The 111868-nt window shown below is 64.4% G+C and carries 110 protein-coding genes, 7 tRNA genes, 1 pseudogene and 1 riboswitch (1 of these 119 cut by a window edge); of the genes and pseudogenes, 49 read left to right on the top strand and 69 right to left on the bottom strand.

Going from position 1 to position 111868, the window contains the following annotated elements; genetic code table 11:
* The 3 genes from argC to rplM form a co-directional block, all read right to left on the bottom strand.
* A protein-coding gene (gene argC / locus GV368_RS00585) for an N-acetyl-gamma-glutamyl-phosphate reductase (protein ID WP_142803685.1) crosses the window boundary here: on the bottom strand, positions 1-480 show its start. The gene continues 555 nt to the left of window position 1, outside the view; 480 of the gene's 1035 nt are visible here — the first part of the coding sequence; it begins with the start codon at positions 478-480; the stop codon falls past the left edge of the window.
* A 123-nt stretch (positions 481-603) separates the two neighbouring features.
* Positions 604-996 carry a 30S ribosomal protein S9 gene (gene rpsI / locus GV368_RS00580; RefSeq protein ID WP_169114599.1) on the bottom strand — a complete coding sequence of 131 codons (393 nt, stop codon included), beginning with the start codon at positions 994-996 and terminating at the stop codon, positions 604-606.
* A gap of 10 nt (positions 997-1006) precedes the next feature.
* Positions 1007-1435, bottom strand: coding sequence for a 50S ribosomal protein L13 (rplM, locus tag GV368_RS00575; RefSeq protein WP_169114597.1), 429 nt, complete (start codon positions 1433-1435; stop codon positions 1007-1009).
* Positions 1436-1766: 331 nt separating this feature from the next.
* Between rplM and GV368_RS00570 the strand changes: the two genes are divergently transcribed.
* Complete coding sequence (locus GV368_RS00570; RefSeq protein WP_142803688.1) at positions 1767-2186, top strand: OsmC family protein; 420 nt, start codon at positions 1767-1769, stop codon at positions 2184-2186.
* A gap of 19 nt (positions 2187-2205) precedes the next feature.
* Here GV368_RS00570 and coq7 read toward each other — a convergent pair whose 3' ends face one another.
* From coq7 to GV368_RS00555, 3 genes are all read right to left on the bottom strand, one after another.
* Positions 2206-2847 carry a 2-polyprenyl-3-methyl-6-methoxy-1,4-benzoquinone monooxygenase gene (gene coq7, locus GV368_RS00565; RefSeq protein ID WP_169114595.1) on the bottom strand — a complete coding sequence of 214 codons (642 nt, stop codon included), beginning with the start codon at positions 2845-2847 and terminating at the stop codon, positions 2206-2208.
* On the bottom strand, positions 2837-3406 hold the full coding sequence (locus GV368_RS00560; protein ID WP_142811319.1) for an RNA pyrophosphohydrolase: 570 nt from the start codon (positions 3404-3406) through the stop codon (positions 2837-2839). The genes coq7 and GV368_RS00560 overlap by 11 nt, the downstream gene beginning before the upstream one ends.
* A 663-nt stretch (positions 3407-4069) precedes the next feature.
* Positions 4070-4145 (bottom strand) — tRNA-Asn (locus GV368_RS00555).
* A 121-nt stretch (positions 4146-4266) separates the two neighbouring features.
* Between GV368_RS00555 and GV368_RS00550 the strand changes: the two genes are divergently transcribed.
* The 14 genes from GV368_RS00550 to ttcA all read left to right on the top strand — a co-directional run bounded on the left by GV368_RS00550 (position 4267) and on the right by ttcA (position 16206).
* Positions 4267-4343: transfer RNA gene (locus GV368_RS00550), tRNA-Val, on the top strand.
* Positions 4344-4467: 124 nt separating this feature from the next.
* Positions 4468-6402: a threonine--tRNA ligase gene (gene thrS, locus GV368_RS00545; protein ID WP_169114593.1), complete on the top strand. Its 1935-nt coding sequence runs from the start codon at positions 4468-4470 to the stop codon at positions 6400-6402.
* Between the two features lie 12 nt (positions 6403-6414).
* Positions 6415-6936, top strand: coding sequence for a translation initiation factor IF-3 (infC, locus tag GV368_RS00540; protein ID WP_142803692.1), 522 nt, complete (start codon positions 6415-6417; stop codon positions 6934-6936).
* A gap of 162 nt (positions 6937-7098) precedes the next feature.
* Positions 7099-7296: a 50S ribosomal protein L35 gene (rpmI, locus tag GV368_RS00535; protein ID WP_142803693.1), complete on the top strand. Its 198-nt coding sequence runs from the start codon at positions 7099-7101 to the stop codon at positions 7294-7296.
* A gap of 12 nt (positions 7297-7308) precedes the next feature.
* Positions 7309-7668, top strand: a complete 360-nt coding sequence (gene rplT, locus GV368_RS00530) for a 50S ribosomal protein L20 (protein ID WP_055424109.1) — start codon at positions 7309-7311, stop codon at positions 7666-7668.
* Between the two features lie 67 nt (positions 7669-7735).
* On the top strand, positions 7736-8767 hold the full coding sequence (pheS, locus tag GV368_RS00525) for a phenylalanine--tRNA ligase subunit alpha (protein ID WP_169114591.1): 1032 nt from the start codon (positions 7736-7738) through the stop codon (positions 8765-8767).
* Between the two features lie 11 nt (positions 8768-8778).
* The gene (gene pheT, locus GV368_RS00520) at positions 8779-11163 is read left to right on the top strand and encodes a phenylalanine--tRNA ligase subunit beta (RefSeq protein WP_169114589.1); all 2385 of its coding nucleotides are present in this window, start codon (positions 8779-8781) and stop codon (positions 11161-11163) included.
* Positions 11164-11180: 17 nt separating this feature from the next.
* Entirely contained in the window at positions 11181-11492 is a 312-nt protein-coding gene (locus GV368_RS00515) for an integration host factor subunit alpha (RefSeq protein ID WP_142803696.1), read from the top strand.
* On the top strand, positions 11473-11850 hold the full coding sequence (locus tag GV368_RS00510) for a MerR family transcriptional regulator (protein WP_169114587.1): 378 nt from the start codon (positions 11473-11475) through the stop codon (positions 11848-11850). The genes GV368_RS00515 and GV368_RS00510 overlap by 20 nt, the downstream gene beginning before the upstream one ends.
* A gap of 567 nt (positions 11851-12417) precedes the next feature.
* Positions 12418-13602, top strand: a complete 1185-nt coding sequence (locus GV368_RS00505) for an NfeD family protein (RefSeq protein ID WP_206673171.1) — start codon at positions 12418-12420, stop codon at positions 13600-13602.
* 26 nt (positions 13603-13628) lie between these two features.
* Positions 13629-13829, top strand: a complete 201-nt coding sequence (locus GV368_RS11020; RefSeq protein WP_206673170.1) for an NfeD family protein — start codon at positions 13629-13631, stop codon at positions 13827-13829.
* 101 nt (positions 13830-13930) lie between these two features.
* Positions 13931-14722 (top strand): slipin family protein, encoded by a 792-nt coding sequence (locus tag GV368_RS00500; protein WP_169114585.1) that lies wholly within the window; start codon positions 13931-13933, stop codon positions 14720-14722.
* Between the two features lie 117 nt (positions 14723-14839).
* On the top strand, positions 14840-15268 hold the full coding sequence (locus tag GV368_RS00495; RefSeq protein WP_169114583.1) for a pyrimidine dimer DNA glycosylase/endonuclease V: 429 nt from the start codon (positions 14840-14842) through the stop codon (positions 15266-15268).
* A gap of 56 nt (positions 15269-15324) precedes the next feature.
* A complete protein-coding gene (ttcA, locus tag GV368_RS00490) occupies positions 15325-16206 on the top strand; it encodes a tRNA 2-thiocytidine(32) synthetase TtcA (protein ID WP_169114581.1) in 882 nt (293 codons plus the stop codon).
* On the opposite strand, the gene GV368_RS00485 is transcribed toward ttcA, so the two are convergent.
* Positions 16196-18517, bottom strand: a complete 2322-nt coding sequence (locus GV368_RS00485) for a TonB-dependent receptor plug domain-containing protein (protein WP_169114579.1) — start codon at positions 18515-18517, stop codon at positions 16196-16198. The two genes, ttcA and GV368_RS00485, sit on opposite strands and share 11 nt — an antisense overlap.
* Before the next feature lie 300 nt (positions 18518-18817).
* Between GV368_RS00485 and GV368_RS00480 the strand changes: the two genes are divergently transcribed.
* The 3 genes from GV368_RS00480 to GV368_RS00470 all read left to right on the top strand — a co-directional run bounded on the left by GV368_RS00480 (position 18818) and on the right by GV368_RS00470 (position 20461).
* A complete protein-coding gene (locus GV368_RS00480; protein WP_169114577.1) occupies positions 18818-19417 on the top strand; it encodes an SCO family protein in 600 nt (199 codons plus the stop codon).
* A gap of 62 nt (positions 19418-19479) precedes the next feature.
* Positions 19480-19962: a copper chaperone PCu(A)C gene (locus GV368_RS00475; RefSeq protein WP_235933612.1), complete on the top strand. Its 483-nt coding sequence runs from the start codon at positions 19480-19482 to the stop codon at positions 19960-19962.
* On the top strand, positions 19952-20461 hold the full coding sequence (locus GV368_RS00470; protein ID WP_169114575.1) for a Crp/Fnr family transcriptional regulator: 510 nt from the start codon (positions 19952-19954) through the stop codon (positions 20459-20461). Before GV368_RS00475 ends, GV368_RS00470 begins: the two co-directional genes overlap by 11 nt.
* Here the strand turns inward: GV368_RS00470 and cfa are convergent.
* Positions 20454-21647 (bottom strand): cyclopropane fatty acyl phospholipid synthase, encoded by a 1194-nt coding sequence (gene cfa / locus GV368_RS00465; protein WP_142803704.1) that lies wholly within the window; start codon positions 21645-21647, stop codon positions 20454-20456. The two genes, GV368_RS00470 and cfa, sit on opposite strands and share 8 nt — an antisense overlap.
* Positions 21648-21701: 54 nt before the next feature.
* The gene (locus tag GV368_RS00460; RefSeq protein WP_169114573.1) at positions 21702-23168 is read right to left on the bottom strand and encodes a catalase; all 1467 of its coding nucleotides are present in this window, start codon (positions 23166-23168) and stop codon (positions 21702-21704) included.
* Positions 23169-23448: 280 nt separating this feature from the next.
* On the opposite strand from GV368_RS00460, the gene GV368_RS00455 reads away from it, so the two are divergent.
* Entirely contained in the window at positions 23449-25338 is a 1890-nt protein-coding gene (locus GV368_RS00455) for a potassium transporter Kup (RefSeq protein ID WP_169114571.1), read from the top strand.
* A gap of 64 nt (positions 25339-25402) precedes the next feature.
* Here GV368_RS00455 and ahpF read toward each other — a convergent pair whose 3' ends face one another.
* Positions 25403-26983: an alkyl hydroperoxide reductase subunit F gene (gene ahpF / locus GV368_RS00450; protein WP_169114967.1), complete on the bottom strand. Its 1581-nt coding sequence runs from the start codon at positions 26981-26983 to the stop codon at positions 25403-25405.
* A 157-nt stretch (positions 26984-27140) separates the two neighbouring features.
* On the bottom strand, positions 27141-27704 hold the full coding sequence (ahpC, locus tag GV368_RS00445) for an alkyl hydroperoxide reductase subunit C (RefSeq protein WP_169114569.1): 564 nt from the start codon (positions 27702-27704) through the stop codon (positions 27141-27143).
* Between the two features lie 267 nt (positions 27705-27971).
* Here ahpC and GV368_RS00440 point away from each other — a divergent pair, with 267 nt between their 5' ends.
* On the top strand, positions 27972-31868 hold the full coding sequence (locus GV368_RS00440) for a DUF3683 domain-containing protein (RefSeq protein WP_169114965.1): 3897 nt from the start codon (positions 27972-27974) through the stop codon (positions 31866-31868).
* 40 nt (positions 31869-31908) lie between these two features.
* Here GV368_RS00440 and GV368_RS00435 read toward each other — a convergent pair whose 3' ends face one another.
* Together GV368_RS00435 and pyrE are read right to left on the bottom strand one after the other, a co-directional pair.
* Positions 31909-32439: a PCRF domain-containing protein gene (locus GV368_RS00435; protein WP_169114567.1), complete on the bottom strand. Its 531-nt coding sequence runs from the start codon at positions 32437-32439 to the stop codon at positions 31909-31911.
* Between the two features lie 105 nt (positions 32440-32544).
* Positions 32545-33204: an orotate phosphoribosyltransferase gene (pyrE, locus tag GV368_RS00430; protein WP_169114566.1), complete on the bottom strand. Its 660-nt coding sequence runs from the start codon at positions 33202-33204 to the stop codon at positions 32545-32547.
* Positions 33205-33288: 84 nt separating this feature from the next.
* Here pyrE and GV368_RS00425 point away from each other — a divergent pair, with 84 nt between their 5' ends.
* Genes GV368_RS00425 through GV368_RS00415 form a run of 3 tightly spaced genes read left to right on the top strand, consistent with a single transcriptional unit; the run spans position 33289 to position 35007 of the window.
* Positions 33289-34089, top strand: a complete 801-nt coding sequence (locus tag GV368_RS00425; protein ID WP_169114565.1) for an exodeoxyribonuclease III — start codon at positions 33289-33291, stop codon at positions 34087-34089.
* A gap of 27 nt (positions 34090-34116) precedes the next feature.
* Complete coding sequence (locus GV368_RS00420) at positions 34117-34674, top strand: hypoxanthine-guanine phosphoribosyltransferase (RefSeq protein WP_142803710.1); 558 nt, start codon at positions 34117-34119, stop codon at positions 34672-34674.
* Positions 34675-34686: 12 nt separating this feature from the next.
* On the top strand, positions 34687-35007 hold the full coding sequence (locus GV368_RS00415) for a DUF1840 domain-containing protein (protein WP_142803711.1): 321 nt from the start codon (positions 34687-34689) through the stop codon (positions 35005-35007).
* Between the two features lie 4 nt (positions 35008-35011).
* On the opposite strand, the gene murB is transcribed toward GV368_RS00415, so the two are convergent.
* Together murB and GV368_RS00405 are read right to left on the bottom strand one after the other, a co-directional pair.
* Complete coding sequence (murB, locus tag GV368_RS00410) at positions 35012-36058, bottom strand: UDP-N-acetylmuramate dehydrogenase (RefSeq protein WP_169114563.1); 1047 nt, start codon at positions 36056-36058, stop codon at positions 35012-35014.
* The gene (locus tag GV368_RS00405; protein ID WP_142809584.1) at positions 36043-36528 is read right to left on the bottom strand and encodes a PACE efflux transporter; all 486 of its coding nucleotides are present in this window, start codon (positions 36526-36528) and stop codon (positions 36043-36045) included. The genes murB and GV368_RS00405 overlap by 16 nt, the downstream gene beginning before the upstream one ends.
* Positions 36529-36784: 256 nt before the next feature.
* Between GV368_RS00405 and GV368_RS00400 the strand changes: the two genes are divergently transcribed.
* The 5 genes from GV368_RS00400 (at position 36785) to GV368_RS00380 (ending at position 41455) form a co-directional block, all read left to right on the top strand.
* A complete protein-coding gene (locus GV368_RS00400) occupies positions 36785-37558 on the top strand; it encodes an ABC transporter ATP-binding protein (protein ID WP_169114963.1) in 774 nt (257 codons plus the stop codon).
* Entirely contained in the window at positions 37555-38289 is a 735-nt protein-coding gene (locus GV368_RS00395) for an ABC transporter ATP-binding protein (RefSeq protein WP_142803715.1), read from the top strand. Before GV368_RS00400 ends, GV368_RS00395 begins: the two co-directional genes overlap by 4 nt.
* Positions 38290-38299: 10 nt before the next feature.
* Positions 38300-39166 carry a branched-chain amino acid ABC transporter permease gene (locus GV368_RS00390; RefSeq protein ID WP_142809586.1) on the top strand — a complete coding sequence of 289 codons (867 nt, stop codon included), beginning with the start codon at positions 38300-38302 and terminating at the stop codon, positions 39164-39166.
* Between the two features lie 11 nt (positions 39167-39177).
* The gene (locus GV368_RS00385; RefSeq protein ID WP_169114561.1) at positions 39178-40137 is read left to right on the top strand and encodes a branched-chain amino acid ABC transporter permease; all 960 of its coding nucleotides are present in this window, start codon (positions 39178-39180) and stop codon (positions 40135-40137) included.
* 115 nt (positions 40138-40252) lie between these two features.
* Complete coding sequence (locus GV368_RS00380) at positions 40253-41455, top strand: ABC transporter substrate-binding protein (RefSeq protein ID WP_169114559.1); 1203 nt, start codon at positions 40253-40255, stop codon at positions 41453-41455.
* Between the two features lie 40 nt (positions 41456-41495).
* Here GV368_RS00380 and GV368_RS00375 read toward each other — a convergent pair whose 3' ends face one another.
* Positions 41496-43100: a peptide chain release factor 3 gene (locus tag GV368_RS00375; RefSeq protein ID WP_169114557.1), complete on the bottom strand. Its 1605-nt coding sequence runs from the start codon at positions 43098-43100 to the stop codon at positions 41496-41498.
* A gap of 50 nt (positions 43101-43150) precedes the next feature.
* On the opposite strand from GV368_RS00375, the gene GV368_RS00370 reads away from it, so the two are divergent.
* The 4 genes from GV368_RS00370 to GV368_RS00355 all read left to right on the top strand — a co-directional run bounded on the left by GV368_RS00370 (position 43151) and on the right by GV368_RS00355 (position 49923).
* Positions 43151-44356, top strand: coding sequence for an exo-beta-N-acetylmuramidase NamZ family protein (locus GV368_RS00370; protein ID WP_169114555.1), 1206 nt, complete (start codon positions 43151-43153; stop codon positions 44354-44356).
* A gap of 72 nt (positions 44357-44428) precedes the next feature.
* The gene (locus GV368_RS00365; protein ID WP_169114553.1) at positions 44429-46687 is read left to right on the top strand and encodes a diguanylate cyclase; all 2259 of its coding nucleotides are present in this window, start codon (positions 44429-44431) and stop codon (positions 46685-46687) included.
* Positions 46653-47456 carry an ABC transporter substrate-binding protein gene (locus tag GV368_RS00360; RefSeq protein ID WP_169114543.1) on the top strand — a complete coding sequence of 268 codons (804 nt, stop codon included), beginning with the start codon at positions 46653-46655 and terminating at the stop codon, positions 47454-47456. Before GV368_RS00365 ends, GV368_RS00360 begins: the two co-directional genes overlap by 35 nt.
* A 4-nt stretch (positions 47457-47460) precedes the next feature.
* A complete protein-coding gene (locus GV368_RS00355; RefSeq protein WP_169114541.1) occupies positions 47461-49923 on the top strand; it encodes a putative bifunctional diguanylate cyclase/phosphodiesterase in 2463 nt (820 codons plus the stop codon).
* On the opposite strand, the gene GV368_RS00350 is transcribed toward GV368_RS00355, so the two are convergent.
* Positions 49914-50582 carry a hypothetical protein gene (locus GV368_RS00350; protein ID WP_169114539.1) on the bottom strand — a complete coding sequence of 223 codons (669 nt, stop codon included), beginning with the start codon at positions 50580-50582 and terminating at the stop codon, positions 49914-49916. The genes GV368_RS00355 and GV368_RS00350 overlap by 10 nt on opposite strands.
* A 126-nt stretch (positions 50583-50708) precedes the next feature.
* Between GV368_RS00350 and GV368_RS00345 the strand changes: the two genes are divergently transcribed.
* From GV368_RS00345 to GV368_RS00325, 5 genes are all read left to right on the top strand, one after another.
* Positions 50709-51341, top strand: a complete 633-nt coding sequence (locus GV368_RS00345) for a TetR/AcrR family transcriptional regulator (RefSeq protein ID WP_169114537.1) — start codon at positions 50709-50711, stop codon at positions 51339-51341.
* Complete coding sequence (locus tag GV368_RS00340; protein ID WP_169114535.1) at positions 51338-52462, top strand: efflux RND transporter periplasmic adaptor subunit; 1125 nt, start codon at positions 51338-51340, stop codon at positions 52460-52462. The genes GV368_RS00345 and GV368_RS00340 overlap by 4 nt, the downstream gene beginning before the upstream one ends.
* A gap of 11 nt (positions 52463-52473) precedes the next feature.
* Positions 52474-55596, top strand: a complete 3123-nt coding sequence (locus GV368_RS00335; protein ID WP_169114533.1) for an efflux RND transporter permease subunit — start codon at positions 52474-52476, stop codon at positions 55594-55596.
* Positions 55589-57061: an efflux transporter outer membrane subunit gene (locus GV368_RS00330; protein WP_169114531.1), complete on the top strand. Its 1473-nt coding sequence runs from the start codon at positions 55589-55591 to the stop codon at positions 57059-57061. The genes GV368_RS00335 and GV368_RS00330 overlap by 8 nt, the downstream gene beginning before the upstream one ends.
* A 95-nt stretch (positions 57062-57156) precedes the next feature.
* Positions 57157-60249: an EAL domain-containing protein gene (locus GV368_RS00325; RefSeq protein WP_169114529.1), complete on the top strand. Its 3093-nt coding sequence runs from the start codon at positions 57157-57159 to the stop codon at positions 60247-60249.
* 24 nt (positions 60250-60273) lie between these two features.
* On the opposite strand, the gene metH is transcribed toward GV368_RS00325, so the two are convergent.
* The 6 genes from metH to GV368_RS00295 form a co-directional block, all read right to left on the bottom strand.
* Positions 60274-63951: a methionine synthase gene (gene metH, locus GV368_RS00320; RefSeq protein ID WP_169114527.1), complete on the bottom strand. Its 3678-nt coding sequence runs from the start codon at positions 63949-63951 to the stop codon at positions 60274-60276.
* 52 nt (positions 63952-64003) lie between these two features.
* A riboswitch (S-adenosyl-L-homocysteine riboswitch) is annotated at positions 64004-64070 on the bottom strand.
* Positions 64071-64079: 9 nt separating this feature from the next.
* Complete coding sequence (gene hemW / locus GV368_RS00315) at positions 64080-65225, bottom strand: radical SAM family heme chaperone HemW (RefSeq protein WP_206673166.1); 1146 nt, start codon at positions 65223-65225, stop codon at positions 64080-64082.
* Complete coding sequence (rdgB, locus tag GV368_RS00310; RefSeq protein ID WP_169114515.1) at positions 65222-65833, bottom strand: RdgB/HAM1 family non-canonical purine NTP pyrophosphatase; 612 nt, start codon at positions 65831-65833, stop codon at positions 65222-65224. The genes hemW and rdgB overlap by 4 nt, the downstream gene beginning before the upstream one ends.
* Complete coding sequence (gene rph, locus GV368_RS00305) at positions 65830-66543, bottom strand: ribonuclease PH (protein ID WP_169114513.1); 714 nt, start codon at positions 66541-66543, stop codon at positions 65830-65832. The genes rdgB and rph overlap by 4 nt, the downstream gene beginning before the upstream one ends.
* A 3-nt stretch (positions 66544-66546) precedes the next feature.
* On the bottom strand, positions 66547-67467 hold the full coding sequence (locus tag GV368_RS00300) for a PP2C family protein-serine/threonine phosphatase (protein ID WP_206673165.1): 921 nt from the start codon (positions 67465-67467) through the stop codon (positions 66547-66549).
* On the bottom strand, positions 67467-68357 hold the full coding sequence (locus GV368_RS00295) for a serine/threonine protein kinase (protein ID WP_169114511.1): 891 nt from the start codon (positions 68355-68357) through the stop codon (positions 67467-67469). The genes GV368_RS00300 and GV368_RS00295 overlap by 1 nt, the downstream gene beginning before the upstream one ends.
* Before the next feature lie 62 nt (positions 68358-68419).
* Between GV368_RS00295 and GV368_RS00290 the strand changes: the two genes are divergently transcribed.
* The 12 genes and pseudogenes from GV368_RS00290 to uvrA all read left to right on the top strand — a co-directional run bounded on the left by GV368_RS00290 (position 68420) and on the right by uvrA (position 79847).
* Complete coding sequence (locus tag GV368_RS00290) at positions 68420-69271, top strand: YicC/YloC family endoribonuclease (RefSeq protein WP_206673164.1); 852 nt, start codon at positions 68420-68422, stop codon at positions 69269-69271.
* Positions 69268-69594 (top strand): nucleotidyltransferase family protein, encoded by a 327-nt coding sequence (locus GV368_RS11680; RefSeq protein WP_169114507.1) that lies wholly within the window; start codon positions 69268-69270, stop codon positions 69592-69594. Before GV368_RS00290 ends, GV368_RS11680 begins: the two co-directional genes overlap by 4 nt.
* Entirely contained in the window at positions 69560-69934 is a 375-nt protein-coding gene (locus GV368_RS00280) for a HepT-like ribonuclease domain-containing protein (protein ID WP_142809618.1), read from the top strand. The genes GV368_RS11680 and GV368_RS00280 overlap by 35 nt, the downstream gene beginning before the upstream one ends.
* A complete protein-coding gene (gmk, locus tag GV368_RS00275) occupies positions 69931-70551 on the top strand; it encodes a guanylate kinase (RefSeq protein WP_178086714.1) in 621 nt (206 codons plus the stop codon). The genes GV368_RS00280 and gmk overlap by 4 nt, the downstream gene beginning before the upstream one ends.
* Before the next feature lie 4 nt (positions 70552-70555).
* Positions 70556-70774, top strand: a complete 219-nt coding sequence (gene rpoZ / locus GV368_RS00270; RefSeq protein WP_169114505.1) for a DNA-directed RNA polymerase subunit omega — start codon at positions 70556-70558, stop codon at positions 70772-70774.
* Between the two features lie 5 nt (positions 70775-70779).
* On the top strand, positions 70780-73008 hold the full coding sequence (locus tag GV368_RS00265) for a RelA/SpoT family protein (protein WP_169114503.1): 2229 nt from the start codon (positions 70780-70782) through the stop codon (positions 73006-73008).
* A 107-nt stretch (positions 73009-73115) separates the two neighbouring features.
* Entirely contained in the window at positions 73116-73568 is a 453-nt protein-coding gene (gene dksA, locus GV368_RS00260) for an RNA polymerase-binding protein DksA (protein WP_142803739.1), read from the top strand.
* Between the two features lie 42 nt (positions 73569-73610).
* Entirely contained in the window at positions 73611-75071 is a 1461-nt protein-coding gene (gene cysS / locus GV368_RS00255) for a cysteine--tRNA ligase (RefSeq protein ID WP_142803740.1), read from the top strand.
* Between the two features lie 31 nt (positions 75072-75102).
* Positions 75103-75297: a DUF3460 family protein gene (locus GV368_RS00250; protein ID WP_142803741.1), complete on the top strand. Its 195-nt coding sequence runs from the start codon at positions 75103-75105 to the stop codon at positions 75295-75297.
* Positions 75298-75301: 4 nt separating this feature from the next.
* Positions 75302-76726 carry an exonuclease domain-containing protein gene (locus GV368_RS00245; protein WP_142803742.1) on the top strand — a complete coding sequence of 475 codons (1425 nt, stop codon included), beginning with the start codon at positions 75302-75304 and terminating at the stop codon, positions 76724-76726.
* A gap of 188 nt (positions 76727-76914) precedes the next feature.
* Positions 76915-76987, top strand: a tRNA-Lys gene (locus tag GV368_RS00240).
* A 53-nt stretch (positions 76988-77040) separates the two neighbouring features.
* A pseudogene (gene uvrA / locus GV368_RS00235) lies at positions 77041-79847 on the top strand (excinuclease ABC subunit UvrA).
* A gap of 64 nt (positions 79848-79911) precedes the next feature.
* Here uvrA and rplQ read toward each other — a convergent pair.
* The 46 genes from rplQ to GV368_RS00005 all read right to left on the bottom strand — a co-directional run bounded on the left by rplQ (position 79912) and on the right by GV368_RS00005 (position 111779).
* Complete coding sequence (rplQ, locus tag GV368_RS00230; RefSeq protein WP_142803744.1) at positions 79912-80307, bottom strand: 50S ribosomal protein L17; 396 nt, start codon at positions 80305-80307, stop codon at positions 79912-79914.
* A gap of 24 nt (positions 80308-80331) precedes the next feature.
* Positions 80332-81309 (bottom strand): DNA-directed RNA polymerase subunit alpha, encoded by a 978-nt coding sequence (locus tag GV368_RS00225; RefSeq protein ID WP_142803745.1) that lies wholly within the window; start codon positions 81307-81309, stop codon positions 80332-80334.
* Between the two features lie 36 nt (positions 81310-81345).
* Complete coding sequence (rpsD, locus tag GV368_RS00220) at positions 81346-81975, bottom strand: 30S ribosomal protein S4 (RefSeq protein ID WP_142803746.1); 630 nt, start codon at positions 81973-81975, stop codon at positions 81346-81348.
* Positions 81976-81987: 12 nt separating this feature from the next.
* Positions 81988-82377, bottom strand: a complete 390-nt coding sequence (rpsK, locus tag GV368_RS00215) for a 30S ribosomal protein S11 (protein ID WP_142803747.1) — start codon at positions 82375-82377, stop codon at positions 81988-81990.
* A 12-nt stretch (positions 82378-82389) separates the two neighbouring features.
* A complete protein-coding gene (gene rpsM / locus GV368_RS00210; RefSeq protein WP_142803748.1) occupies positions 82390-82755 on the bottom strand; it encodes a 30S ribosomal protein S13 in 366 nt (121 codons plus the stop codon).
* Between the two features lie 54 nt (positions 82756-82809).
* The gene (gene rpmJ, locus GV368_RS00205; RefSeq protein ID WP_028874976.1) at positions 82810-82923 is read right to left on the bottom strand and encodes a 50S ribosomal protein L36; all 114 of its coding nucleotides are present in this window, start codon (positions 82921-82923) and stop codon (positions 82810-82812) included.
* 19 nt (positions 82924-82942) lie between these two features.
* Positions 82943-83161: a translation initiation factor IF-1 gene (gene infA, locus GV368_RS00200; RefSeq protein WP_028874977.1), complete on the bottom strand. Its 219-nt coding sequence runs from the start codon at positions 83159-83161 to the stop codon at positions 82943-82945.
* Between the two features lie 3 nt (positions 83162-83164).
* The gene (gene secY, locus GV368_RS00195; protein WP_169114501.1) at positions 83165-84487 is read right to left on the bottom strand and encodes a preprotein translocase subunit SecY; all 1323 of its coding nucleotides are present in this window, start codon (positions 84485-84487) and stop codon (positions 83165-83167) included.
* Between the two features lie 13 nt (positions 84488-84500).
* On the bottom strand, positions 84501-84938 hold the full coding sequence (gene rplO, locus GV368_RS00190; RefSeq protein ID WP_169114499.1) for a 50S ribosomal protein L15: 438 nt from the start codon (positions 84936-84938) through the stop codon (positions 84501-84503).
* 3 nt (positions 84939-84941) lie between these two features.
* On the bottom strand, positions 84942-85124 hold the full coding sequence (gene rpmD, locus GV368_RS00185; RefSeq protein WP_169114497.1) for a 50S ribosomal protein L30: 183 nt from the start codon (positions 85122-85124) through the stop codon (positions 84942-84944).
* A 3-nt stretch (positions 85125-85127) separates the two neighbouring features.
* Complete coding sequence (gene rpsE / locus GV368_RS00180; protein WP_169114495.1) at positions 85128-85652, bottom strand: 30S ribosomal protein S5; 525 nt, start codon at positions 85650-85652, stop codon at positions 85128-85130.
* A gap of 13 nt (positions 85653-85665) precedes the next feature.
* Positions 85666-86019, bottom strand: coding sequence for a 50S ribosomal protein L18 (gene rplR / locus GV368_RS00175; RefSeq protein ID WP_142803753.1), 354 nt, complete (start codon positions 86017-86019; stop codon positions 85666-85668).
* A gap of 12 nt (positions 86020-86031) precedes the next feature.
* Entirely contained in the window at positions 86032-86565 is a 534-nt protein-coding gene (rplF, locus tag GV368_RS00170) for a 50S ribosomal protein L6 (RefSeq protein ID WP_169114493.1), read from the bottom strand.
* Positions 86566-86576: 11 nt separating this feature from the next.
* On the bottom strand, positions 86577-86972 hold the full coding sequence (gene rpsH, locus GV368_RS00165; protein ID WP_169114491.1) for a 30S ribosomal protein S8: 396 nt from the start codon (positions 86970-86972) through the stop codon (positions 86577-86579).
* Positions 86973-86984: 12 nt separating this feature from the next.
* Positions 86985-87290 carry a 30S ribosomal protein S14 gene (gene rpsN / locus GV368_RS00160; RefSeq protein ID WP_142803756.1) on the bottom strand — a complete coding sequence of 102 codons (306 nt, stop codon included), beginning with the start codon at positions 87288-87290 and terminating at the stop codon, positions 86985-86987.
* A 7-nt stretch (positions 87291-87297) separates the two neighbouring features.
* The gene (gene rplE, locus GV368_RS00155) at positions 87298-87837 is read right to left on the bottom strand and encodes a 50S ribosomal protein L5 (protein WP_142803757.1); all 540 of its coding nucleotides are present in this window, start codon (positions 87835-87837) and stop codon (positions 87298-87300) included.
* Between the two features lie 9 nt (positions 87838-87846).
* Entirely contained in the window at positions 87847-88164 is a 318-nt protein-coding gene (rplX, locus tag GV368_RS00150) for a 50S ribosomal protein L24 (protein WP_142803758.1), read from the bottom strand.
* A 9-nt stretch (positions 88165-88173) separates the two neighbouring features.
* Positions 88174-88542: a 50S ribosomal protein L14 gene (rplN, locus tag GV368_RS00145; RefSeq protein WP_142803759.1), complete on the bottom strand. Its 369-nt coding sequence runs from the start codon at positions 88540-88542 to the stop codon at positions 88174-88176.
* Positions 88543-88701: 159 nt separating this feature from the next.
* Positions 88702-88974 carry a 30S ribosomal protein S17 gene (gene rpsQ, locus GV368_RS00140; RefSeq protein WP_142803760.1) on the bottom strand — a complete coding sequence of 91 codons (273 nt, stop codon included), beginning with the start codon at positions 88972-88974 and terminating at the stop codon, positions 88702-88704.
* Positions 88971-89165, bottom strand: coding sequence for a 50S ribosomal protein L29 (gene rpmC, locus GV368_RS00135; protein ID WP_142804237.1), 195 nt, complete (start codon positions 89163-89165; stop codon positions 88971-88973). The genes rpsQ and rpmC overlap by 4 nt, the downstream gene beginning before the upstream one ends.
* The gene (gene rplP / locus GV368_RS00130; protein WP_142803761.1) at positions 89165-89584 is read right to left on the bottom strand and encodes a 50S ribosomal protein L16; all 420 of its coding nucleotides are present in this window, start codon (positions 89582-89584) and stop codon (positions 89165-89167) included. The genes rpmC and rplP overlap by 1 nt, the downstream gene beginning before the upstream one ends.
* Positions 89562-90347 carry a 30S ribosomal protein S3 gene (rpsC, locus tag GV368_RS00125; protein WP_142803762.1) on the bottom strand — a complete coding sequence of 262 codons (786 nt, stop codon included), beginning with the start codon at positions 90345-90347 and terminating at the stop codon, positions 89562-89564. The genes rplP and rpsC overlap by 23 nt, the downstream gene beginning before the upstream one ends.
* 9 nt (positions 90348-90356) lie before the next feature.
* Positions 90357-90686: a 50S ribosomal protein L22 gene (rplV, locus tag GV368_RS00120; protein ID WP_028874993.1), complete on the bottom strand. Its 330-nt coding sequence runs from the start codon at positions 90684-90686 to the stop codon at positions 90357-90359.
* Between the two features lie 18 nt (positions 90687-90704).
* Positions 90705-90980: a 30S ribosomal protein S19 gene (gene rpsS / locus GV368_RS00115; RefSeq protein WP_142803763.1), complete on the bottom strand. Its 276-nt coding sequence runs from the start codon at positions 90978-90980 to the stop codon at positions 90705-90707.
* Positions 90981-90990: 10 nt separating this feature from the next.
* Complete coding sequence (gene rplB / locus GV368_RS00110; RefSeq protein ID WP_142803764.1) at positions 90991-91818, bottom strand: 50S ribosomal protein L2; 828 nt, start codon at positions 91816-91818, stop codon at positions 90991-90993.
* A gap of 6 nt (positions 91819-91824) precedes the next feature.
* Complete coding sequence (gene rplW, locus GV368_RS00105) at positions 91825-92127, bottom strand: 50S ribosomal protein L23 (protein WP_142811309.1); 303 nt, start codon at positions 92125-92127, stop codon at positions 91825-91827.
* Positions 92124-92750: a 50S ribosomal protein L4 gene (rplD, locus tag GV368_RS00100; protein ID WP_142803766.1), complete on the bottom strand. Its 627-nt coding sequence runs from the start codon at positions 92748-92750 to the stop codon at positions 92124-92126. The genes rplW and rplD overlap by 4 nt, the downstream gene beginning before the upstream one ends.
* A 12-nt stretch (positions 92751-92762) precedes the next feature.
* The gene (gene rplC, locus GV368_RS00095) at positions 92763-93401 is read right to left on the bottom strand and encodes a 50S ribosomal protein L3 (RefSeq protein ID WP_142803767.1); all 639 of its coding nucleotides are present in this window, start codon (positions 93399-93401) and stop codon (positions 92763-92765) included.
* A gap of 111 nt (positions 93402-93512) precedes the next feature.
* On the bottom strand, positions 93513-93824 hold the full coding sequence (rpsJ, locus tag GV368_RS00090; protein WP_028874999.1) for a 30S ribosomal protein S10: 312 nt from the start codon (positions 93822-93824) through the stop codon (positions 93513-93515).
* A 72-nt stretch (positions 93825-93896) separates the two neighbouring features.
* On the bottom strand, positions 93897-95087 hold the full coding sequence (gene tuf, locus GV368_RS00085) for an elongation factor Tu (RefSeq protein ID WP_169114489.1): 1191 nt from the start codon (positions 95085-95087) through the stop codon (positions 93897-93899).
* A gap of 37 nt (positions 95088-95124) precedes the next feature.
* Positions 95125-97221 (bottom strand): elongation factor G, encoded by a 2097-nt coding sequence (fusA, locus tag GV368_RS00080; protein WP_169114487.1) that lies wholly within the window; start codon positions 97219-97221, stop codon positions 95125-95127.
* Between the two features lie 92 nt (positions 97222-97313).
* Entirely contained in the window at positions 97314-97784 is a 471-nt protein-coding gene (rpsG, locus tag GV368_RS00075; RefSeq protein WP_142803770.1) for a 30S ribosomal protein S7, read from the bottom strand.
* A gap of 39 nt (positions 97785-97823) precedes the next feature.
* On the bottom strand, positions 97824-98201 hold the full coding sequence (gene rpsL / locus GV368_RS00070; RefSeq protein WP_142803771.1) for a 30S ribosomal protein S12: 378 nt from the start codon (positions 98199-98201) through the stop codon (positions 97824-97826).
* 110 nt (positions 98202-98311) lie between these two features.
* Positions 98312-102514 (bottom strand): DNA-directed RNA polymerase subunit beta', encoded by a 4203-nt coding sequence (gene rpoC / locus GV368_RS00065; RefSeq protein ID WP_169114485.1) that lies wholly within the window; start codon positions 102512-102514, stop codon positions 98312-98314.
* A gap of 34 nt (positions 102515-102548) precedes the next feature.
* Positions 102549-106688, bottom strand: coding sequence for a DNA-directed RNA polymerase subunit beta (gene rpoB, locus GV368_RS00060; RefSeq protein ID WP_169114483.1), 4140 nt, complete (start codon positions 106686-106688; stop codon positions 102549-102551).
* A gap of 142 nt (positions 106689-106830) precedes the next feature.
* Positions 106831-107217: a 50S ribosomal protein L7/L12 gene (rplL, locus tag GV368_RS00055; RefSeq protein WP_142803774.1), complete on the bottom strand. Its 387-nt coding sequence runs from the start codon at positions 107215-107217 to the stop codon at positions 106831-106833.
* A 51-nt stretch (positions 107218-107268) separates the two neighbouring features.
* Positions 107269-107793, bottom strand: a complete 525-nt coding sequence (gene rplJ, locus GV368_RS00050) for a 50S ribosomal protein L10 (RefSeq protein WP_142811798.1) — start codon at positions 107791-107793, stop codon at positions 107269-107271.
* 207 nt (positions 107794-108000) lie between these two features.
* Complete coding sequence (rplA, locus tag GV368_RS00045) at positions 108001-108699, bottom strand: 50S ribosomal protein L1 (protein WP_142803776.1); 699 nt, start codon at positions 108697-108699, stop codon at positions 108001-108003.
* Between the two features lies 1 nt (position 108700).
* Entirely contained in the window at positions 108701-109132 is a 432-nt protein-coding gene (gene rplK, locus GV368_RS00040; RefSeq protein ID WP_142803777.1) for a 50S ribosomal protein L11, read from the bottom strand.
* A gap of 77 nt (positions 109133-109209) precedes the next feature.
* Positions 109210-109743 (bottom strand): transcription termination/antitermination protein NusG, encoded by a 534-nt coding sequence (gene nusG / locus GV368_RS00035; protein WP_142803778.1) that lies wholly within the window; start codon positions 109741-109743, stop codon positions 109210-109212.
* Positions 109743-110090 (bottom strand): preprotein translocase subunit SecE, encoded by a 348-nt coding sequence (gene secE / locus GV368_RS00030; protein WP_142803779.1) that lies wholly within the window; start codon positions 110088-110090, stop codon positions 109743-109745. Before secE ends, nusG begins: the two co-directional genes overlap by 1 nt.
* 26 nt (positions 110091-110116) lie before the next feature.
* Positions 110117-110192: transfer RNA gene (locus GV368_RS00025), tRNA-Trp, on the bottom strand.
* Positions 110193-110227: 35 nt separating this feature from the next.
* Positions 110228-111418 carry an elongation factor Tu gene (tuf, locus tag GV368_RS00020; protein ID WP_142803780.1) on the bottom strand — a complete coding sequence of 397 codons (1191 nt, stop codon included), beginning with the start codon at positions 111416-111418 and terminating at the stop codon, positions 110228-110230.
* Positions 111419-111480: 62 nt separating this feature from the next.
* Positions 111481-111555, bottom strand: a tRNA-Thr gene (locus GV368_RS00015).
* Between the two features lie 38 nt (positions 111556-111593).
* Positions 111594-111667: transfer RNA gene (locus GV368_RS00010), tRNA-Gly, on the bottom strand.
* Positions 111668-111697: 30 nt separating this feature from the next.
* Positions 111698-111779 (bottom strand) — tRNA-Tyr (locus tag GV368_RS00005).
* Between the last annotated feature and the right edge of the window lie 89 nt (positions 111780-111868).

Here is a 111868-nt window from a genome sequence, read left to right as displayed (position 1 = left end):
CGGCAGAAAGCCGAGTTGCACCGCCGTGGGATAGCAACCGGGGTTGGCCACCAGACGCGCCCGGGCGATCGCCTCGCGCTCAACTTCCGGCAAACCGTAGACGGCTTCCTCGAGGAGTTCGGGCGCAGCGTGCGTCATGCCATACCAGCGCTCCCATTGGTCGGCATCGGCCAGGCGAAAATCGGCCGAGAGGTCGATGAGGCGCACCCCGGCGTCCAACAGCCGCCGTGCCTCTTTCATGGCCACGCCATTCGGGGTGGCAAAGAAGACGAGGTCGCAACGATCGAGTCTTGCCTCGTCCGGCGTCGAGAAACGCAAATTCACGTGACCCCGCAGGCTGGGAAACATCTCGGACACCGGCATGCCGGCCTCGGTGCGCGAGGTGATCGCCTCGAGCGACACCTCGGGATGGCGGCTGAGCAGACGCAACAACTCCACCCCCGTATAACCTGTGCCACCGACCACGCCAACCTTGATCATCGTTTCGCCTCCTTGAGATCACAGCGTGCAATTATCGCCCGAGAACGCCGAAAATCGAGCGCGATGAAACGGCAAAAGCCACCTCGAGGGTGGCTTTGCAGAATGCTGCCCGGACGAAAACGATCAGCGCTTGGAGAACTGCTTGGCGCGACGGGCTTTGCGCAGACCGACTTTCTTCCGTTCGACCTCGCGCGCGTCGCGGGTCACGAACCCGGCCGCCCGCAGCGGTGCTTTCCACTCGGGATTGTAGTCGATGAGCGCCCGGGTGATGCCGTGGCGCACCGCACCGGCTTGGCCGGATTCACCGCCACCATCGACATTGACCATGATGTCGAAGCGATTCTCGACTTCGAGCAGGCGCAGCGGCTGCCGCACGATCATGCGCCCCGTCTCGCGAGAAAAAAATTCGTCGAGCGGCTTACCATTGACCACGATGTTGCCGGAGCCCGGCTTGATGAAAACACGAGCAACAGCTTCCTTGCGCCGCCCCGTTCCGTAATTGTACGACACCGCCATCACTGACTCCTCAGATTTCCAGCACTTTGGGCTGCTGCGCGACATGGGGATGCTCGGCGCCGGCGTAGCACTTGAGCTTTTTCAGCATCGCATAGCCGAGTGGCCCTTTGGGCAGCATACCCTTGACCGCCTTCTCGAGCACACGCTCGGGATGGCGCTGCAGCAGTTTCTCGAACGTGGTCTCGTAGATACCGCCCGGATAGCCGGAATGGCGGTAGTATTTCTTGTCGGCAGCTTTGTTGCCCGTGACACGAATCTTATCGACGTTGACGACGACGATGTAATCACCGGTATCGACGTGGGGCGTATAGATCGCCTTGTGCTTGCCGCGCAAACGGCGGGCGATCTCGGCCGCGAGCCGACCCAGTACCTTACCCGACGCATCGACGACGAACCAGTCACGCGTGACTTCGTGTGGCTTGGCGGAGAACGTTTTCATGCGTATCCTCGATCATCTCAGGCCCGAGTCCGGCCCTTCTGGAAAGCAGGGGATGTTAGCGTAAAGGCAGTGCCTTTGTCAATCTCGAGCCGAAAAAAAACGCCGCCTCGAAGAGGCGGCGTTCAATCCACACCAAAGGAGGAGGGTGGAGGAGACACCGGTCGAACCACACGAGTCGTGATCCGTTGCTGCGTATACTAGTGACACCCGGCAAAAAAAGCAAGAAAAAAATGGCGCACTGCACAATAAACTTTTAGATCGCAAAATCAAACTCGTTTATCCGCAAATCCCCTACAATTCTGCATTGCGCAAACCACGAGGGAAGATCAACATGGAATGCACGGTTCGCTGGATCGAGGGCCGCACTTTTCTGGCAGAAACAGGATCGGGACATTTAGTGGCGATGGATGGAGCCCCGGAGGCAGGCGGGCGCAATCTCGCGCCGCGCCCCATGGAACTGCTGCTCGCCGGCGCCGGCGGCTGCACCGCCTTCGACATCGTGATGATCCTGGAGAAAGGACGGCAGGCCGTGAAAGGCTGCGAAGTACGGCTCGAGGCCGAACGCGCTCCCACCGACCCCAAGGTATTCACCCGCATCCGTTTCCATTACGTCGTGCGCGGCCGCGGACTGGACGAGGCGCGTGTGGCACGAGCAGTCCGGCTGTCGGCGGAAAAATACTGCTCGGCCTCGATCATGCTCGGCAAGACCGCCGAACTCGAGCACACTTGGGAAATCGTCGAGGAGGGGTGAACCACCCCGAGACGGCAGGTCAGAGGCGGTAGGCGAGCGTCGTCATCACTTTGGAAGCGAGCCGCATGGCCCCTCGCACCGGCGCCGGCAGCGGTCGCGCACCCAATGACTCGGCGAGTCGAGCATGCCCCGTCTCATCTTCCTTCATCTGTTCGAGAATGGCGCGACTGCGCCGATCCTCTGCCGGCAGCGCCTGCAGATGCCCTTCGAGATGACGCTCGACCTGGCGCTCGGTCTCGGCGAGAAAGCCGAGATTCCAATCGTCCCCCGCCGCCCCTGCCGCCACGCCGATCGCCAGGGAACCCAGATACCACAAAGGATCGAGCAGGCTGGTTCGCCCGCCGAGCTCGTGCAGACGCGCCTCGGTCCAGGCGAGGTGGTCGACCTCCTCGTCGGAAGCGCGGCGCAACGCCTCGCGGATCGAGGGGTCGCGACTGGTGAGCGCCTGCCCCTGGTAGAGTGCTTGGGCGCAGATCTCGCCGGTGTGATCCACTCGCAGCAGTCCTTCCACGTGCCGGCGCTGTGCTTCGTCGAGCGGACCACCCGGCAGGTCGGCGCCGGGCATCGGCCGTGCGCCCCTTGCCGGGGCAAAAACCGTGCGCAGGGCGCGATCGAATTCGACGATCACCCGGTCGAGCGCATCGAGCCGCTCAGCGTCCATGTCGTTCCTCCAACGGCGAAACAACGGGAAAATCGGGGGGGATCTCCTCGATCAATTCACGGTACTGCGGCTGAGTGTGCGGCGGCGGCACGTCGAGATAGCGCGAAAGTTCGATGAGGGCAAGCTGGTAGACGCGGCGTTTGAAAGCGATCACCGCATCGAGCGGCACCCAGTACTGCGCCCAGCGCCAGGCGTCGAACTCGGGGTGCGCGGTTGCGCGCAGGCAGACGTCGGAGTCCCGCCCCACGAGACGCAGCAGGAACCAGATCTGCTTCTGCCCGCGATAGACATTACGCCACTGGCGCTTCACCCAGCGCCGTGGTACATCATAGCGCAGCCAATCGCGCGTGCGTCCAAGGATGCGGACGTGCTGCGGCAACAGACCGACCTCTTCGTGCAGCTCGCGGTACATCGCCTCTTCCGGCGTTTCCCCTTTTTTGATCCCGCCTTGTGGAAACTGCCAGGAATGTTCGCGTATACGTTTGCCCCAGAACACCTCGTTGCGCGCGTTGACGAGCACGATGCCGACGTTCGGGCGATACCCTTCCCGGTCGAGCATGGTCGTTTCCTCGATTCTTCGTTGCTGCTATTGTTCCATAACGAGGCCATCAAGAAAAGGGACACCGCACCACCCTTCCCCTCGCAACAAGGCAATCGCTTTTACCCAAGGGGGAGTTTGCGCAATGAAGTACGGTACGCGGGAATCCGTTCAGAGGTTTTTCGCCGGGAGCACAGGCTGCGTTTGGGGTACAGGCCGGATCGGTACGCAGGAGGGCGAGAGCCGGTTTCCGCACGGCCGACGGATTCTGTGAGGCACGACCCTTGCAAACACGACGGTCATCCTCGCGAAACAACGTGACATCCGGGATTCAATGCAAGCGATTCTCGCCCCCAGCGACCGCATGGCGATACCCTGAGCATCGGACACCGCCTTGGAGCCGAGTATGACGGTCATCCTTCGAGCCACAGACCGCCTTGCCATCGACGGAGACCCACCCCGCCACGATGCCGATCATCAAAGCGATCCCTTCTGAAGCTCGACTCGCAGACCCGCGTACCCGTTGCCCGAAGCAGCCGGCCAAAGGAGGCGTGCGAAAGCATGAAAGCCGCACGATCTTCGCTAAGAGGCTACGATTTCCGCGCGCAACGACCATTGGAGCGATCCAGGCCATCCAAAACATGCCGGCCTATTTCACCCAGCAAAGGTCATGACGGAATCCGTTGGCTCCCCGAGCAGGGCTCGAACCTGCGACCCACGGATTAACAGTCCGTTGCTCTACCGACTGAGCTATCGGGGAAAAGAGCTTCGAATTATAGCGAACAGTCTGCCAGTGTCAAGCAAATCGCACATCTTACGGATGCATCCCTTACGAGCCCCCCTTGACAGGCGCGTTTCCAAAGCTATAATTCACGTTCTGCAGGCGCGTAGCTCAGTTGGTTAGAGCACCACCTTGACATGGTGGGGGTCGTTGGTTCGAGTCCAATCGCGCCTACCAGATATCCAGGAGTCTTCCATGAGTCGAACTACCCCGCGCTCTTCCTGACCGCCTCACCGGGGAAGAAGCTCCTGTCCAGAAATGCGGCCCGGTGGCCGCATTTTTTTTGCCTGCGAGACCTGACATGATTCGAATCACTCTGCCCGATGGCTCCGTCAAAGAATTCCCTTCGCCGGTAACGGTACGCGAAGTGGCCGAATCGATCGGCCCGGGCCTGGCCAAGGCTGCGCTTGCCGGCAAGGTCGACGGGCGCCTGGTCGATCTGTCGCACCGTATCGAACGGGATGCCCGTGTCGAGATCATCACCGATCGCAGTCCCGAAGGTTTGGAGATCCTGCGCCACTCGACGGCACATTTGCTCGCGCATGCCGTCAAGGAGCTCTTCCCCGAGGCTCAGGTGACGATCGGGCCGGTGATCGAAAATGGCTTCTATTATGATTTTGCCTACGATCGCCCCTTCACCCCCGAAGATCTGCAGCGCATCGAAGCGCGCATGCGCGAGCTCGCGGCGCAGGCCATCCCCGTCGTGCGCGAGGAGTGGCCGCGGGACAAGGCGATCGAATTCTTCAAATCCCTCGGGGAGCACTACAAGGCCGAGATCATCGCCTCCATCCCCGAAGGAGAGACCATCTCCCTCTATCGGCAGGGTGACTTCATCGACTTGTGTCGCGGTCCGCACGTCCCCTCCACCGACAAACTCCGGGCTTTCAAGCTCACCAAGGTCGCTGGCGCTTATTGGCGGGGCGATGCGCGCAACGAACAACTGCAGCGCATCTACGGCACTGCCTGGCCCGACGAAAAATCACTCCAAGCCTATCTGACCATGCTCGAGGAGGCCGAGAAACGCGATCATCGCCGGCTCGGCCAGCAGCTCGATCTCTTCCATTTCGAAGAGGCCGCCCCGGGTGCCGTCTTCTGGCATCCCAAGGGGTGGCGCATCTTCCAAACCCTCATCCAGTACATGCGCGCGCGTCAGGAGGCGGCCGGCTATGTCGAGGTGAACACCCCCGACGTCATGGACCGCTCGCTGTGGGAGCTCTCCGGGCATTGGCAGAACTATCGCGACCACATGTTCACCACCCAGACCGAGGATGGTCGCGTCTTCGCCTTGAAGCCCATGAACTGTCCCGGGGCGGTGACCATGTTCAAGCATGGGCTGCACAGCTACCGCGATCTGCCCTTGCGCATGGCCGAGTTCGGCAAAGTGCATCGCTACGAACCCTCCGGTGCCCTGCATGGGCTGCTGCGGGTGCGCCACTTCACGCAAGACGATGCGCACATCTTCTGCACCCCCGAGCAGATGGAAGAAGAGTGCCGCACCGTCGTGCGCCTCATCATGGACATCTACAAGGACTTCGGCTTCGAGCAGGTGCGGGTCAAGCTCTCCACCCGTCCCGAGCACCGCATCGGCAGCGACGAGATCTGGGATCGGCTCGAAGGGGCGCTCGCGCAGGCGCTCGAATCCATGGGCATGAGCTATGAGCTCTTCCCCGGTGAGGGGGCTTTCTACGGGCCCAAGCTCGAATTCGTGCTGCGCGACGCCATCGGTCGCGACTGGCAGTGCGGCACCTTGCAAGTCGACATGAACCTGCCCGAGCGTTTCGATCTCAGCTACGTGGCCGAGGACAATACCCGTAAACGACCCGTGATGCTGCATCGGGCGCTCTTCGGCTCGCTCGAGCGCTTCACGGGCATCCTCATCGAGCACTACGCCGGAGCGCTGCCCGCCTGGCTCGCCCCAGTGCAGGCCGTAGTGCTGAGTATCGCCGAGCGTCACGCCGACTATGCGCGACAAGTGGCCGAGGCTCTGCGCCGTCAGGGCTTTCGCGTCGAGACCGATTTGCGCAACGAAAAGATAAACTATAAAATCCGCGAGCACAGTGTGCACAAGATCCCTTACCTGCTCGTCGTCGGCGATCAGGAGCGGGAATCGGGTGGGGTGGCAGTCCGCGCCCGCGGTGGCATCAATCTCGGTGCGATGCCATTGGATGATTTCGTCGCGCGCCTGCGCGAGGAGATCGAGCGCAAATTGCCGGCCCCCGCGTCCAGCCAGACATAGGAGAGCAAGACCATCGCACAGGAAAAGAAAGTGCGCGTCAATGAGGAAATCGACGCGCCGCAAGTTCGATTGATCGGAGAGGACGGAGAGCAGTTGGGTATCGTGTCGCTTGCCAAAGCGCTGGCGGTGGCCGAGGAAGCGGGGCTCGATCTCGTCGAGATCGCCCCCATGGCCAATCCGCCCGTGTGCAAGGTGATGGACTACGGCAAGTACCGTTACCAGGAACAGAAAAAAGCGCACGAAGCCCGGCTCAAGCAGAAACAGATCCAGGTCAAGGAAATCAAGCTGCGACCGGGAACCGACGAGAACGACTACCAGATCAAGCTGCGCAATTTGCGCCGTTTTCTCGAAGAAGGGGACAAGGCCAAAGTGACCTTGCGCTTCCGTGGCCGGGAGCTGTCGCACCAGGAACTGGGCATGCGCCAGCTCGAGCGCGTTCGCGAAGATCTGGCCGACGTCGGCGTCGTCGAGCAGATGCCCCGGCTCGAGGGGCGGCAGATGGTGATGATCATCGCACCGAAGAAAAGCAAATAGATGATGGTCTTGCGCGGCGATTCGCGGTAAAATAGAAACTTTCTCGCCGCTGCGGCGGGGAAAAGCGCCGCGGCGGTTCGGCCGCGGTACGCAACAAGTGAAGTCAGGCCCACAAATGCCTCCGCCGGGGGCTGCCTGGCGTCATGTCATAGGAGAGCCTTCATGCCCAAGATGAAAACCAAGAGCGGGGCCGCCAAGCGTTTCAAAGTGCGCTCGAGCGGCAGCATCAAGCGTTCCCAGGCGTTCAAACGCCACATCCTGACGAAGAAAAGCCCCAAACGCAAGCGTCAGCTGCGCGGCATGGTCGAGGTGCATCCGAGCGACCTGCCTCTCGTCAAAAAGATGATGCCTTACGCCTGATAGGAGAACGATATGCCTCGCGTCAAACGTGGTGTCACCGCCCGTGCCCGCCACAAGAAAGTCCTAGCGCTCGCCAAAGGTTATCGCGGCCGCCGCAAGAACGTCTACCGCATCGCCAAAGAGGCGGTGATGAAGGCCGGCCAATATGCCTATCGCGACCGGCGCCAGCGCAAGCGTCAGTTCCGCGCCCTGTGGATCGCCCGCATCAACGCCGCCGCGCGCGAATGCGGCCTCACCTACAGCGCCTTCATGAACGGGCTCAAGAAAGCCAGCGTCGAGGTCGACCGCAAGGTGCTCGCCGACCTGGCCGTGTTCGACAAACCGGCCTTTGCCGCCCTGGTCGAACGGGCGCGCGCCCAGCTCTCCGCCTGAGCCCACGAAGACGGCAGCAAAAAGGAGGCGCTTGCCTCCTTTTTTACTTTTGCAGCAGGAGCAAGCGATGATCGATCCGGATGGCTTGGTGGAAGCGGCGCGGCAGGCATTTGCCGCCGCGACCGATCCGGCCGAGTTGGAGCGCGTCAAGGCGCGTTTCCTCGGCAAGGCGGGCGTCGTCACCGAGGCGCTCAAGAGCCTGGCAAATCTCCCTCTGGATGAGCGCAAGCGCGCCGGGGCGGCGATCAACCGGGCCAAGGCGCAAATCGAGACCCTGCTGGAGGAGGCGCGTGAGGCGCTCGCCCGGCGTCGGCTCGAAGCCCAGCTCGCCGCCCAGGCGCTCGACGTGACCTTGCCGGGGCGCAATGGGAGTATCGGCGGTCTGCACCCGGTCACGCGCACCCTGGAGCGCGTCGAGGCGCTCTTTCGTTCGATGGGCTTTTCTTCCGTCGATGGCCCCGAGATCGAGACCGACTGGCACAACTTCACCGCCCTCAACACGCCGGCGGATCACCCGGCGCGTTCCATGCACGATACCTTCTATCTGCAAGGGCGCGACGACGTCGTGCTGCGCACGCACACCAGTCCCGTGCAGATCCGCGCCATGCTCGAGCACACCGCACGCCACCGCGAGGCGGCGTCGATGCCCGATCTGCGCGTCATCGTCCCCGGGCGGGTCTATCGCGTCGACTCCGACGCCACCCATTCCCCCATGTTCCACCAGCTCGAGGGGCTGTGGGTCGGTCGGGACGTCGCGTTCGCCCACCTCAAGGGGATCATTGCCTCTTTTCTGCGCGCCTTCTTCGAGACCGATGCGCTCGCCGTGCGCTTTCGCCCTTCTTTCTTCCCCTTCACCGAACCCAGCGCCGAGATCGACGTGCGCTTCACGAGCGGCGCGCTCGAGGGCCGTTGGCTCGAGATCGCCGGCTGCGGCATGGTGCATCCCCAAGTGCTGCGTAACGGGGGATTCGACCCCGAGTCGGTGCGCGGCTTTGCCTTCGGCATGGGGCTCGATCGTCTCACCATGCTGCGCTACGGCATCAACGACCTGCGGCTCTTCTTCGAGAGCGACCTGCGCTTCCTCGCGCAATTCCGCTAAAGAGGCCCATCATGAAGTTTCCCGAACGCTGGCTGCGCGAATTCTGTGACCCTCCTCTCACGGCAGAGGAACTCGGCGAGCGGCTCACCATGGCCGGGCTCGAACTCGAATCGCTCGAGCCCGCCGCGCCGCCTTTCATCGGGGTCGTCACGGCCCGGATTCTGAGTGCCGAACCGCATCCCAACGCCGACAAGCTGCGCGTGTGCCAAGTCGATGCGGGGGGCGAATCCCCTCTGCAGATCGTCTGCGGCGCGCCCAACGCCCGTGCCGGCATCGTCGTGCCCTGCGCCCTCGTCGGTGCGCAATTGCCGGGCGGGCTGGCGATCAAACGCGCCAAGCTGCGCGGCGTCGAATCGCAAGGCATGCTGTGCTCGGCGCGTGAGCTGGGTTTGAGCGAGGACCATTCGGGTTTGCTCGAACTCGATCCTGCCTTGCCCGTCGGCGCCGATGTCCGCCAGGTGCTCGAACTCGACGAGGCCGTCTTCGACGTCTCGCTCACGCCCAACCGTGCCGACTGCCTCAGCATCTTGGGTATCGCGCGCGAGGTTTCGGCGCTCACCGAGGCGCCCCTGCATCCGCCGCGCATCGATCCGGTCGCTGCGACGCTGGACGCCGTCCGTCCCGTCCGGCTGGCTGCCCCCGAAGCCTGCCCGCGCTATCTCGGTCGGGTGATCCGGGGGGTCGATGCCAAGCGCCCGACCCCCGAATGGATGCGCCGCCGGCTCGAGCGCAGCGGCATACGCGCCATCCATTTACTCGTCGACATCACCAATTACGTGATGCTCGAGCTCGGCCAGCCGCTGCACGCCTTCGACGAGGCGAAATTGCAGGGCGGCATCACCGTGCGCTGGGCTCGGCCAGACGAGACTCTGCCGCTTTTGAATGAACAATGCGTCACGCTCGCGCCCGACGTGCTCGTCATCGCCGACGAGGGCGGTCCCTTGGCGATGGCCGGCATCATGGGCGGCGAGGGCAGCGGTATCACGCTCGACACCACCGACGTCTTCCTCGAGAGCGCCTTCTTCGCCCCTGCCGCCGTGGCCGGTCGGGCGCGCCGCTATGGGTTCGTTTCGGAAGCCTCGCATCGCTTCGAGCGCGGCGTCGATCCCGAACTGCCGCGCCGCGCCCTCGAGCGCGCCACCGCCCTCGTGCTCGAATTGGCTGGCGGCTCGGCCGGCCCCATCGACGAGGCCGTCTCCCCCGAACACCTGCCGCGCCGCGATCCCATCCGGTTGCGACCCGAGAAAGTCCCTGCCGTACTGGGCATTCCCGTGGCGCCGCAGCGTGTCGTCTCCCTGCTGCGCAGCGATTTCCTCGACGTACGGGAAGAAGATGGCGCGATCCTCGCCCAGGCCCCGAGCTGGCGTTTCGATCTCGCCCTCGAAGAGGACCTGATCGAGGAAGTCGCCCGCCTGCATGGATACGACGAGATCCCGGCGCTCACCCCGCTCGCGCCCATGGCCCCCCTGCCCGCGCCCGAGGCCGAGCGCACGAACGCGGAAGTGCGCGCGCGCCTGGTATTGCGCGATTATCATGAAGTCATCACCTACGCCTTCATCGACGAGGCGCTCGAGCGCGAGCTCCTGGCCAACGAGGATCCGATCCTGCTCGCCAATCCGATCGCCAGCAACATGAACGCCATGCGCAGCTCCCTCTGGCCGGGCTTGCTGCAGGCACTGCAGACGAACCGCAAGCGCCAGCAGGCGCGCGTGCGCCTCTTCGAGCTCGGCCGCTGCTTCCTGCGCGACGAATCCGCTGACGCCACCGTCGCCGGTTTCGCGCAACCCCTGAGGCTCGCCGCGCTCGCGGCCGGCCCGGCCGCGGCCGAACAGTGGGGCATCCCCCTTCGCCCGGTCGACTTCTATGATCTCAAGGGCGACCTCGAGGCGCTCCTCGCGCCGCTCACCCCCCGTTTCGAGCCTGCTCTCCATCCGGCGTTGCATCCCGGCCGCAGCGCTCGCGTGCTCCTCGAAGGGCAGCCCATCGGCTGGATCGGCGAATTGCACCCCGAATGGGTGCAGCGGCTGGAGCTCACCACCGCACCCCAGCTCTTCGAACTGGATCTCCCGGCGGCACGCCGCCGCCCCATGCCCTGCTATGCTCCCGTGTCGCGCCAACCCGTCGTGCAGCGCGACCTCGCCTTCGTGGTCGATGCGAACGTGCCGGTGCAGGCCCTGTTGGATGCGCTGCATGGTGAATCCCCTGTCTGGGTGCGTCAGATCACGCTGTTCGACGTCTATCAGGGGCAAGGGGTCGAGCCGGGCAAGCGCAGCCTCGCCTTTCGCTTCACCTTGCAGCACGACGAGCACACGCTCACGGACGACGAGATCGAGGACTTGCTGCAGCGATTCCGTGCTCGGCTCGAAGCCTCTTTCAGTGCGCGATTGCGCCAATGACGACGCAAGGAAAAAAGATGACCGCCCAACTCACCAAAGCTGAACTTGCCGACATCCTCTTCGAGCGCATCGGTTTTTCCAAGCGGGAAGCAAAAGAGCTCGTCGATGCCTTCTTCGTCGAAATCGAAGCCGCGCTGGAACGCGGCGAAACGGTTAAACTCTCGGGATTCGGAAACTTCGAGCTGCGCGACAAACCGCAGCGCCCCGGACGCAACCCCAAGACCGGCGAAGAAGTTCCCATTCCGCCGCGACGGGTGGTAACTTTCCACGCCAGCCAAAAGCTCAAACACGCCGTGGAGCAACTCACGCATGGAGAAGAAGTCCGCTGAAGGCAGCACCTCGTTGCCGCCGATTCCCTCGAAGCGCTACTTCACGATCGGCGAAGTGGCGCAGCTGTGCGACGTCAAGCCCCACGTGCTGCGCTACTGGGAGCAGGAATTTACCCAACTTCGACCTAGCAAGCGCGCCGGCAACCGACGCTACTACCAACACCACGAAGTCCTGCTCGTACGGCGTATCCGGCACTTGCTCTACGATGAGGGCTACACCATCGCCGGAGCGCGCCAGCGCCTCGGTGAAGAACGCCTCCTGGAATCCACGGTAAAAAACGAATACGACCGATTGCGCGATCGTGTGCAAGAAGTGCGCGCCGATCTCGAATCGCTGTTGACGCAACTTCGCAGCTGACCCCCCTCGCGAGGGAGACGCTGAAGAAGAAATGAGCGAGCGGGATGAAGCGCAAGGCGGAAGGTAGCGCAGCGACCGAGACATATCGAGTGGATAGGCGAGGGAGCGAACACCGCGCAACGCAGCGATTCGCCCGCGCAGCCAATTCAGCGTTTCCCTAGAAGGGGAGCGCAACACGAGAGCGCCACGCCGGCTGCATCATCGACACATAGAGAAACAGAACCGAACGCTTATACGACAAAGATCCAAGTCGCTCGGATGCTCGCCCATCCATGTGATATATATATCTTGCGTCCTGCGCGCCGAGTACCGTGCCCTGCAGCCGCTCGCGACGTTTTTTCGATCTGCACAAACGGGCCACTGATGTGCAGCAATGGCCTGGCAAACCCGGACGGGGAGGTCATCTCCACCAGGCCGAACGAGAAGGTGTCGCTGATGCCGACACCCACCATGTAGGCCATCCGCCATATCGATACGAGGGCACCCAACGAGACGAGCATGATTGCTGGCAAAGCCCGCACGCCTGCACTATGATGACAAAGTTTCGGGCTTTCGACGGCGGCACTCATGGTCAGACGGCTGCTCTCAACGGCGATCCTCTTCTTCTCAGGGGTGATCTTGCTCGGCCTGTCGCTGGCGCACTCGCCAACGACGGCCACCGTCGTGAGCCTGCGCATCGACGGCCCCATCGGCCCGGCAACGGCCGATTTCATCATCCGGGGATTCGCGCTCGCTGTCGAACGCCAGGCGGGGTTGATCGTGATCGAAATGGACACGCCCGGAGGGCTGGACACCTCCATGCGCGCGATCATCAAGCAAATCCTCGCCTCTCCGATCCCGGTCGCGACCTATGTCAGTCCCGAGGGCGCGCGAGCGGCGAGCGCGGGCACCTTCATCCTCTATGCCAGCCACATCGCCGCCATGGCTCCGGCAACCAATTTGGGCGCCGCCTCACCGGTGGCGATCGGCGCACCTCCCGCGGCCTCCGATCCCATCGAACCAGGCTCGAGCGACAGAGCGAAAGCGCCTGGCTCTCCCGCAGACGACGAGGAAGGAACGGCGCAAAACCCCAGAGGAAACAAAGCGCCTGCGCGCGCCAACGTCTTGATGGAGAAAGCAACGAGCGACGCCGCGGCCTACCTACGCAGCCTGGCGCAGTTGCGCGGACGCAACGCGGATTTCGCCGAGCGGGCGGTGCGCGAAGCAGCGAGCCTCTCGGCCCACGAAGCCTTGGAAGCAGGAGTGATCGACCTCATCGCCGTCGACCTCCCCGAACTGCTCGCTCAAATCCATGGCCGGGAGATTCGGCTCGATTCCGGCAACATCGTCACGCTCGCCACCGCCCAGGCCCAGATCGAACGCATCACCCCAGACTGGAAGAATCAGATTCTGTCGCTCATCTCCAATCCTCAGGTCGCGCTGGTCCTCATGATGATCGGCATCTACGGCCTCTTTTTCGAGCTGACCAGCCCTGGTTTCGCCGTTCCCGGCGTGGCGGGACTGATCTGCATCCTGATCGCGCTCTATGCTTTTCATCTCTTGCCGGTGAATTGGGCTGGGGTCGCGCTCATTGCGCTGGGCACCATCCTGATGATCGCAGAAGCCTTCGTCCCCAGTTTCGGCGCGTTTGGCATCGGCGGGATGATCGCGTTCATCGTCGGCGGTCTGTTCCTGATGGATAGCGGCGTTCCGGGCTTCGACATCCCGATCGCCTTTCTCGTCGCACTGGCCCTGTTCAGCGCTCGATCCTGATCGCGATCGGCTATTTCGCCGTGCGCGTGCGTAAGCAACGGGTGAAAAGCGGCCCCGAGGAGCTCGTCGGGGCCGAAGGGGTGGTAATCAGCACGGGGCAAGACGGTACGTATGCGCGCTTGCACGGGGAACTCTGGCGCGTCGAGAGTCCGGTCGCCCTGCAACCCGGACGACGCGTCAGGGTAACCCGCGTGAACGGCCTCGTGCTCGAAGTGGAACCCGCATAGCGCCAACGGCCTCCAAAACGCCACGAGCGGCAGGCTTGGCATCCCGCGACATGCCTGTCATTTTCCTCACGAATCCCCCCGACGACATCCAGGAGCGCGACATGATCCCAAATCTCGATTTCATCTTTAGCAGCCTCGTCGTTTTGTTCCTAGCACTGCTCGGCGGTTCGCTGCGCATCCTGCGCGAGTACGAGCGCGGCGTGATTTTCATGCTCGGCCGATTCTGGAAAGTCAAAGGCCCGGGCCTCATCATCGTCATCCCAGGCATCCAGCAAATGGTCCGGGTAGACCTGCGCGTCGTGACGATGGACGTCCCCAGCCAGGACGTGATCTCGCGCGACAACGTCTCGGTCAAGGTCAATGCGGTGCTCTACTTCCGCGTCATCAATCCGGAACGCGCCATCATCCAGGTAGAAAACTACTTCGACGCCACGAGTCAGCTCGCGCAAACGACCTTGCGTGCCGTATTAGGCAAGCACGAGCTCGATGAAATGCTGGCGGAGCGGGAAAAGCTCAACCTCGACATCCAGCAAATCCTCGATGCCCAAACCGACGCCTGGGGTGTCAAGGTCACCAACGTCGAAATCAAGCACATCGATCTCAACGAGAGCATGATTCGCGCCATCGCCCGCCAAGCGGAAGCCGAGCGCGAACGGCGCGCCAAGATCATCCACGCCGAAGGGGAAAAACAGGCCGCCGAGACCTTGTTGGCCGCTGCCGAAATGCTGGCCAAACAGCCCATGGCGATGCAGTTGCGCTACTTGCAGACCCTCACGCAGATCGCCGGCGACCGAACTTCGACCGTGGTTTTCCCGGTGCCGGTCGAGCTCATGAACCTCCTGGGACACAAGATCACCCAGCCGGAATCGCCTGAAAGTCCGGCTCGTCGATAGGCGCATCGCGTGGGGGTGCCTGGCAGGGTCCACATCGAGGAAAGGGAAGAGCATCCAGGCACCGGCAAACGCCGCTGCGCCGTCGGTCATTCGCGTTGCCCCGGATATAATTCGAGCATGCGCCTGTGGTCCCTACACCCTTCCCTGCTCGACGCCAAAGGGCTCGTCGCCCTGTGGCGCGAAGGGCTGCTCGCGCAGGCGGTGCTCGCCGGCGCCACGCGCGGCTATCGCCACCATCCACAGCTCGTGCGCTTTCGAACCCATCCCATGCCGCTCGCGGCGATCGCGGCCTACCTGCACGCGGTGGTCGACGAAGCCGAGCGCCGCGGCTACCGTTTCGATCGCGCGAAGCTGCCGCACCGCGAAGACGTCGCCCCGATCGAGATCAGCGAGGGGCAGCTCGCCCATGAGTTCGCCCATCTATTGCGCAAACTCGAACAGCGCGACCCGGAGCGCGCGGCCCGGCTCCACGGCACTGCGCCGTTGCCGCATCCGCTGATGCGCGTGGTGCCCGGCCCGGTGGCCGAATGGGAAATCGTGCGCTGAATCGGGCGCCGGCTCGTGCTATCCTCGCAAGCCCCGTCGTTTCCTCCCTCTTGCCGATGATCCCCGAGCATTCCGACACGCCCTCGCAAAAACTCCTCAAGCTGGAAAAACGCCTGCTGCGCCAGGTGGGGCAGGCGATCGCCGACTTTGGCATGATCGACGAAGGCGACACGGTGCTGGTGTGCGTCTCCGGCGGCAAGGATTCGCTCGGACTGCTTGCGCTGCTGCAAAAGCTCCAGGCGCGCGCGCCGGTGCGATTCCGCCTCATCGCCATGAACCTCGACCAGCGCCAGCCGGGATTCCCCGAGGACGTGCTGCCTCGCCATTTTGCGCAGGTCGGCGTGGAATACCGCATCGTGCGCGAGGATACCTACTCCATCGTCAAGGAGAAGATCCCCGAGGGGAAGACCACCTGTTCGCTGTGCTCGCGGCTGCGCCGTGGCCTCATCTACCGCACGGCACGCGAACTGGGCGCGAACAAGGTGGCGCTGGGGCACCACCGCGACGACATCCTCGAGACTTTTTTCCTCAACCTCTTCTTTGGCGGACGCCTGAAGGCGATGCCTCCCAAACTGCGCAACGACGACGGCGACCTGGTCGTGATCCGGCCGCTCGCCTATTGCGCGGAAGAGGATCTCGCGCGCTACGCCCGCGGGATGAATTTCCCCATCATTCCGTGCTCGCTGTGCGGCACCCAGGAAAACGCCCAGCGCCGGCAGGTGAAGGCCATGTTGCGTGCCTGGGAACGGGAAGACCCGCGCCGCATCGCCTCGATCTTCACCGCGCTCGGCCACGTGGTGCCTTCACACCTGCTCGATCGTGCGCTTTTCGATTTCTCCGCGCTCGACACGGAAGCCGCAAACACGGGCGCGGCGCCCGACGAAGCCGTCGGCGCCGCGCCCGTGCATTTCTTTGCTACCCCGGCGATCAGAACTTGACGTTGATCGCGGCGTAGAACGAACGCCCCATACCCGGCACGGCGATGCCCCAGGGCACGGCGGTGATGTTCATCGTTGTCCCTTGACCGACGTAGGCCCCGCCGGTGGGCAGGTAATAGAGCTTATCGAAGAGGTTTTCCACACCCAGGTCGACCCGCACGTCTTTCCAGGCATGGCTCGCGCGCAGGTGTAGCAGACCATAGCCCGGCGTCTTGATCTCGTTGCGCACGTCCGACACGTCGTCCTTGCTCGAGACGAGTTCCCAGTCGAGCGCGTTGCTCCAGCCGGCGAGCTGGTGCGTGAGGGTGAGCATGGCGCGCCAGGGAACGATGTTGTAGAGCTCGTCGCCCGTGTCACGGTTCTCGCCGTTGGTGTAGCTCAGCACCCCCTCGAAGCCGAAGGAGCCCAAGCCGGTGCGCGCGAGCGGCATCTTGCCCGAGAGATCGAACCCGTAGAGGCGCGCCGACTGGTTCTCGTAGCGCAGCACGACGAACTTGTTGCGGGCGAGCCTGGCCGCCGGGACATTGTTCTTCGCGTCCCACTGTACCGCGTCGATGTAGTCATCGACGTAGCTCAGATACGGGCTGAATCGCAGCCCCCACTGGCGGTCGGCAGAGTGCCAGTCGATCATGGCCGAGAGGGTGTAGGCTTTCTCCGGTTCGAGGTCGGGATTGCCGATATAGCCGTTGCCGTCGCCGACGAAGTTGTTCATCACCGCCGCCATGGCCCAGGTCGACCACGGATAGCGCTCGTAGAGGCTGGGCGAGCGGACCTTGCGCGCGAAGCCGAGCTCGAATTCGCGCGTCTCGTCCAGGGTATAGCGCGTGAGGGCGGTGAAGTCGAGGTTGTCGTCGGTACGCTTGCGGTCGCGCGCGTTGAAGGCGTCCGCATCCCGTTTCTGGTAATTCCACATCGGTGCCATGCCGTTCGTGTCGGCATAGCCGTGAACGGGATCGGCGTCGGTGGTGACGTGTTCGTAGCGCACACCGGCGAGCGCCATCCAGCGGTCGTTGAGTTTCGTCTCCCACTCGCCGAAGAGGCCGGCGCGGTCGCGCTCGCCGTTCTTGATGTTCCAGAAGGTACCGGGCCACATGCCCGCGCCGGAAGGCGGCCACCAGTCGTCCAGGGTGTAGTGCTGGTACTCGCCTCCCACCCGCAGCACGTCGCGCTCGCCCAGGGCGATGTTGGCGGTGAGTTTCGCCCCGGTGGTCTTGCTCTCGGTATTCATCGGCATGCCGGCGGCACAGGTTTTGTCGATCGGCGAGCAAGGCTTGCCGTTCGGCGCCGTCGGGCCGCCGGAAGCCGAGCCGTACCAATAGCGCTTGTCCTTGCCGAAATCCATGAAATGATCCACGCTCTGGTGATAGACCCGACCATCGAGCGAGCCCCAGCCGAACTGCCCGAGATAACGCAGGTTGAAGAGCTTGGAATCGTTGTCGAGCATGTCCATGCGTTGGTTGGGATAGAGCTGATCGGCGACGTTCTGGATGGCGACCGAGGCATCGACGAGGTGCGCGCCGTTCTTCAGCGCGAAACCCACGAGGTGGTTGCTCAGCTCATAGCTGGTGGAGCCGACTTCGTCGCGCGCGAGCGTGTGACCGAGGCGGCCGGTGGCGGTGAAGTCCTTGAAATCGCCGCCCGCAGAGTAATTGTTGGCTTTGGCATAGGCCCCGAGATAGCGCACGCTCACCTGCTCGCCGGCGATCGTGGCCGCACCATGGACCCCGAAACCATCGCCGTTGCTGCGGTAGTAGGTACCGGCCTCACCGGTGACGAGCGTGCCTTGGCCGGGCGCAGCGAAGCGCGGTTTGGGCGTCTCGACGACGATCGCCCCGCCGATCGCGTCGCCCCCCACGCTCACCGGCGTGACCCCGGTCCACACCTGGATGGTCTCGACTTGGCTCGGAGCGAGATAGGAGAAGGCCGGGTTCATGTGGTTGGGGCAGGCCGAGAGCAGGTCCATGCCATCGACCTGAAGCCGCAGCCGCTCGTCGGCCAGCCCACGGATCGCCGGCAGGCTGGAAGCGCCCCCCGCGCCATAGAGCGTCACGCCCGGCACCTTGCGCAACAGGCTCGCCGTGTCGGCGGTGGCGGCGCGCAGCGGGGCGAGCTCCTGCGGGCCGAGCGTCGTCGCCGGCGGGGCGGCCTGTTCCCGGGTGTCGGAGACGATCACCGGCGCGAGCACCTTGCTTTCCGGCGACGTCGCCTCACTCTGGGCCCAGGCCGAAGGCAGACCGGCGAAGACGAGCGCCAGGGCGAGCGACAAGGGTCTGCGCCGCGGCGGATACGAAGAAACAGGAGAGGCGGTCATGAAACGAGGCTCCTTTCGATGCGGCAACAAACGGGGTCGCCGGCAAAGCAGCGACGGGCGGCGCCATCGTAACGTTTCGTTTCCCGCGGCTCAATTGAGAATCGTCAACTTTCGCCGTCATCGGTTTGACTTCGCTCAAACTCCCTGCGCGCACGCATTGTCAATACCGTGGATTCCCCCTAACATGCGCTCATCGGGACGACGCACGAGCAGCGACGGGCATCCGGGCAGCGGAGCGCAACGGCATGCCGCCACGCCGTAGGTCATGCGAGACGCCCACGAGGAGAGGTCCAAGACACGATGACGATACGCCCTGGCCTACGCCGATGCTTCTTGCTCGCACTGCTGCCCCTCATGCTGCTGGCGGCCTGCGAGCAAGCCACCACGACTGCATCTTTTCACGCGACCGAGATTCGCGACGCCTCGTTCGGCCGCGAGCTGCAATTGCCCGACACGGAGGGACGTCTGCGCACGCTCGCCGACTTCCGCGGTGAAGTCGTGGCGGTCTATTTCGGCTTTCTGCAATGTCCCGACGTATGTCCGACGGCGCTGTCGCGTGCGGTGGCAGTGAAGCAGCTACTGGGTGAAGACGGCAAGCGCTTTCGCGTGGTCTTCATCACGGTGGATCCCGAGCGGGACACGCCCGAGGTCGTGCGGGCCTATCTCGATGCCTTCGACCCCTCCTTCGTCGGCCTGGTGGGGAGCCCGGAGGAAGTGGCCCGTACCGCCAAGGAATTCCGCGTCTATTACCGCAAGGTGCCCACGGGGAGTTCGTACACGATGGACCACACCGCCACCACTTTCGTCTATAATGCTCATGGCAAACTCAGGTTGGCCGTGCCCCATGCCCTGTCGGCAGAAGATTTCGCCGCAGACGTGCGGCGCCTGCTCGCCGAATGAACGGCCACGCCGTCTTTGCCATGAGGGAACCTTTCTCTTCACTACAACAGAAGGAGTCGACGATGCTGACCACCAAAACCCGCCGTTCTCTCGGTCTCGCGCTGATGTTCGGTGCGTTCACGCTGCCCGCCTGGGCGCAGACGGTCAAGGTCGAAGACCCTTGGGTCCAAGCCACGGTGGCCGGGCAAAAAGCCACGGCCGCGTTCATGAAGCTCACCGCCGATGCGCCGGTCAAACTCACCGGCGGCAAGACGCCGGTCGCCCCCGTGGTGGAAATCCACGAGATGGTGATGGAAGGCGACGTCATGAAAATGCGGGCCATCGACGGCGGGCTGCCGCTGGAAGCCGGTAAGACGATGGAGCTCAAACCCGGGGGTTACCACGTGATGCTCATCGATCTGCCCAAAGCGGTAGAGGTCGGGCAGAGAGTACCGCTCACCCTCATCTTCACCGATACCGAGGGCAAGGAATTCACGGTCGAAGTCGAGGCGCCGGTGCGTGCACTCAAACGCGATCACGGAAAGAACGCCGGCCATGGAATGTGAGCCTCCCCTCACCGAACGGCGCACGGGCAGGCGCGGTCAGTGCCTGCTCGGTGCCGGAGAGAGCGGCCCGGCCTGGCGCGTCGTCGAGGGAATCGTGCGGCTCGATCTACCCGTTGCCTTCGGCGAAGAGCCCGACGAGGAACATTTCGTCGGCATCGCCTACGGGGGCGACCTGATCGGAGCGGAAGCACTCATGTTCGGCCGCTATGCGTACACCGCCACGGCCGTCACCCCCGTCGTGCTCGAAGGCTGGAGCCAAACGGCGGCCAAGGAGCCCACGGCCCTGCTCTATGCCCGCTTCGAGCACCGTATGGGGGAAGTGCTGCGCCTGCGTGTAGGCAAGGCCCCCGAGCGTATCGCCCGGCTCTTCACGCTCGCGCAGGCAGCCGGAGCCGAGCCACCGCACCTGCGCCTGCGTGACATCGCCGCCATCACCGGCTTGCGCATCGAAACCGTGTCGCGTACCCTCAAAGCCATGGAGGCCGGCAGCCTCAGCTGAGGCGCCGGTAGCCGCCGGGCACGCCGTTCGGCGAGAAAACGAACTGCCACAGCTGGTTGGTACGGGCGCGGAAGGTGCCGGCGCAGGCGAGCAGGTAATAGCGCCACATGCGATAGAAGCGCTCGCCGTAGCGTTCGCGAAAGCGCGGCCAGGCGGCTTCGAAGCGCTCGTACCAGGCCATCAGGGTCTTGTCGTAGTCGGCGCCGAAGTTGTGCAGGTCTTCCATCACGAACCAGTGCTCGCTCGCATCCGCCACTTCGCCGATCGAGGGCAGCTCCCCGTTGGGGAAGATGTATTTCTCGATCCACGGATCGGTGCCCCCACCGCGGCGGTTCTTGCCGATGGTGTGCAGGAGGAAGAGCCCGTCGTCGCGCAGGCTGCGGCGCGCCATGGCGAAATAGGCTTTGTAGTTGCGCACTCCCACGTGCTCGAACATCCCCACCGAGGCGATGCGATCGAACCGTTCCTTGCCGTCGACGTTGAACGTGCGGTAATCCGCCAGGATGAAACGCACCGGCAGTCCCGCGCAGCGCTTCTGCCCCCAGGCGGCCTGTTCTTTGGAGATGGTCAGCCCCACGCATTCGACGCCGTAGTGCTCGGCGGCATAGCGCATGAGGCTACCCCAGCCGCAACCGATGTCGAGCAGCCGCATGCCCGGCTCCAATCCCAACTTGCGGCAGATGAGGTCGAGCTTGGCGACCTGCGCCTCTTCCAGCGTCTTGGCGTTGGCCCAATAGCCGCAGGAATAGGCCATGTACGGATCGAGCATCGCCTCGAAGAAGTCGCTGCCCAGATCGTAGTGCACCTCGCCCACGTGCCAGGCGCGGCGCACGGATTGCAGGTTGATGAGCCGCGCCTTCAACGCGCGCCACACGAGCGAGGGATTCCTCACCCGCTCGTCGAGCCGCGCGCGCAGCACCCGCGCGAAGAATTCGTCGAGCCGCTCGCATTCCCACCAGCCGTCCATGTAGGCTTCGCCCAGGCCGAGGCTGCCTTCGGCGATCGCCCGTTCGAGCACTTTGGGGTGTTTGATCTGGAAATCCCACGGCCGATCGCCATCGAGCGTGACATCGGCCTCCTCGAACCAGGACTGCACCAGGGCCCGCAAACGGTCGGCATTACGCAACTGCCCCCTCGTCGGCTTTGATCGTTCTTCGACGAAGCCTTGCTGTTGTACTGTCGCCATACGCCCCTCCAGGATGGAACGAAAGGCGGAGCATTGTGGCCCCGCCTCATTTCATCATAGACGATCGAGCGCGCGTCGTACGCCCGCGGCGTAGGCCGGGTCGATCTGGGCAAAGAGCGCGAGCTGGCGCTCGACGATGAAATCCGGTACGCCTTTCATCGAACGCGCGAGGTTGCCGTAGAGCCGCTCCTTGTGCGCCTCGTCGAAGAGCGCCCATAGCGCGCGCGGCTGCGAGAAGTCGTCGTTGCCGTCGCGATGACTATAGCGGTCGATCATGCCGATGGCCGACAGAGGCGGCTCCTTGACTTCGGGGCGCTCGACCGGGCCGCCGAAGGAGTTGGGCTCATAGTAGGCGTCCGGATTTTGATGGAAATTGTCGAAGAAGCGCATCGACCCGTCCTTGTGGTAATGGTGCACCGGACAGCGCGGACGATTGACCGGCAGCGCCTCGTAGTGCGTCCCCAGGCGGTAGCGGTGGGCGTCCGCGTAGGAAAATATCCGCGCCTGCAGCATCTTGTCGGGCGAAAACCCGATGCCCGGCACCACGTTGGAGGGCGAGAAGGCCGCCAGCTCGATCTCGGTAAAATAGTTGTCCGGATTGCGATCGAGTTCCATCACACCCACTTCGATGAGCGGAGCGTCGCGGTGCGGCCAGACCTTGGTGAGATCGAAGGGGTTCCAGCCGGTACGCTCGCTCCAGGCGTCGGCCTCTTTCTCGCTCATCACCTGCACGTACATCGTCCAGCGAGGGTATTCACCGCGCTCGATCGCGCCGAAAAGCGCCTCCTGGTAGCTCTCGCGCGTCTTGCCGATGATGGCTTCGGCCTCTTCGTCGGTGAGCGTCTCGTGCCCCTGCCGCGTCTTGAAATGGAACTTCACCCAGAAGCGCTCACCGGCCTCGTTCCAGAAGCTGTAGGTGTGGCTGCCATAGCCGTTCATGTGCATGGGCGAGCGCGGGATGCCCCGATCGGAGAAGAGGATGGTGAGCTGGTGCAGGCTCTCGGGCGAGAGCGACCAGAAGTCCCACATCGCCGTGGGCGAGCGCAGGTTGGTGCGCGGATGGCGCTTCTGCGTGTGGATGAAATCGGGGAACTTGTAGGCGTCGCGGATGAAGAAGACCGGCGTGTTGTTGCCCACGAGATCCCAGTTGCCTTCTTCGGTGTAGAACTTGAGCGCGAAGCCGCGCACGTCGCGCTCGGCATCGGCCGCGCCCATTTCGCCGGCCACCGTCGAGAAGCGCGCGAGCATGGGGATCTTCGCCCCGATCTGGGAGAATACCTTGGCACGGGAATACTTGCGGATATCGCCGGTGATGGTGAGCGTGCCGAATGCCCCCCAGCCCTTGGCGTGCACCACGCGCTCGGGGATGCGCTCGCGGTTCTGATGTGCGAGCTTTTCGAGCAGCACGTAGTCTTGCAACAGCGTGGGGCCGCGCGGCCCGACGGTGAGCGAATTCTGGTTGTCGGCCACCGGCGCGCCGGCCGTGGTGGTGAGGTGATAGGGGCATTGCTTCTCGCTCATGGTGCTTTCTCCTTGCAGGGTCGAACGGCCGAACCGCGTGGACCAAGACGGAAGAGACCACGAGCCACGGATCCGGCCAAGGGGCGGCGCGTCCTCGCCGCGCCGTCCTGAACATCATAGGCAAGGAGCACGCTCGATCCAATCGTTCCTGTCTATCGGGGCAATCGATGCAATGGCCGTGCTCGTTCCCACCCATGTACCGGTCACGTTCCCAAACCCCATACGATGTCTTATGATGCACACCGATCCCCGGGTGGGGTCACGCAAAAAGGAACGTTCCATGGAACAACGACCGTCGAGCGAAGTCCGCGGCAAGGAACTGGCGCTCTTGTGCCTGGGCGCGCTTGGGGTCGTCTACGGCGACATCGGCACGAGCCCGCTCTACGCGATGAAGGAAGTCTTCGCCGGCAATCACCCCATCGCTCTCGAACCGGCCAACGTGCTCGGCAGCTTGTCGCTCTTTTTCTGGGCGCTGGTGATCATCGTTGCGGTGAAGTATGTTTCGTTCATCATGCGGGCCGACAACCGCGGCGAAGGCGGCATCATGGCCCTCATCGCCCTGGCGCTGCGCGACGCAGCCCCCGGTACCCGCAGCCATCGCAGCGTGCTCGTGCTCGGCATCCTCGGAGCGGCCATGTTCTATGGCGACGGAATGGTCACCCCGGCCATCTCCGTGCTCTCGGCCGTGGAGGGGCTGCAGATCGCCGCCCCGGCGCTGGAACATGCCGTCCTGCCGGTGTCGCTCTTCATCCTTTTCCTGCTCTTCTACTTCCAGCATCATGGCACGACCCTGGTCGGACGGGCCTTCGGGCCCGTGATGCTGATCTGGTTCACCGTACTCGCGCTGTTGGGGGCGAGACAGATCTTGGCTGCCCCCTCGGTGTTGGCGGCCTTGAGCCCGACGTACGCCCTCGCTTTCCTCTTTCATCACCACGAGATGGCCCTGGTGGCCATGGGCAACGTCGTCCTCGCCGTCACCGGCGCGGAGGCGCTCTATGCCGACATGGGGCACTTCGGCAAAGAACCCATCCGACGCAGCTGGTTCCTGTTCGTGCTGCCCGCGCTGGTGCTCAACTATTTCGGGCAAGGCGCGCTGCTGCTGCGCGACCCTGCCGCAATGCAAAACCCGTTCTACCTCATGGCCCCGGAGTGGGCCCTCTACCCCATGCTGGCACTGGCGACGATGGCCACCGTCATCGCGTCCCAGGCGGTGATCTCGGGCGCTTTCTCCATCACGCGACAAGCCATGCAGCTCGGTTTTTTGCCCCGTCTCGAAGTGCGTCATACCTCCGAGCGCGAGCAAGGGCAAATCTACTTGCCTGCGCTCAATTGGGCCTTGATGGCGGCGGTGATGTTACTGGTGCTCGGCTTTCGTTCCTCGAACAACCTCGCGGCAGCCTACGGGCTGGCGGTGACGGGCGACATGGTGATCACCTCGCTTCTGGCCACCGTGGTGGCCGCCCGCGTCTGGGGCTGGGGCTGGGCGCGTGCCGTGGCGCTCTTTGCCTGTTTCCTCGTGGTGGAATCGACCTTCCTCGCTGCCAACGTCCTGAAAATTCCCGATGGCGGCTGGTTCCCGCTGCTCGCCGGCGTCGTCGTCTTCATCGTCATGCTCACGTGGCAGCAGGGACGAGTGCTGCTCTTGGAGCGGCTCGAAGGGGGTCGGATGCCTTTGGTGCGTTTCATCGAATCCCTGCGCGGCGGCATGCCGCTGCGGGTACCGGGAACGGCAGTCTTTCTCAACGCCAACCCCGAACGAGTGCCGCACGCCCTGCTGCATAATCTGATGCACAACAAGATCCTGCACGAGCGCGTGGTCATCGCCTCGGTGCAGTTCGAGGACGTGCCCTACGTGCCGCCGCAAGAGCGGCTCGAGATCAAGGTGCTGCCCGAAAACTTCTGGCAGGTGATCGTGCACTACGGCTTCATGGACGAACCGGACTTGCCGGCGACCCTGATGCAGGCCGCCTCCGAGGGCTTGGAATTCGAACCTTTGGCCACTTCGTGGTTCCTCGGTCGCGAGACGGTACTCACTCGCCCCGGCCCCGAGATGCCCCTGTGGCGCAAACGGGTCTTCGTCACCCTGCACCGCAACGCCGGCAGCGTCACCGCCTTCTTCAAGATTCCGCCCAACCGCGTGGTCGAGCTCGGCACCCAGGTGATCCTGTAGACGAAAAGGCCTCCCGTCGACCGACGGGAAGCGAACCAAAATCGGCCTTCTTCTTTACCGCGCTTTACTGGGCGGGCGCGAGCCGGATCAGATAATCGAACGCCGATAGCGCCGCTTTGGCCCCCTCGCCCATGGCGATGATGATCTGCTTGTAAGGCACCGTGGTGCAGTCGCCGGCCGCGAACACGCCTGGAGCGGACGTCGTGCAGCGCGCATCGATCTCGATTTCGCCGAAGCGGTTGCGCGCCACCGCGCCCTCGAGCCAGTCGGTGTTGGGCACCAGGCCGATCTGCACGAACACGCCCGCCAGTTCCACCGTGTGTTCTTCGCCCGTGGCCCGATCGCGGTAGCGCAGGGCATTCACCTTCGCCCCATCGCCGAGGATTTCCGTCGTCTGGGCATTGGTGACGATGGTCACGTTGGGCAGGCTCCTGAGCTTGCGTTGCAGCACGGCATCGGCGCGCAGGGCATCGGCGAATTCGATGAGCGTGACGTGCTCGACGATGCCGGCCAGATCGATCGCTGCTTCCACCCCCGAATTTCCGCCGCCGATCACCGCCACTTTCTTGCCCTTGAAGAGCGGCCCGTCGCAATGCGGGCAGTAGGCCACGCCCCGGCCGCGGTATTCCTTCTCGCCGGGCACGCCCAGCTCGCGCCAGCGCGCCCCCGTGGCAAGGATTACCGCCTTGGCACTGAGCTCGGCGCCGTTGGCGAGCGCCACTTTCGCCGTCTTGCCCGCCTCTGCAGGCACGTCGAGCCGCACCGCGCGCTGATGGTTCATGATGTCTACATCATAGGCTTTCACGTGCTCTTCGAGGCCCGCGACGAGTTTGGGCCCTTCGGTCTCCTTCACCGAGATGAAGTTCTCGATGGCGAGCGTGTCCATCACTTGACCACCGAAGCGCTCGGCCACGATCCCGGTGCGCAGTCCCTTGCGCGCGGCGTAGATCGCCGCCGCGGCCCCGGCCGGACCACCGCCGACGATGAGGATGTCGAATTCGCCCTTCTGCGCAAGGCGCGCCCGGTCGCGCGCTTCGGCCTGCGTGTCGACCTTGGCGAGGATCTCCGGCAGCTCCATCCGTCCCTGGCCGAAGAGCTCGCCGTTGAGGTAGACGGTAGGCACGGCCATGATCTGCTTGGCCTCGACTTCGGCGGGGAAGCTCGCCCCGTCGATCATCACCGCTTGTACGTTGGGGTTCAAAGCCGCCATGGTGTTGACCGACTGCACCACTTCGGGGCAGTTGTGGCACGACAGCGACACGTACACCTCGAAATGCAGCGGCGAATCCAGGCTCTTGATCTGCTCGATCACGTCCGGCTCGACCTTGGGCGGATAACCGCTCACCTGCAGCAGCGCCAGGATGAGCGAGCCGAACTCGTGCCCCAGGGGCAAGCCGGCGAAATGCACCCGCGGCGCCTCCCCGGGGCGCGTCACCGCGAACGCCGGGCGACGCCCACCGGCGACTTCTTCGCCCACCGCTTCGCGCACCGTCACCTTGCCGCCGCCAGCGACAACGATCTCCTGCACCAGCTCGGCCAATTGCCGGGCGCGCTCGCTGTCGTCGAACGCCGTGACGAGCTCGATCGGCCCGGCCAAACGTTCGAGGTATTGCGCCAAAGCGCCCTTCGTTTCTTGATCCAACAATGCCATGACACACCCTCCTTCGTCGAAACTTTGGACGAAAAAAGCCCCACGGCCTCTTTCGACCGACGTCTCGTGCTCGGGGAAAGGAGCGCCGCGCGAGGCGGCGCCGGAATACCTGCCGGCCGGAACACACCCCGACCGGTCTTCGCGCGAAAAATCAGATCTTGCCGACCAGATCGATGGAAGGCTTGAGCGTCTCGGCGCCTTCGTTCCACTTGGCCGGGCAGACTTCACCCGGATGCTCGGCCACGTACTTGGCAGCTTTCACTTTGCGCAGCAGCTCGGCGGCGTTGCGGCCGATGCTGTTGTCGTTGACCTCCATCCCTTTGATGACACCGTTGGGGTCGATGATGAAGGTGCCGCGCAGCGCCAGGCCTTCTTCTTCGATGAGCACGTCGAAGGCGCGCGCCAGTTTCTGCGCCGGGTCGCCGAGCATGGGATAGCGCACTTTCTTGATGGCGGGAGAAGCCTCGGCCCACGCCTTGTGCGTGAAGTGGGTGTCGGTCGACACCGAGTAGATCTCGCAATTGATCTTCTTGAATTCGTCATACAGATCGGCGAGATCCTCGAGCTCGGTCGGGCACACGAAAGTGAAGTCGGCCGGGTAGAACACGAACACCGACCAATGACCGCGCAGATCGGCGTCGGTCACTTCAACGAACTTGCCGTTATGGTAAGCCTGGGCTTTGAACGGAACGACTTGGGTGTTGATCAAGCTCATAGTGTTTCCTCCTGTCAGGGTCGAACATCTCACGCACCGGCCTTGTGACCGGCGGCGGTCCGGCACGGCGTGCCGGTCACCACGCGAATCATTCTAGGTCAGCCCCCGGGCAAAATCCAATCGTCCCTGGCAAACGTCATCATAGATGAAAGCTATCAATAAGCACGGTCAATTCAAAATCGTGTCAATGACCCACACTCCCGTCGTGGGCGACGACCGTGGACACATGCGCTAGAATTGTCCCTCGAACCGTGCCCGGAGAGGATGATGGACCCGCGTCTGCGCGAAATTCCTTACAACTACACCTCCTTGTCCGACCGTGAGATCGTGATCCGGTTGTTGGGCGAGGAAGCCTGGGCGATCCTGGAGGCCCTGCGCGGCGAGCGCGTCACCGGGCGCTCGGCGCGCATGCTCTTCGAGATCCTCGGCGACATCTGGGTGGTGCAGCGCAATCCCTTCCTGCTCGACGATCTGCTCGCCAACCGCAAGCGTCGCCAGGCGCTGGTCGAGGCTCTGCGCCATCGGTTGGACGAAGTAGAGAAACGGCGCATTGCCAACGCCGCTGCCGATGTCGAGCGCGCCGCGCGCGTGGCGCGTCTGGTCGAACTCACCGCCGCCGCGATCGACGTCTTCGAGCGCTCCTTCCCTGAAACCGAGCGGCTGCGCAAGGACGTGCTGCGGGTGCTGTCGCGCCACACTCGGCGCGACAACATCCGCTTCGACGGGCACGCACGCGTCTCGCACGTCACCGACGCCACCGACTGGCGGGTCGAACTGCCCTTCGTCGTACTCACGCCGGATACGGAAGAAGAGATCGCCCCCTTGGTGCGCGGCTGCATCGAACTGGGGCTCACCATCATCCCGCGTGGCGGCGGTACCGGCTACACGGGCGGCGCCGTGCCGCTCGATGCGCGTTCGGCCGTCATCAACACGGAGAAGCTCACTTCGCTCGGCCCGGTCGAAGAAGTCGAATTGCCTGGACGCGAAGGGCCGCTGCCCCAGCGCTATCCCACCATCCGCACCGGCGCCGGCGTCGTCACACAGCGCGTGGCCGATGCCGCGACCGCCGCCGGGCGCGTCTTCGCCGTCGATCCCACCTCGGCCGAAGCCTGCTGCATCGGCGGCAACATCGCCATGAACGCCGGCGGCAAGAAGGCGGTGCTGTGGGGCACGGCGCTCGACAACCTCCTGTGGTGGAAAATGGTCACGCCCGACGGCAACTGGCTCGAAGTCGAGCGGCTCGAGCACAACCTCGGGAAAATCCACGAACAGGAGACGGTCTACTTCCGCCTGCACCGCTTCGACGGGCTCACCTATGCGCCCTTGGGCGAAGAGATCATCAGCGCGCCGGGCGCGACGATGCGCAAACCGGGCCTGGGCAAGGACGTCACCGACAAATACCTGCACGGCATCCCCGGCATCCAGAAGGAAGGCACCGACGGCCTCATCGTGGCCGCCCGCTGGGTGCTGCACAAGATGCCGCCGGTCACGCGCACCGTCTGCCTCGAATTCTTCGGTCAGGTGCGCGACGCGGTGCCGGCCATCGTCGAGATCACCGACTATTTCAAACCCGGCGGCGGAGGGCACGCGGCCGGGGTGCAACTGGCCGGCCTCGAGCACCTCGACGAGCGCTACGTCAAAGCCGTGGGCTATACCACCAAGGCCAAGCGCCGCGGCCGCCCGAAGATGGTGCTGGTGGGCGACATCGTCGGTCACGACGAAGAAGCGGTGATGCGCGCCGCCTCCGAAGTGGTGCGGATGTGCAACAAGCGCGACGCCGAAGGGTTCATCGCGGTGACCCCGGAGCAGCGCAAGCGCTTCTGGCTCGAGCGTTCCCGCACCGCGGCCATTTCCCGGCATACCAACGCCTTCAAGATCAACGAAGACGTCGTCATCCCTCTGCCCAAGATGGGCGAGTACTGCGACGCCGTCGAGCGCATCAACATCGAGCTGTCGCTGGACAACAAGCTCGCCCTGTGCGACCGGCTCGAAGCCTTTCTGCGTGAACCCAAACTGCCGCTCGATCCGGGCGATGCCGATGTGCCGCCGGAGACGCTCATCGGCGAGAAGCGCGAGCTCGCGCTCGAGATCGTCGACGCGGTACGCCGGCGCTGGCGCTGGCTGCGGGACAACCTCGACCTGCCGCTCGCCGAGGCCGAACGGCACTTCGCCGAATACGGCATCGAGGCGGGCGAGCTCACCAACCGCGCCGAAGCGCCCACGCTCTTCCACCGCCTGCAGGATTATTCCATACGCATATCTTGGAAGCGCGAGCTGCGCCCGGGGCTCATGCGCCTTTTCGACGGCGACGTCTTCCGCCCCACTCGCGAGCGCATCCTCGAGCTCCACCAGCAGGTCAAACGCGGACGGCTCTTCGTGGCGCTGCACATGCACGCCGGCGACGGCAACGTGCACACCAACATCCCGGTCAATTCCGACGATTATGAAATGCTGCAGACCGCCAACCGCGTGGTCGACCGCATCATGGCGGTGGCGAAGTCGCTCGGCGGGGTCATCTCCGGCGAGCATGGCATCGGCATCACCAAGATCGACTATCTCGACGAGGAGCAGCTTCGCCCCTTCTGGGACTACAAACGCCGCATCGATCCCAAAGGCGCGTTCAACCGCGGCAAGCTCATGCCCGGCGGCAACCTGGCCCGCGCTTATACGCCCTCGTTCAACCTGCTCGGTCACGAATCGCTCATCATGGAGCAGACCGAGATCGGGGCGATCGCCGACGACATCAAGTCCTGCCTGCGCTGCGGCAAATGCAAGCCCGTGTGCTCGACGCACGTGCCGCGCGCCAATCTCCTCTACAGCCCGCGCGACAAGATCCTCTCCACCTCGCAGCTGATCGAGGCGCTGCTCTACGAGGAGCAGACGCGTCGCGGCGTGTCGCTGGCCCACTGGGCCGAGTTCGAGGACATCGGCGATCACTGCACCGTCTGCCACAAGTGCGAGAAACCCTGCCCGGTCGACATCGACTTCGGCGACGTCTCCATCAAGATGCGGAACCTCCTGCGCAAGCAGGGGAAAAACTCCTTCAACCCGGGCACGAAGGCGGCGATGCTGCTGCTCACGATCAAGGATCCAACCACGGTCAAACTGGTGCGCAAGACCATGGTCGAGTGGGGCTACAAGGCGCAGCGCCTGGCGCACCAGTGGGCCAAGCGCCTCGGGCTCATCCAGGAGCAGACGCGCCGCCCGCCGCTCACGGTGGGCAAGCCGCCGATCCGCGAGCAGGTGATCCACTTCGTGAACAAACCGATGCCGGGCAATCTTCCCAAGCGCACGGCGCGGCAACTCCTCGACATCGAAGATCACACCGTGATCCCCGTGATCCGCAACCCCCAGGTGCCGGCGAGCGACTCGGACGCCGTGTTCTACTTCCCCGGTTGCGGCTCCGAGCGGCTCTTCAGCCAGGTGGGGCTGGCCACCCAAGCCATGCTCTATCACGTCGGCGCCACCACGGTGCTACCGCCGGGCTACCTCTGCTGCGGCTACCCGCAGACCGCCGCCGGCAACGACGACAAGGGGCAGCGCATCACCACCGAGAACCGCGTGCTCTTCCACCGGGTGGCCAACACGCTCAACTACCTCGACATCAAGACGGTGGTCGTCTCCTGCGGCACCTGCATGGACCAGCTGCTCGACTACCACTTCGAGCAGATCTTCCCCGGCTGCCGGCTGCTCGACATCCACGAATACCTGATGGAGAAAGGCATCCGGCTCGACGGCATCCCCGGCGTGCGCTACATGTACCACGAGCCCTGCCACACGCCGATGAAGCAATACGCGGGCATCGAGGTGACGAAAAAGCTGTTGGGCACGGAGGTCGCACTCAACGACCGTTGCTGCGGCGAATCGGGAACGCTCGCCGTCACGCGGCCGGACGTATCGACGCAAGTGCGTTTCCGCAAGCAGGAAGAACTGGAGAAGGACGCCGCACGGCTTCGCGCCGACGCCGCGCCCGGCACCCCGGTGAAGGTGCTCACTTCCTGCCCCAGCTGCCTGCAGGGGTTGCACCGCTTCGGCAACGACGCCGGGGGGCTCGATGCCGACTACGTGGTGGTGGAGCTCGCCAAGCACCTGCTCGGCCCCGATTGGCTCGAGCGCTACGTCGAATCCGCCAACCGCGGCGGAATCGAGCGCGTGCTCCTGTGAGCCTCGGCAGCCCGTCCCACCCGGACGGGCTGCGAGGGGATCATCGCCTCGGCTGGCGCGCTTTCAGGGCCTCTTCGAGCTCGCGGCGCTCGGCGGCGAGGCGTTTCGCCGCTGCCTCGCGCTCTTCTCGCAAGCGCCGCACCGCCGTTTCCACCGCTTCCGGGTCCGCCTTTTCCGCCGGCATCTCGCGTATCTGGTCGATCTGCCGATCGTAGCCGGCCAGCTGCGCATCACGCCAGGCATCGAACGCCTCTAGGGTGGGGAACGCCTGCAGCAGGCGCTCGTGCTTACGCCGCAGCATCCGTTCCTGCGCCGAGAGATCCTCCGAATCGTCCGACACCCGATGGCGCGCCCGCTCGGCATCCGGATCGACTACTTTGCGTACCACGCCGCTGGCATCGATCAGCCAGTATTTGCGTCCATAACACTCGGCGGGCAGAGGATTCCCACACACTCTCCGTCCGTTGACGTCGTCACAGCACGCCACTCCCTCCCGCGCACTTGCCGTCCCGACGACGAGCATGCCCAACAATCCCCCAGCCAACACCCCGCGCCAGATTCGCCGCCCCATCGCTCTCAGCCCTCATGGCCCCATCCGGACATGATATGCGAAACAGCCGATCCATGCCATGCCTGAACGATCACGCCGGCACATTTTTCTCGGATCCACGCTCGCTCAGGCGCGACGCGCCGCCGAGCCCTGCACCCCGTAGCGCTCACGATACGCCCGCACCGCCGGCAAGTGCTCGCGCAGCCGTGGATCGTCGGCGAGCAGCGCGAGCAGATCCTCGAGCGTGGCCACGGCGATCACGGGGATACCGAAGCGCCGGCTCACTTCCTGGGCTGCCGACTCCTCGCCTTCGCCGCGCTCCATGCGGTCGAGCGCGATCACGACGCCCGCCGGCTCCGCGCCATGGGCCCGGATGAGTTCGATCGAGGCGCGCACCGAGGTCCCCGCCGAGATCACGTCATCGACGATGAGGATACGGCCGCGCAACGGCGCGCCGATGAGCCGCCCGCCCTCCCCGTGCGCTTTCGCTTCCTTGCGATCGAAGGAGAAAGGCTTGTCGAGCCCCCGCTCGGCGAGCCGGATCGCCACGCCCGTCACCAAGGGGATACCCTTGTAAGCCGGCCCGAAGAGGCCATCGAAGGCAATGCCGCTCGCGAGGATGGCTTCGACGTAGAAACCGCACAGCGCCCGAAACGAGGCGCCATCATCGAAGAGTCCCGAATTGAAGAAGTAGGGCGAATGGCGCCCCGCCTTGGTGACGAATTCGCCGAAGCGCAGCACCCCCTTCTCGCAGGCCAGACGCAGAAATTCCCGGCTAAAATCCATGAATCTTCCCCTTTTTCCCAGAGCGGTGACGGGCGGCAATGGTACGCGCCGACCCGCCTCGCCGCAAGCCATTCCGGAGACGACATGACGCTGCGCATCCTTACGCTGAACCTCAACGGCATCCGTTCCGCCGCCGACAAAGGCTTCTTCCGGTGGCTGTCCACCCAAGACGCCGACATCGCCGCCGTGCAGGAGCTCAAGGCGCAGGAACAAGACCTCAGCGAAGAGATGCGCGCTCCCGACGGCTACACCGGACACTTCCATTTCGCCGGGAAGAAAGGCTACGCCGGTGTCGGCCTCTACCTGCGCCACCCCCCGCTCGAGCTCGTCGCCGGCATCGGCGAGCCGGAGTTCGACGCCGAAGGGCGCTATCTCGAAGCCATCTATCCCGGCCTCTCGGTGGTCTCGCTCTATCTGCCCTCCGGCTCGGCCGGCCCGGAACGGCAGGCGTCCAAGTTCCGTTTCATGGACGCCTTCTTTCCCAAGCTGCGTGAACTGCGCCACTGCGGCCGCGAAGTCGTGATCTGCGGCGACTGGAACATCGCCCACACCGAGAAGGACCTCAAAAACTGGCGCAGCAACCAGAAACACTCCGGGTTTCTCCCCGAAGAACGGGCCTGGCTCAGCCGCGTGTTCGACGAGCTGGGCTGGATCGACGTCTACCGTCACCTCTACCCCGAGGCCACCGAAGAAGGCTACACCTGGTGGTCCAACCGCGGTCGCGCGTGGGAAAAGAACGTCGGTTGGCGCATCGACTACCAGATCGCCACCCCCGGCATTGCCGCCACTGCCCGTGCCGCCCGGGTCTACAAGGACGAGCGCTTCTCCGATCACGCCCCGCTCATCGTCGACTACGACTTCGCACTGGCGCAAAATCCGCGATAATTCTCCTTTTTTCTCACGGGACCCTCGATGAACCCCAAAGTCGAAGCCATGCGCCGCGTGCTCGCCGAGGCCGAGTGCATCGCCGATTCCAGCCAAGTGCAGCGCGCCATCGACCGCGTCGCCGCCGAGATCACGGAAGTGCTCGCCGAACGCGACCCGCTCGTCTATGTGGTCATGAAAGGCGCCGTCGTCTTCGCCGGCCAGATCCTGCCGCGGCTGCGCTTTCCGCTGGAAGTCGCCTATCTGCACGCCACGCGCTACCATGACACCACCGCCGGCAGCCGGCTGGAGTGGCGGGTGGAACCCACCGCGCCCATCGAGGGACGCCCCGTGCTCGTGCTCGACGACATCCTCGACGAAGGCTATACGCTCGCCGCGGTGATGCAGCGGCTGCGCGACGAAGGCGCCGAGGACGTCTATCTCGCGGTGCTCTGCCACAAGCTGCACGAACGCAAAGCCTATCCCGGCATGCGGGCCCACTTCACCGGTCTGGAAATCCCCGATCGCTACGTCTTCGGCTACGGCATGGACTATAAAGGGTACTGGCGCAACGCCGACGGCATCTACGCCGTACGGGAATCGTAAGGAAAACTCGCCATGCTCGTCACCTTCAAATCGGAAGCCGACGCCGACATCGTCATGTACCGCAAGCACGCCGAGCCCATCCTGCAGATGCTCGGCAAGGACGTCGAACGCGGCATCCTCACGCCCGAAGAGTTACCACGAGCCATCGCCCAGCTCGAAGCCGCGATCGAGGCCGACCGCCAGGCGCACCCTGGCCTGGACGAGACCGAGGAAGAAAAGGCCAAGGAAGAAGGCAAGGAGCCGCCGGTGGAATTCCACCGCCGCGCTTGGCCGCTGCTGCAGATGATGAAGCGCGCACTCGCCGAGAAAAAGCCCGTCGTCTGGGGCGTGTGAGCGTTCACGCTCGCTCGAGCGAACGCACCCCTTCCCGCCCGACCAGCACCGGTTCCACCTCCAACTCCACGCCGAAGCGCTCGGCCACCGCCTCGCGCACGCGCCGCGCGAGCGCGAGAAAATCCGCGCCCGTCGCCCCGCCTGCGTTACACAGCACCAGCGCCTGGCGCTCATGCACCATCGCCCCGCCTTCGCGTACCCCCTTGAGGCCGCAGCGCTCGATCATCCAGCCCGCGGCGAGCTTCACGCGCCCATCCGGCTGGGGATGGCGCGGCAGATCGGGATGGAGCGCCGCCAGGCGTTCGGCTACTGCGGGCGAGACCAGCGGGTTCTTGAAGAAACTGCCGACGTTACCCTGCACGCGAGGATCGGGGAGCTTGCGCGCCCGGATCTCGGCCACCGCCGCATAGACGTCCGCCGGTGAGACGCGTTGCGCTCGCCCGCCGAACCACCGCTGCAGGTCGGGATAGTCGAGCCGCGGCGGCTCGTCCCGCGGCAGGCGAAAAACCACGGCCGTGATCACGCGTGAGGATTCCTCCGCCGCCTTGAAGCGGCTCGTGCGGTAGCCGAAGCCGCACTCGTCGGCAGAAAGCGTCCACGCCAGCCCCGTGTCGCGATCCACCCCCTCGACCCAGGCGATGCGCTCGCCCACCTCCAGCCCGTAGGCACCGACGTTTTGCACCGGCACGGCCCCCACGCTACCGGGAATGGCCGCGAGGTTCTCCAGGCCACCCCAGCCTTGCGTCACGCACCAGCGCACGAACCCGTCCCACGGCTCCCCGCCGGCGGCGCGCACGAGCCGTGCCCCACCCTCTTCGCCCACGAGTTCGTACCCGCGGGTGGCCAAGCGCACCACCCGGCCAGCGAAATCTTCGAGGAAGACGACGTTACTGCCCCCGCCGAGCACGAGCTCCGGCATCGGCGCGGCTTTGCGTCGTTCGAGCCAGCGGGCGATATCCGCTTCGTCTTCCAGCACGAGCAGCTCCTGCGCCCTGACGGGCACCCCGAGGGTGGTCCAGGAAGAGAGATCGACCTCTACGAAGCGCTGCATCGCCGCTCCTGATCCGGCGCGATCGGGAAGATCCGGTCGTAACACCAGTTGAAGACGTAAGCATAGACGGTGTAAGCGAGCGCCAACCCCAGGTCGGCGACGAGCGCCTCGAGCCACCCCATGTCGGTCCAAGCGACGATCACCGGCAAGGTGAGGAACAAGAGCCCGCCCTCGAACCCGAGCGCCTGCACGAGGCGCCACAGAGGCGGACGCTGGTCGGCACGACGCCGCAAGAAGCGCGCCTCCAAGCGGTCGAACATCGTGTTGTAGCCCGCATTCCACAGCGCAGCGATGAGCGCGAGCAGCGCGAGCAAACCCAAGGAGTCGAGCACCGGCTCACCGCTCGCCCAGGCAAATGGCGGCGTGATCAGCAAGAGGCCACCCGCCTCGAACGCCAACACCTGGCGCACCCGATCACGCCAGGTGCGCAAGGGAACGCGTTCGTGCTCGGTCCTAACCGTTCGTTCCATCTCTTCCCACGGGAATCTTGAGGGGGAGTCTCTTTCGAATGCATTGCTGCGCAGCTTCCTCGCGGCGCGACGCGGCGCTCGGATACGCACCCGCCGGCGCGGTCGAATCCCTCGTCCCGCGCCCCGGGCGCCTTGCCCGGCAAGTGCTCGCAGAGCCCAGATTGTACCGCCCCCAGGTAAACCCTAGTTTGCAAGGAAAAACTTTTCCGCTATCCTGCCCCGCCAAGATCGGGATCCCGGGAGAAAAAGGGTGGCGATGCTCGAATTGGAAGGCATCGTGATGGCTTTCGGCGGATTTCATGCCGTCGATGGTGTTACGCTCAGCGTCGAGGAAGGGCAAGTACTCGGGCTCATCGGCCCCAACGGTGCCGGCAAGACGACGCTCTTCAACGTGATCGCCGGGGCCTATACGCCCACGGCCGGCACCATCCGTTTCCTGGGTGAAGACATCACCCGGCTGCGCACCGACGAGCGCTTCCACCGAGGGCTGGTGCGCACTTTCCAGATTCCACACGAATTCCATCGCTTGAGCGTGCTGGAAAACCTCATGGTGGTGCCGCCTCGCCAGCCCGGCGAGAACCTCTTCGCCAACTGGTTCGACTGGCGCCGGGTGCGCCGCGTGGAAGAAGAAGTGCGGCAGAAAGCGATCGAGGTCCTCGCCTTTCTCGAACTCACCCACGTGGCCAACGAGCGCGCCGGCCACCTCTCCGGTGGGCAGAAGAAACTGCTGGAGCTCGGGCGCACCATGATGACCGACGCCAAGCTGGTGCTGCTCGACGAACCGGCCGCCGGAGTCAACCGCACGCTACTGCGCAAGCTCGAGGAAAAGATCCAGATCCTCAACCGGGAGTGGGACTACACCTTCATCCTCATCGAACACGACATGGAGATGATCGCCAAACTCTGCCACCCCGTCGTCTGCATGGCCGAGGGCAAGGTGCTCACGCAAGGCGAATTCCTCGACGTGCGCAACGATCCGCGCGTGCTCGAAGCCTACCTGGGCGAGACGGTGACGGAGGAGCCCGCATGACCCACACTCCCTCCCTGGATCGTCCTCAGCCCATCCTCATCATGCACCAGGTGCGCGGCGGCTATGGCGATGCCGACATCCTGCAGGGCGTCTCGCTCACGGTGATGCCGCAAGAGATCGTCGTCATCGTCGGGCCCAACGGCGCGGGCAAATCGACGGCGATGAAAGCGGTGTTCGGGCTGGTGCGCATCCGCAGCGGGGCCATCGTCTTCGAAGGCGAAGACATCACCGGCTGGAGCCCGGATCGCATCGTGCGCCGCGGCATCTCCTACGTACCCCAGGTCGACAACGTCTTTCGCGAAATGACGGTGCATGAGAACCTGGAAATGGGTGCTTTTCTCGCCAAAGGGGATCTGAGCGCGGCCTACGATCGCATCTATGCCCTTTTCCCCGATCTGAAGACCAAACGCCACGCGCTCGCCGGCGACCTCTCGGGCGGACAGCGCCAGATGGTGGCCATGGGCCGCGCGCTCATGCTCGACCCCAAGCTCCTGCTGCTCGACGAACCCACCGCCGGGCTCTCCCCCAAGTACATGGAGCAGATCTTCCAAATCTGCCGTGACGTACGCGACTCGGGCGTCTCGATCCTGCTCGTGGAACAGCACGCCAAGCAGGCGCTCGCCTTCTGCGATCGCGGCTACGTGCTCGCCACCGGAGCCAATCGTTTCGAAGGCTCGGGCCGCGCGATCCTCGAAGATCCCGAAATCGCCCAGATGTTCCTCGGAGGATGAAGGGTTCCTCATGCTCGAATTCATCAATTTCTACATCATTCCCGGGATCGTGATCGGCGCGATCTATGCGCTGGGCGCCATCGGCATCACGCTCATTTTCGGCATCCTGCGCTTTGGCCATTTCGCCCATGGCGACCTCGCCACCACCGGGGCCTATCTCGCGCTAGGCGTGACGACCCTCATCGGGCTCACCCCCTGGCTCTCGCTGCCGGTGGCGATGATCCTCACGGCGCTGCTCGCCTACGGCATCCACCGCCTCTTCTATCGTCATCTCGAAGCCCGGCCCAAGATCCTCACGGTGATGGCCTCGCTCGGCATCGGCATGATGCTACGCTCGGTCGTACAGGTGGCTTGGGGCGTGGATCCACTCGCCTACGGTAGCGGCATCGCCCGGGCCCAATCCTTCGCGGGCCTGATGCTACGCCCCCGCGAGATCGCCACCCTCGCCCTCACGCTCGCCCTGGTGGCGACACTGCTCGCTTTCCTGCGCTACAGCAAATGGGGCAAAGCGATGCGAGCGATGTCGGACAACCCCGACCTCGCGCGCCTGTGCGGCGTCGATAACGACCGGGTCACGCGGCTCACTTGGTTCATCGTCGGTGCGCTCGCGGCCGCCTCCGGTTTCTGCCTGGGCATCAACACCGAACTCACCACCATGATGGGCTGGTCGGCGATGCTGTCGATGTTCGCCGCGGCGGTGCTCGGCGGCGTGGGGCGCGTCGAAGGCGCGGTGGTGGGCGGCCTGGTGATCGGGCTCGCCGAAGAACTCTCGGTGCTCCTCGTACCCAGCCCCTACAAATCGGCCACCGCCTTCGTCATCCTGCTCGCCATCCTGCTGCTGCGGCCGCAGGGCATCTTCAAGGGCAAAGTGCTGTAAGGAGCGACATCATGGCCTCGATCGGCCTCATCAACTACGCCACCTTCATGGGCACCATGATCGGCATTTACGGCATCCTCGCCCTGGGCCTGAACGTGCAATGGGGCGTGACCGGGCTCTTCAATGCGGGCATCGCCGGATTCTTCGCCGTGGGTGCCTACCTCTCGGCGCTCCTCACCGCCCCGCCCTCGCCCGAGCGCATCATGGGCTGGGAGCTCCCCGTGCTCGTCGGCTGGCTCGGCGCCATGGCCGGCGCCGCCCTCATCGCCTGGCCGATCGGACGCGTCTGCCTGCGTTTCCGCTCGGATTACCTGGCGATCGCCACCATCGGCGTGGCCGAGGTGATCCGCCTGGTGCTGCGCACCGAGGAAACGCTCTCCGGCGGCGCCCGCGGCATCACCGGCGTTCCTCGTCCCTTCGGCGGCCTCGAATACTCGCTGTCGCAATTCGCCTATTTCGCCTTGGTGATCGCCGTGCTCCTCGTGGTCTACTGGGCGCTGGAGCGACAGCTCACCGCCCCCTGGGGAAGGATGATGAAGGCGATCCGCGACAACGAGCAGGCAGCCGCCGCCATGGGTAAGGACGTCGAACGCCGCCGGCTGGAATCCTTCGTGCTCGGCGCAGCGATCATGGGCCTGGCCGGGGCGCTCTACGTCCACTTCATGCGCGCGATCACGCCCGAGGCCATCGACCCCATGATTGCCACCTTTCTCGTGTGGATCATGCTGATCCTGGGCGGCTCGGGCAACAACCGCGGCGCCATTCTCGGGGCCGTGATCATCTGGCTCATCTGGTCGATGTCGGAATTCATCACCGACCAGCTCCCCGCCGACGTCGCCACTCAGGCGAAATACGTGCGCGTCTTCCTCATCGGTTTGATGCTGCAGCTCATCCTGCGCTTCCGTCCGGAAGGATTGCTCCCAGAAGAGAGCGTACAGCGGACTTCGCATCTTTCCCCGCCACGATCCTAGGCGCTTCGAGCAAGCAGCACGAGCGGACATCCCAAGGCTCGACGCGCGATGGGTTCTTCGCAACGCCCTCTCGTCTAAAATGATTGTGCTGACCAACCCCGGAAGGAGACCCGAAATGAACAAAACCCGCGCTTCGATCCTCACGCTCGCGCTTGCTGGAGCGCTCGCCACCTCCCCGGCATGGGCTCAGAACGTGAAAGTAGCCTATCTCGTCGGCATCACCGGACCGATCGCCGGCATGGCGCCCACCATGGTGCAATCGATGAAGTTCGCGGCCGAACAGGTCAATGCCCAGGGGGGCATCGGCAATGGCGGCAAGATCGACCCGCAGGTGTACGATTCCGGCTGCAACCCGCAGCTCGCCACCGACGCGGCCACCAAGGCGGTCAACGTCAACGGCGTGATCGGCATGGTCGGGCCGTCATGCTCCGGACCGGTGATCGCCGTGGCCAATTCCGTCACCGTTCCGGCCGGAGTGCTCCTCATCACCTCCTCGGGTACTTCACCCAAGATCAGCACGCTGGACGACAAGGACCTCGTCTTCCGTACCGTCGCCTCCGACGACTACCAAGGACGGGCGCTGGCGCGCACGCTCAAGGCCCGAGGCACCGACAAGGTGGCCGTGACCTACCTCAACAACGACTACGGCCTGGGGTTGGCCGAGGCCTTCAGCGACGAATTCAAGAAACTCGGCGGCACGGTCACGGCCAGCCGGGCGCATGAGGACAAGAAAGCCTCCTATCGTTCGGATCTGGCCGAGCTCGCCAAGGGCGGCGCCGACACCCTGGTGGTGTTCGCCTACGGCAATTCCTCGGGGCTCACCATCGTCCGCCAAGCAATGGAAAACGGGTTTTTCAAGAACTTCGTCGGCGCCGACGGCATGCGTGACGAGAACATGATCAAGACCCTGGGTGCGGAGAACCTCAAAACCTTCCTCGTCTCCGCACCTGCCGGGGCCACGGGCGCGGGGTTCGAGAAATTCAGCCAGGAGTTCAAAGCAGCCGGTGGCGACCCCAACGGCACCTTCGCCGCCACGAGCTACGACGCAGCCTTCCTGATGGCGCTGGCGATCGAGAAGGCCGGCGGCGACAAGGCCAAGCTTTCCCAGGCGCTGCGTGAAGTCGCCACCGCCCCGGGCGAACCCATCCTCCCCGGTGAGTGGACCAAAGCGAAGCAACTGATCGCCGAAGGCAAAGACATCGACTACAAAGGAGCCGCCGGCGATCACGAATTCGACGCCAACGGCGACGTGCCGGGTGACTATATCCTCTACAAGGTGAGCGGCAATACCTTCGCCGAGATCGAACGCATGAAATAATTACCCGCACCGCCGTGGCGCATACGCCCGCGGCGGCGGGTCAACCGAATACCTGACGGTGCTCGCGCGTGGCGCGGAACTGCACCGTCGGGTATTTTTCCATCGTCACCTCCAGGTTGTAGCGCGACGAGGCGAGATACACCGGGTTGCCGTCGATGTCGCGTGCAAGGCGCATGGCTTGTTCCCGCTCGAAGCGCGCGCGCGTGGCCTCGTCCGGATACACCAGCCAGCGGGCGGTATAGATCTCCGCCGGTTCGAAGAGCGCCTCCACGCCGTATTCGCTGCGCAGCCGCTCGGCCACGATCTCGAACTGCAGCACCCCGATCGCCCCGAGCAGGAGCTGGCCGCCCTCGAGCTCGAACACCTGGATCGCCCCTTCCTCGCCCAGTTCCTTCAAGCCCTTGTGCAGCTGCTTGGCTTTGAGCGGATCGCGCAGCCGCGCCATGCGGAAGAGCTCCGGCGCGAAGTAGGGGATGCCGGTGAAGCCGAGCTTCTCGCCCTCGGTGAGGGTGTCGCCGATCTGCAGCTGACCGTGGTTGTGGATGCCGATGATGTCTCCGGCGAAGGCCTCTTCCTGGATCGCGCGCTCGTTGGCCATGAAGGTGATGGCGTTGGCAAGGCGCATCTCGCGCCCCGCGCGCACGTGCCAGGCTTTCATGCCGTTGCTGTAGCGACCGGAGCAGACGCGGAAGAAGGCGATGCGGTCGCGGTGCTTCGGATCCATGTTCGCCTGAATCTTGAACACGAACCCGGAGAACTTCTCCTCGGTGGGCAGGACCAGCCGCACGCCGGCGTCGCGCGGCTGTGGCGGCGGGGCCCAGTCGATGAGCGCCTGCAGCACTTCCTGCACCCCGAAATTGTTGATCGCCGAGCCGAAGAAAACCGGCGTCTGTCGCCCGGCAAGGAATTCGCCCAGGGCGAAGGGTGAGAGCGCCTCGCGCGCGAGCGCCACCGCCTCGCGCATCGCCCCCACTTCGGTAGGAAAACGCGCATCGAGCTCCGGATTGGCGAGCCCTGCGATCACCTCGGCCTCGACGCGCTTCTCCTCGCCCGGACGGAACACGAGCGTGCGGTCGTGCAGCAGGTGATACACCCCGCGAAAAGCCTTGCCGCTGCCGATGGGCCAAGTGATGGGAGCGCAGTCGATTTTGAGCACCGATTCGATCTCGTCGAGCAGCTCGAAGGGCTCGCGCACCTCGCGATCCATCTTGTTGATGAACGTGATGATGGGCGTGTCGCGCAAACGGCACACTTCCAGCAGCTTGATGGTCTGCGCCTCCACCCCCTTGGCCGCGTCGATCACCATCACGGCGCAGTCGACCGCGGTGAGCACACGGTAGGTGTCCTCGGAAAAATCCTGGTGGCCTGGTGTGTCGAGCAGGTTGATCACGTGACCTTCGTACTCGAACTGCATCACGGAGGAAGTCACCGAGATGCCGCGCTGCTTCTCCACCTCCATCCAGTCGGAAGTGGCGTGCCGCGCGGACTTGCGCGCTTTCACGGTACCGGCCAGTTGGATCGCCCCGCCGAAGAGGAGCAATTTCTCCGTGAGCGTGGTCTTGCCCGCGTCCGGGTGCGCGATGATGCCGAAGGTGCGCCGCCGCGCTACTTCCTGTGCCAGCCGTTCTGCCAATGCGTCGCCCATGTCCGTCTTTTCTGGGAAAATCGCTCATTTTAGCAGCAGGACCATCCATCATGATCCGCTTCGGTCTCGACCGCCTCCTCGCAGAACCCGACCTGCGCCGACCGCTCGCCGGCCGGCGCGTGGCGCTCCTGGCGCACCCCGCTTCCGTCACGCGTGAGCTGGTGCACGCAGCCGACGCGCTCGCGGCGCTGCCCGACGTACGGCTCACTGCGCTCTTCGGTCCGCAGCATGGCGCGCGCGGCGACAAGCAGGACAACATGGTCGAATCGCCCGACGAGTTCGACGCGCGCCTGGGCATCCCCGTGTTCAGCCTCTATGGTGCGGTGCGCCGCCCCACCCCGGCGATGATGGACACCTTCGACGTGCTGCTCGTCGACCTGCAGGATCTCGGCTGCCGCGTCTATACCTACCTCACCACCCTGCGCTACGTGCTGGAAGCGGCCGCAGCCCACGGCAAGAGCGTGTGGGTGCTCGACCGACCCAATCCGCTCGGGCGCGGCATCGAAGGGGGGTTGCTGCAGCCGGGCTGGGAGAGTTTCGTCGGTGCTGGCAGTCTTCCGATGCGTCACGGCCTGACGCTGGGCGAGGCCGGGCGCTGGTTCATCGCCACCCTGGGGCTCGACGTGGATTACCACGCAGTGTCGCTCACCGGGTGGGAGCCGGACGCCGCTCCCGGCTACGGCTGGCCGCTGGGGCAACGCACCTGGATCAACCCCAGCCCCAACGCCCCCACCCCCTGGATGGCGCGCTGCTATCCCGGCACCGTGCTCATCGAGGGTACGACGCTTTCCGAAGGGCGCGGCACCACCCGCCCTCTGGAGGGCTTCGGCGCCCCATGGATCGACCCCTGGCGGCTGCTCGCAGCAATGGAATCGCTCGCCCCGCAGTGGCTCACAGGCTGCCGCCTGCGCCCCTTTTTCTTCGAACCGACTTTCCACAAGCACGCGGGCGAGCGCTGCGGCGGAATCATGATCCATGTCGAGGATCCGGCGCACTACGATCCCCGGCGTTTTCGCCCCTGGCGGCTGGTGGCGCTCGCGCTCAAGGCGCTGCGCCGGCTCCATCCGGATCGGCCCCTATGGCATGCCAACCCCTACGAGTATGAATACGAGCGCCTGGCGATCGATCTCATCGACGGCGGCCCGCGCCTGCGACAGTGGGTCGAGGACGAAGCGGCCGCGCCGGCCGATCTCGACGCGATGATCGAGCCGGAAGAGCGCGCCTGGGCCGAGATTCGTGCCCCTTTCCTGCTCTGACGCCATTCGCTCTATGCTTCCCCTATAATGAGGGGACGGCGCATTCCGCGCCCTGGCGAGCGGCCCATTCATATGCGCTTCCTTTTTCCGCTCCTTCACCGTGCCGCACGCGCCTCGCCGCGGCGCGAACGGCCCCGAGGCCGCGCCAACGATCCCTCACGGCTGGCGTGGCGCCTGGTCGGGCTTTTCGTCCTCTCACTCGTCATCGTCGCCTCGGCGCACGCCGACTACCGTCTGGGCGTTTTCGGCCATCGCCCGCAAGAAATGCTTCAGCGCCAGTGGCAGCCGCTTGCCGACGAACTCTCGCAAGCGCTCGGCGAGCCGGTCATCCTCGAAGTGCTCACGCCCGAGTCGCTCGATCGCGAGATCGCTGCCCGTCGCATCGACTTTCTCTTCACCAACCCCGTTCACTATATCCAAGAGAAATACCGCCACGCATTCTCCGGCCCCATCGCTACGCTCATCACGGTCGAGCACGGCATCAAGACCGCGGCGCTGGGTGGGGTCATTCTCGTGCGCCGCGACGGCCCCATCCGCCGGCCCGAAGACCTCAAAGGCAGGCGTATCCTCATCCCGGGCGCCAAAGGGTTGGGAGGCTACCTCGCCCAGGCCGGTTGGTTGCTCGAGCGCGGCGTACGGGTGCCCGACGACGTCACCCTCCTGCCCCAGGGCAATCACGACGCGGTCGTCCAGGCCCTGCTCGAAGGCAAAGGGGAAGCAGGCTTCGTTCGTACGGGACTGCTCGAAGCGCTCACGCGCGAGGGACGGCTCTCCGCAGAAGATCGAGAACGCCTCATGGTCCTGGGCGAATGGCACCCCGCCGGTTTCCCCTACCGAGTCACCACTTCGCTTTATCCCGAATGGGCCTTCGTTGCCCTGCCCCACGTCTCACCCGAAGTCGCCCGTAAAGTCGCGCTCGCCCTGTACACGCTCACCGACCGGCTCGACGCCATGCCCGATCCCCGTTTCCTCGCCGCGGGCATCGGCGGATTCACCGTCCCCGCCGACTATTCCGGGGTCGAGCGCCTCGCCCAGCGGCTGCGCGTGCCGCCGTTCGAACACGTGGAGGTGGAATTGCGCGACGTGCTGCACCAGTACGCCATCCCCCTCGTACTACTCGCCTGCTCCGCCTTTCTGCTCGTCCTGCTCACGCTGCGCCTGTGGCATACGCGGCGCCAACTCGAGCACCAACGCGCACGACTCGCCTCTGCGCTCGTCGAGACCCAAACCATCCTCGAGACCGTGGATGAAGCCATCTACGGTACCGATGAGCAGGGTCGCTGCATCTTCTTCAATCGCGCCGCCGCCGAGTTACTGGGATTCCGTCCGGAAGAGGTGCTTGGCAAAGTCGCGCACGATCTCTTCCACGCCCGCCGCCCCGATGGCCAACCCTATCCTCGCGAGGAATGCCCCTTGCTGCGCGCCATCGCCGAGGGCAAAAAAGTACGCCAAGACGACGTCTTCTGGCGCGTCGACGGTTTGCCGGTGCCGGTGCACGTCTCGGCGAGTCCTCGCTTCGAGCACGGCCGCAGCGTAGGAATCGTCGTGGCTTTCCACGACATCACCGAAGAGATGCGCCTCGTCGAAGAACTGCGCCGGCTCGCCGCCTACGATCCGCTCACGGGTCTGGCCAATCGCGGCCACCTCGAGCAGCGTCTGCAGGAAGCCCAATCGCTCGTGCAGCGTAACAAACAGCCAGCGGCGCTCTTGATGTTCGACCTCGACCACTTCAAGAAGGTCAACGACACCTACGGCCACGCCGCCGGCGACAAGATGTTGCAAGCCTTCGCCCGCGTACTGCGCCACAACCTGCGCCCCACCGATTTCATCGCCCGCTATGGCGGTGAGGAATTCATCGCCATCCTGCCGGATACCTCGCTCGACACCGCCGTCAAGGTGGCCGAGCGCGTGCGCCAGGCGTGGGCACAAACGCACATACCGCTCGACGAATCCGGCAAGATCTTGAGCGGAACGGTATCGATCGGGGTCGCGCCCTCGAGCCCGACGCCCCGCTCGACGAGAGCCTCAGCCGGGTCGACGAAGCCATGTACCGTGCCAAGCGCGAAGGCCGCAACCAGGTCGCCTTGCCACCGCTCCATGGCCAGCGACTCGATGTTCAGGAGCCAACATGACCCACCCCAACGCGACGCGACGCCGCATGATCGCAGCATTGGCCGGGGCCGGGCTCACGGCGCCCTTGCTCGGGAGCTGCACGCGGGAGCACACCCTGCGCCTTTCATTCCACCCTTGGTCGGGATACGAACCGCTGCGTACGTTCTGCGACGCGGCCCCGGGCATGGCCGCTTTTCTGCAGCTGGTGGAAGTGCCTGACGCCGCCTCACAGCTCGACCTGCTGCGGCTCGAACGCGTCGAAGCGGCCCTACTGCCTTTCGACGAAGTCATCCTCGGCCAAATCCAGGCCCTGGAGCTCTGCGTCCTGTGCGTCGTCGCCGTCTCCGCGGGCGGCGATCAGATACTTTCGCGTGGGCGCTGTGACGAGCGCGACTTCTTGCCGGGAGCACGCATCGCCGTCGAGCACCATGGCCCCGGTCTCGTGCTCTTTCACGCTTGGTGCGAGCACATCGGACTCGACCCGGCGACCCTGAACCGCGTCCCCCTCTCGCCCGAGCAACAGATCGAGGCCTGGCGCAACGGCGCAATCGATCTGGCGGTCTCCTACCAACCCTATGCCGAAAAATTGCGGCGCATGGGCGCGACCCCCTGTTTCGACACCAGCCGCCTTCCTCCGCTCATCGTCGACGTCCTCGTCGCCCGCAACGCGATTCTGGTTAGCCACGCCGGGGCCCTGAAACGGCTCGTCCAGCTTCATTTTTTCGCCCTGGAATGGATGCGGCAGCATCCCAACGATGCACGCTATCGGCTCGCAGCCCGCTTCGGCCTTCCGCCGGACGAAGCCTTTCTGCCGCTCGTCGGGCTGATCTTCCCTGCGCTGAGGGAACAAGGGCGATGGATGACGAGAGAATTACCCGCCGTCGCCCGGCGGCTCGTGTCGCTGCTGGCCCGGGCCGGAGCGTACGTCGCGCACGCGGAACCGGACATTCCCGTCAGCCTCGATTTTCTCCCACGTCCCAGCGCCTGACTCCATGAGCCGCCTCGCTGCCCTCCCGCTCGCCCTGCGTGTCACTCTGCCCCTCCTCGCCCTCATCCTGGGCGTCATGGCCGGCGAGAGCTGGCTGCGATGGCGCACCCTGCAGGCACACACACTACTCGAAGTCCAGGAGCGGCTCCTGGGTCGGGCGACCACCCTGGCATGGACCGCCGAGCGCCATTGGCAAGCGCGGCCCGACGAAGTACGCGCCCTGATCCGCTTCCTCAGCAGCACCCCGGGACATCTGGCCACCGTCCTCACCGACGAACACGGAAGCGTCCTCGCAGCACACCGACACGACTGGGAAGGCCGCCCCGTGGCGGAGATCCTCCCCTCGTTCGCTCTTCCCCCACCCTCCAGCCCTGGGACGAAACATTGGCGCACGGAGCACGAGACGCTCTTGCTTGCCGTGGCATGGCGCCCTCATGATGCCCCTTCCGCCCGATTGGACCAACCTCCTGGCTGGCTGCTCCTGATCCATGATCCCCGCGCCGAGCTCGCCGGCCGATTACGCGAGCATCGCCGCGCCTTCGCTTTGAATGCCGCCCTTTCGCTGGGAATCGTGTTATTGCTGGGTGGGCTGATCCATTGGCGCGGGGGGCGCCCCCTCCAAGCCCTCACCCGTGCACTGAGCGCCACCGCCACGTCCAACTCCTACCGCCCCCCCGATCTCCGAGGCGCAGTCCCCGAGCTGCGGGCCCTGGGCCTGGCGCTGGAGCAGGCGATGTCTTCCTTGTTTTCCCACCAGGAACGGCTCCGTCTCCTGGAGAAGGCGATCGAAGTCTCTCCCGCCCAGGTGATGATCACCGATACCCAGCCCAGCATCGTCTACGTCAATCGCGCTTTCACCGAAGTCACCGGTTACCGTTGCGACGAAGTCGAGGGCAAGAATCCCCGCATCCTGCAATCAGGCAAAACGCCGCGCGAGACCTACCTCGATCTGTGGACGCGCCTGCAGGCCGGGCGCCCCTGGAGCGGCGAATTCATCAACCGGCGCAAGGACGGCAAGGAATACGTGGAATTCGCCCACATCGCCCCCGTCTTCGACGACGAAGGAAGCATCACCCATTACGTCGCCGTCAAGCACGACATCACCGAGCAGCAGCGTCTGTCCGAACGTCTGTCCTACCTGCTCACCCACGACCCCCTCACCGGGCTCGCCAATCGCCAACTCCTGCTCGAGCGCATCGCTCTGCGCTTGGTGCAAGGGCAGCACTCCCACGAAAGTTTCGCGCTCATCGTGTTCGACCTCGACCACTTCGCCGCGATCAACGATCGTCTCGGCAGCCATGCCGGCGATGCGATCCTACGGCGGATCGCGCACACGCTCGTCCATAGGCTGACGAACTGTGACACCATCGCCCGGCTCGAATCCGACGAATTCGCCGTGCTCACCGACGCCCAGCCGAGCGCATCCAAGGCCACGGAACTTGCCTGGGAGCTCGCACGCACCATTGCCCATGATCTCGATCGAAGCACTCAGCCACTGCTCGCCGAGCGTTTTCCTCCGACTCGCCTCACCGTCTCCACCGGCATCGTCGTCTTCCCCGACGAGTTCGGGAATGCGCAGGAAGTCCTCGCCGCCGCGGCCCTCGCCCTGCAACACGCATTGCAGTCGCAGGAACCCGGGGCCATCCGCCTCTACGAAAGCCTCAGTGCCGATCTCCTTGCCCGGCGCGGCACCATCGAGCAGGGCCTCAGGGCAGCGCTCGCAGGATCGGACGAACATTGCCTCGACGTGCACTACCAGGGACAATTCGATGCGGCACGCCGGCTCATAGGTGCCGAAGCGCTGTTGCGCTTCACCCACGCCCGGCTCGGGCGCGTCCCACCATCGGAGTGCATCGCCGTGGCCGAGCGCAGCGAGCTCATCTTCCTCCTCGGCGCTTGGATCCTACGCCGCGCGCTCAGCGACGCCATGCGCTGGCGGCAAGAACTGCGCTGGGACGGCACTCTGTCGGTCAACGTCTCGGCCCACGGCCTGCGCGACCCCGACTTCGTCGATCGAGTGCTCGCACTGCTCGCCGAGACCGGCTACCCGGCCCAGCGCCTGGTGCTGGAGCTCAAGGAAACCACGGCGCTCTCCTACCTGGGTGGCCTGGAAAGGGTCATGCGCCGGCTGGCCGAAGCGGGCGTACGCTGGTCGATCGACGACTTCGGTACCGGGATTTTCGGGCCGCACTATCTCGCCCGTCTCCCCTTGTCGGAGATCAAGATCGACCAATCCTTCATCCAGCGCGCCCCCCACGAAACGCGCACCCAGCGGCTCATCCACGCCATGGTGGAGATGGCGGGCGCTTTCTCGTTCCGCACCATCGCCGAAGGGGTGGAAGACGACGATCAATTGCTGGCGCTGCGCGCCTACCCGGAACTGGTGCTCCAGGGCTGGGGCCTGGCCCGCCCCGAACCCGCCGAAGCGTTCGCGCAGCGTCTGGCACAAGCCGCCGGTCAGCGGTAACGCCGATTGCAGATATCCACGCAGATCAGATAAACCCGCATACAATCGACGCTGATCTCGCCCACTCGCCCGCCGGCAGCTCGACACCCGACCATCTGCTCGCCGCACACCTCGACGCATCGGCTCCAGTCGCGGCGCTTCCCTTCGGCCTCCTCGGCCATCGACTCGATGAAACGCTGGTAACAAGCCGCCAGTTCGACGCGCCTGGGTTCGCCTGGCACCTGGCGCCATTGCGCGCGGCTCAGGGCGCCGATCGCCTGCTCGATGAGCGGGACGTCGTCGCCCTGCACCCAGCCGCCCCGAGCGAGCCATTCCAGCGCGTCACAGTCGATCAGCCGATCCTGGGTCAAGGTGCGCGGCGTCGGCGGCAGGAATCCCGCCTGGATGCGCGCGCATTCGTGCGCAAAGAAAAAAAGCCGCGCCTTGGGCCACAACTCGGGCAAACGCTTCGGGTTGTGCACGATCACCGGCTCGCCGTCGACCACGCGCGTCTCGAAGATCTTGCGCGCGGAAGGATCCTCGCGCACCGCCACGATCCGCCCACCGGCATCCGTACACGCCGCGAACGGGTCGCCGCCCTCGGACGCTCCTGCCCATGCCGTCACCGACAGGGACCAACCGATCAGTACCGCCGCTACCCACCGCATGTCCGCTCCCATGACCGTCCTCGCCTCATTCACTATAACAACGATTGCCGCGTTCGGCGACAATACCGTCGCAGCAGTACTTGTCAGTCCTGTGCATTCGGTTTAGACTAGACGGACTAGTCTAATCCAAATCGGCACGTGAGCGACGACAACCGACAAAAAATCCTCGAGGCGGCCTGTACCGTCTTCTCCGAACGCGGCTACCGCGCCTCGCTCGACGAGATCGCGCGTCGCGCCGGCGTCGCCAAGCAAACCGTCTACCACTATTTTCCCAGCAAAGACGAACTCTTCGCCCACGCCGTCGAGGCCATGGGAGAAGGCATCCTGGTCTCGCTCGCTCCGCTCGAGGGCGAAACGCTGGCCGACACGCTCGCCCGTTTCGCCCGGACGTTCCGCGAACGCGTGCTCGCCGAGCCCTGCATCGCCCTCCATCGCCTGCTCGTGACCGAAGCGCCCCGTTTCCCGGAACTGGCCCGCACCGTCTACGAAGCCGGCATGGGCGAGACGACCCGCCATCTGGCCGCGCTGCTTGCCCGCGCCATGAACGAAGGCCGCCTGCGTCGCGACGACCCTCTCTTTGCCGCCGAACTGCTGTTGAGCATGCTCACCAGCGCCGAGCGCAACCGCCGACTCTACGAATCGCAACACCCCGAAGACGCCCTGCCCGAGCGGGCCGATCGCGTCGTCTCGTTCTTTCTTCGCGCCCTAGCCCCAGAAAAACCAATGACATCGGCCCTCTCGCCGGCCTCCTCCAGGAGCACCACCCCATGAAACCAAGCACCCGCATGCGGCTGGTTCTGACTGCCGCCCTCGTCCTGTCGACTGCCGCCTGTAGCCGCGACGGCGGCGACGCCGCCACGGCTCAGACCACCCCCCCGCCGGAAGTCGCGGTCCTCGAGGTCCGTTACGGCAGCGCCGTGCTGCGCCGCGAACTCCCCGGCCGGCTCGAAGCCTACCGCACGGCTCAGGTGCGCGCCCGCGTCGAAGGCATCCTGGAAAAGCGCTTTTTCGAAGAAGGCAGCGACGTGAAGGAAGGGCAGCTGCTCTACCGCATCGAGCCGCGTACCTACCAACGCGCCTATGAAGCCGCCAAAGCCGACGTTGCCACGGCCAAGCTCCTGGTGGAGCGCTACCGCCCGCTGGTGAAGATCAACGCCATCAGCCAGCAGGAATTCGACTCGGCCGAGGCCGCCTGGAAGCAGGCCGAAGCGCGGCTCGCGCAGGCCGCGCTCGATCTGGAAAACACCCGGGTGCCTGCCCCCATCGCCGGGCGCATCGGCCGCTCGCTCGTCACCGAAGGAGCGCTGGTGGGCAAAGGCGAGCCGACGCACCTGGCCACCATCGAGCAGATCGACCCGATCTACGTCAATTTCACCCAGCCCAGCGCCGAGCTGCTCGCGCTGCGCGAGGCGCTGCGCTCCGGCCAATGGAAGGAGGCCGACCGCAGCAACGTGGAGATCGTGCTCGACAACGGCAAGACCTATCCCATTCCGGCCAAGCTCCTCTTCGAGGACGTCTCGGTCGACCCCGCCACCGGTGCCGTGCTCATGCGCGCCCTGGCGAAGAACCCCGAGCACGTGCTGCTGCCGGGCATGTTTGTGCGCGTGCGCCTGCCGCAGATGCAGATGGACAAGGTGATCACCGTGCCCCAGCGCGCCGTACAGCTCAACCCGCAGGGGCACTTCGTGCTGGTGGTCGACGCCAACAACGTGGTCAACCCGCGCGCCATCCGCGTCGGCGGCATGAGCGGTACCGACTGGGTCGTGCTCGAAGGGCTGCAAGAAGGCGAAAAAATCATCGTCGAAGGCTTGCTGAAGGTTCGCGCGGGAGCGCCGGTCAAACCCGTGCCCTGGCAGCCCAAAGACGCGCCCACCGCGGCCGGCGCCAAGTGAGGGTCTGAGCCATGTCCGTCAATTTCTTCATCGACCGGCCAGTCTTCTCTTGGGTCATCGCCATCGTCATCATCCTCGCCGGCGCCCTGGCGCTGCGTTCCTTGCCGATTGCGCAGTATCCCGAAGTCGCCGCGCCCGCGCTGGCGATCTCCGCGAACTACCCCGGCGCATCGGCCGAGGTGATCGAACAGACCGTCGTTGCCCTCATCGAGCAAGAGCTCAACGGCATCGAGAACCTCATCTACATGGATTCGCAGTCGGAGCTGGGGGGCGCGACCATCAACCTCACCTTCTGGCCCGGCACCAATCTCGACATTTCCTCGGTGGAAGCGCAGAACCGCATCAAGCGGGTGGAGGCGCGCCTTCCCGACGAAGTGCGCCGGCTCGGCGTCACCGTCAAGAAGATGCGGCGCAACTACCTGATGTTCGTCTCGCTCTTCTCGCCGGACAATTCGCTCGACAACGTCGACCTCGCCAGTTTCGCCTCCACCACCATCCTCGATCCGCTGCGGCGGGTTCCCGGCGTGGGCGATGCCGAACTCTTCGGCGCCGAATATTCTATGCGCATCTGGGTTGCCCCCGAAAAACTCGACAGCTACCAGGTAACGCCCGGCGACGTCATCAACGCGGTGGCTGCGCAGAACGTGCTGCTGGCGGTGGGCGAGGTCAATGCGCCCCCGGCGGTACCCGGGATGGAATTCGCCGCCACGGTGGTCACGCGCGGGCGCCTGAAAACACCCGAGGAATTCGGCGAAATCATCGTGCGGGCCAAACCGGACGGCTCCATCGTGCGGGTGAAGGACGTCGGTCGGGTCGAGCTCGGCGCGCAAGGCTATGAAGTCTTTGCCCGACTCAACGGCCAACCCAACGCCGCCATCGGCATCAAGCTCGCCCCCGGCTACAACGCGCTGGAGACGGCGCAGCGCGTGCGGGCCCAAGTCGAGGATCTCGCCCAATATTTTCCGCCGGGCATCGACTGGATCGTCCCCTACGACACCACGCCGTTCATCGAGATCTCGATCCGCGAGGTGGTGAAGACGCTGTTCGAAGCGGTGATCCTCGTCTTCATCGTGATGTACCTCTTCCTCGGCAACCTGCGCGCCACCATCATTCCCACCATCGTCGTGCCCGTGTCGCTGCTGGGCGCTGCCGTTGGTCTCTGGATACTGGGCTATTCCATCAACGTGCTCACGCTCTTTGCCATGGTGCTGGCGATCGGCATCGTGGTCGACGACGCCATCGTGGTGGTGGAAAACGTCGAGCGCGTGATGGCCGAGGACAAGCTCCCGCCCCGCGAGGCAGCGCACAAGGCGATGTCGCAGATCGTGGGCGCCATCATCGGCATCACCCTGGTGCTCACCTCGGTCTTCATCCCCATGGCGTTCTTCCCCGGCTCGGTCGGCGTGATCTACCGCCAGTTCGCGATCACGCTCGTGCTCGCCATGGCGTTCTCGGCGCTCATGGCGCTCACCCTGACCCCGGCGCTGTGCGCCAGCATGCTCAAACCGCACAAAGAAGGCCATGGGGAAAAAGGATTCTTTGGCTGGTTCAACCGCGGCTTTCAAGCCACCACGCGCGGCTACGTCACCGGCGTACGCCGTGTCATCACCCGGCCTTGGCGCTGGATGATCCTCTACGCGCTCATCATCGCCTGTGCCGGATGGCTGTTCGCGCGCCTGCCAGGCAGCTTCCTGCCGGAAGAAGACCAGGGCTACTTCATTACGATGGTTCAGCTGCCATCCGGCGCCACCCAGGAACGCACGCAGGAGATCGTCACTCTGGCCGAACAGTACTTCCTCTCTCAGCCGGAAGTCCAGAACACGATCGGGATCGTCGGGTTCTCCTTCCTCGGTCGCGGACAAAACGCCGGCCTCCTGTTCGTGCGACTCAAAGACTGGAGCGAGCGCACGGCGCCGGAATCCTCGGCCCATGCCCTCATCCAGAAAGCCAACCGACATTTCTTTCCCCTCAAGGAAGCGATCATCTTCGCGATCAACCCACCGGCCATCCCCGAAATGGCCGCGATCGGCGGGTTCGATTTCCGGATGCAGGATCGCGCCGGTCTCGGTCGCCAAGCGCTCGACGCCGCCAAGGATCAGGCGCTCCAACTCGCGGCTCAAGAACCGCGCCTGACCAACGTGCGCCTGGAAGGGATGCCCCCCGGACCGCAACTGATGCTCGACATCGACCGCGACAAGGCCGAAACCCTGGGCGTGTCCTCCGCCGTGCTCAACCAGACGCTACAGGCGATGTTCGGCGTGGCCTACATCAACGACTTCGAGCGACAAGGACGCATCCTGCGCGTGCAGCTGCAGGCCGACGCCCCGGTGCGCATGAGCCCCGAGAACATGCTGCAGGTTTCGGTACGCAACCGTGACGGCAACATGGTCAAGCTCTCCGAGATCGTCAAGACGCGCTGGATGGTCGGCCCTCCCCGGCTCGATCGCTACAACGGCGTGCCAGCGCTCAAGCTCACCGGCTCGCCCGCACCGGGCGTATCGAGCGGCGAGGCGATGCAGGCGATGGCCGCGATCGCTGCCCAATTGCCCTCCGGCATCGGCTACGAGTGGTCGGGCACCTCCTTCGAGGAGAACCTCTCCGGTGCGCAGGCCCCGATGCTCTTCGCCATCTCCCTCATCGTCGTCTTCCTGTGCCTGGCGGCCCTCTACGAGAGCTGGTCGATCCCCTTCTCGGTGATGCTGGTGGTGCCGCTCGGCGTGTTCGGTTCGCTGCTGGCCGTCACCTGGCGCGGCCTACCCAACGACGTGTACTTCAAAGTCGGGCTGGTCGCCATCATCGGACTGTCGGCAAAAAATGCCATCCTCATCATCGAGTTCGCTCGATCGCTGCACGAAAGCGGCAAAAACCTGATCGAGGCCACTTTGGAAGCTGCCCGCATGCGTTTCCGCCCCATTCTGATGACCTCGATCGCCTTCATCGTCGGCGTATTGCCGCTGGCCATCTCCACCGGCGCCGGCGCCCAGAGCCGACACGCCATCGGCACCGGGGTGATCGGCGGCATGCTCGCGGCCACCGTGCTCGCCGTCTTCCTCGTCCCCGTCTTTTTCGTGGTGGTTCGCCGCATCTTTCCCCCCAAGGACGAACACCACGCCCAGGAGCCTCGTCATGCGTAAGCTGCGCTCTTCCCCCTTGGCGCTCGCCCTGCTGCTGAGCGCAACGGGCTGTTCGATGATGCCGGACTATTTCCGTCCTGAACCGCCGGTTGCCGCGCAATGGCCGGCCTCGGTCGACCCGCGCGGCGAGCGCGACATCGCCGACATGCCCTGGCAGGAATACTTTCCCGATCCGCGCATGCAAGCGCTGATTACCGCCGCCCTGGAAAACAACCGCGACCTGCGCGTGGCCGTGGCCCGCGTCGAAGAAGCCCGGGCGATGTACCGTATCCAACGAGCCGACCGTCTGCCCAACGTCTCCCTCGACGCCGCCGAGCAGGCTGCCCGTACGCCGGCAGACCTCTCGGCCCGAGGGCGATCCACGACGTCGCACCGCTACGACGTGGGTCTGGGGCTGCTCTCCTTCGAACTCGATTTCTGGGGTCGGGTCGCCAGCCTCACCGAAGCCGCGCGCCAGCAATTCCTCGCCACCGACGAAGCCCAACGCGCTTTCCGTCTCTCGCTCATCTCGGACGTGGCCAATGCCTACCTCTCGCTCAAGGAAGCCGAGGAGAGCCTGGTGCTCGCCAAGGAAACCTTGCGCACCCGCGCCGAGATGCTGACCCTGGTCGGCGAGCGACGCAACGTCGGCGTCGCCTCCGAACTCGACTACCTGCAAGCGCTCGCCTCCTACGAAACCGCGCGCGTGGCGGTGGAGCAGCTCGACCAGCAACGCGTGGCCGCGGAAAACTACCTGCGCCTGGTCGTCGGTACCGACCGCCACGACTGGCCAGAGGGACGCAGCCTGCGCGAGCAGGATCTGATCGGCAATTTCGCCGTCAACGTCCCCTCCGAAGTACTCCTGCGCCGTCCCGACGTGCGCGCCGCCGAACGGCAGCTCATCGCCGCCAACGCCAACATCGGCGCGGCGCGCGCCGCCTTTTTCCCGCGCATCACCCTCACGGGGATGTTCGGTACCGCCAGCGCGGCCTTCAGCGGGCTGTTCGACGCAGGCAGCGCCGCCTGGACTTTCCAGCCGATGCTCACCCAGCCGATTTTCGACGCCGGCCGTACCCAGGCGAACCTCGACCTCGCGCTGGTGCGCCAGAACATCGCCGTGGCGCAGTACGAGAGCACCATCCAGCAGGCCTTCCGCGAGGTGGCCGATCTGCTCTCGGCGCGCGAGCGCATCGCCCGCCAGCTCGAGGCCCAGATGGCACTCGAGCGCACCCAACTGCAACGGTTGACGCTCACCGAGGCGCGCTATCGTGAAGGCATCACGAGCTTCCTCGAAGTACTCGACGCGCAACGCGATGCCTTCTCCGCCTCGCAGGCGGTGATCTCGACCCGACGTCAGCTGCTCTCGGCCGCGGCCCAACTCTACAAGGCACTAGGCGGCAGCAGGGAATTCGAGGGAGAACCGATCGTGGCCGCCGCGAACGCTGCGGATGCCCAGGAAATGAAGCAGAGCGCAACCGGCGAGTAACCCCCTCTCCGCGTCCCGAGCGCAAGGGCGCTCGGGCACGCCGGCCCCGGCTTGTCCTCGCCTATAATGGGGAAAAGCATGAGAAAGAGGGGACGATGACCAGCCACCGCCCGAGGCCATCCCGGTATGCGCTTTGCTCGCGGCTGCGCCGCTGCGTCGTCCGATGCTCGATTCTGCCGGCGCTGTTCTTCGTACTGCGCCCCATCTGGGCACAGCAGCTGCCAGACCCTCTGCGACAGCATGCCGTGCCGGCCCTCCTCATCGCGCCCGACGATGGACGCATCCTCGATGCGAACGAAGCTGCGATCGCCTTCTACGGCTATCCCGCCGAGCGGCTGCGCGGCGGCATGACGATCCGTGAGATCAACCAACTCTCGCCCGAAGAAGTGCAGCACGAGATGGAAGACGCGCGGCGGCAGCAGCGCAATTTCTTCGTCTTTCCCCACCGCCTCGCCTCGGGACGAATCGTGGCCACCGAGGTCTATTCGAGCCCGGTGCAGATCGACGGGCGCACCTACCTCCTCTCGCTGATCCTGCCCGAGACGCGGGCAAGCCTTCTGCAGTCTGAACTGGAGCGCTACCAGAACCGGCTCGAGGAGCTCGTTGCCGAGCGCACGGAGGCGCTGCGGCGCACCGAGGCGGCGCGCCGGGAGATTCTCGGCTGGGCAGTGATCGGCCTGGGGCTGCTGCTGCTCCTGCTCGGGGCGGCCTATCTGCGGCTGCGGCGCGCCCAGCATCGGACGCGGCAGTTGGCCGAGGAGCTCGAACTCGCCCTCGAAGGAGCGGGGCTCGGCCGCATCCTGTGGGACGTGGAGCGGCGCGTCGCCACGTTCTGCCCACGGAGCCAGCGCATCCTCGGCCTGCCGGGAGAGCGCCCGATCGACGTGCCGCTCGAAGAATGGGTAGCGATGATCCACCCCGAGGATCGGGAACGGGTGCATCAGGCAGTCGTCGAACATCTCAACCGCAACCGCCCCAACGTGGATCTGCGCTACCGCATCCGCCACGCCGACGGCGGCTGGCGCTGGATCGAGACCTGGGCCCGCGCCGTCGACGGCAACGCGGAAAACCGCCGGATCCGGCGTATCGCCGGGCTGGTGCGCGACGTCACCGATGCCGTGCAGCTGGAAGAATCCCAGCGCATCGCCGCCAGCGTCTTCCACGCCCTTGCCGAGGGCGTGGTGGTCACCGATACCGATCTCATGATCCTAGAAGTCAACGATGCCCTGCTGCGCATGACCGGTTTTTCGCGCGAGGAAGTGATCGGTGTGCGCATCGCGCCGTGGCGCTCGCACCGGCACGACAAAGCCTTCTACGATGCGATGTGGGCCACGCTGCGGGCGAGTGGCAGCTGGCACGGCGAAGTGTGGAATCAGACCAAATCTGGGCAGCCGCTGCCGACGCTGCTTACCATCTCCGCCGTCTACGATGAGCAGCGCCGACCGATCCGCTACGTCGCGGCGATGCAGGACATCACCGCGCTCAAGGCACAGCAGCAGATGCTCGAGCGTCTGGCCTACCACGACGAACTCACGGGTCTGCCCAACCGCGTGCTCCTCAACGACCGCCTGGCGCAGGCACTAGCCGCCGCCCGCCGTCACGACACCGCGGTGGCCGTGGTCTATCTCGATCTCGATGGATTCAAACCGGTCAACGACCGCTGCGGCCACGAGGTCGGCGACGAGGTACTGCGGCTCACCGCCCGGCGCCTACAAGGGGCGCTGCGCGAAACCGACACGCTCGCGCGCATCGGCGGCGACGAGTTCGTCGCCGTGATCACCGACCTCCCTTCGGCCGAAGCCTGGGTGCCGATCGTCGAGCGCATGCTCACCGTCACCCGAATGCCGATCAAGTACGGTGATGAAAGCTTGCAGCTCACCACCAGCATCGGCGTCACCGTCTACCCCGAAGACGACGCCGACCCCGAAGTCCTCCTGCGTCACGCCGACCTCGCGCTCTATCAAGCCAAGCAAAGTGGCAAGAACCGCTATTGCCGCTTCGACGCCCAGCTCGATCGCGAGCAACGCGCGCGCCGCTCGCTGAGCCAGGCGGTGATCGAAGGCATCGAGCGGGAAGAACTGCGGCTCTACCTGCAACCGCGCGTGGAACTGGCGAGCGGGCGCATCGAAGGCGCGGAAGCCCTGGTGCGCTGGCGACATCCCACGCGAGGGCTGCTGGCCCCCGGCGCTTTCATCCCGGCGATCGAGAACGACGAAGCGATCGTGCGGCTCGGCGACTGGGTGCTCGAGCGGGCGTTGGCCCTGCTCACCGACTGGACGCGCCAGGGGCGGGACTGGCTCGTCTCGGTCAACGTCGCGCCGCGCCAACTGCTCGATCCCACCTTTCCCCGCCAGCTCGAGGAACGGCTCGCGCGCTACCCCGACGCCGCGCCGCAGCGGCTGGAGCTGGAGATCGTCGAATCGAGCGCGCTCGACGCCGGCCTGGGCATCGAACAGCTGATGACGCAGTGCCGGGCGCTGGGCGTGCGCCTGTCGATCGACGACTTCGGCAGCGGCTACTCTTCGCTCGCCTACCTCAAGCGCGTACCGGCCCATGCGATCAAGATCGACCAAGCCTTCGTCATCCACTTGCTCGACGAGACCGACGACTCTCGCATCGTCGAAGCGGTGCTCGAACTCGCCCGCACCTTCGACCTGCACTGCGTCGCAGAAGGGGTGGAGACGCTGGAACACGGCGAATACCTCTTGCGACTCGGCGCCGACGTCGCCCAGGGGTATGGCATCGCCCACCCCATGCCGCAGGCCGACTTCACCAACTGGGCGCTGCGCTGGCAGCACCCGTCCCAGTGGGCACGCTGGCGCGACACCCTGACCAATCCCCTGTGCCGACGACTGACCCGATTCGAGCTGAGCCACCGTCACTGGTTCGCCCGCCTCGAATACCACCTGCGCGACGGCATCGCGACACCGCCCCCCGAGCTCGATCCGCATCGCTGCGACTTCGGCCACTGGCTCGACAGCGAGGGGCGAGAAATCCTGGCCACCCGGACCGAATTCCCCGCCATCGTGAACACACACGAGGCGATGCACCGTGCGGCGCAAAAACTGGTCGCTGCGGCGAAGACCGGAGCCCCACCCCCCGAGCTGCGAGAGGAAGTCGCTACCCTTCACCGCGAACTCCTTGCCCGCCTGCAAGCGCTCGCGCTCGCCATCCCCCGGCGTGGCTAAACTACTCAGTGCCTCGGCTGACCTCTACAAAATGGGCGCGAGCCAGCGCCGCGCCGCCTCGAGCGCCATGCCGCGCCGCCGCGCCCAGTCAGCGAGTTGATCTTCCCCGATCTTGGGAATGGCGAAGTAGCGCGACTCGGGATGGCTGAAGTAGAACCCGGCCACGCTCGCGGCCGGGCGCATGGCGTAGTGCTCGGTGAGCGTCATGCCGGCGCGCGCGGGCGCATCGAGCAGCGCGAACAAGTCGCCCTTCACCGTGTGGTCGGGGCAGGCCGGATAACCCGGCGCCGGGCGGATACCGCGGTAGCGCTCGGCCACCAGATCATCGGGCGAGAGCCGCTCCTCGGGCGCGTAGCCCCAGTCTTCCCGCCGCACCCGCTCGTGCAGCCACTCGGCGCAGGCTTCCGCCAGCCGGTCGGCGAGCGCCTTCAGCAGGATGGCGTGGTAGTCGTCGTGCGCCGCCTCGTACTCGGCGAGTTTCTCCTCAATGCCAATGCCCGCGGTCACGGCAAACGCCCCGATCCAGTCCGGCACCCCCGTCTCCTTCGGGGCGATGAAATCGGCCAAGCACAGGTTTGGCTGCCCCGGCGGGCGCTCGTGCTGCTGTCGCAGGCCGTTCCACACCATGGCGAGCGCATGGCGCGATTCGTCGGTGTAGATCTCGATGTCGTCGCCCAGGCTCGCCGCCGGGAAGAGCCCCCACACCGCGCGCGCCTTCAGCCACCCTTCGCGCACGAGCACCTCCAGCAGGGCGCGCGCCTCGCCATAGACCTGGCGCGCCGTCTCGCCCACCACCGGGTCTTCCAAAATCTGCGGGAAACGCCCGGCCAGATCCCAGGTCTGGAAAAAAGGCCCCCAGTCGATGTAGGGCACGAGTCGCTCGAGCGAAACCTCCTCGGCGAACACGCCGAGCCGGCGCGGGCGCGGCGGTGCGTAGGCCGTCCAGTCGGTGCGAAACGCGTTGGCGCGTGCGGCCTCCAGCGACAGCAAGGTGTAGCCGGTCTTGGCAGCATGCCGCTCGCGGATGCGCGCGTAATCCTCCCGCACCTGAGCGAAGTAGACCTCGCGCTCGCCGGGCGAGAGCAGCGCCGAGACCACCCCCACCGCCCGCGAGGCATCCGGCACGTACACCACCGGCCCCTCGTAGTGCGGCGCGATCTTCACCGCCGTGTGGGTGCGGCTCGTCGTCGCCCCCCCGATGAGCAGAGGTACCGTAAAGCCCTGCCGCTGCATCTCGGCGGCCACGTGCGCCATCTCTTCGAGCGAAGGGGTGATGAGGCCGGAGAGCCCGATCGCATCCGCCTTCAGTTCACGCGCCGCGGCGAGGATCTTCTCGCACGGCACCATCACGCCCAGGTCGTGCACCTCGTAGCCGTTGCAGGCGAGCACCACGCCGACGATGTTCTTGCCGATGTCGTGCACGTCCCCCTTCACCGTGGCGAGCACGAGGCGCCCTTTGGTATGCCCGCCCGTCTTCGCCTTCTCCGCCTCGATGTAGGGCAGCAGGTGCGCCACCGCCAGTTTCATCACCCGGGCGGACTTCACCACCTGCGGCAGGAACATCTTGCCCGCACCGAAGAGATCTCCCACCACGTTCATGCCGGCCATGAGCGGCCCCTCGATCACCGCGAGCGGCCCCTTGCCTTCGACGGCAAAGCGCGCGCGCAGCTCCTCGGTGTCCTCGACCACGTGCTCGGTGATTCCCTTGACGAGCGCATGCTCCAGACGCTTTTCCACCGGCCAGGAGCGCCATTCCTGCACTGCTTCCGCCTTGGCCTCGCCCGTCTGCAGGGTCTGGGCGTAGGCCACCAGCTCCTCGGCTGCGCCGGAGCGGCGGTTGAGCACCACGTCTTCGACGAGCGTACGCAGCCGCGGCTCCAGCTCGTCGTAGATGCCCAGCTGCCCGGCATTGACGATGCCCATGGTGAGTCCGGCACGGATGGCGTGATAGAGAAACACGGTGTGGATGGCCGCACGGACCGTTTCGTTGCCGCGAAAGGAGAACGAGACGTTGGAGATGCCGCCGCTCGTCTTGGCGTGCGGCAGATGTCCGTGGATCCAGCGCACCGCCTCGATGAAATCGACGGCGTAGTTGTCGTGTTCGGGAATCCCCGTGGCGATGGCAAACACGTTGGGGTCGATCACGATGTCCTCGGGCGGAAACCCGTCGGCCACCAGCAGCCGATAAGCGCGCTCGGCGATCTCGATCTTGCGCGCGAAGGTGTCGGCCTGCCCGCGCTCGTCGAAGCACATCACCAGCACCGCCGCGCCATAGCGCCGCGCGAGCCGCGCCTGCGCGAGGAACGTCGCCTCCCCTTCCTTGAGCGAGATCGAATTGACGATGCCCTTGCCCTGCAGGCATTTGAGCCCCGCCTCGATCACTTCCCACTTGGAAGAATCGACCATCACCGGCACGCGGGCGATGTCCGGCTCCACCGCCACCAAGCGCAAAAAGCGCGTCATCGCCGCGACGGAATCGAGCATCGCCTCGTCCATGTTGACGTCGATCATCTGCGCACCGGATTCGACCTGCTGGCGCGCCACCGACAGCGCTTCATCGTACTTCTCTTCGAGGATGAGACGGGCGAACTTCTTCGAGCCGGTCACGTTGGTGCGCTCGCCCACGTTCACGAAGAGCGAATCCGGCCCGATCTCGAAGAGATCCAGCCCCGCGAGCCGCATCACGGGCTTGGCCGGGGGAAGGGGACGCGGCGCGCGACCTTCCACGGCCTGCGCGATCGCCGCGATGTGCGCCGGGGTCGTGCCGCAGCAGCCGCCCACCAGATTCACCCAACCCGCCTCGACCCAGGAGACGATCTCCGCGGCGAGCGCCTCGGGCGTCTCGTCGTAGCCGGTGGGCGAGAGGGGATTGGGTAGCCCTGCGTTGGGATGCGCCGAAACGAAAGTAGTGCAGATGCGCGCGAGCGTCTCCACGTGCGGACGCAGCTCGCGCGCTCCCAGAGCACAGTTGAGCCCGAAAGTGAGCGGGCGCGCGTGCGCGAGCGAAGCCCAGAAGGCTTCCGGCGTCTGCCCCGAGAGCGTGCGCCCGGCCGCATCGGTGATGGTGCCGGAGATCATCACCGGCCAGCGCCGGCCATGCTCCTCGAAGAGGCGCTCGAGGGCGAACACCGCCGCCTTGGCGTTCAAGGTATCGAACACCGTCTCGATGAGCAGCAGGTCCGCTCCGCCCTCCACCAGCGCGCGCGCCGACTCCAGATAATCGGCCGCGAGCGTGTCGAAGTCGATGGCGCGAAAGCCGGGATCGTTCACGTCGGGGCTCAACGACAGCGTCTTCGAGGTCGGACCGATGACGCCGGCCACGAACCGGGGCTTGTCCGGCGTACTGTACTCGTCGGCGAGCGTTCGGGCGAGCCGCGCGGCCTCCCGGTTGATCTCGTAGGCGAGATGCGCCAGACCGTAGTCGGCCTGCGAGGCGCGCGTGGCGTTGAAGGTGTTGGTCTCGATCACGTCCGCCCCCGCTTCCAGATAGGCGCGGTGAATCTCGCCGATCACCTCCGGGCGGGTGAGCACCAGGAGATCGTTGTCCCCCTTGAGCTCCACCGGGTGATCCTGCAGCCGCTCGCCGCGAAAATCGGCCTCGGTGAGACCATACTGCTGGATCATGGTACCCATGGCGCCATCGAGCACCAGCACGCGCTCGCGCAGCAGGCGCGTGAGTTCCTCGGTCCGGTCCGCTTGCATACCTGTTCCCTCCACAAAAAGCAAGACGCCCGTGAAGCCTGGCGGCAGCCGGGCCTCACGAGCGTCGTTGTTCTCTCCGAGCCTGGCGGCGGGACGCCGCTGCAACGCTCCTCGGAAAACCCCGTATTTTACGGCAAGAATTCCTCGAGCAGGGTGTTGAGCAAACGCCAGCCGCGTTCGGTAGGAGCGATGCGCCAGGCAAGCGGCTCGACCAGACCTTGGGCTTCGAGCCGCGCCCAGTGCGATGCGAGCGCATCCAAAGACAGACCCGTGCGCGACGCGAACCACTCCCGTGGCACCCCCGCGTGTAGCCGCAGCGCGTTCATGAGGAACTCGAAGGGCAGGGATTCGGGTACCACCCTCGATTCCTCCTGCACGAAGGGCGCGCGCGCGGCGAGGTAGCGGCGCGGATGCTTGTGCTTCATGCGTCGCACGATGCCGCCGGGCGTGCTGAGCTTGCCGTGCGCCCCCGGCCCCACGCCCAAGTAATCGCCGAAGCTCCAGTAGTTGAGGTTGTGCCGGCAGGATTCCCCTGGCAGGGCCCAAGCCGAGACCTCGTAATGGACGAAACCGGCACGCATAAGGCGATCTTCCACCGCCTCCTCGATCGCCGCCATTTCCTCGTCGGCGGGCAAAGTCGGGGGCGCAGCGGCAAAAGGGGTATTGGGCTCAATCGTGAGCTGATAGCAGGAAAGATGCGTCGCCCCGCCGGCGAGCGCCGTCTCCACGTCCGCGAGCGCCGCCGCCGGGCTCTGGCCGGGCAGGTCGATCATCAGATCGACGTTGACGCGCGCGAAGGTACGCACCGCCGCCGCGAGCGCGGCGCGCGCCTGGGCGCCGTCGTGGATGCGTCCCAGCCGACGCAAGGCGGCATCGTCGAAACTCTGCACTCCCAGCGAGAGCCGGTTCACCCCGGCCTGCGCGTAGGCCGCGAAGCGCGCCGCTTCGAAGGTGCCGGGATTCGCCTCCAGCGTGACCTCGGCGTTTGGCGCGAGCGGCAAACGCCGTCGAATCGCCGCCATGAGCCGCGCAAGCGCTTCGCCCGAGAGCAGGCTCGGCGTGCCGCCGCCAAAGAAGATCGTGTCGACCAGCCGTCCGCCGGCACGCTCGGCCTCGGCCTCGAGGTCTGCCTCCAGCGCCGCGAGGAATTCCGCCTCGGGCACCTCGCCTGCGAGCGGATGCGAATTGAAGTCGCAGTAGGGGCACTTGCGCACGCACCAGGGCACGTGCACGTAGAGCGACAGTGGCACCCGCGCCGGATCGAGCGCGCTCAAGCGCCCTCCCGCGCGAGCCGCGCCCGCAGCCGGCGCAAGGCCCGGCCGCGGTGGCTCAGGCGATTCTTCTCCTCGGGGGCGAGCTCGGCCGCGGTCTTGCCCCATTCGGGCAGATAGAAAAGGGGATCGTAGCCGAATCCGCCCTCCCCGCGCGGCGCCGTGAGGATCTCTCCCCACCAACGTCCCTCGGCCACGAGCGGCAGGGGATCGTCCGCCGTGCGCAGAAAGACCACGCAGCTATAGAAAAACGCCCGCCGCGCCGCGCCTTCCAGGTCCTGCATCGCCGCGAGCAGCGCCGCGTTGTTGCGCGCATCCGACCGGGGCTCTCCCGCGAAGCGCGCCGAGTGCACCCCGGGCGCCCCGCCGAGCGCCGGCACCGCCAGGCCCGAATCGTCGGCGATCGCCGGCAGGCCCGCAGCGGCCGCCGCGTGCCGCGCCTTGGCGAGCGCATTTTCCAGGAAGGTCGGATGCGGCTCCTCGGCCTCCGTAATGCCCAGCGCCCCTTGCGCCAGCACCTCCCAGCCGAGCGGCGCGAGCAGCGCCTCGAGCTCGGCCGCCTTCTTCGCGTTGTTGCTCGCGAGCACCACCCGCCGTTTGCCCGAACTCACGCCCGGCTCTCCCGCTGGGCGGCGAGCAGCTCGCCGATGCCTTTCTCGGCGAGCGCGAGCAGGGCTTCGAGCGCACCCCGGTCGAATGCCCCATGCTCGGCCGTGCCCTGCAGCTCGACGAAGCCGCCCGCGCCGGTCATCACCACGTTCATGTCGGTGTCGCAGGAGGAATCCTCGGCGTAATCGAGGTCGAGCAACACCTCGCCCTCCACGAGCCCCACCGACACCGCCGCCACCTGGTCGCGCACGGGCGAGGCCTCGAGCACCCCACGCGCCACCAGCGCATCGCACGCATCGGCGAGCGCCACCCAGGCCCCCGTGATCGCCGCCGTGCGCGTGCCGCCGTCGGCCTGCAGCACGTCGCAATCGAGCACGACCTGCCGCTCCCCCAGCGCCGCCAGATCCACCACCGCGCGCAGCGAGCGCCCGATCAGGCGCTGGATCTCCAGCGTGCGCCCGCCCTGTTTCCCTTTGGCCGCCTCGCGCGGCGTGCGCGTGTGCGTGGCGCGCGGCAGCATGCCGTATTCGGCCGTCACCCAGCCCTGCCCCGTCCCCTTGAGGAAAGGCGGCACGGATTCTTCCACGCTCGCGGTGCATAGCACCCGCGTGCGCCCGAAAGATACCAGCACCGAGCCTTCGGCATATTCCGTGAAGCCTCGTTCGATGCGCACCGGACGCAGTTCGTCGGCACGCCTACCATCATGCCTCATGCATCATCCCTTGAATTTCTGGATCGTCTCGTTGATCTCGCGGATCGCCCGTTCGATCTCTTCGGCGTCCATGGGTTCGGCCGAAAAAGTCGGCTGATGGGGCACGGAGAAAGCCGTGGTTACCTGATCGAGGGCCAGGGTCTCGGTCGAGACCGTATCCTCACCCGGATCGGCAGGCACGCCCTCCTCCCAACGCATGGCAATGAGCGAAACGTTGTCCGAGTTGGGCCCCGCCTCCATCTCCGCCTGCTCCACCAGTTCGGGCACCACCCGTACGAGCGGAGCGCGTGTGAGACGCTCGGCGATCTCCTCGTCGTCGAGCACGCCCCACAGGCCGTCGGAACACAGCGCGATCACGTCGCCTGGCTGCAACACCGTCCGCCGGCCGAAGTCGATGTGCGGCAAAGTCTCCCCGCCAAGCGAACAATAGAGGCGGTTGCGGCTGTCGTGCGTGCGCAACTGGGCTTCGCTCAGCACCCCCTGATCGATCAGAAGTTGCGCATGCGAATGGTCGATCGTGCGGGCGAGCACCTTGCCTCGGCGAACGTGATAGAGCCGCGAGTCGCCCACGTGCGCCCACCAGGCATACCCCCCTTCCTGCACGAGGCAGGTGACGACCGTGGCCCGAGGATTGCCGGCGATGTGATTCACCCGGGCGTATTCCAGGATCGCATAGTGCGCATTGATGATCGCCTGCGACAAAAAACTCAGAGGATCGTCGACTCGGGGCTTGGCGTGGAGCCGAAACGCCTGGATGAGGCTCTGCAGCGCGATCTGGGCCGCCACTTCGCCGGCCGCGTGCCCCCCCATCCCGTCGGAGAGCACCATGATGAGCGCCTCGCGCGAATAGGCGTAGCCCACCCGGTCCTCGTTCACCGGCCTTCCACCCACGCTCGTGGCCTGATGGATGGAGAATTTCATCATTAGGCTCCTTCGTGCAGCGAGGGCATCATCGACCGATACTCGGTGGCGGCCACGAGGAAGGGCACGTAAGCCGAGAGCACCTTCTGCACCGCATAAGCGCTCTGCGGCCGCTGCTCGGGCTCGAGCTGCATCAAGTCGACGATGAGATCGATCAACTCCGGCGTATAGCGCTCACGGTACGGGGCGAGCCGCTGCGGCAAATCGTCCTTCTCTTGCCGCGCCTCTGCGCGCGGCGGCGCCTGCCCGGTGACGCAGGTATAGAGCGTGGCGCCGAAACTGTAGAGATCGGTCCATGGTCCGATGAGCTCACGCTTGCCGCTGAGCTGCTCGGGCGGCGCGTAGCCGGGCGTAAACATCGTGCGCACCCATGCCTGGTCGGACGACAAGCTCTGACGCGCCGAACCGAAGTCGATCAATACCGGGTCGCCATTGCGGCGCAGATAGATGTTGGCCGGCTTCAGGTCGAGGTGCAACAGTTTGTGTGTATGCACCTCGCGCAGCCCCCCTTTTTTCTGCCGGACGTACTGCAAGAGGGTGCGCCCCTCCTCGTACTGCATCACCATATAGACGGTCTGGTTCGCCCGAAAGAAGTTGAGCACCCGGATCACGTTGGGGTGGTTGATGCGCGCGAGCGACCGCCCCTCCTCGAAGAAACACTTCAACCCGAAGAGAAAGGCCCGCTCACAATCGGGCAGGATCTCCGGCTCGATCTCACCCTCTTCCCGTCGCGCCAAGGTATGCGGCAAATACTCTTTGATCGCCACCGTCTTCCCCTCGCGATCGCGAGCGCGATAGACGAAGGAAAATCCCCCCTTGGCGAGCAGATCGACGATGCGGTAGCCCTCCACGAGCCACCCAACGGGCAACGGAGCGTTTTCTTGTGTCGACATGGTCTGACCGGGTATGATAAACCGCCTCGGACGAAGCGTGGAATCACTCAATGATACACAGTATGACAGGGTTTGCCAGCGCGCAAACCCAAATCGGCGCTCGGCTCCTGCGCCTCGAACTGCGCAGCGTCAACGGACGCTTCCTCGACCTCTATTTCCGCCTGCCCGAGGACTGGCGCTCCTTCGAGCCGCTGCTGCGTGAACGCCTGCAAAAGGCGCTCGCCCGCGGCAAGATCGAATGCCGGTTCGAAGTGCAAAGCGCGCCCGTGCAAGCGGCGCTCACGCTCGACGCCGTCGCCCTGCAGGCGCTCGCCCTCACCCAGACCGAAATCCACCGGCATCTGCCCGAAGCGGCCTCCCTCACGGTGGGCGAGATCCTGCGCTGGCCCGGCGTGGTGCGCGAAGCCGAGCTCGATCCCGAGGAAACGCAGCGGCGCCTGCTCGAGCTGCTCGAAGCGGCGCTCGCCGAACTCCTCGCGCACCGCGCCCGCGAGGGCGAGGCGCTCGCCGCCGCCATCCGCGAACGGGCCACGGCCATCGCCGAGCTCGTCGAACGCGCCCGCGCGCTTGCGCCCGAAGCCGTCGAGGCCCAGCGCCGCAAGCTCCTCGAAGCGCTCGAAGCGCTCGGCCAGACGCCCGATCCCCAGCGCGTGGAGCAGGAAGTCGCCCTCGTCGCCCAGCGCCTCGACGTCGCCGAAGAGCTCGACCGCCTCTCCTCCCACCTCCAGGAACTCGAACGCACGCTCACCCGCGGCGGCCCCGTCGGCAAACGGCTCGACTTCCTGCTGCAGGAATTCAACCGCGAAGCCAATACGCTCGCCGCCAAAGCCGGCAGCCTGGCGCTGTCGCGCCTCGCGCTCGAGATGAAAGTGCTCATCGAACAGATTCGCGAACAAGTGCAGAACCTCGAATGAACGAGCAGCCGCTAGCCGATTTCCCGGAAACCGAGCTCGACATCCTCTGCCGTCGTTACCACGTGCGTCGGCTCGCTTTTTTCGGTTCTGCCATTCGGGACGATTTCGGCCCTACCAGCGACATCGACGTCCTCGTCGAATTTCAACCCGGCCGCACCCCAGGCTTCGCCTTTGCACGCCTGCAACGCGAGCTCTCCCGCTTGCTCGGACGACCGGTCGATCTCCACACCCCCCGCAGCCTGAGTCGATATTTTCGGGACGAAGTGCTGCGCACCGCCCGGATCCAATATGAAGCGCCCTCCGAGTCGCCCCAAACTCGATGATACCGCCCGCATCCGCCACATGCTGGATGCGGCTCGACGCGCACTCGAGCTGGCTCGGGGCAAACCGATCGCCGACCTTCTGCCGGAAGACGAAACTGCCCTGGCCTTGGCCCGCCTCCTCGAAATCCTGGGTGAAGCCGCCCGCCAGGTCACGCCGGCCACCCGTATTCGCCACCCTGCCATCGCGTGGCGCGACATCGCCGATACGCGCAACCGCATCATCCACGAATACTTCGACGTCGATTTGGAAATCATCGCCTCCATCGTCGAACATGATCTACCCGAGCTGATTCCCGCGCTGGAGGCAGTCTTGAACGAACTGGCGGAACGCAATCCATGATCCCCCTTGGCACCCTCTACATCGTCACCGCCCCCTCGGGCGCCGGCAAAACCACCCTCGTACACGCCGTGCTCGAGCGCGAACCGGGGCTCGCCCTCTCCATTTCCTACACCACCCGCCCCCCTCGGCCGGGCGAAATCGACGGGCGCGACTACCGCTTCATCGGCCGAGAAGAATTCCTGCGCCTGCGCGATCGCGGCGAACTTCTCGAATGGGCCGAAGTCCACGGAAACTACTACGGCACCTCCCGTACCTGGATCGAAGACCAATTGCAGCAAGACCGCGACGTGCTGCTGGAAATCGACTGGCAGGGAGCACGCCAGGTGCGGCGGATATTCCCTCAAGCCGTGAGCGTATTCATCCTGCCGCCCTCGATCGCAACGCTGGAAGCCCGACTGCGCGGTCGCGGCACCGACAGCGAAGCCACCATCGCCCGGCGCCTGGCCGCCGCCCGTGAGGAAATGCGCCACGTCGAAGAATTCGACTACGTTATAATCAACGACCGGCTCGAGCGCGCCATCGACGAGCTCACCGCCGTCGTACGCGCCGCGCGCCTGCGGCTGCCGGTGCAAAAGCGCCGCCACGCCGCCTACTTCGCCCAACTCCTACAGGAATGACCCCATGGCCCGCATCACCGTCGAAGACTGCCTCAAGCACATCCCCAACCGCTTCGAGATGACGCTCGCCGCCGCCACCCGCGCGCGCCAGCTCTCCATCGGCGCCGAGCCCCTCATCGCCCTGGACCGGGGGCGCGAGCGGGACAAGCCCACCGTCATCGCGCTGCGCGAGATCGCCGCCGGCAAGGTCGGCCGCGACATCCTCGAACGCGCCCAGAACTGACCGCCATGCCCACCGCCGAGACCGCCTGCCAGCCCACTGCAGCCCCCTCGGCGGAAGCGCCGTTCGTCGACGTCGAGACCCCCGAAAGCTACGGCGCCCTGCGCGACAAGCTCCTCGGCTACCTCCCCCCCGCCGAAGTCGAGCGCATCGACGCCGCCGCCCGCTTCGCCGCCTGGTCGCACCAAGGCCAGAAGCGCGCGAGCGGCGAGCCCTACGTCACCCATCCCATCGCCGTCGCCTCCATCGTCGCCGACTGGAAGCTCGACGCCTCCGCCATCATCGCCGCGCTGCTGCACGACGTGATGGAAGACGCCCATATCCGCAAGAGCGAGCTCGCGCACCACTTCGGCCCCGTGGCGGCCGAGCTCGTCGATGGCCTCACCAAGATCGAGCAGCTCGAGAGCCAGAGCCTCGAAGACAACCAAGCGGAAAATTTCCGCAAGATGCTGCTCGCCATGGCGCGCGACCTGCGCGTCATCCTCATCAAGCTGGCCGACCGCACGCACAACATGCGCACGCTGGGCGCCGTCGCCCCCGCCAAGCGCCGCCGCATCGCCCAAGAAACCCTCGAAATCTACGCGCCCATCGCCAACCGGCTCGGGCTCAACACGCTCTACCGCGAACTCCAGGATCTCGCCTTCCAGCACCGCCACCCTTGGCGCCATGCCGTACTCGCGCACGCCGTCGAAGCCGCGCTCGGGGCACGCGACGAACTCCTCGACAAAATCCGCGCGCTCATCGAACGCCAACTCGTCGTCTGGGGGATCCAGGCCCAGATCAGCAGCCGACGCAAGCATCTCTACTCCATCTACCAGAAGATGCGCACCAAGCACCTGCGTTTCGAGCAGGTGCTCGACCTCTTCGGCTTTCGCATCGTCGTGCCCGACGAAAAAAGCTGCTACCTCGCCATCGGCGCGCTGCACGCCGCCTTCAAGCCGGTGCCCGGCAAATTCAAGGACTATCTCGCGCTGCCCAAGCCCAACGGCTACCAGTCGCTGCACACCACCGTCATCGGCCCGCAAGGCATTCCCGTCGAAATTCAAGTACGCACCCAGATCCAGCACCGGCTCGCCGAAGACGGCGTGGCCGCCCACTGGATCTACAAGGATGCCGGCGAGCGCGTCGACGCCTTCGAACGCCAGACCCACGCCTGGCTGCAATCGCTCGTGCAACTGCAATCGAACGACCCCGAAGCGCGCGACTTCCTCGAAAGCTTCAAAATAGACCTGTATCCCGACGAAGTCTTCGTCTTTTCCCCGCGCGGCGAGATCTTCGCCCTGCCACGCGGCGCCACCCCCGTCGATTTCGCCTACGCCATCCACACCGACGTCGGCCACCGCTGCATCGCCTGCCGCATCAACGGCGAGCTCATGCCGCTGCGCACCGAGCTCGATAACGGCGACCGGGTCGAGATCATCACATCCTCCTATCCCAGTCCCAACCCCGCCTGGCTCAACTACGTACGTACCGCCAAGGCCCGCGCCGAGATCCGCCATTTCCTGCGCCACCAGAAAAACGAGCAAGCCGTCTCGCTCGGCGAACGCATGCTCGACCAGGCACTGCGCCCGCGCGGCCTCACGCTGGGGCAGATCAGCGTCTTCGCCTGGGACCGCCTCCTGCGCCAGCACACCGGCCGCAGCAAGAAACAACTCCTCGAAGACATCGGCCTGGGGCACCTCAACCCGGCGCAGATCGCCGAAGAGCTCACCCACGCGCAAGACCTCGAATCCGGCCGTCCCGGCGTCCTCAAACCCCGTGCCTCCGGCCCCGTGCTCATCCGCGGCGACGAGGGCCAAGCCGTCGTTTTCGCCCGCTGCTGCCATCCCCTGCCCGGCGACCCCATCGTCGGCCTCCTCAGCAAAGGGCAAGGGCTGGAGATCCATCGCCACGACTGCCCCCGCCTGCGCCGCCAGGGTGGCGAGCGGCGCTGGATCGACGTCGACTGGGACCCCAACCGCCCCGAAACCACCCGCTTCGAAGTGGGCCTGCGCGTGCTCGCCCGCGACGCCGTCGGCATGCTCGCGCGCATCACCGCGGGAATCGCCGCCGAGCACGGGCACATCCTCGCCGTACAGATGGAAGCCCATCAGGGACTATATCTCGCCATCTCCTTCACCCTCCAAGTCGCCGACCGCATCCACCTCGCCCGCATCATGCGCGCGATCCGCCGCGTGCCCGAAGTCGTGCGCCTACAGCGCGACCTCGACGCCCAGAAAGGACTCCAGCGCACCTGAACCCAAGCCGAGCGATCACGCTTACGCCCCTCCACTCTTCCCAAGCCGCGCCAAGCCCATTACAATCCCCACGCCCGACACCACCCGAGGCACACCGGAGAGGAACGATGAATACGACCAGCATGACGCAAGAAACCCTCGAAGACGACGACATCCCCACGGTGGAGGAGCTGCTGGCCATGCCCGAAGAGGAATACATGTCGCCGCGCCAGCTCAAATTCTTCAAGCATCTCCTGCTCGAAGAAAAGCGCAAGCTGCTGGAAAAAGCCGCCGAAACCACGCAAGCGCTCCAGCAGGAGAACGAAGTCACGCCCGACTGGACCGACCGCGCCACCATCGAGGAAGAACAAGCGCTCGAGCTGCGCGTGCGCGACCGCGAACGCAAGCTCATGAAGAAGATCGACGAGGCGCTCGAGCGCATCGAGAAAGGCACCTACGGCTGGTGCGAAGAAACCGGCGAGCCGATCGGCCTTCGGCGACTGCTCGCCCGCCCCACCGCCACCCTCTGCCTCGAAGCGCAGGAACGGCACGAGCGCATGGAAAAATTGCAAGGCGGCTGAGCCACCGCCTCCTTTCGTTCCCGACCCCCGCCGGAGAGACCGTTGGCGCTATTCCTGCACGACACGCTCACGCAAGACAAACGCCGCTTCGAGCCGCTCGACCCCGCTCGGGTGACGATGTACGTCTGCGGCCCCACGGTCTATAACTACATCCACATCGGCAACGCCCGGCCGGTGGTCGTCTTCGACACCCTCTTCCGCCTGCTGCGGCTCTTCTACCCCAACGTCGTCTACGCCCGCAACATCACCGACATCGACGACAAGATCAACGCCGCGGCCCAAGCCGAAGGCGTGCCCATCCGGGAACTGGCCGAGCGCTACGCGCGCGCCTTCCACGAAGACGTCGCCCGGCTCAATGCGCTGCCGCCCACGGTCGAGCCCTACGCCACCGACCACATCCCCCAGATCATCGCCCTCATCGAGCGGCTCATCGCGCGGGGCCACGCCTACGTCGCCGAAGGGCACGTGCTCTTCCACGTCCCGTCCGACCCCCACTACGGCATCCTCTCCAAACGCAAGCGCGAGGAACTCATCGCTGGCGCGCGCATCGAACCCGCCCCCTACAAGCGCGACCCGGCCGACTTCGTACTGTGGAAACCCTCCCCGCCCGAACTTCCCGGCTGGGACAGCCCCTGGGGCCGCGGCCGCCCCGGGTGGCACATCGAATGCACCGCCATGATCGAGACCCACCTGGGCGAGACCATCGACATTCACGGCGGCGGGCAGGACCTCATCTTCCCCCACCACGAAAACGAGATCGCCCAAGGCACCTGCGCCCACGGCGGGCACATCTACGCCCGCTACTGGGTGCACAACGGCTACCTCACCATTCACGGCGAAAAGATGTCCAAATCCCTGGGCAACTTCCGCACCGTGCGCGAGCTCCTCGCACACACCCCCGGCGAAGTCTTGCGCTATGCGCTCCTCTCCGGCCACTACCGCAAACCGCTCGACTTCACCCCCGAGCTACTGGAACAATCGCTGCACGCGCTCGACCGGCTCTACACCACCCTCGCGCTCACCGAATCCGTTCCCGCCGCCCCGCTCGACCCCCAGGCCGCGGCCGAACGCCTGGAGCTCTCCCCCGAGCGACGTGCCGCGCTCACTGCTGATGCGCTGCCGCACGGGCTCGGCGCCGCGCCCGAGTTCGTCGCCGCCCTCGCCGACGACCTCAACACCCCCCAGGCGCTGGCGCTCCTGCACGAAACCGCCGCGCTGCTGCGCAAAGACCCGACCCCCGAGCGCAAGCGGGAATTCCTCGCCGCCGCCGAGCTCCTGGGGCTGCTCACCGATACGCCGCAATCCTGGCGTCGGCGCCTGCCCGCCCAAGGGGAAGAAACCCTCAGCGAAGAACGCATCGAAGCGCTGATCGCCGAGCGCGCCGCCGCCCGCCGCGCCCGCGATTTCGCCCGGGCCGACGCCATCCGCGACGAGCTCAAGCGAGCCGGCATCCAGATCGAAGACACCGCGAGCGGCACCACCTGGCGCCGTGCGCTTTCATAGACAGACAGAGCGCCCTACGAGGAGCACCCCCATGTACGAATCCGAACACACCAAGTTCATCCGCGACTGGCTCGCCAAGCACCCCGAACAGATCGAAGAGCGCCGCAAAGGCCGGGCACTGTGGTGGGACAAACCGCAGGATCCCGAGCTCACGGAACAATTCCGCCGCGCCGAGGTTCCAACGTACCCGTACTACTACGACGCCGACTCCGCCCATCACGCCTGAACTCATGCCCGAAGACGTCGCGACCGCCGCCCCGCTTGCCGAGCGCTACGTCCTCCTCGACCTGGAAACCACCGGCGCGCACCCCGAGCGCGACCGCATCACCGAGATCGCGCTGCTGCGCTTCGAGGGCGGCCACCTCGTCGAGCGCTGGCAAAGCCTCGTGCGCCCCGACGTCCCCATCCCCCCGCTCATCGAGCGGCTCGTCGGCATCACCAACGCCATGGTCGCCGACGCCCCCCCCTTCGAGGCGCTCGCCCCCGAACTCCTGCAGCGGCTCGCGGACGCCGTGCTCGTCGCCCACAACGCCCGCTTCGACTATGGCTTCCTGCGCCAAGCCTTCCGCCGTTGTGGGTTCGCCTTCGAATCCCCGGTGCTCTGCACCGTCAAGCTCTCGCGCGCCCTCTACCCGCAATACCACAAACACGGTCTCGACAGCCTCATCGAGCGCCACGGCCTCAGCTGCAGCGCCCGCCATCGCGCCATGGGCGACGCCGAAGTGCTCGCCCAATTCCTCGACCTCGTGCAGCGCGAGTTTCCTCCGGAAACCCTGCTGCTTGCCAAACGCAAGGCCATGCAATGGCCCAGCCGCCCGCCGGGGCTCGCCGATGGCGTGCTCGAATCCCTGCCGGACGTGCCCGGCGTCTACCTCATGTACGGAGAAAACGACCTGCCGCTCTACCTCGGCAAGAGCAAACGCCTGCGAAGCCGCGTGCTCGACCACTTCTCCCAGGCGCAGCACCACGGCACGGAAGCCGAGATCGCCCGCCAGATCCGCCGTCTCGACTGGCTCGAGACCGCCGGCGAGCTCGAAGCGCTACTCCTCGAAGCCGAGCTCATCAAACGGCTGAAACCCCTCTACAACCGGCAACTGCGCGAACGCGGCGCCTGGGCGATCGAGCCGCTCCCCGAACCCAAGCCGCGCGGCCCCGTGGTCGGCTATCGCAGCCTGGCTGGCACCGATCCGGCCGACTGGCTCGGCCATACCCACGGCCTTTTTCCCGAGCGCAAGCAGGCCGAAAAAGCCCTGCGCCAGATCGCCCGCGCCCACGCCCTCTGCCCCCAGCGCCTGGGGCTGGAACCCCTGCGCCGTGGCCCCTGCCTCGCCCACCAAATGAAGCAATGCCTCGGCGCCTGCGCCGGCAAGGAATCCCCCGAAGTGCACGACGCGCGCCTGCGCGCCGCGCTCGCCCCCCTCCCGCCGGCCCCCTGGCCCTATGCCGGCCCGGTACGGCTCACCGAACACGACCCCGAGCGCGAGCGCCGCATGACCCTCATCGCCGACCGCTGGTGCCTGCTCGCGCGCTTCGACCATGACCCCACGCCCGAAGAACTCACCGCCGCGCTCGAACGCCCCCGCCGGTTCGACCCCGACCTCTACCGCATCCTGGCGCACGCCTTCGCCACCACGGCCCCGCAGCCGCTCAGCTAGGCGATCCTTTCGGCTCTACCCCTACCGCAACACCGCCATGCAACCGCGCAGTAGGTTATTCGAGCCATCCCGGTATAGGGCAAGCGCGATTTCCCCGAAAGGGACGGCGATCTGCGTCTTCAGAGGAACGTGACGAGGAAAACTTGACAGCCGCCCCATAGATTTTCTATAATTGCTACTTCTTCGACGGGTCGTTAGCTCAGCCGGTAGAGCAGCGGACTTTTAATCCGTTGGTCGCAGGTTCGAATCCTGCACGACCCATCTCCAACGCGCGATTCCCGTGCGCACTTTCATCGCATCGCAGCCGTCGACCCATGGCTTTGATCCGCATCCGCGGTGCGCGCACCCACAACCTCAAAAACGTCGATCTCGACCTGCCTCGAGGAAAACTGATCGTCATCACGGGCGTATCGGGCTCCGGTAAATCTTCGCTCGCCTTCGACACGCTATACGCCGAAGGCCAAAGGCGCTACGTCGAATCGCTCTCCGCCCAGGCGCGCAAGTTTCTCGATCAGCTGCCGAGGCCCGAAGTCGACGCGATCGAAGGGCTTTCGCCGGCGATCGCCATCGAGCAGAAGACGCTTTCGCCCAGCCCACGATCGACGGTGGGCACGCTCACCGAAATCCACGACTATCTGCGCGTACTCTTCGCTCGGCTGGGCACGCCGTATTGCCCCGAACATCCCGAGGAGGCTCTGACGCACCGCTCGATGAGCGACTTCATCGAGTCTTTATTGCACACTCTGCCGCAGCGACGCATCGCCCTCCTCTCGCCCCTCGTGCTCGATACCGAACCGCGGGCCGCGCTCGCCTCCCTGAAAGCACAAGGGTTCACCCGCATCGAAACCGGTGGCGAATTCGTCGAGCTCGATGGTTTGCAAGATGCCCCCTCCGACGCGCCTCGACTGGTGATCGACCGCTTGAGAGTACGGGAAGAGGCGCGGGCGCGGCTCGCCGATTCGCTCGAACTGGCGCTCAAGATGGGGCATGGGCGCTGCTTCGTGCGCGATCTCGACGAAGGGGAAGAACTGACTTTCGTCGTCACCCCTTCGTGCCCCCGCTGCGGTTTCACGGCCCCGGCGCTCGAGCCGCAGCTCTTCTCTTTCAACCATCCGGCAGGCGCCTGCCCCACGTGCGAGGGAACGGGGCGGCGATGGGAACTGGACGCGGAGCGCTTACCAGCATCCGAGCGCAGCCTGCGCGAGGGTGCATTGCCCGGTCTCGACCTCGGCAACGCCTTCTCGGCGCGGCTTCTGGAGGATTTGGCGGCATATTATGGTTTCTCCCTCGACACCCCGTGGTCCGGGCTGCCGGAACCGGTGCGACGGGTTTTACTCTTCGGTTCGGGCGAGGAACCCATCCCTTTCCGCTACCCGCTCGATCGCAGCCGCATGGTGCTCAAGTCTCATCCTTTCGAAGGCTGGGTCTCCTACCTGCAACGGCGCCACCACCCCGAAGAGGAAAGGGGACGCAGAGAGAAGGCTCTGGATCTCCCTTGGCAGGAACGCCCCTGCCCCACCTGTGGTGGTAGCCGCTTGCAACCTTTTGCCCGGGCGGTACGCGTGGCGGGCATGAGTCTGCCGGAGCTCACGGCACTTCCCTTGTCGGACTGTGCGAGTGCGATCGAACGCATCGCCACCGTGTGCGGAACGCATCCCGTGGCCGAGATGACGATCGGGGCGATCCGCTCGCGTCTCCGCTTCCTGCTGCAAGTCGGGCTCTCCTACCTGAGTCTCGATCGCGCATCGCACACGCTCTCCGGCGGAGAGGCGCAGCGCATCCGGCTCGCCAGTCAGGTTGGCTCGGGACTCACCGGCGTGCTCTACGTACTCGACGAACCTTCCATCGGGCTACATCCGCGCAATCAGGACGATTTGCTGCGTACGCTCGAAGAGATGCGCGATCTGGGCAACACCGTCGTCGTGGTCGAACACGACGAAGCGACGATTCGCCGTGCCGATCACGTAGTGGAAGTCGGCCCGGGTGCTGGACGTGAGGGAGGTGAGATTCTCGTCTCCGGGTCGCTGTCAGCGCTGCTCGCTTCGCCGCGCTCGCGAACCGCCCCTTATCTGCAACGCCCCTTGCACGTGCCGCATCGTTCTCTCCCTTGCGAAGAAGACAGGCCCACGCTACGGCTGCAAGGCTGCCACGCCCACAATCTGCAGGGAATCGACGTCGAGATCCCCCTGGGATGCCTCGTGGTCGTCACCGGGGTCTCCGGTTCGGGAAAATCCTCGCTCGTAGAGGACACGCTGGTTCCCATCCTGCGCGATCACCTCTCGGGGCGCCCCTGCCGCGCCCCGTGTACGGGAGCCTCGGGTCTAGAGGCGATCGACAAGCTGATCGTCGTCGATCAATCGCCGATCGGCCGTACGCCGCGCTCAACCCGGCAACCTATACTGGCATCATGGATGGGTTGCGCGAACTCTTTGCCGCCACACCCGAAGCACGCATGCGCGGCTACCGCGCCGCCCGCTTTTCCTTCAACCTGAGAGGGGGGCGCTGCGAGGTATGCGAAGGTGAAGGATATCGGCGCATCGACTTGCAGTTTCTGCCCGACGTCTATCTACCCTGCGAAGCCTGCAGCGGAAAGCGGTACAACCGTGAGACGCTGGAGATCCGCTACCGCGGGCTGAACATCCACGAATCCCTCTCCCTTACCGTGGAGGAAGCGCTACATCCCTTCGGCTCGCACCCCACGCTGCGGCGCAAGCTCGAGATTCTGCAGTCGCTGGGGCTGGGCTACTTACCCTTGAACCAACCGGCCACGACGCTTTCGGGGGGAGAAGCGCAGCGCTTGAAATTGGCTGCGGAGTTGATGCGCCGCGACACGGGACGAACGCTATACGTGCTCGACGAGCCAACCACGGGGCTGCACTGGGTCGACGTCGAACAGCTCCTCACCGCGCTGTTCGCGCTGCGCGATCGCGGAAACACGCTGGTGGTGATCGAACATCACCTCGACGTAATCGCCCATGCCGACTGGGTGATCGACCTGGGACCAGGAGCGGGCGAAGCAGGCGGCCGAATCGTCGCTTGCGGCACCCCCGCGGTGATCGCCGCCCACCCCGATTCCGTGACCGGACGCTACCTCGCCGAGCGGATCGGCTCGGCGGGATAAAAACGGACGCCGCACCCTCGAATGGATGCGGCGTCCATCATTCTTCCCTGAAAGGAAAGGGCGATCAGCCTGCGTTTTGCGGTGCAGCTTGCGTTTCGCTACCCGCCCGATCGACGAGCTCGATGATCGCCATCGGCGCGTTGTCACCATCGCGGTAGCCGAACTTCAGCACGCGGGTGTACCCACCTGGACGATTTTGCACGCGCGGGCCAATTTCGTTGAAGAGTTTGAGCACGATCTCACGATCGCGCAGGCGAGCGAAGGCGAGCCGGTGATTGGCCAGCGTCGGTTTCTTCGCCAGCGTGATGAGCGGCTCGACGAAGCGGCGCAGTTCCTTGGCTTTGGGCAGAGTCGTCTTGATGACTTCCTCGCGCAGCAGGGCGTTGGCGAGATTGCGCATCAGCGCCTGACGATGGCTCGTCGTGCGGTTGAGCTTGCGATATCCGTTTCCGTGACGCATTTTTCTTTCCTCGTGCGTTATCCGTCAGCCGAGTTTTTCCAAACCGGGCGGAGGCCAGTTTTCCAGTTTCATCCCCAGCGTCAGCCCGTGCGCTGCGAGCACTTCCTTGATCTCGTTGAGCGACTTGCGACCGAGGTTGGGGGTTTTCAGGAGTTCCTGTTCGGTGCGCTGGATCAGATCACCGATGTAGTAGATGTTCTCGGCCTTGAGGCAATTGGCCGAGCGGACCGTGAGTTCGAGATCGTCGACGGGGCGCAACAGCAGCGGATCGATCGCTGCGCCGCTCTCGGAGCGTGCACTGGGCTGGCGTCCTTCGAGATCGGCAAAGACGGCGAGTTGGTCCACCAGCACGCGTGCGGCATAGCGAATCGCCTCTTCGGGATCGATCGAGCCGTTCGTCTCGAGTTCGAGGACCAGACGATCGAGGTCGGTACGCTGCTCGACCCGGGCGCTCTCGACGGTATAGGCGACCCGACGCACCGGGCTGAAGGAGGCGTCCATCAGGATATGACCGATCGCACGATCGCCCTCGGTTTTGCGCGCGGAGGCCGGAACGTAACCTCGGCCTCGTTGGACACGGATTTCCATCTCGAGGCGCCCGCCTTCTTCGACGTGGGCGATGACGTGATCCCCGTTGATGACTTCGACGCCATGGCCCAACTGGATGTCGGCCGCGCGAACCACTTTCGGCCCCACGGCTTCGAGGCGCACGGTCGCATCTTCACGTTCGTGCAGTCGAAACACGACGCCTTTCAGATTGAGCAGCAAATCGACGGCGTCTTCGCGCACCCCTTCGATCGTCGAATACTCGTGCAACAGGCCAGTGATCCGCACCTCGGTAGGAGCGCTACCGGGAAGCGCAGCCAGGAGCACGCGCCGCAGCGCGTTGCCCAACGTATGGCCGAAGCCGCGCTCGAACGGTTCCATCGTGACGCGCGCCAACACCGGCGACAGATTTTCCACGTCGATGCTGCGCGGTTTCAGCAGGCTTTCCAAAGACATCGATGCTATCCTCTGTTTCTCGCCGCTGCGAGGGGCTTATCGCGAGTAGAGTTCGACCACGAGGTTTTCGTTGAGCGTGGGCGAAAGCTCGGCGCGCTGCGGATAGGCCTTGAACACCCCCTTGCCCGCCTGCACGTCGACTTCGATCCACTCGGGGAAACCACGTTGCGCCGCCGCTTCCAGCGCAGCCTTCACGCGGAGCTGGGCGCGGGCCTTTTCGGTGAGCTCAACCACGTCGCCCGGACGAACGAGGTAAGAAGGAATGTTGACCCGGCGACCGTTGACCATTACGCCATTGTGGCGCACGACTTGGCGCGCCTCGGCGCGTGAGGCGCCGAAACCCATGCGATAAGCGACGTTGTCGAGCCTGCCTTCGAGGAGTTGCAGAAGGTTCTCGCCCGTCTGGCCGCGACGGCGAGCCGCTTCGGCGTAGACACGACGGAACTGCATCTCCAAAACGCCGTAGAGCCGACGGATCTTTTGCTTCTCACGCAGCTGTTTTCCGTATTCGGACAAGCGCTGCCCCGAGGTTTGACCGTGCTGACCGGGTGCATAGCTGCGACGCTCGATCGCGCACTTGTCCGTGAAGCATTTTTCCCCTTTGAGGAAGAGCTTTTCGCCTTCCCGCCGGCACTGCCGGCACTTGGGATCGAGATTACGTGCCACGTTCGACTCCTGTTAGATCCGACGTTTCTTGGGCGGACGGCAGCCGTTGTGCGGAATCGGCGTTACATCCTGTATGCTGGCGATGCGGATGCCGAGCGCGGCAAGCGCCCGCACCGACGATTCACGCCCTGGGCCAGGACCTTGCACACGCACTTCAAGGCTCTTGATGCCACATTCCTGGGCTGCCTTGCCTGCCGCATCGGCCGCCACCTGGGCGGCAAACGGGGTACTCTTGCGCGAGCCCTTGAAACCCGCCGAACCGGACGAGGCCCAGGAAAGCGCGTTGCCTTGCCGATCGGTGATCGTGATGATCGTGTTGTTGAAACTCGCGTGGATGTGCGCGATGCCCTCCGCAACATTCTTTTTGACTTTACGTCGGGCCTTCGTCGTAGTTTTAGCCATGGAGTGACCTCATCATTTCTTCTTGCCGGCGATGGTCTTGGGCGGCCCCTTGCGGGTACGCGCGTTCGTGCGAGTACGCTGTCCACGCACGGGCAACCCCCGGCGATGGCGCATGCCGCGATAGCAACCCAAGTCCATCAAGCGTTTGATGTTCATGGTGATCTCACGCCGCAAGTCGCCCTCGACCTTGTATTTGGCGACTTCCTCGCGCAAGCGCTCGAGCTCGGCGTCCGTCAGATCTTTGACCTTGGCCGATGGCTGGATGCCTGCGGCCTCGCAAATCTTGCGGGCACGGGAACGACCGATGCCGTAGATCGCCGTGAGCGCGATCTCGGTGTGTTTGTGGTTGGGGATATTCACCCCTGCGATACGGGCCATCTGCAATCACCCCAAAAACGAAATTCTCAAGTATAAAAGATTCGCGCCCAAGGTTCAACCTTGACGCTGCTTGTGGCGCGCTTCTTTACAAATGACCCGCACCACGCCCTTGCGCCGCACGATGCGGCAATTGCGGCAGATCCGCTTCACTGAGGCTTGGACTTTCATGGAGCTCTCCCTGGATTCTTCACTTGGAACGGAATACGATGCGCCCGCGCGTCAGGTCGTACGGGGTGAGCTGCACCGTGACCTTGTCTCCGGGCAGGATGCGGATGTAGTGCATTCTCATCTTGCCCGAGATATAACCGAGAATGACGTGACCATTTTCCAGACGCACGCGGAAGGTGGCGTTGGGCAGCGTCTCGATCACTTCACCCTGCATTTCGATGACGTCTTCCTTGGCCATGCCTTACTTCCTCCGCAACGCGCCAGACGTGAAATTCGCCTTCTTGAGCAAACTCTCGTATTGGTGCGACATCACATAGGATTGCAGTTGCGTCATGAAATCCATCGTCACGACCACGATGATGAGTAGCGACGTCCCCCCGAAATAGAAGGGCACGTTCCACTCGAGGATGAGAAACTCGGGGATCAAGCACACGAGCGTGATGTAGATCGCCCCGGCGAGCGTGAGTCGCATCAACACGCGGTCGAGATACTTCGCCGTCTGCTCGCCCGGCCGAATGCCTGGCACGAACGCACCGCTCTTCTTCAGGTTCTCCGCCGTCTCCTTGGCATTGAAGACGAGGGCGGTGTAGAAGAAACAGAAAAAGACGATCGCCAAGGCATAGAGCAGGATATAGACCGGCTGCCCAGGCGACAGCGCTCCAGCCAGGTCTCTCAACCAGATGAAGCGATCGCCCGACCCGAACCACTGCGCCAGCGTGGCGGGGAAAAGAATGATGGACGAGGCGAAGATCGGCGGGATCACACCGGCCATGTTGAGCTTCAAAGGCAGATGCGAACTCTGACCCCCATAGATCTTGTTGCCCACCTGTCGCTTGGCGTAATTGACCAGGATTTTCCGCTGACCTTTTTCGACGAAGACGACGAAGGCCGTCACCAGCAACACCAGCACGCAGACGAAGAGGGCGGAGAAAGGATGCATCGCCCCGCTCGAAACGAGCTCGAAGAGCCCGCCCAGCGCCTGAGGCAACCCTGCGACGATCCCGGCAAAGATGATGAGAGAGATGCCGTTCCCAATACCCCGTTCGGTGATCTGCTCACCGAGCCACATCAGGAACATCGTGCCGGTCACCAGCGTCACCACGGTGACGAAACGGAACATCAATCCTGGTTCGAGCACCAACCCGGGCTGGGATTCGAGGGCGACCGCGATTCCCAAGCCCTGCGCGAGCGCGAGCACCAAGGTACCATAGCGCGTGTACTGCGTCAGCTTGCGCCGACCCGCCTCGCCTTCTTTTTTCAGCGCCTCGAGCGCAGGGAAGGCGTAGGACATGAGCTGCACGATGATCGATGCCGAGATGTACGGCATGATCCCGAGCGCGAAGATCGTGAAGCGCGACAACGCCCCGCCGGAGAAGAGGTTGAACACCCCCAGGATCCCGCCACCTTGCGTCTGGAAGAGCTGGGCAAGTTTGGCCGGATCGATGCCCGGAACAGGGATGTGCGCCCCGATCCGATAAACGACGAGCGCCCCCAGCAAGAACCAGAGACGCCGTTTCAGGTCGGCAAATTTCCCTACCGTCGCGTGTTGGGTCGCTTTGGCCACGACGTTTCCCTACTCAGGATTCGACGAGGGTGCCGCCGGCCGCCTCGATGGCGCTCTTGGCCCCCTTGGTGGCCGCGATTCCCCGCAGGATGAGCTTGCGCGTGATCGTTCCGGCCAGGATCACCTTGGCCGCCTTGGCAGCGCGCGGCACCACGCCCGCCTGCTTGAGTACGACCAGGTCGATGTCGTCGACCGGGATCCGCTCGAGGTCGGAGAGGCGCACTTCGGCGACTTCGCCAGCCGTGAGCGAGACGAAACCACGCTTGGGCAGACGGCGTTGAAGCGGCATTTGACCGCCCTCGAAGCCGACTTTGTGAAAGCCCCCGGAGCGGGATTTCTGGCCCTTGTGTCCCCGGCCGCAGGTCTTGCCCAGACCGGAACCGATGCCGCGGCCGACCCGCTTCTTCGCTTTCTTGGCCCCATCGGCCGGTTTGATGGTGTTGAGTTGCATTTGTCAGCCCTCGACCTTCAGGAGATAAGACACCTTGGCGATCATGCCACGCACCTGAGGGGTGTCGGCGAGCTCGACCGTGTGGTTGAGCCGACGCAAGCCGAGCCCACGCACGGTGGCACGATGATCCTTACGCGTGCCGATCAAAGACTTGACCAGCGTCACCTTGACTTTGTCGTTCGCCATGGCTCACTCCGTGATCTCTTCGATGGACTTGCCGCGCTTCGCGGCAAGCTCGGAAGGACGGCGTGTGGCCGTCAATCCCTTGATCGTGGCGCGCACCACGTTGTACGGGTTGGTCGAGCCAACGATCTTGCAGATGACGTCCTTGACGCCCATCACCTCGAACACCGCGCGCATGGCACCGCCGGCGATGATTCCGGTACCCGGAGGAGCCGACTTCATCATCACCGTGGAAGCACCGTGCTTGGCGATCACGGTATGCTGGATGGTGCCGTTTTTCAAAGGCACCTTGACCATGTCACGACGGGCCGACTGCATGGCCTTTTGCACCGCGACCGGTACCTCACGGGCCTTACCCTTACCCATGCCGATGCCACCGTCGCCGTCGCCGACGACCGTCAGCGCCGCAAAGCTCAGGATGCGCCCACCCTTGACGGTCTTGCTGACGCGGTTGATCGACACCATCTTTTCATTGAGCTCGTCCTGCCGCTCTTCCGCAGGTCGGCGCTTGTCTTGCTGATTCCTGGCCATCGCTTTTCCCGTATCAGAATTTGAGCCCGGCTTCGCGCGCGGCCTCAGCCAAGGCTTGCACGCGACCATGATAGAGATATCCCGAGCGGTCGAACGCGACCGTCTCGATGCCGATCGCCTTGGCTTTCTCGGCGATGGCACGACCCACGAGCGCCGCAGCGGCCTTGTTACCCCCGTTGCTCACCTTGTCGCGCAGCTCCTTGTCGAGCGTAGACGCGGCAGCGAGCACGCGTGAACGGCACGGGGAGATGATCTGCGCGTAGACGTGCGAGTTGGAACGGTAAACCGTGAGGCTCGGCACTTTCAGCTGCGCGATCTTCGCCCGGGTTTTGCGGGCACGGCGCAGACGTGCAAGTTTCTTGTTCATGATCGAATGCCCTTATTTCTTCTTGGTCTCTTTCAAGACCACGATTTCATCCGCATAGCGTACACCCTTGCCCTTGTAAGGCTCCGGCGGACGGTAACCGCGGATCTTGGCGGCTTGCTGGCCGAGTTGTTGCTTGTCGGCCCCTTTGAGCACGATCTCGGTCGGCTGGGGTACTTCGGCCTTGATACTCGCAGGAAGCTCGTGCTCGATCGGGTGCGAGTAGCCCAGCGAGAGATTCAGCTTGTTACCCTGCAGCTGTGCGCGGTAACCCACTCCGACCAAAGTAAGGCGCCGCTCGAACCCTTTCGCGACCCCATGCACCATGTTGGCGAGGATGGCCCGCGCAGTACCGGCTTGAGCAACGCTGCCGGGGGTCTTCTCGTCGCCCTGGCAGCGCAGCACGTTGCCCTCCCGGACGATGCGCACGGCGGAATTGAACGAGAACTCGAGCGCGCCGAGCGGACCTTTGACCGCGACGCGGCTGCCGTCGATCGTGACCTCGACGCCACCCGGAACCTCGATCGGTTGTTTTGCGATTCTCGACATCTCGATCTCCCTCAGGCGACGTAACAGAGCACTTCGCCACCAACTTGCGCCTTGCGGGCGGCACGATCGGTCATCACCCCCTTGGGCGTAGACACGATGGCCACTCCCAGACCGTTCATGACCTTGGGCAAGTCGGCGACGGAACGGTAGATGCGCAAACCAGGACGCGACACCCGCTCGATGTGTTCGATCACGGGGCGACCGGCGTAATACTTGAGCTTCAATACCAGGGTCGACTTCGGCCCCTCTTGACGCACCTCGAACCCATCGATGTAGCCCTCTTCGTGCAATACGCGAGCGATCGCGGACTTGAGCTTGGAGCCAGGAACCTCGACGGTAGGCTTTTCCGCCTTTTGCGCATTGCGAATGCGCGTCAACATATCGGCGATCGGATCAGACATGCTCATCTTCGGACTCCCTTACCAGCTCGCCTTGGTCATGCCGGGGACTTCGCCGCGGAAAGCCATTTCACGCAACTTGTTTCGGCTCAGACCGAATTTACGGAAAGTTCCGCGCGGACGGCCGGTGATCGCGCAACGATTCCGCAACCGAGTGGGGCTGGCGTTGCGCGGCAGTTGCTGCAGCTCGAGGCGCGCCTGCATGCGCTCTTCTTCGGACAGACTCATGTCCCGTATTTTGGCGAGCAGAGCGTCGCGCTTGGCCGCGTACTTGGCCACCAGCTTGCGACGTTTTTCCTCGCGATTGATTATCGATTTCTTTGCCATGTCAGCCTCAATTCCGGAAGGGAAACTTGAACGCGGCCAGCAGCGCCTTGGCCTCTTCGTCGGTTTTCGCCGTGGTCGTGATGGTGATGTTCATGCCGCGCAGCGCATCGACCTTGTCGTACTCGATCTCCGGAAAGATGATCTGCTCACGCACACCCAGGTTGAAGTTGCCACGACCATCGAACCCCTTGCCGCCAACGCCGCGGAAATCCCGCACGCGGGGCAGAGCGATCGAAATGAGCCGATCGAGGAATTCGTATGCCCGAGCGCCGCGCAGCGTCACCTTGCATCCGATCGGGTACCCCTCGCGGATCTTGAAACCGGCGATCGATTTGCGCGCCTTGGTGATCACGGGCTTTTGCCCCGAAATCGCCGCCAGATCCTTGACGGCATTCTCCAGGACTTTCTTGTCGGCCACGGCCTCACCTACGCCCATGTTGAGCGTAATCTTGGTGATGCGCGGCACTTCCATGATCGACTTGTAGCCGAACTTGCTGACGAGTTCGGGCACGACCTTTTCTTTGTACTGTTGTAGCAACCGGGCCATGTTCGCTCCTTAGACGTCCACCACTTCGCCGGTGCTCTTGAAGAAGCGCACTTTACGGCCATCTTCGAGCACCCGAATCCCGACCCGGTCGGCTTTCTGGGTCTGCGGATTGAATAGCGCGACGTTGGAGATGTGGATAGGCATCTCTTTTTCGATGATCCCACCTGCGATTCCGCGCAAGGGATTGGGGCGCACGTGTTTCTTGACGCGATTGATCCCCTCGACGATGACTTTTTCGTCGCTGACGCGGCGCGTCACTACCCCCCGGCGCCCTTTGTCTTTGCCGGCGATCACGATCACCTGATCGCCCTTACGGATCTTCTTCATTGCGACACCTCAGATGACTTCGGGGGCGAGCGAGACGATCTTCATGAATCGCTCGGTACGCAATTCACGCGTAACAGGGCCAAAAATACGCGTACCGATCGGCTCGAGCTTGTTGTTGAGCAGCACGGCGGCGTTGCCATCGAACTTGATGAGCGAACCGTCGGGACGGCGCACCCCTTTGGCGGTGCGAACGACGACGGCGTTATAGACGTCGCCTTTCTTGACGCGCCCGCGCGGGGCCGCTTCCTTGACCGACACCTTGATGATGTCGCCGACGTTGGCATAGCGGCGCTTGGAGCCCCCAAGCACTTTGATACACATGACCTTGCGCGCGCCGCTATTGTCGGCGACCTGCAAGAGGGTCTGCATCTGGATCATGAAAATCTCCAACTTATACCGCTAGAGCGGACAGTTTTGGACTCAAACACCTTCGGCGCGCACACGGCTCAAGCGACGAAGGAAAACGAAGTGCCCCGCCTTGCGACGGGGCAAGAGTCCAGCACTATAACCGATGCGGCAGAAAATTGCAAGGGCGAATCAGGCAAGACGTGCCTTGGACACGAGCCGGACGACCTTCCAGGTTTTTGTCTTGGAAATCGGACGGCACTCTTCGATCTCGACGACATCGTTGAGCGCCACTTCCGGATCTTCGCAGTGCGCATGGAATTTGCGCGATTTGGTGACGATCTTCCCATAGAGGGGATGCGCCACGCGACGTTCGACCAATATGGCGACCGTCTTGGCCCGAGCGGTACTCACGACGCGTCCAACCATGCGCTGCCGGGTCTTGTTTTGCATTTCTTCGGTCATTTACGCACCCCTTTTTCCCGCAGGAGGGTCTTGATCCGCGCGATATCGCGCCGGGTAGCACGCATCGCCGCGGTATTGGTCAGTTGCTGCGTCGCTTGTTGCATACGAAGCGAGAATTGCGCCTTGCGCAACTCGAGCAATTCTTTCTCGAGCTCGTCGACGCTCTTTTCACGCATGTCTTTTGCTTTCATCATGCCGCTCCCAACTTGCGGGTGACGAAGACGGTCTTGAACGGCAGCTTCGCGGCGGCGAGTTCGAACGCCTCACGGGCCAGCGCTTCGCTCACACCGTCCATCTCATACAAGACTTTGCCCGGCTGGATTTCGGCGACCCAGTATTCAGGGTTTCCTTTCCCGCTTCCCATACGGACCTCGGCAGGTTTCCGGGAGATGGGTTTATCGGGAAACACTCGGATCCAGATCCGCCCGCCGCGCTTGATGTGACGGGTCATGGCGCGCCGCGCTGCTTCGATTTGGCGAGCCGTGAGCCGTCCGCGGCCGATCGCCTTGAGACCGAACTCGCCGAAGGAAACGGAGGTCCCGCGCGTTGCCAGTCCCTTGTTGCGGCCCTTCTGGACCTTGCGGAATTTAGTTCGTTTCGGCTGCAGCATCGCCCACTCCCGAAGTTACGTTCGCTTTGGCGGCGCGGGTGCGACGACCGCGACGCGCGCCTTCCCCTTCGTCACGACGACCCCGCGCGGGACGCCGAGCTTCCCGCTCGACAGGCTCCTGCGGTGCCTGATTACGCGCCAGGATGTCGCCCTTGTAGAGCCAGACCTTGACGCCGATGATCCCGTAGGTGGTCTGTGCCTCGGCAAAACCATAATCGATGTCGGCGCGCAGGGTTTGCAGGGGAACCCGACCCTCACGGTACCATTCGGAGCGTGCGATCTCGGCCCCGCCCAGACGGCCGGAGGTCATGATCTTGATCCCTTTCGCCCCGAGCCGCATCGCGTTTTGCATCGCACGTTTCATGGCGCGACGGAACTGGATGCGTTTCTCGAGCTGGGTCGCGACCGATTCGGCGATGAGCTGCGCATCGAGCTCGGGTTTGCGGATTTCCTCGATCGTGAGGTGCACCGGCACGCCCATGCGACGGTTCAGATCCGCTCTGAGAAGCTCGATGTCCTCACCTTTCTTCCCGATGACCACACCGGGACGCCCCGAGTGGATCGTGATCTTTGCACTCTTGGCCGGGCGTTCGATCACGATACGACTGACGGCCGCATGCTTGAGCTTGTTCTTCAAGTACCCACGAACCTGGGCGTCTTGCTGCAGCAGGCGCGGGAAGTCCTTGCTCGAGGCAAACCAGCGCGAGGACCAGTCACGCGTGACGACGAGGCGAAAGCCGGTCGGATGGATTTTCTGTCCCATGTTCGCTCCTTATTCTCCGACCGCGACGATGATGTGCGACGTAGGCTTGAGGATCTTCGCCCCACGCCCTTTGGCCCGCGCCCGGAAGCGCTTGAGCACCACGCCCTTCTCGACCATGATGCGTTTGACCTTGAGTTCATCGACGTCGGCACCGTCGTTGTGCTCCGCATTGGCGATGGCCGAAAGCAGCGCTTTACGAATCAAATGCGCGCCTTTTTGCGGACAGAAGGCGAGGATGTCGAGCGCCTGCGCCACCGGTTTGCCGCGGATGAGATCGGCGACGAGACGACCTTTCTGGGGAGAAAGGCGCACGCCGCGCACGATAGCCTTGGTTTCCATATCTCGTTTCCTCGACCTTTAGCGTTTAGACTTCTTACCCGCGGCGTGCCCTTTGAAGGTGCGGGTGAAGGAGAATTCGCCGAGTTTGTGTCCAACCATGGCCTCGGTAACGAATACCGGGACGTGCTGCCGGCCATTGTGCACCGCGAACGTCAACCCGATGAACTCGGGCAGGATCGTGGAGCGGCGAGACCAGGTCTTGATCGGACGCTTGTCGTTGGTCGCGCGGCTTTGCTCGACCTTCTTGAGCAGATGGGCATCGACGAACGGCCCTTTTTTGACGGAACGTGCCATGACTTACCCCTTAACGCTTGTGCCGACGCTGGACGATCATGTTGTCCGTGCGCTTGTTGCGGCGAGTGCGATACCCTTTCGTCGGCTGACCCCATGGGCTGCGCGGCACGCCGCCCTCGCCCGTGCGCCCTTCACCACCACCATGCGGGTGGTCGATCGGGTTCATCGCCACACCGCGTACGGTAGGACGAACGCCACGCCAGCGGGAAGCCCCCGCCTTGCCGAGTTTTTCCAGGGAATGCTCACCATTGCCCACTTCCCCGATAGTGGCGCGACATTCGACGTGCACCTTGCGCACTTCGCCCGAGCGCAGACGCACCTGGGCATAGGCACCTTCACGCGCGACGAGCTGGACCGAAGTTCCTGCAGCGCGAGCGAGCTGCCCGCCCTTGCCCGGCACGAGCTCGACGTTGTGCAGCGTCGTTCCCACCGGGATGGCACGGATCGGCAGCGCATTGCCGGGCTTGATCGGCGCTTGCGGACCGCTCATGATGGTCTGGCCGACCGTCAGCCCTTTTGGCGCGAGGATGTAACGGCGCTCCCCGTCGGCGTAGCACAACAGTGCGATGTGCGCTGAGCGGTTGGGATCGTACTCGATCCGCTCGACCCTGGCCGGGATGTTGTCCTTGTTACGCCGAAAGTCGACGATGCGATAGTGCTTCTTGTGCCCGCCGCCCTTGTGCCGGGTAGTGATGCGTCCGGCGTTGTTGCGACCCGCGAGACGCGTCATCGCTTCGACGAGTGAAGGATACGGCCGACCCTTGTAGAGTTCCTTGTTGACGACCCGCACCATGGCACGACGGCCGGGCGAAGTCGGTTTCATCTTGATCACTGCCATGATGGTTTACTCCCCGGCCATGAAGCTGAGCTCTTGGCCCGGCTTGAGCGAGACGAAGGCTTTCTTCCAACCGGCACGGCGGCCCGTGATTCGCCCCGTCCGTTTCTCCTTGCCTTTGACGTTGAGCACCCGCACGCCCTCGACTTCGACCTCGAAGAGCTTCTCGACGGCGGCCTTGATTTCGGGCTTGGTGGCATCGCGCGCGACGCGGAATACCACTTGATTGAGACGCTCCCCGAGCATCGTGGCTTTTTCCGAAATCTGCGGTCCGAGCAGAACCTGATAGAGGCGTTCTTCGCTGATCGTCATTGCCACATCTCCTCGAATTTGGCCACGGCGCCCTTGGTGAGGAGCACTTTCGGGAAGTGCACCAAAGCCACCGGATCGGTCTCGTGCGCCGCCAGCACCAGCGCATCTTTGAGGTTGCGGCTGCCGAGCAGCAGATTCTCATCGAGCTCGTCGGTGATCAGCAGCACGCGCGTCCCCGCAAGCCCCATTTCCTTGAGCTTTTGTGCCACGAGTTTGGTCTTGGGCGCATCGACGCGGAAATCGTCGATCACCGCCAGGCGCTCTTCGCGGGCGAGCTGCGACAGGATGGTGGCCATTGCCGCGCGGTACATCTTACGGTTGACCTTCTGCTTGAAATTCTCGTCCGGCGAACTGGGGAAAATCTTTCCGCCATGCCGCCACAGGGGGCTGGAAGTCATCCCTGCGCGCGCACGCCCCGTCCCCTTCTGCCGCCAGGGCTTACGGGTGGAGTGATGCACCTGGGAACGATCTTTCTGAGCGCGCGTACCTTGACGGGCATTGGCCTGATAAGCGACGACGACCTGATGCACCAGCGCTTCGTTGTAAGGGCGGGCGAAGAGCGCGTCGGAGACCTGAGTGGTTCCGGCAGGCTGACCCTGCGCATTCAATAGCTTGAGTTCCATATCCACCTCGCCTTAGCCTTTGACCGCCGGGCGCACGATCACGTCGCCGCCCTTGGCACCGGGAACCGCCCCCTTGACGAGCAGGAGATTGCGTTCGGCATCGACGCGCACGATCTCGAGATTCTGCACCGTGACGGTCTCGTCGCCCAAATGCCCCGCCATGCGCTTGCCGGGGAAGACGCGACCGGGATCCTGCGCCATACCGATGGAGCCGGGCGCGCGCGTAGTGATCGAGTTCCCGTGCGAGGCACGGTTGGAGCTGAAGTTGTGGCGCTTGATCGCGCCGGCGAACCCTTTACCGATGGAGCGACCGGTGACGTCGACTTTCTGTCCCGGCTGGAACATCGTCACGGAAAGCTCCTGGCCGAGCTGCAACGAGGCGAGATCGGAGGGGGCGACGCGGAATTCACGCAAGACACGCGCCGCAGTGACGCCCGCCTTGGCGAAATGCCCGGCGAGCGGCTTGGTGGTGCGCGAAGGCTTTCGCGCGCCAAAACCGACCTGGACGGCTGCATAGCCATCGGTCTCTGGCGTTTTGAGTTGCGTCACGCGGTTGGCGGAGGCTTCGAGCACGGTCACCGGAATGGACTGACCATCGTCGGTGAAAATCCGAGTCATGCCCACCTTGCGAGCGACAAGGCCTAGACTCATGTTGTTCTCCTCGAACCGGTTACGATTGACCGGACGTGTACGAAATAAAACCCGCCGAAGTGGGTAAACGCGCAATTATAGGCCGGATCGATCTCTAATGCAAGGCAAGGCTTACATCAGCTTGATGTCGACGTCCACCCCGGCAGGGAGGTCGAGCTTCATCAAGGCATCGACGGTCTTGTCCGTGGGCTCGACGATGTCCATGAGGCGCCGATGGGTACGGATCTCGAACTGGTCACGCGAGGTTTTATTCACGTGCGGCGAGCGCAGTACGTTGTAGCGTTCGATTTTGGTCGGCAAAGGAATCGGGCCGTGAACGACGGCCCCAGTGCGCTTGGCCGCCTCGACGATCTCGTGCGCGGACTGGTCGATCAAGCGATAGTCGAATGCCTTGAGGCGGATGCGGATCTTCTGATTGTTCATGATTCATTCCAAAGAGCGAAAGGTAGAAAAACCCGGCGGGGAATGTCCCGCCGGGTCAGAGCAGCAAAACGATTACTCGATGATCTTGGAGACGACGCCGGCGCCGACGGTGCGACCGCCTTCACGGATGGCGAAGCGCAAGCCTTCTTCCATCGCAATCGGGGCGATCAGCTTCACTTCCAGCCTGACGTTGTCGCCCGGCATCACCATCTCCACCCCTTCGGGCAGCTTGATCGCGCCGGTGACGTCGGTGGTACGGAAGTAGAACTGCGGCCGGTAGTTGCTGAAAAACGGCGTGTGACGCCCGCCCTCTTCCTTGGAGAGCACATACACTTCACACTCGAAGTGCGTGTGCGGCGTGATCGTCCCGGGCTTGGCAAGCACCTGACCGCGCTCGACGTCTTCGCGCTTGGTGCCGCGCAGCAGCACCCCGACGTTGTCACCCGCCTGACCCTGGTCGAGGAGCTTGCGGAACATCTCCACGCCAGTGACCGTGGTCTTCTGCGTCGGGCGCAGACCGACGATCTCGACTTCGTCGCCCACCTTGACGATGCCGCGCTCGACCCGGCCCGTGACCACCGTGCCACGACCGGAGATGGAGAACACGTCTTCGATCGGCAGCAGGAAGGGCTTGTCGATGGCGCGCTCGGGCGTGGGGATGTAGGTGTCGAGCGCCTCGGCGAGTTTCAGGATCGAGGGCTCGCCGATCTCGCTCTGGTCGCCTTCGAGCGCTTTCAGCGCCGAACCCTTGATCACCGGCACGTCATCGCCAGGGAAGTCGTACTTGGAGAGCAGCTCGCGCACTTCCATTTCCACGAGCTCGAGGAGCTCGGGATCGTCGACCATATCGCATTTGTTCATGTAGACGACGATGTAGGGCACCCCCACCTGGCGCGCCAGCAGGATGTGCTCGCGCGTCTGCGGCATCGGGCCGTCGGCGGCCGAGACCACCAAAATGGCACCGTCCATCTGCGCCGCGCCGGTGATCATGTTCTTGACGTAGTCGGCGTGGCCCGGGCAGTCGACGTGCGCGTAGTGGCGCGTCGGCGTCTCGTATTCGACGTGCGCGGTGTTGATCGTGATCCCGCGGGCCTTTTCTTCCGGCGCCGCGTCGATGTCGTCGTACTTCTTCGCCTCACCGCCGTAGTGCTTCGACAGCACCGTCGTCAGCGCCGCCGTCAGCGTCGTCTTCCCATGGTCCACGTGACCGATCGTGCCCACATTCACGTGCGGCTTGGTGCGCTCGAACTTCGCTTTTGCCATCGTATTTCCCCTTGCAAACGTGATAAAGAAAAACCGCTCACTTCCGGCTGTTGATCACCGCCTCGGCAACGGACTTGGGCGCTTCGGCGTAGTGCTTGAATTCCATCGAGTAGGTGGCACGCCCCTGGGTGAGCGAACGCAGCTGGGTGGCATAACCGAACATCTCGGCGAGCGGCACCTCGGCACGAATGGACTTGATGCCACCGGGAAGGTCGTCCATACCCTGGATGACGCCGCGGCGCCCGGAAAGATCGCCCATGACGTTGCCCATGAACTCTTCGGGGGTCTCGACTTCCACCGCCATGATGGGTTCGAGCAACACCGGATTGGCCTTCTTCATCCCTTCCTTGAAGGCGATGGAACCAGCCATCTTGAAGGCATTCTCGTTGGAGTCGACTTCGTGATACGAACCGTCGAAGAGAGTGACCTTGACATCGACCACGGGGAAGCCGGCGAGCACTCCGCTTTGCATCGCCTCTTGTATTCCCTTGTCGACGGCCGGGATGTATTCACGAGGAACGACCCCGCCCTTGATGGCGTCGATGAACTCGTAGCCCTTGCCCGGTTCGTTCGGCTCGACGCGCAGCCAGACGTGACCGTACTGACCACGGCCGCCCGTCTGCTTGACGAATTTTCCTTCCTGCTCGACTGACTTGCGGATGGTCTCGCGGTAGGCCACCTGCGGCGCACCGACGTTGCAATCGACGTTGAATTCGCGGCGCATGCGATCGACGATGATCTCGAGATGCAGCTCGCCCATGCCGGAGATGATGGTCTGACCGGATTCCTCGTCGGTACGCACGCGGAAGGACGGATCCTCCATCGCCAGGCGCTGCAGCGCCACGCCCATTTTCTCCTGGTCGCTCTTGGTCTTGGGCTCCACGGCGACGTGGATCACCGGCTCGGGGAAGACCATGGATTCGAGCTTGATCGGGGCGCTCGGATCACACAAAGTCTCGCCCGTGGTGACTTCCTTCAGACCCACGGCGGCAGCGATGTCGCCGGCGAGCACTTCCTTGATCTCGTTGCGTTCGTTGGCATGCATCTGCAGCAGACGCCCGATGCGCTCCTTCTTGTTCTTGTTGGCGTTGAGCACCGTGTCGCCAGAGTTGAGCGTACCGGAATAGACGCGCAGGAAGGTGAGCTGACCGACGAAGGGGTCGGTCATCAGCTTGAACGCCAAGGCGCAGAATTTCTCGTCGTCGGCCGCACGGCGCTCGACGACGTTGCCGTCGAAATCGGTTCCCTGAACCGGCGGGATGTCGACCGGAGAGGGCAGGAATTCGACGACCGCGTCGAGCATGCGCTGCACGCCCTTGTTCTTGAAGGCCGAGCCGCACAGCATGGGCTGGATCTCGGTGGCGATGGTGCGCAGCCGCAGCCCCTGGACGATCTTGGCCTCGGGCAGGTCGCCGTTTTCGAGGTACTCGTTCATGAGCTCCTCGCTCGCCTCGGCGGCAGCCTCGAGCATCTTCTCGCGCCACTCCTGCGCCTGATCCTTCAGTTCGGCGGGAATGTCGCGGTATTCGAATTTGGTGCCCTGGGAAGCCTCGTCCCAGACGATCGCTTTCATCTTGATGAGATCGACCACGCCGGCGAACGAATCCTCTGCCCCGATGGGGATGACGATCGGCACGGGGTTCGCCTTGAGGCGGGCGCGCATCTGCTCGTAGACCTTGAAGAAATTGGCCCCTTGGCGGTCCATCTTGTTGACGAAAGCCAGACGCGGCACCTTGTACTTGTTGGCCTGACGCCACACGGTCTCGGACTGGGGCTGCACGCCGCCCACGGCGCAGTAGACCATGCAGGCCCCGTCGAGCACGCGCATCGAGCGTTCGACTTCGATGGTGAAGTCGACGTGCCCCGGGGTGTCGATGATGTTGAAACGGTGTTCGGGGAACTGCATCTCCATGCCGCGCCAGAAACAGGTGGTGGCGGCGGAAGTGATGGTGATGCCCCGCTCCTGCTCCTGTTCCATCCAGTCCATGGTGGCGGCGCCTTCGTGCACCTCCCCGATCTTGTGGTTGACCCCGGTGTAGAACAGGATGCGTTCGGTGGTCGTGGTTTTACCGGCGTCGATGTGCGCCGAGATACCGATGTTACGGTAGCGTTCGATGGGTGTTTTGCGTGCCACGTCGTTTCCCGCCAAGAGTTCCAAAATATCGTTCGTCGAAAACGCAAAAGCGGGCCAGCCTCGATGGGGCCCGCCGCGCCATGGATTTGCGATCAATAACGGTAATGCGCAAAGGCCTTGTTCGCCTCGGCCATGCGGTGAACCTCGTCACGCTTCTTCATGGCGGCACCACGCCCTTCGGCGGCCTCCAGCAGTTCATTGGCCAGCCGCTGCGCCATGGACTTCTCGGAGCGTTTGCGCGCCGCATCACGCAGCCAACGCATCGACAAGGCGAGGCGCCGCGACGGCCGCACTTCCACCGGCACTTGATAATTGGCACCACCGACACGACGACTCTTGACTTCGACCACCGGCTTGACGTTTTCGATCGCCGCACTGAAAACCTGCAGAGGATCTTTCCCCCCCTTGGCGGCGATCGCCTCGAAGGCACCGTAGACGATACGTTCGGCCACGGACTTCTTGCCCGAGACCATGATCACGTTGATGAATTTGGAGACGTTCTGGTTGCCGAATTTCGGATCCGGCAGAATCTCACGCTTGGGAACTTCACGACGACGGGGCATTTCGACCTCTCGCGATTTCTAGATGACGTTTCGAACCGATCAGGCTTTCTTGGGACGCTTGGCACCGTACTTCGAACGGGCCTGTTTGCGGTCCTTGACGCCTTGAAGATCGAGCGAGCCGCGGACGATGTGGTAGCGCACCCCCGGCAGGTCTTTCACCCGGCCGCCACGGATCAGCACCACCGAGTGTTCTTGCAGGTTATGCCCTTCACCCCCAATGTAGGCGATGACCTCGTAGCCGTTGGTGAGTCGAACCTTGGCGACCTTACGCAAGGCCGAGTTGGGTTTTTTCGGCGTCGTGGTATAGACGCGGGTGCACACTCCACGCCGCTGCGGGCAGGATTCCAGCGCCGGAGCGGCGCTCTTCTCCCGGACGCGGGTACGCGGTTTGCGCACGAGCTGGTTGATCGTCGGCATAGTTTCTTTTCCTTCGTTGGCGATTCGGCGACCCGACTACGATTGGCCGGTTCGATAAACGCGCGATGTTATCTTGAAAAGGGGTGTGCGTCAAGCACACCCCATCGTTCTCATCCTTCGGCCTGACTCGAGGCGGCCCCGGTCGTGATCTGCGCCCAGGCGCTCTCGGCCGACTGCGCTTGGGTGCGCTGACGACGCGCCCGGTGATGCGCCAAGCCCGTACCCGCAGGAATGAGCCGACCGACGATGACGTTCTCTTTGAGCCCGCGCAGCTCGTCGCGCTTGCCCATGATCGCGGCTTCGGTGAGCACCCGCGTGGTTTCCTGGAAGGAGGCCGCCGAGATGAAGGAGTCGGTGGACAAAGACGCCTTGGTGATACCGAGCAGCACGTTCTCGAATCGCGCCGGGATCTTGCCCTCTTTCTCCAGACGAGCGTTTTCGATCAGCACGTCCGAGCGCTCGACCTGCTCCTCACGCAGGAAACGGCTGTCACCGGGATCGGTGATGACGACGCGACGCAGCATCTGCCGCACGATCACCTCGATGTGCTTGTCGTTGATCTTCACCCCCTGCAGGCGATAGACGTCCTGCACCTCGTCGATGACGTAGCGCGCGAGCGCCTCGACGCCTTGCAGACGCAGGATGTCGTGCGGATCGACCGGTCCATCGACGATCAGCTCACCCCGGTTGACGACCTGGCCATCGTGCACCAAGAGACGCTTTTCCTTCGGGATGAGAAACTCGTGGGTGGTGCCGTCCGGCTCGGTGAGGATGAGGCGCTGTTTGCCCTTGGTCTCTTTGCCGAACGAGACCGTGCCGGTGACTTCGGCGAGCATGCCGGCATCCTTGGGCGAACGGGCTTCGAAGAGCTCGGCCACGCGCGGCAGACCCCCGGTGATGTCCCGGGTCTTGGCCGATTCTTGAGGAATACGGGCGAGCACCTCGCCCACGCCGACATACTGCCCTTCACGCACCGTGATGATGGCGCCCACCGGGAAAGTGAGCATGAAGGGATGATCGGTCCCGGGAATGCGCACATCGTTGCCCGCCTCGTCCTGTAGGCGAATCTGCGGCCGTCCGATCTTGGCGCTCGATCCGCGCTGCTTGGCATCGATGACCACCAGGGTCGACAAACCGGTGACCTCGTCGACCTGCTTGGCGACCGTGATGCCTTCTTCGACGTTGTCGAACCGCACCGTGCCAGCGTATTCGCTGATGATCGGCCGGGTGTGCGGATCCCAAGCGGCGAGTTTGACCCCCGCCTTGACCACCTGGCCATCATCGATGTACAAGGTAGCGCCATAAGGTACCTTGTGGCGCTCGCGCTCACGGCCGGCATCGTCCAGGATCAGCACTTCGGCCGAGCGGGCGATGACGATCTTTTCTCCGCGCTCGTTGACCACGTAGCGCATGTTCGAGGAGAAACGCACCGTCCCGCCGGACTTGGCCTCCACTCCCGAGACCGCGGCCGCTCGTGAGGCGGCACCACCGACGTGGAAGGTCCGCATGGTGAGCTGGGTACCCGGCTCGCCGATCGACTGTGCGGCGATGACACCGATCGCCTCTCCGACGTTGACCAGACCACCACGCCCCAGATCGCGCCCGTAGCACTTGGCGCACACGCCGAAGTGCGTCTGACAGGTGAGCGGGCTACGCACCTTGACCTCGTCGATCCCTTTCTCGTCGATGAGAGCCACGAGTTTCTCGTCGAGCAGCGTACCCGCCTCGATGAGGGTGGCCTGCGTATCGGGATCGATGATGTCGTCGGCAGCCACACGCCCGAGGATACGGTCGCGCAGCGGCTCGATGACTTCACCGCCTTCGATGAGGGCCTTCATGGCAAAGCCTTCGTGGGTGCCGCAATCTTCTTCGGTGACGACCAGATCCTGGGTGACGTCGACCAGCCGCCGCGTGAGGTAACCGGAGTTGGCGGTTTTGAGTGCCGTGTCGGCCAGACCTTTACGCGCGCCGTGCGTCGAGATGAAGTACTGCAGGACGTTGAGCCCCTCGCGGAAATTGGTGGTGATGGGGGTTTCGATGATCGAGCCGTCGGGCTTGGCCATGAGGCCGCGCATGCCGGCGAGCTGACGGATCTGGGCAGCAGAGCCGCGCGCGCCGGAGTCGGCCATCATGTAGATGGAGTTGAAGGATTCCTGCTCGATCTCCTTGCCATCTTCGGTGACGATCTTCTCCTTGGCCAGTTGCTCCATCATCGCTTTGGCTACTTGATCGACCGCCGTACCCCAGATGTCGACCACTTTGTTGTAGCGCTCGGCCGCCGTCACCAGACCCGAAGCGTATTGTTGGGCGATTTCCTTGACCTCTTCCTCGGCCTTGCGGATGATCTCCTCTTTCTGCGGCGGAACGAGCATGTCCTTGATGGCAATGGAAATGCCGCCGCGGGTGGCGAGCTGATAGCCGGTAGTCATCAGCTTGTCGGCGAAGATCACCGTGGCCTTGAGCCCGCAATTGCGGTACGCATGGTTGATGAGCTTGGAGATGGTCTTTTTCTTGAGCGGCTGGTCGATGAGCTCGAACGGCAAGCCGGGGGGCAGAATCGAGGAGAGGATCGCCCGGCCGACGGTCGTCTCTCGCCGGGTGATGCGCTCGATCGGCTCACCGTCGGGGCCGAGGTCGTACTCCTTGATGCGCACGGTGATGCGAGCGTGCAGCGATACCACTCCCGTCTCGAAGGCACGCTTGACTTCGGCGACGTCGGCAAACATCATGCCGCTGCCCTTGGCCACGGCCGATTCGCGCGTGGCATAGTAAAGACCCAGCACGATGTCCTGCGAGGGGACGATGATGGGTTCACCGTTGGCAGGCGACAAGACGTTGTTCGAGGCGAGCATCAGGGTGCGCGCCTCGAGCTGGGCTTCGAGCGACAACGGCACGTGCACGGCCATCTGGTCGCCGTCGAAGTCGGCGTTGAACGCCGTACACACCAGCGGGTGCAGCTGGATCGCCTTGCCCTCGATCAACACCGGTTCGAAGGCCTGAATACCCAGGCGGTGCAGGGTCGGGGCGCGGTTGAGCAGCACCGGGTGCTCGTAGATCACCTCTTCGAGGATGTCCCAGACCACCGGCTCCTGGTTCTCCACCATCTTCTTGGCCTGCTTGATGGTGGTGGCATAGCCGAGTTTCTCCAGCCGGTTGAAGATGAAGGGCTTGAAGAGTTCGAGCGCCATGAGCTTGGGCAGGCCGCACTGGTGCAGCTTCAACTGCGGGCCGACGACGATGACCGAGCGGCCGGAGTAGTCGACGCGCTTACCGAGCAGGTTCTGACGGAAGCGCCCGCCCTTGCCCTTGATCATGTCGGCGAGCGATTTGAGCGGCCGTTTGTTGGGCCCGGTCATCACCTTGCCGCGACGACCGTTGTCCAGCAGCGAATCGACTGCCTCCTGCAGCATGCGCTTCTCGTTGCACACGATGATGTCGGGCGCCTTGAGCTCGAGCAGGCGCTTGAGGCGGTTGTTGCGGTTGATGACGCGGCGATAGAGGTCGTTGAGGTCCGAGGTGGCGAAGCGCCCGCCGTCGAGCGGCACGAGCGGGCGCAGGTCGGGCGGCAGCACCGGCAGCACCTCGAGGACCATCCATTCGGGGCGCATTCCGGTCTTGTTGAAGGCCTCCAACACTTTGAGCCGTTTGCTGAGCTTCTTGATCTTGGCATCCGACCCGGTGGTCTCGAGCTCGCCGCGCAGCTTCTCGATCTCGCGCTTGATGTCGAGCGTGCGCAGGAGTTCGCGGATGGCCTCGGCCCCCATCATGGCGACGAAATCGTCGCCGTATTCCTCGAAGGCGGCGTGGTACTGCTCTTCGGTCATGAGCTGGCCGCGGTTGAGCGGCGTGAGTCCCGGCTCGATGACGACATAGGCTTCGAAGTAGAGGACGCGCTCGATGTCGCGCAGCGTCATGTCGAGCACCAGGCCGAGGCGGCTCGGCAGGCTCTTCAGGAACCAAATGTGCGACACGGGCGAGGCCAGCTCGATGTGGCCCATGCGCTCGCGGCGCACGCGCGCCACGGTCACTTCGACGCCGCACTTCTCGCAGATCACGCCGCGGTACTTGAGCCGCTTGTACTTGCCGCACAGGCACTCGTAGTCCTTGATCGGGCCGAAGATCTTGGCGCAGAAAAGGCCGTCGCGCTCGGGCTTGAAGGTGCGGTAGTTGATGGTCTCGGGCTTCTTGACTTCGCCGTAGGACCACGAGCGAATCTTTTCCGGCGAGGCGAGCCGGATGGTGATCGCATCGAACTCGTTTTCCTGCGGCAGCGACTGTTTGAACAGGTCGGCGAGCAAGCTAGTGCTAGTCATGGATGAGTTCTCCTGGCGGGATCATTCCGCCTGATCAATAGCGTTCCAGATCGATGTCGAGCGCAAGCGAGCGGATTTCCTTCAACAGCACGTTGAAGGACTCGGGCATGCCGGCGATGATGCGGTGCTCTCCCTTGACGATGCTCTCGTAGACCTTGGTGCGGCCGACCACGTCGTCGGACTTGACAGTGAGCATCTCTTGCAGGGTGTAGGCCGCGCCGTAGGCCTCCAGTGCCCAGACTTCCATCTCGCCGAAGCGCTGGCCGCCGAACTGCGCCTTGCCGCCGAGCGGCTGCTGCGTCACCAGCGAGTACGGACCGGTGGAGCGCGCGTGCATCTTGTCGTCGACCAGGTGGTGCAACTTCAGCATGTGCTTGTAGCCCACCGTGACCGGACGCTCGAAAGGCTCGCCCGTCTGACCGTCGTAGAGCGTGACCTGTTCGGTCCCTTCGATGCCGGCGAGCCGGAAAATGGCGGCGATGTCCTCTTCCGTGGCCCCCTCGAAGACGGGCGAAGCGAAAGGCACGCCTTTTTCGAGGTTGCGCGCCATCTCGAGGAGTTCCTCGTCGGTGAGCTCGCCGAGCGCCTCGCGGTGTCCGCGTTCGTTGTAGATCCGTTCGAGGAATTCGCGCACTTCCTGCACCGCGGCCTGGCGACGCAGCATCTCACCGATGCGCTCGCCCAGCGCCCGTGCGGCGCGGCCGAGGTGGGTCTCGAGGATCTGGCCGATGTTCATGCGCGAGGGCACGCCCAAGGGGTTCAGGACGATGTCTACCGGGCGGCCGTCGGCCATGAAGGGCATGTCCTCCACCGGCACGATCTTGGAGACCACCCCCTTGTTACCGTGGCGGCCGGCCATCTTGTCACCGGGCTGCAGCCGCCGCTTGACGGCGAGATAGACCTTCACCATCTTGAGCACACCCGGGGGCAATTCGTCCCCTTGGGTGAGCTTGCGGCGCTTGTGCTCGAACGCTTCGTCGAAGGCCTTGCGCATCTTCTCGAGGCCGTCGCGCACGGCTTCGAGCTGCGCGGCGAGCGTCTCGTCCTCGACGCGGATGTCGAACCACTGATACGGTTCGAGGGAATCGAGATAGGCCTCGTCGATCACGCTGCCTTTGGCCAGACGCTTGGGACCGCCGTTGGCCTTCTGGCCGACGAGCAGACGGCGCACACGCTGGAAAGCGTCGCGCTCGAAGATGCGCATCTGGTCGTTGAGGTCCTTGCGATAGGCCCGTAGCTGGTCGTCGATGATGGACTGCGCCCGCTTGTCGCGCTCGATGCCCTCACGGGTGAAGACGAGCACGTCGATGACGGTGCCGCTCATGCCGGTGGGCACGCGCAGCGAGGAATCCTTCACGTCGGAGGCTTTCTCGCCGAAGATCGCCCGCAGCAGTTTTTCTTCCGGCGTGAGCTGGGCTTCGCCCTTGGGCGTGACCTTACCCACCAGCACGTCGCCCGCCTTGACTTCGGCGCCGATGTGGATGATGCCGGATTCGTCCAGACGCGTGAGCTGCGCTTCGCCCAAGGAGGCGATGTCGCGCGTGATCTCCTCGGGACCGAGCTTGGTGTCGCGCGCCACCACCGTGAGCTCCTCGATGTGGATCGAGGTGAAACGATCCTCGGCCACCACGCGCTCGGAGATGAGGATGGAATCCTCGAAGTTGTAGCCGTTCCACGGCATGAAGGCCACGAGCACGTTCTGCCCCAGGGCAAGCTCGCCGAGGTCGGTCGAGGCCCCGTCGGCGATGATGTCGCCGGCGGCAATCACATCACCCTTGCGCACGATGGGGCGCTGGCTGATGTTGGTGTTCTGGTTGGAGCGCGTGAACTTGGTGAGGTTGTAGATATCGACCCCGACTTCGCCCGGAGCGGTTTCGTCGTCGTGCACGCGCACGACGATGCGCTTGGCGTCGACGTAGTCGACCACCCCACCGCGGCGTGCGCGCACGACCGTGCCGGAGTCGGCTGCGGCGATGCGCTCCATGCCGGTACCCACCAGCGGTTTTTCGGGGCGCAGGCAGGGCACGGCCTGACGCTGCATGTTCGCGCCCATGAGCGCACGGTTGGCGTCGTCGTGTTCGAGGAAGGGAATGAGGGAGGCAGCCACCGAAACGATCTGCTGCGGCGCCACGTCCATCAACTGCACCTGCTCCGGCGGTACCATGACGAATTCGCCTTTCTGCCGGCAGGAGACGAGCGCGCCGGTGAGCCGGCCTTCGGCGTCGACTTCCGAGTTCGCCTGGGCGATGACATAGGAACCTTCCTCGATGGCCGACATATAGACCACCTCGTCGGTGACCCGGCCATCGACCACCTTGCGGTACGGCGTCTCGATGAAGCCGTACTTGTTGGTGCGGGCATAGACCGCCAACGAGTTGATGAGGCCGATGTTGGGGCCTTCAGGGGTCTCGATCGGGCACAGGCGTCCGTAGTGCGTCGGGTGCACGTCGCGCACTTCGAACCCGGCACGCTCGCGCGTCAAGCCACCAGGGCCGAGCGCCGAAACACGCCGCTTGTGCGTGATCTCGGAGAGCGGGTTCGTCTGGTCCATGAACTGGGAGAGCTGGCTCGAGCCGAAGAACTCCTTGATCGCCGCCGAGATCGGTTTGGCGTTGATGAGGTCGTGCGGCATGAGGTTTTCCGCTTCGGCCTGCACCAGACGCTCCTTGACGGCCCGCTCGACCCGGGCGAGCCCGGTACGGAACTGGTTCTCCGCGAGTTCCCCGACGCAGCGCACGCGACGGTTGCCCAAGTGGTCGATGTCGTCGACTTCACCATGGCCATTGCGCAGCTCGACGAGGAGCGCGATCACGGCGATGAGGTCTTCGTCGTCCAACGTCCCTTTGCCTTCGGCACCTTTCGGGCCGACGCGCTCGAAGAAACGCTTGATCCAGTCGGGCGAATTCGGGTCGAGCTGCTCGAGCGGCGGATAGGCGCGGCTGTTGAACTTCATGCGCCCCACCGCCGAGAGGTCGTAGCGATCGGGCGAATAGAAGAGACCCTGGAAGAGGTTTTCGACCGCTTCCTCGGTGGGCGGCTCGCCAGGACGCATCATGCGGTAGATCGCGACCTTGGCCGACCAGGCGTCGGTGGTATCGTCCAGCCTCAGGGTCTGCGAGATATAGGGGCCGCGGTCGAGGTCATTGACGAGCAGGGTCTGGAATCCCTTGAGCGAGGATTGACGCAGGCGCTCGACCACCTCTTCGGTGATCTCGTCGTTGGCGCGCGCGATGATCTCGCCGGTTTCGGGGTCGACCAGGTCACGGGCGACGATGCGCCCCAAGAGGAATTCGTCGTCGACCGCCACTTCCTCGATGCCCGCACGCTTGAGGTCGCGCACGTTCTTGGCATTGATGCGCTTGTCTTTGGCGATGATGACGTTGCCGTCGGCGTCGCGAATCTCGAAGCGGGCGATCTCACCACGCAGGCGCTCCGGCACGATCTTGTAGTAGAAACGCCCGTTCTCGATCCGGAAGTCTTCGAAATCATGGAAGGTCTCGAGGATCTGTTCGGTCGTCATGCCGATGGCGCGCAGCAGCACCGTGACCGGCATTTTGCGGCGACGGTCGATCCGGAAGTAGAGGCAATCCTTGGGATCGAACTCGAAGTCGATCCAAGAGCCACGATAGGGAATGATGCGCGCCGAGAAGAGTAGCTTGCCAGAAGAGTGGGTCTTGCCCTTGTCGTGCTCGAAGAAGACGCCGGGCGAGCGGTGCAGCTGCGAGACGATGACACGCTCGGTTCCGTTGATGATGAAAGAGCCGTTCTCGGTCATGAGCGGAATCTCGCCCATGAACACTTCCTGCTCCTTCACTTCCTTGACCGTCTCGTAATTGGTGGCCTTGTCGAGCAACACCAGGCGCACGCGCGCGCGCAAGGCGGCACAGTAAGTGAGCCCGCGCAGCTGGCATTCCTTGACGTCGAACACCGGTTCACCCAGAAAATACTGCACGAATTCGAGCCGGGCATTGCCGGTGACGCTGACGATGGGGAAGATGGAGTTGAAGGCTGCCTGCAGTCCTTTGTTCTCACGCTGCTCGGGCGGCACTCCGAGCTGGAGGAATTCGGCGTAGGAATCGACCTGGGTGGACAGCAAAAACGGCACATCCAAGACGGGCTTTTGCTTGGCAAAGCTCTTGCGGATGCGTTTCTTTTCGGTGTAAGAGTACGCCATGAGTGCTCCAGGCAATGTCAGACGTGGGGGAGGAAACAGGACTCAGCCCGCCGAAGACGGGCTCGGTGCTGCCTTCTCACGACACAAGCGCGAAAAGGCTGACGCCCTGTGGGCGCCAGCCTCCAGCACGGCTTCGGGGCGATTACTTGACCTCGACCTTGGCACCGGCGGCTTCGAGCTCTTTCTTGAGTTTCTCGGCTTCGTCCTTGGAAACGCCTTCCTTGACGGGCTTGGGCGCGCCGTCGACGAGGTCCTTGGCTTCCTTGAGGCCGAGGCCCGTGGCCGCACGCACGATCTTGATGACTTCGACTTTCTTCGCACCGGCTTCTTGCAGAATCACGTCGAATTCGGTCTTCTCTTCGGCAGCAGGCGCGGCAGCGGCCCCGCCGGCGGCAGGCGCTGCGGCCACGGCCACGGCCGCAGCGGCGGAGACGCCGAATTTCTCTTCCATCGCCTTGATGAGCTCGGAGAGTTCGAGCACCGACATGCTGGCGATCGCGTCAAGGATTTCTTCTTTCGTCAAAGCCATGATTCACTCCTGATGGGTTTGGCCTGAATGGCAAAAAGGGGTAATGAAGGGTCAAGCGGTCTCTTTCGCGTCGCGCACCGCGGCGAGCGTGCGCACGAACTTGCCGGGCACCTCGTTGAGCGTGCGCACGAACTTCGCGATCGGCGCCTGCAGCGTGCCAACCAAGGTCGCGAGCAGCTCTTCGCGGCTCGGCATGGACGCCAGGGCTTTCACTCCCGCCACGTCGAGCGGATAGTTGGGCATGGCGCCGCCCTTGATCACGAGCTTTTCGGCATCCTTCGCAAAGTCGTGCAACACCTTGGCACAGGCCACCGGATCTGGAGCGATGCAGTAGATCAGGGGGCCGACGAGGCGATCGGCCAGGCACTCGAAGGGAGTCCCGGCAATCGCCCGACGCACCAGGGTATTTTTCAGCACGCGCAGATAGACGCCCGATTGGCGGGCCCTCTTGCGCAGCTCGGTGATTTGCGCGACATCGAGACCACGGTACTCGGCAACGACGATCGCCCCCGCCCCGGCCACCTGGGCCGCGACTTCGGCGACTATCGCCTTTTTCTCGTCGAGATTGAGTCCCACGGTCTACTCCTACGGTTACTGCACCCCGTTTCCGGGGTGCGCCACGGCGACCTTCATCAGGAGCGGCTCCGGCGAACCGGAAGGTTCCTGCTTCGGGTGACGCCATCTACGCTGGGCGCATCGCAACGATGCGTTTGAGGCGAACCCCCAGCGGTCTTTGACAACCCGCCGCGACGGCATGCCATCGCGACGGCCCAAAGTTCTGTTTTATGCCTGCACGGCCGAGGCCGGATCGACCTTGATGCCCACGCCCATCGTGCTCGAGACCGCAACCTTGCGCAGATAGGAGCCTTTCGCCGCTGCCGGCTTGGCTTTCATCAGCGCGTCGATGAGCGCTTTGGCGTTTTGCTCGAGCGCCTCCACGGGGAAGGAGGCACGGCCGATCGGGGCGTGCACGATGCCGTTTTTATCGGTACGGAACTGCACCTGACCCGCTTTGGCGTTCTTCACCGCGGTGGCGACGTCGGGCGTGACCGTGCCGACTTTCGGGTTCGGCATAAGGCCACGGGGGCCGAGGATCTGACCGAGCTGGCCGACCACGCGCATGGCGTCGGGCGAGGCGATGCAGACGTCGAAATCGATCTTGCCCGCCTTGATCTGCTCGGCGAGGTCATCCATGCCGACCAGATCGGCTCCGGCAGCCTTGGCCTCTTCGGCCTTGGGTCCTTGAGCGAAAACGGCCACACGCACCGACTTGCCGGTTCCGGCGGGCAGCACCACGGCGCCCCGCACGACCTGGTCGGATTTGCGCGGATCGACGCCCAGGTTGACGGCGATGTCGATCGATTCGTCGAACTTGGCCAACGCCGTTTCCTTGGCGAGCGAGAGCGCCTCGCTCAAGGCATAAGCGCGGTTGCGATCGACCTTTTCCTTCAGGGCACGCATGCGTTTGCTGAGTTTGGCCATGTCACACCCCCTCCACGGTCACGCCCATGCTGCGCGCCGAACCAGCGATGGTACGCACGGCCGCATCCAGGTCCGCCGCAGTGAGATCGGGCATCTTGGTCTTGGCGATCTCCTCGAGCTGGGCTCGTGTGATGGTGCCCACCTTGTCGACGTGCGGCTTGGACGAGCCCTTCTGGACGCCGATGGCCTTCTTGATGAGAATGGTGGCCGGCGGCGTCTTCATCACGAAGGTGAACGACTTGTCCGAATAAGCGGTGATGATCACCGGGATCGGCAGGCCGGGCTCCATCCCCTGGGTCTTGGCATTGAAAGCCTTACAAAATTCCATGATGTTGAGACCGCGCTGGCCGAGCGCGGGGCCGATCGGGGGGCTGGGGTTGGCCTTGCCCGCCGGCACTTGCAACTTGATATAGCCGACGATTTTCTTCGCCATGAATGATGACTCCTAAATGTGAGTGCAAACGCCGCCCATTTGGGCGGCTCCTCGGGGTGCGGCAGTGCCGCGGTTTCTCAGGTCTTCTCGACTTGGGAAAATTCCAGTTGAACCGGGGTGGCGCGACCGAAGATGGTCACGGCCACGGTGAGGCGGCTGCGCTCGTAGTCGACCTCTTCCACCGTGCCCATGAAATCAGCGAACGGCCCTTCCTTGATCCGAACCACCTCGCCCGGCTCGAAGACGATGCGCGGACGCGGCTTCTCGCCGCCTTCCTGCATCTGCTGCAGGATCTTCTCGACGTCGCGCTCGGGAATGGGGGCCGGCTTGGTGGGCGTGCCGCCGATGAACCCGGACACCTTGGGCAAAGATTTGACCAGATGCCACGTGTCGTCGTTCATCTCCATCTCGACGAGCACGTATCCGGGATAGAATTTGCGCTCGGTCTCGGTCTTCTGCCCCGCACGCATTTCGATGACTTTCTCCACGGGCACGAGAATGCGACCGAAGAGGTCTTCCATGCCGGCACGTTTGATGCGCTCCTGCAGCGCCTTTTGCACCTGCTTCTCGTAGCCCGAATGGGCCTGTACGACATACCAGCGCTTGGCCATCACTTCCACCCAAGGATCAGGTCGTACAAACCCCACTCGAGGGTCTTGTCGACCAACCACAAGAAAATCGCCATCGCAGTCACGAAGGCGAAGACGATCAACGTCGACTGGATCGTCTCTTTGCGAGAGGGCCAAACGACTTTGCGCACCTCGGCCACGGTCCCGCGCGCAAACTCACGAAACTTCGCTCCCGCCTCGGTGGCAAACAACGAGATCCCGCCCGCAGCGAGAACGCCGACCACGACCAGTGCCCCCCTGGCCACGGACGGCAAATCGGCAAAAACATAAAAACCGGCGATGCCGGCAGCCAGCAGCACCAGTGCAGCGATAAATTTGAGGCGATCCATGGATACGACCGTCCGCTAATGAGAAATGGCAGGGGCAGAGGGAATCGAACCCCCAACCTTCGGTTTTGGAGACCGACGCTCTGCCAATTGAGCTATGCCCCTGCGACTGCCGGAAACGACTCCGGCAAAAAACCGGCTTACTCGATGATCTTGGAGACGACGCCGGCGCCGACGGTACGGCCGCCTTCACGGATGGCGAAGCGCAAGCCTTCTTCCATCGCGATCGGGGCGATCAGCTTCACTTCCAGCTTCACGTTGTCACCGGGCATCACCATCTCCACCCCTTCGGGCAGCTTGATGGCACCGGTGACGTCGGTGGTGCGGAAGTAGAACTGCGGCCGGTAGTTGCTGAAAAACGGCGTGTGACGCCCGCCTTCTTCCTTGGAGAGCACGTACACTTCACACTCGAAGTGCGTGTGCGGCGTGATCGTCCCGGGCTTGGCGAGCACTTGCCCGCGTTCGACGTCTTCGCGCTTGGTGCCGCGCAGCAGCACCCCGACGTTGTCGCCCGCTTGCCCTTGATCGAGGAGCTTGCGGAACATCTCCACGCCCGTGACCGTGGTCTTCTGCGTCGGACGCAGACCGACGATCTCGACTTCGTCGCCCACCTTGACGATGCCGCGCTCGACCCGGCCCGTGACCACCGTGCCACGACCGGAGATGGAGAACACGTCTTCGATCGGCAGCAGGAAGGGCTTGTCGATGGCGCGCTCGGGCGTGGGAATGTAGGTGTCGAGCGCTTCGGCGAGCTTGAGAATCGAGGGTTCGCCGATCTCGCTCTGGTCTCCTTCGAGCGCCTTGAGCGCGGAGCCCTTGATCACCGGCACTTCGTCACCGGGGAAGTCGTACTTGGAGAGCAGCTCGCGCACTTCCATCTCGACGAGCTCGAGCAGCTCGGGGTCGTCGACCATGTCGCACTTGTTCATGTAGACGACGATGTAGGGCACGCCCACTTGGCGCGCCAGCAGGATGTGCTCGCGCGTCTGCGGCATCGGACCGTCGGCGGCCGACACCACCAGAATGGCACCGTCCATCTGCGCCGCGCCCGTGATCATGTTCTTGACGTAGTCGGCGTGGCCCGGGCAGTCGACGTGCGCGTAGTGGCGCTTCTCCGTCTCGTATTCGACGTGCGCGGTGTTGATCGTGATCCCACGGGCCTTTTCTTCCGGCGCCGCGTCGATGTCGTCGTACTTCTTCGCCTCGCCGCCGTAGTACTTCGACAGCACCGTCGTCAGCGCCGCCGTCAGCGTCGTCTTCCCATGGTCCACGTGACCGATCGTGCCCACATTCACGTGCGGCTTGGTGCGCTCGAACTTCGCTTTTGCCATGAAAGACCCCTATTTTTCCGAGACCCGCTCTGAAGAAGAATGACTGGTTACGTACCGTTTCGTGGTGCCCATGACGTGGATCGAACACGTGACCTCTCCCTTACCAAGGGAGTGCTCTACCACTGAGCTACATGGGCGTGCGCAACGAGAGCGTACGTACGACCTAAGGCTCGACTGGAGCGGGTGAAGGGAATCGAACCCTCGTCTTAAGCTTGGAAGGCTTCTGCTCTACCATTGAGCTACACCCGCTCGATACCCAAAACCGCTGCCATGTTCGTTTGGAGGGGGTAGGATTCGAACCTACGAAGGCTGAGCCGGCAGATTTACAGTCTGCTCCCGTTGACCGCTTGGGTACCCCTCCGCGAGAATCGGCATTGTGAAGGATACCCGAGAAAAAGTCAACGCCTCACCAGGGCAATCGCATCAAACCAAGGGTCCTGTCTAAAAAAT

It is taken from the genome of Tepidiphilus baoligensis (genome assembly GCF_012911495.1).
Lineage (GTDB): Bacteria > Pseudomonadota > Gammaproteobacteria > Burkholderiales > Rhodocyclaceae > Tepidiphilus > Tepidiphilus olei.
The sequence above is the reverse complement of the archived record's forward strand: the minus strand, read 5'-3'. Positions and strand labels throughout refer to the sequence as shown.

What these genes read in the sequence shown, in the direction of transcription:
- rpsI (WP_169114599.1), bottom strand. Translation starts at nt 996, where the DNA reads ATGGCGGTGTCGTACAATTACGGAACGGGGCGGCGCAAGGAAGCTGTT.
- rplM (WP_169114597.1), bottom strand. Translation starts at nt 1,435, where the DNA reads ATGAAAACGTTCTCCGCCAAGCCACACGAAGTCACGCGTGACTGGTTC.
- GV368_RS00570 (WP_142803688.1), top strand. Translation starts at nt 1,767, where the DNA reads ATGGAATGCACGGTTCGCTGGATCGAGGGCCGCACTTTTCTGGCAGAA.
- coq7 (WP_169114595.1), bottom strand. Translation starts at nt 2,847, where the DNA reads ATGGACGCTGAGCGGCTCGATGCGCTCGACCGGGTGATCGTCGAATTC.
- GV368_RS00560 (WP_142811319.1), bottom strand. Translation starts at nt 3,406, where the DNA reads ATGCTCGACCGGGAAGGGTATCGCCCGAACGTCGGCATCGTGCTCGTC.
- thrS (WP_169114593.1), top strand. Translation starts at nt 4,468, where the DNA reads ATGATTCGAATCACTCTGCCCGATGGCTCCGTCAAAGAATTCCCTTCG.
- rpmI (WP_142803693.1), top strand. Translation starts at nt 7,099, where the DNA reads ATGCCCAAGATGAAAACCAAGAGCGGGGCCGCCAAGCGTTTCAAAGTG.
- rplT (WP_055424109.1), top strand. Translation starts at nt 7,309, where the DNA reads ATGCCTCGCGTCAAACGTGGTGTCACCGCCCGTGCCCGCCACAAGAAA.
- pheS (WP_169114591.1), top strand. Translation starts at nt 7,736, where the DNA reads ATGATCGATCCGGATGGCTTGGTGGAAGCGGCGCGGCAGGCATTTGCC.
- pheT (WP_169114589.1), top strand. Translation starts at nt 8,779, where the DNA reads ATGAAGTTTCCCGAACGCTGGCTGCGCGAATTCTGTGACCCTCCTCTC.
- GV368_RS00515 (WP_142803696.1), top strand. Translation starts at nt 11,181, where the DNA reads ATGACCGCCCAACTCACCAAAGCTGAACTTGCCGACATCCTCTTCGAG.
- GV368_RS00510 (WP_169114587.1), top strand. Translation starts at nt 11,473, where the DNA reads ATGGAGAAGAAGTCCGCTGAAGGCAGCACCTCGTTGCCGCCGATTCCC.
- GV368_RS00505 (WP_206673171.1), top strand. Translation starts at nt 12,418, where the DNA reads ATGGTCAGACGGCTGCTCTCAACGGCGATCCTCTTCTTCTCAGGGGTG.
- GV368_RS00500 (WP_169114585.1), top strand. Translation starts at nt 13,931, where the DNA reads ATGATCCCAAATCTCGATTTCATCTTTAGCAGCCTCGTCGTTTTGTTC.
- GV368_RS00495 (WP_169114583.1), top strand. Translation starts at nt 14,840, where the DNA reads ATGCGCCTGTGGTCCCTACACCCTTCCCTGCTCGACGCCAAAGGGCTC.
- ttcA (WP_169114581.1), top strand. Translation starts at nt 15,325, where the DNA reads ATGATCCCCGAGCATTCCGACACGCCCTCGCAAAAACTCCTCAAGCTG.
- GV368_RS00485 (WP_169114579.1), bottom strand. Translation starts at nt 18,517, where the DNA reads ATGACCGCCTCTCCTGTTTCTTCGTATCCGCCGCGGCGCAGACCCTTG.
- GV368_RS00480 (WP_169114577.1), top strand. Translation starts at nt 18,818, where the DNA reads ATGACGATACGCCCTGGCCTACGCCGATGCTTCTTGCTCGCACTGCTG.
- GV368_RS00475 (WP_235933612.1), top strand. Translation starts at nt 19,480, where the DNA reads ATGCTGACCACCAAAACCCGCCGTTCTCTCGGTCTCGCGCTGATGTTC.
- GV368_RS00470 (WP_169114575.1), top strand. Translation starts at nt 19,952, where the DNA reads ATGGAATGTGAGCCTCCCCTCACCGAACGGCGCACGGGCAGGCGCGGT.
- cfa (WP_142803704.1), bottom strand. Translation starts at nt 21,647, where the DNA reads ATGGCGACAGTACAACAGCAAGGCTTCGTCGAAGAACGATCAAAGCCG.
- GV368_RS00460 (WP_169114573.1), bottom strand. Translation starts at nt 23,168, where the DNA reads ATGAGCGAGAAGCAATGCCCCTATCACCTCACCACCACGGCCGGCGCG.
- GV368_RS00455 (WP_169114571.1), top strand. Translation starts at nt 23,449, where the DNA reads ATGGAACAACGACCGTCGAGCGAAGTCCGCGGCAAGGAACTGGCGCTC.
- ahpC (WP_169114569.1), bottom strand. Translation starts at nt 27,704, where the DNA reads ATGAGCTTGATCAACACCCAAGTCGTTCCGTTCAAAGCCCAGGCTTAC.
- GV368_RS00440 (WP_169114965.1), top strand. Translation starts at nt 27,972, where the DNA reads ATGGACCCGCGTCTGCGCGAAATTCCTTACAACTACACCTCCTTGTCC.
- GV368_RS00435 (WP_169114567.1), bottom strand. Translation starts at nt 32,439, where the DNA reads ATGGGGCGGCGAATCTGGCGCGGGGTGTTGGCTGGGGGATTGTTGGGC.
- pyrE (WP_169114566.1), bottom strand. Translation starts at nt 33,204, where the DNA reads ATGGATTTTAGCCGGGAATTTCTGCGTCTGGCCTGCGAGAAGGGGGTG.
- GV368_RS00425 (WP_169114565.1), top strand. Translation starts at nt 33,289, where the DNA reads ATGACGCTGCGCATCCTTACGCTGAACCTCAACGGCATCCGTTCCGCC.
- GV368_RS00420 (WP_142803710.1), top strand. Translation starts at nt 34,117, where the DNA reads ATGAACCCCAAAGTCGAAGCCATGCGCCGCGTGCTCGCCGAGGCCGAG.
- GV368_RS00415 (WP_142803711.1), top strand. Translation starts at nt 34,687, where the DNA reads ATGCTCGTCACCTTCAAATCGGAAGCCGACGCCGACATCGTCATGTAC.
- murB (WP_169114563.1), bottom strand. Translation starts at nt 36,058, where the DNA reads ATGCAGCGCTTCGTAGAGGTCGATCTCTCTTCCTGGACCACCCTCGGG.
- GV368_RS00405 (WP_142809584.1), bottom strand. Translation starts at nt 36,528, where the DNA reads ATGGAACGAACGGTTAGGACCGAGCACGAACGCGTTCCCTTGCGCACC.
- GV368_RS00400 (WP_169114963.1), top strand. Translation starts at nt 36,785, where the DNA reads ATGCTCGAATTGGAAGGCATCGTGATGGCTTTCGGCGGATTTCATGCC.
- GV368_RS00395 (WP_142803715.1), top strand. Translation starts at nt 37,555, where the DNA reads ATGACCCACACTCCCTCCCTGGATCGTCCTCAGCCCATCCTCATCATG.
- GV368_RS00390 (WP_142809586.1), top strand. Translation starts at nt 38,300, where the DNA reads ATGCTCGAATTCATCAATTTCTACATCATTCCCGGGATCGTGATCGGC.
- GV368_RS00385 (WP_169114561.1), top strand. Translation starts at nt 39,178, where the DNA reads ATGGCCTCGATCGGCCTCATCAACTACGCCACCTTCATGGGCACCATG.
- GV368_RS00380 (WP_169114559.1), top strand. Translation starts at nt 40,253, where the DNA reads ATGAACAAAACCCGCGCTTCGATCCTCACGCTCGCGCTTGCTGGAGCG.
- GV368_RS00375 (WP_169114557.1), bottom strand. Translation starts at nt 43,100, where the DNA reads ATGGGCGACGCATTGGCAGAACGGCTGGCACAGGAAGTAGCGCGGCGG.
- GV368_RS00370 (WP_169114555.1), top strand. Translation starts at nt 43,151, where the DNA reads ATGATCCGCTTCGGTCTCGACCGCCTCCTCGCAGAACCCGACCTGCGC.
- GV368_RS00365 (WP_169114553.1), top strand. Translation starts at nt 44,429, where the DNA reads ATGCGCTTCCTTTTTCCGCTCCTTCACCGTGCCGCACGCGCCTCGCCG.
- GV368_RS00360 (WP_169114543.1), top strand. Translation starts at nt 46,653, where the DNA reads ATGGCCGCTTTTCTGCAGCTGGTGGAAGTGCCTGACGCCGCCTCACAG.
- GV368_RS00355 (WP_169114541.1), top strand. Translation starts at nt 47,461, where the DNA reads ATGAGCCGCCTCGCTGCCCTCCCGCTCGCCCTGCGTGTCACTCTGCCC.
- GV368_RS00350 (WP_169114539.1), bottom strand. Translation starts at nt 50,582, where the DNA reads ATGGGAGCGGACATGCGGTGGGTAGCGGCGGTACTGATCGGTTGGTCC.
- GV368_RS00340 (WP_169114535.1), top strand. Translation starts at nt 51,338, where the DNA reads ATGAAACCAAGCACCCGCATGCGGCTGGTTCTGACTGCCGCCCTCGTC.
- GV368_RS00335 (WP_169114533.1), top strand. Translation starts at nt 52,474, where the DNA reads ATGTCCGTCAATTTCTTCATCGACCGGCCAGTCTTCTCTTGGGTCATC.
- GV368_RS00330 (WP_169114531.1), top strand. Translation starts at nt 55,589, where the DNA reads ATGCGTAAGCTGCGCTCTTCCCCCTTGGCGCTCGCCCTGCTGCTGAGC.
- GV368_RS00325 (WP_169114529.1), top strand. Translation starts at nt 57,157, where the DNA reads ATGACCAGCCACCGCCCGAGGCCATCCCGGTATGCGCTTTGCTCGCGG.
- metH (WP_169114527.1), bottom strand. Translation starts at nt 63,951, where the DNA reads ATGCAAGCGGACCGGACCGAGGAACTCACGCGCCTGCTGCGCGAGCGC.
- rph (WP_169114513.1), bottom strand. Translation starts at nt 66,543, where the DNA reads ATGAGGCATGATGGTAGGCGTGCCGACGAACTGCGTCCGGTGCGCATC.
- GV368_RS00300 (WP_206673165.1), bottom strand. Translation starts at nt 67,467, where the DNA reads ATGATGAAATTCTCCATCCATCAGGCCACGAGCGTGGGTGGAAGGCCG.
- GV368_RS00295 (WP_169114511.1), bottom strand. Translation starts at nt 68,357, where the DNA reads ATGTCGACACAAGAAAACGCTCCGTTGCCCGTTGGGTGGCTCGTGGAG.
- GV368_RS00290 (WP_206673164.1), top strand. Translation starts at nt 68,420, where the DNA reads ATGACAGGGTTTGCCAGCGCGCAAACCCAAATCGGCGCTCGGCTCCTG.
- GV368_RS11680 (WP_169114507.1), top strand. Translation starts at nt 69,268, where the DNA reads ATGAACGAGCAGCCGCTAGCCGATTTCCCGGAAACCGAGCTCGACATC.
- GV368_RS00280 (WP_142809618.1), top strand. Translation starts at nt 69,560, where the DNA reads ATGAAGCGCCCTCCGAGTCGCCCCAAACTCGATGATACCGCCCGCATC.
- gmk (WP_178086714.1), top strand. Translation starts at nt 69,931, where the DNA reads ATGATCCCCCTTGGCACCCTCTACATCGTCACCGCCCCCTCGGGCGCC.
- rpoZ (WP_169114505.1), top strand. Translation starts at nt 70,556, where the DNA reads ATGGCCCGCATCACCGTCGAAGACTGCCTCAAGCACATCCCCAACCGC.
- GV368_RS00265 (WP_169114503.1), top strand. Translation starts at nt 70,780, where the DNA reads ATGCCCACCGCCGAGACCGCCTGCCAGCCCACTGCAGCCCCCTCGGCG.
- dksA (WP_142803739.1), top strand. Translation starts at nt 73,116, where the DNA reads ATGAATACGACCAGCATGACGCAAGAAACCCTCGAAGACGACGACATC.
- GV368_RS00250 (WP_142803741.1), top strand. Translation starts at nt 75,103, where the DNA reads ATGTACGAATCCGAACACACCAAGTTCATCCGCGACTGGCTCGCCAAG.
- GV368_RS00245 (WP_142803742.1), top strand. Translation starts at nt 75,302, where the DNA reads ATGCCCGAAGACGTCGCGACCGCCGCCCCGCTTGCCGAGCGCTACGTC.
- rplQ (WP_142803744.1), bottom strand. Translation starts at nt 80,307, where the DNA reads ATGCGTCACGGAAACGGATATCGCAAGCTCAACCGCACGACGAGCCAT.
- GV368_RS00225 (WP_142803745.1), bottom strand. Translation starts at nt 81,309, where the DNA reads ATGTCTTTGGAAAGCCTGCTGAAACCGCGCAGCATCGACGTGGAAAAT.
- rpsK (WP_142803747.1), bottom strand. Translation starts at nt 82,377, where the DNA reads ATGGCTAAAACTACGACGAAGGCCCGACGTAAAGTCAAAAAGAATGTT.
- rpsM (WP_142803748.1), bottom strand. Translation starts at nt 82,755, where the DNA reads ATGGCCCGTATCGCAGGGGTGAATATCCCCAACCACAAACACACCGAG.
- rpmJ (WP_028874976.1), bottom strand. Translation starts at nt 82,923, where the DNA reads ATGAAAGTCCAAGCCTCAGTGAAGCGGATCTGCCGCAATTGCCGCATC.
- infA (WP_028874977.1), bottom strand. Translation starts at nt 83,161, where the DNA reads ATGGCCAAGGAAGACGTCATCGAAATGCAGGGTGAAGTGATCGAGACG.
- rplO (WP_169114499.1), bottom strand. Translation starts at nt 84,938, where the DNA reads ATGCAACTCAACACCATCAAACCGGCCGATGGGGCCAAGAAAGCGAAG.
- rpmD (WP_169114497.1), bottom strand. Translation starts at nt 85,124, where the DNA reads ATGGCGAACGACAAAGTCAAGGTGACGCTGGTCAAGTCTTTGATCGGC.
- rpsE (WP_169114495.1), bottom strand. Translation starts at nt 85,652, where the DNA reads ATGGCCAGGAATCAGCAAGACAAGCGCCGACCTGCGGAAGAGCGGCAG.
- rplR (WP_142803753.1), bottom strand. Translation starts at nt 86,019, where the DNA reads ATGAACAAGAAACTTGCACGTCTGCGCCGTGCCCGCAAAACCCGGGCG.
- rplF (WP_169114493.1), bottom strand. Translation starts at nt 86,565, where the DNA reads ATGTCGAGAATCGCAAAACAACCGATCGAGGTTCCGGGTGGCGTCGAG.
- rpsH (WP_169114491.1), bottom strand. Translation starts at nt 86,972, where the DNA reads ATGAGCATGTCTGATCCGATCGCCGATATGTTGACGCGCATTCGCAAT.
- rpsN (WP_142803756.1), bottom strand. Translation starts at nt 87,290, where the DNA reads ATGGCAAAGAAATCGATAATCAATCGCGAGGAAAAACGTCGCAAGCTG.
- rplE (WP_142803757.1), bottom strand. Translation starts at nt 87,837, where the DNA reads ATGGCCCGGTTGCTACAACAGTACAAAGAAAAGGTCGTGCCCGAACTC.
- rplX (WP_142803758.1), bottom strand. Translation starts at nt 88,164, where the DNA reads ATGAAGAAGATCCGTAAGGGCGATCAGGTGATCGTGATCGCCGGCAAA.
- rplN (WP_142803759.1), bottom strand. Translation starts at nt 88,542, where the DNA reads ATGATCCAGATGCAGACCCTCTTGCAGGTCGCCGACAATAGCGGCGCG.
- rpsQ (WP_142803760.1), bottom strand. Translation starts at nt 88,974, where the DNA reads ATGACCGAAGAAATGCAAAACAAGACCCGGCAGCGCATGGTTGGACGC.
- rpmC (WP_142804237.1), bottom strand. Translation starts at nt 89,165, where the DNA reads ATGAAAGCAAAAGACATGCGTGAAAAGAGCGTCGACGAGCTCGAGAAA.
- rplP (WP_142803761.1), bottom strand. Translation starts at nt 89,584, where the DNA reads ATGCTGCAGCCGAAACGAACTAAATTCCGCAAGGTCCAGAAGGGCCGC.
- rpsC (WP_142803762.1), bottom strand. Translation starts at nt 90,347, where the DNA reads ATGGGACAGAAAATCCATCCGACCGGCTTTCGCCTCGTCGTCACGCGT.
- rplV (WP_028874993.1), bottom strand. Translation starts at nt 90,686, where the DNA reads ATGGAAACCAAGGCTATCGTGCGCGGCGTGCGCCTTTCTCCCCAGAAA.
- rpsS (WP_142803763.1), bottom strand. Translation starts at nt 90,980, where the DNA reads ATGGCACGTTCCGTCAAAAAAGGGCCGTTCGTCGATGCCCATCTGCTC.
- rplB (WP_142803764.1), bottom strand. Translation starts at nt 91,818, where the DNA reads ATGGCAGTGATCAAGATGAAACCGACTTCGCCCGGCCGTCGTGCCATG.
- rplW (WP_142811309.1), bottom strand. Translation starts at nt 92,127, where the DNA reads ATGACGATCAGCGAAGAACGCCTCTATCAGGTTCTGCTCGGACCGCAG.
- rplD (WP_142803766.1), bottom strand. Translation starts at nt 92,750, where the DNA reads ATGGAACTCAAGCTATTGAATGCGCAGGGTCAGCCTGCCGGAACCACT.
- rplC (WP_142803767.1), bottom strand. Translation starts at nt 93,401, where the DNA reads ATGAGTCTAGGCCTTGTCGCTCGCAAGGTGGGCATGACTCGGATTTTC.
- rpsJ (WP_028874999.1), bottom strand. Translation starts at nt 93,824, where the DNA reads ATGAACAATCAGAAGATCCGCATCCGCCTCAAGGCATTCGACTATCGC.
- tuf (WP_169114489.1), bottom strand. Translation starts at nt 95,087, where the DNA reads ATGGCAAAAGCGAAGTTCGAGCGCACCAAGCCGCACGTGAATGTGGGC.
- rpsG (WP_142803770.1), bottom strand. Translation starts at nt 97,784, where the DNA reads ATGCCCCGTCGTCGTGAAGTTCCCAAGCGTGAGATTCTGCCGGATCCG.
- rpsL (WP_142803771.1), bottom strand. Translation starts at nt 98,201, where the DNA reads ATGCCGACGATCAACCAGCTCGTGCGCAAACCGCGTACCCGCGTCCGG.
- rpoC (WP_169114485.1), bottom strand. Translation starts at nt 102,514, where the DNA reads ATGACTAGCACTAGCTTGCTCGCCGACCTGTTCAAACAGTCGCTGCCG.
- rpoB (WP_169114483.1), bottom strand. Translation starts at nt 106,688, where the DNA reads ATGGCGTACTCTTACACCGAAAAGAAACGCATCCGCAAGAGCTTTGCC.
- rplL (WP_142803774.1), bottom strand. Translation starts at nt 107,217, where the DNA reads ATGGCTTTGACGAAAGAAGAAATCCTTGACGCGATCGCCAGCATGTCG.
- rplA (WP_142803776.1), bottom strand. Translation starts at nt 108,699, where the DNA reads ATGGCCAAACTCAGCAAACGCATGCGTGCCCTGAAGGAAAAGGTCGAT.
- rplK (WP_142803777.1), bottom strand. Translation starts at nt 109,132, where the DNA reads ATGGCGAAGAAAATCGTCGGCTATATCAAGTTGCAAGTGCCGGCGGGC.
- nusG (WP_142803778.1), bottom strand. Translation starts at nt 109,743, where the DNA reads ATGGCCAAGCGCTGGTATGTCGTACAGGCCCATTCGGGCTACGAGAAG.
- secE (WP_142803779.1), bottom strand. Translation starts at nt 110,090, where the DNA reads ATGGATCGCCTCAAATTTATCGCTGCACTGGTGCTGCTGGCTGCCGGC.
- tuf (WP_142803780.1), bottom strand. Translation starts at nt 111,418, where the DNA reads ATGGCAAAAGCGAAGTTCGAGCGCACCAAGCCGCACGTGAATGTGGGC.